107 protein-coding genes, 1 pseudogene and 1 riboswitch (2 of these 109 only partly in view) are annotated in these 115,343 nt (G+C 47.7%); of the genes and pseudogenes, 58 read left to right on the top strand and 50 right to left on the bottom strand.

Going from position 1 to position 115,343, the window contains the following annotated elements:
• Positions 1–96 carry the 5' portion of a di-heme oxidoreductase family protein gene (locus tag F5971_RS07335; protein ID WP_051514383.1) on the bottom strand. It extends 1,353 nt beyond the left edge of the window, so 96 of the gene's 1,449 nt are visible here — the first part of the coding sequence; it begins with the start codon at positions 94–96; its stop codon lies off the left edge, out of view.
• Positions 97–108: 12 nt separating this feature from the next.
• A complete protein-coding gene (locus tag F5971_RS07330) occupies positions 109–1,377 on the bottom strand; it encodes an imelysin family protein (protein ID WP_036510774.1) in 1,269 nt (422 codons plus the stop codon).
• A 163-nt stretch (positions 1,378–1,540) separates the two neighbouring features.
• On the opposite strand from F5971_RS07330, the gene F5971_RS07325 reads away from it, so the two are divergent.
• Positions 1,541–2,704 carry a cytochrome-c peroxidase gene (locus tag F5971_RS07325; RefSeq protein ID WP_223116283.1) on the top strand — a complete coding sequence of 388 codons (1,164 nt, stop codon included), beginning with the start codon at positions 1,541–1,543 and terminating at the stop codon, positions 2,702–2,704.
• 205 nt (positions 2,705–2,909) lie between these two features.
• Positions 2,910–3,188, top strand: coding sequence for a hypothetical protein (locus F5971_RS07320; RefSeq protein WP_036510779.1), 279 nt, complete (start codon positions 2,910–2,912; stop codon positions 3,186–3,188).
• Positions 3,189–3,432: 244 nt separating this feature from the next.
• On the opposite strand, the gene exaC is transcribed toward F5971_RS07320, so the two are convergent.
• The 3 genes from exaC to F5971_RS07305 all read right to left on the bottom strand — a co-directional run bounded on the left by exaC (position 3,433) and on the right by F5971_RS07305 (position 7,020).
• The gene (gene exaC / locus F5971_RS07315; protein ID WP_036510783.1) at positions 3,433–4,953 is read right to left on the bottom strand and encodes an acetaldehyde dehydrogenase ExaC; all 1,521 of its coding nucleotides are present in this window, start codon (positions 4,951–4,953) and stop codon (positions 3,433–3,435) included.
• A 187-nt stretch (positions 4,954–5,140) separates the two neighbouring features.
• Positions 5,141–5,803 carry a fumarylacetoacetate hydrolase family protein gene (locus F5971_RS07310; RefSeq protein ID WP_051514384.1) on the bottom strand — a complete coding sequence of 221 codons (663 nt, stop codon included), beginning with the start codon at positions 5,801–5,803 and terminating at the stop codon, positions 5,141–5,143.
• Between the two features lie 23 nt (positions 5,804–5,826).
• Positions 5,827–7,020 (bottom strand): MFS transporter, encoded by a 1,194-nt coding sequence (locus F5971_RS07305; protein WP_193494569.1) that lies wholly within the window; start codon positions 7,018–7,020, stop codon positions 5,827–5,829.
• A 99-nt stretch (positions 7,021–7,119) separates the two neighbouring features.
• Here F5971_RS07305 and F5971_RS07300 point away from each other — a divergent pair, with 99 nt between their 5' ends.
• Together F5971_RS07300 and ppnP are read left to right on the top strand one after the other, a co-directional pair.
• The gene (locus F5971_RS07300) at positions 7,120–7,998 is read left to right on the top strand and encodes a LysR family transcriptional regulator (RefSeq protein ID WP_193494568.1); all 879 of its coding nucleotides are present in this window, start codon (positions 7,120–7,122) and stop codon (positions 7,996–7,998) included.
• Between the two features lie 69 nt (positions 7,999–8,067).
• Positions 8,068–8,349: a pyrimidine/purine nucleoside phosphorylase gene (gene ppnP, locus F5971_RS07295; RefSeq protein ID WP_036510788.1), complete on the top strand. Its 282-nt coding sequence runs from the start codon at positions 8,068–8,070 to the stop codon at positions 8,347–8,349.
• Between the two features lie 23 nt (positions 8,350–8,372).
• On the opposite strand, the gene F5971_RS07290 is transcribed toward ppnP, so the two are convergent.
• Together F5971_RS07290 and F5971_RS07285 are read right to left on the bottom strand one after the other, a co-directional pair.
• On the bottom strand, positions 8,373–9,995 hold the full coding sequence (locus F5971_RS07290; protein WP_193494567.1) for a GGDEF domain-containing protein: 1,623 nt from the start codon (positions 9,993–9,995) through the stop codon (positions 8,373–8,375).
• A gap of 13 nt (positions 9,996–10,008) precedes the next feature.
• Positions 10,009–11,550 (bottom strand): bifunctional metallophosphatase/5'-nucleotidase, encoded by a 1,542-nt coding sequence (locus tag F5971_RS07285; RefSeq protein WP_193494566.1) that lies wholly within the window; start codon positions 11,548–11,550, stop codon positions 10,009–10,011.
• A 253-nt stretch (positions 11,551–11,803) separates the two neighbouring features.
• Between F5971_RS07285 and serA the strand changes: the two genes are divergently transcribed.
• Positions 11,804–13,036, top strand: a complete 1,233-nt coding sequence (gene serA, locus F5971_RS07280) for a phosphoglycerate dehydrogenase (protein WP_036510791.1) — start codon at positions 11,804–11,806, stop codon at positions 13,034–13,036.
• A gap of 53 nt (positions 13,037–13,089) precedes the next feature.
• On the opposite strand, the gene F5971_RS07275 is transcribed toward serA, so the two are convergent.
• Positions 13,090–14,106: an alpha/beta hydrolase gene (locus F5971_RS07275; RefSeq protein WP_193494565.1), complete on the bottom strand. Its 1,017-nt coding sequence runs from the start codon at positions 14,104–14,106 to the stop codon at positions 13,090–13,092.
• 167 nt (positions 14,107–14,273) lie between these two features.
• On the opposite strand from F5971_RS07275, the gene F5971_RS07270 reads away from it, so the two are divergent.
• Positions 14,274–14,714, top strand: coding sequence for an NUDIX hydrolase (locus F5971_RS07270; protein WP_193494564.1), 441 nt, complete (start codon positions 14,274–14,276; stop codon positions 14,712–14,714).
• A gap of 70 nt (positions 14,715–14,784) precedes the next feature.
• The gene (locus F5971_RS07265) at positions 14,785–15,420 is read left to right on the top strand and encodes a 2OG-Fe(II) oxygenase (protein WP_036510796.1); all 636 of its coding nucleotides are present in this window, start codon (positions 14,785–14,787) and stop codon (positions 15,418–15,420) included.
• Positions 15,421–15,520: 100 nt separating this feature from the next.
• On the opposite strand, the gene F5971_RS07260 is transcribed toward F5971_RS07265, so the two are convergent.
• The gene (locus tag F5971_RS07260; protein WP_036510964.1) at positions 15,521–16,084 is read right to left on the bottom strand and encodes a TMEM165/GDT1 family protein; all 564 of its coding nucleotides are present in this window, start codon (positions 16,082–16,084) and stop codon (positions 15,521–15,523) included.
• A gap of 362 nt (positions 16,085–16,446) precedes the next feature.
• Here F5971_RS07260 and dbpA point away from each other — a divergent pair, with 362 nt between their 5' ends.
• Together dbpA and amt are read left to right on the top strand one after the other, a co-directional pair.
• On the top strand, positions 16,447–17,826 hold the full coding sequence (gene dbpA / locus F5971_RS07255; protein ID WP_193494563.1) for an ATP-dependent RNA helicase DbpA: 1,380 nt from the start codon (positions 16,447–16,449) through the stop codon (positions 17,824–17,826).
• Between the two features lie 164 nt (positions 17,827–17,990).
• Complete coding sequence (gene amt / locus F5971_RS07250; protein ID WP_223116282.1) at positions 17,991–21,419, top strand: ammonium transporter; 3,429 nt, start codon at positions 17,991–17,993, stop codon at positions 21,417–21,419.
• Here the strand turns inward: amt and F5971_RS07245 are convergent, their stop codons facing one another.
• Positions 21,420–22,343 (bottom strand): glutaminase, encoded by a 924-nt coding sequence (locus F5971_RS07245; RefSeq protein WP_193494562.1) that lies wholly within the window; start codon positions 22,341–22,343, stop codon positions 21,420–21,422. It lies immediately after the preceding gene.
• Between the two features lie 224 nt (positions 22,344–22,567).
• On the opposite strand from F5971_RS07245, the gene ansA reads away from it, so the two are divergent.
• The gene (ansA, locus tag F5971_RS07240; protein ID WP_036510802.1) at positions 22,568–23,581 is read left to right on the top strand and encodes an asparaginase; all 1,014 of its coding nucleotides are present in this window, start codon (positions 22,568–22,570) and stop codon (positions 23,579–23,581) included.
• Positions 23,582–23,690: 109 nt separating this feature from the next.
• Entirely contained in the window at positions 23,691–24,503 is an 813-nt protein-coding gene (locus F5971_RS07235) for a helix-turn-helix domain-containing protein (protein ID WP_193494561.1), read from the top strand.
• Positions 24,504–24,614: 111 nt separating this feature from the next.
• Here F5971_RS07235 and nirD read toward each other — a convergent pair whose 3' ends face one another.
• The 6 genes from nirD to F5971_RS07205 form a co-directional block, all read right to left on the bottom strand.
• On the bottom strand, positions 24,615–24,977 hold the full coding sequence (nirD, locus tag F5971_RS07230; RefSeq protein WP_193494560.1) for a nitrite reductase small subunit NirD: 363 nt from the start codon (positions 24,975–24,977) through the stop codon (positions 24,615–24,617).
• Entirely contained in the window at positions 24,974–27,496 is a 2,523-nt protein-coding gene (gene nirB, locus F5971_RS07225) for a nitrite reductase large subunit NirB (protein ID WP_193494559.1), read from the bottom strand. Before nirB ends, nirD begins: the two co-directional genes overlap by 4 nt.
• A 38-nt stretch (positions 27,497–27,534) precedes the next feature.
• The gene (locus F5971_RS07220; RefSeq protein ID WP_036510805.1) at positions 27,535–28,389 is read right to left on the bottom strand and encodes an ABC transporter ATP-binding protein; all 855 of its coding nucleotides are present in this window, start codon (positions 28,387–28,389) and stop codon (positions 27,535–27,537) included.
• Positions 28,390–28,403: 14 nt separating this feature from the next.
• Positions 28,404–29,273 (bottom strand): nitrate ABC transporter permease, encoded by an 870-nt coding sequence (ntrB, locus tag F5971_RS07215; RefSeq protein ID WP_081763808.1) that lies wholly within the window; start codon positions 29,271–29,273, stop codon positions 28,404–28,406.
• A 36-nt stretch (positions 29,274–29,309) separates the two neighbouring features.
• Positions 29,310–30,644, bottom strand: a complete 1,335-nt coding sequence (locus tag F5971_RS07210; protein WP_051514389.1) for a CmpA/NrtA family ABC transporter substrate-binding protein — start codon at positions 30,642–30,644, stop codon at positions 29,310–29,312.
• A 279-nt stretch (positions 30,645–30,923) separates the two neighbouring features.
• Positions 30,924–32,186: a nitrate regulatory protein gene (locus F5971_RS07205; protein ID WP_036510808.1), complete on the bottom strand. Its 1,263-nt coding sequence runs from the start codon at positions 32,184–32,186 to the stop codon at positions 30,924–30,926.
• 382 nt (positions 32,187–32,568) lie between these two features.
• Here F5971_RS07205 and F5971_RS07200 point away from each other — a divergent pair, with 382 nt between their 5' ends.
• Positions 32,569–35,220: a nitrate reductase gene (locus tag F5971_RS07200; protein WP_193494558.1), complete on the top strand. Its 2,652-nt coding sequence runs from the start codon at positions 32,569–32,571 to the stop codon at positions 35,218–35,220.
• Between the two features lie 6 nt (positions 35,221–35,226).
• Here the strand turns inward: F5971_RS07200 and F5971_RS07195 are convergent, their stop codons facing one another.
• Together F5971_RS07195 and F5971_RS07190 are read right to left on the bottom strand one after the other, a co-directional pair.
• Positions 35,227–36,222 (bottom strand): response regulator, encoded by a 996-nt coding sequence (locus tag F5971_RS07195; RefSeq protein ID WP_036510811.1) that lies wholly within the window; start codon positions 36,220–36,222, stop codon positions 35,227–35,229.
• The gene (locus F5971_RS07190; protein ID WP_193494557.1) at positions 36,219–39,935 is read right to left on the bottom strand and encodes a PAS domain S-box protein; all 3,717 of its coding nucleotides are present in this window, start codon (positions 39,933–39,935) and stop codon (positions 36,219–36,221) included. Before F5971_RS07190 ends, F5971_RS07195 begins: the two co-directional genes overlap by 4 nt.
• 139 nt (positions 39,936–40,074) lie before the next feature.
• Between F5971_RS07190 and F5971_RS07185 the strand changes: the two genes are divergently transcribed.
• Entirely contained in the window at positions 40,075–40,557 is a 483-nt protein-coding gene (locus F5971_RS07185) for a low molecular weight protein-tyrosine-phosphatase (protein WP_036510814.1), read from the top strand.
• A gap of 63 nt (positions 40,558–40,620) precedes the next feature.
• Here the strand turns inward: F5971_RS07185 and F5971_RS07180 are convergent, their stop codons facing one another.
• Both F5971_RS07180 and F5971_RS07175 read right to left on the bottom strand, forming a co-directional pair.
• Positions 40,621–41,907, bottom strand: coding sequence for a calcium-binding protein (locus tag F5971_RS07180; protein ID WP_193494556.1), 1,287 nt, complete (start codon positions 41,905–41,907; stop codon positions 40,621–40,623).
• Positions 41,908–42,030: 123 nt separating this feature from the next.
• Entirely contained in the window at positions 42,031–42,249 is a 219-nt protein-coding gene (locus F5971_RS07175; RefSeq protein WP_193494555.1) for a penicillin-binding protein, read from the bottom strand.
• A 95-nt stretch (positions 42,250–42,344) separates the two neighbouring features.
• On the opposite strand from F5971_RS07175, the gene F5971_RS07170 reads away from it, so the two are divergent.
• Positions 42,345–42,689 (top strand): hypothetical protein, encoded by a 345-nt coding sequence (locus tag F5971_RS07170; RefSeq protein ID WP_193494554.1) that lies wholly within the window; start codon positions 42,345–42,347, stop codon positions 42,687–42,689.
• Here F5971_RS07170 and F5971_RS07165 read toward each other — a convergent pair.
• The 3 genes from F5971_RS07165 to F5971_RS07155 form a co-directional block, all read right to left on the bottom strand.
• Entirely contained in the window at positions 42,686–43,120 is a 435-nt protein-coding gene (locus tag F5971_RS07165; RefSeq protein ID WP_036510823.1) for a DsrE family protein, read from the bottom strand. The two genes, F5971_RS07170 and F5971_RS07165, sit on opposite strands and share 4 nt — an antisense overlap.
• Before the next feature lie 160 nt (positions 43,121–43,280).
• Positions 43,281–43,940, bottom strand: a complete 660-nt coding sequence (gene alkB, locus F5971_RS07160) for a DNA oxidative demethylase AlkB (RefSeq protein WP_193494553.1) — start codon at positions 43,938–43,940, stop codon at positions 43,281–43,283.
• Positions 43,941–43,952: 12 nt separating this feature from the next.
• Positions 43,953–45,053, bottom strand: coding sequence for a tRNA-queuosine alpha-mannosyltransferase domain-containing protein (locus F5971_RS07155; protein ID WP_193494552.1), 1,101 nt, complete (start codon positions 45,051–45,053; stop codon positions 43,953–43,955).
• 331 nt (positions 45,054–45,384) lie between these two features.
• Between F5971_RS07155 and cobA the strand changes: the two genes are divergently transcribed.
• The 8 genes from cobA to F5971_RS07115 all read left to right on the top strand — a co-directional run bounded on the left by cobA (position 45,385) and on the right by F5971_RS07115 (position 52,519).
• A complete protein-coding gene (gene cobA / locus F5971_RS07150; RefSeq protein WP_051514392.1) occupies positions 45,385–46,251 on the top strand; it encodes a uroporphyrinogen-III C-methyltransferase in 867 nt (288 codons plus the stop codon).
• Between the two features lie 109 nt (positions 46,252–46,360).
• On the top strand, positions 46,361–47,065 hold the full coding sequence (locus F5971_RS07145; protein ID WP_036510826.1) for a lytic transglycosylase domain-containing protein: 705 nt from the start codon (positions 46,361–46,363) through the stop codon (positions 47,063–47,065).
• A 19-nt stretch (positions 47,066–47,084) separates the two neighbouring features.
• Positions 47,085–47,327, top strand: coding sequence for a Trp family transcriptional regulator (locus F5971_RS07140; RefSeq protein WP_193494551.1), 243 nt, complete (start codon positions 47,085–47,087; stop codon positions 47,325–47,327).
• A gap of 12 nt (positions 47,328–47,339) precedes the next feature.
• The gene (locus tag F5971_RS07135) at positions 47,340–48,737 is read left to right on the top strand and encodes an anthranilate synthase component I family protein (RefSeq protein WP_036510829.1); all 1,398 of its coding nucleotides are present in this window, start codon (positions 47,340–47,342) and stop codon (positions 48,735–48,737) included.
• Positions 48,734–49,393: an anthranilate synthase component II gene (locus F5971_RS07130; protein WP_193494550.1), complete on the top strand. Its 660-nt coding sequence runs from the start codon at positions 48,734–48,736 to the stop codon at positions 49,391–49,393. The genes F5971_RS07135 and F5971_RS07130 overlap by 4 nt, the downstream gene beginning before the upstream one ends.
• A gap of 399 nt (positions 49,394–49,792) precedes the next feature.
• Positions 49,793–50,398 carry a MarC family protein gene (locus F5971_RS07125; protein ID WP_036510835.1) on the top strand — a complete coding sequence of 202 codons (606 nt, stop codon included), beginning with the start codon at positions 49,793–49,795 and terminating at the stop codon, positions 50,396–50,398.
• Positions 50,399–50,456: 58 nt separating this feature from the next.
• Complete coding sequence (locus tag F5971_RS07120) at positions 50,457–52,178, top strand: hypothetical protein (protein ID WP_193494549.1); 1,722 nt, start codon at positions 50,457–50,459, stop codon at positions 52,176–52,178.
• A 197-nt stretch (positions 52,179–52,375) separates the two neighbouring features.
• Positions 52,376–52,519 carry an entericidin A/B family lipoprotein gene (locus tag F5971_RS07115; RefSeq protein ID WP_081763811.1) on the top strand — a complete coding sequence of 48 codons (144 nt, stop codon included), beginning with the start codon at positions 52,376–52,378 and terminating at the stop codon, positions 52,517–52,519.
• 30 nt (positions 52,520–52,549) lie between these two features.
• On the opposite strand, the gene F5971_RS07110 is transcribed toward F5971_RS07115, so the two are convergent.
• The 4 genes from F5971_RS07110 to thiB form a co-directional block, all read right to left on the bottom strand.
• Positions 52,550–53,200: an ATP-binding cassette domain-containing protein gene (locus F5971_RS07110; RefSeq protein WP_193494548.1), complete on the bottom strand. Its 651-nt coding sequence runs from the start codon at positions 53,198–53,200 to the stop codon at positions 52,550–52,552.
• Positions 53,187–54,737, bottom strand: a complete 1,551-nt coding sequence (locus F5971_RS07105; protein ID WP_193494547.1) for an ABC transporter permease subunit — start codon at positions 54,735–54,737, stop codon at positions 53,187–53,189. The genes F5971_RS07110 and F5971_RS07105 overlap by 14 nt, the downstream gene beginning before the upstream one ends.
• Before the next feature lie 48 nt (positions 54,738–54,785).
• A complete protein-coding gene (locus F5971_RS07100) occupies positions 54,786–57,038 on the bottom strand; it encodes a heavy metal translocating P-type ATPase (RefSeq protein ID WP_193494546.1) in 2,253 nt (750 codons plus the stop codon).
• Positions 57,039–57,101: 63 nt separating this feature from the next.
• A complete protein-coding gene (gene thiB, locus F5971_RS07095) occupies positions 57,102–58,091 on the bottom strand; it encodes a thiamine ABC transporter substrate binding subunit (RefSeq protein ID WP_036510837.1) in 990 nt (329 codons plus the stop codon).
• A 67-nt stretch (positions 58,092–58,158) separates the two neighbouring features.
• A riboswitch (TPP riboswitch) is annotated at positions 58,159–58,278 on the bottom strand.
• A 22-nt stretch (positions 58,279–58,300) separates the two neighbouring features.
• Between thiB and F5971_RS07090 the strand changes: the two genes are divergently transcribed.
• From F5971_RS07090 to F5971_RS07080, 3 genes are all read left to right on the top strand, one after another.
• Positions 58,301–59,059 carry a phosphotransferase gene (locus F5971_RS07090; protein ID WP_223116281.1) on the top strand — a complete coding sequence of 253 codons (759 nt, stop codon included), beginning with the start codon at positions 58,301–58,303 and terminating at the stop codon, positions 59,057–59,059.
• 115 nt (positions 59,060–59,174) lie between these two features.
• Positions 59,175–60,152, top strand: a complete 978-nt coding sequence (gene trhO, locus F5971_RS07085; protein ID WP_193494544.1) for an oxygen-dependent tRNA uridine(34) hydroxylase TrhO — start codon at positions 59,175–59,177, stop codon at positions 60,150–60,152.
• A gap of 5 nt (positions 60,153–60,157) precedes the next feature.
• Positions 60,158–60,646, top strand: a complete 489-nt coding sequence (locus tag F5971_RS07080; protein WP_193494543.1) for a DUF192 domain-containing protein — start codon at positions 60,158–60,160, stop codon at positions 60,644–60,646.
• On the opposite strand, the gene F5971_RS07075 is transcribed toward F5971_RS07080, so the two are convergent.
• Positions 60,619–61,806: an AAA family ATPase gene (locus F5971_RS07075; protein ID WP_193494542.1), complete on the bottom strand. Its 1,188-nt coding sequence runs from the start codon at positions 61,804–61,806 to the stop codon at positions 60,619–60,621. The two genes, F5971_RS07080 and F5971_RS07075, sit on opposite strands and share 28 nt — an antisense overlap.
• Positions 61,807–62,176: 370 nt before the next feature.
• Between F5971_RS07075 and urtA the strand changes: the two genes are divergently transcribed.
• The 5 genes from urtA to urtE all read left to right on the top strand — a co-directional run bounded on the left by urtA (position 62,177) and on the right by urtE (position 67,783).
• Positions 62,177–63,460 (top strand): urea ABC transporter substrate-binding protein, encoded by a 1,284-nt coding sequence (gene urtA / locus F5971_RS07070; protein ID WP_420329345.1) that lies wholly within the window; start codon positions 62,177–62,179, stop codon positions 63,458–63,460.
• Positions 63,461–63,534: 74 nt separating this feature from the next.
• Positions 63,535–65,157 carry an urea ABC transporter permease subunit UrtB gene (gene urtB, locus F5971_RS07065; RefSeq protein ID WP_036510849.1) on the top strand — a complete coding sequence of 541 codons (1,623 nt, stop codon included), beginning with the start codon at positions 63,535–63,537 and terminating at the stop codon, positions 65,155–65,157.
• 3 nt (positions 65,158–65,160) lie between these two features.
• Complete coding sequence (urtC, locus tag F5971_RS07060) at positions 65,161–66,246, top strand: urea ABC transporter permease subunit UrtC (RefSeq protein ID WP_089503623.1); 1,086 nt, start codon at positions 65,161–65,163, stop codon at positions 66,244–66,246.
• Complete coding sequence (gene urtD, locus F5971_RS07055) at positions 66,243–67,082, top strand: urea ABC transporter ATP-binding protein UrtD (protein WP_036510852.1); 840 nt, start codon at positions 66,243–66,245, stop codon at positions 67,080–67,082. Before urtC ends, urtD begins: the two co-directional genes overlap by 4 nt.
• Before the next feature lie 2 nt (positions 67,083–67,084).
• Positions 67,085–67,783: an urea ABC transporter ATP-binding subunit UrtE gene (gene urtE / locus F5971_RS07050; protein WP_036510854.1), complete on the top strand. Its 699-nt coding sequence runs from the start codon at positions 67,085–67,087 to the stop codon at positions 67,781–67,783.
• A gap of 173 nt (positions 67,784–67,956) precedes the next feature.
• On the opposite strand, the gene F5971_RS07045 is transcribed toward urtE, so the two are convergent.
• From F5971_RS07045 to F5971_RS07035, 3 genes are all read right to left on the bottom strand, one after another.
• Positions 67,957–68,559, bottom strand: coding sequence for a CHAP domain-containing protein (locus tag F5971_RS07045; protein WP_036510857.1), 603 nt, complete (start codon positions 68,557–68,559; stop codon positions 67,957–67,959).
• 306 nt (positions 68,560–68,865) lie between these two features.
• Positions 68,866–69,312, bottom strand: a complete 447-nt coding sequence (locus tag F5971_RS07040) for a GNAT family N-acetyltransferase (protein ID WP_202806850.1) — start codon at positions 69,310–69,312, stop codon at positions 68,866–68,868.
• 79 nt (positions 69,313–69,391) lie between these two features.
• Positions 69,392–69,787: a GFA family protein gene (locus tag F5971_RS07035; protein ID WP_036510862.1), complete on the bottom strand. Its 396-nt coding sequence runs from the start codon at positions 69,785–69,787 to the stop codon at positions 69,392–69,394.
• A gap of 88 nt (positions 69,788–69,875) precedes the next feature.
• On the opposite strand from F5971_RS07035, the gene F5971_RS07030 reads away from it, so the two are divergent.
• From F5971_RS07030 to F5971_RS06970, 13 genes and pseudogenes are all read left to right on the top strand, one after another.
• Entirely contained in the window at positions 69,876–70,076 is a 201-nt protein-coding gene (locus F5971_RS07030; protein WP_081763812.1) for a type II toxin-antitoxin system HigB family toxin, read from the top strand.
• Positions 70,025–70,249: pseudogene (locus F5971_RS18810) on the top strand (DUF1016 N-terminal domain-containing protein); the annotation flags it as partial. The gene F5971_RS07030 and the pseudogene F5971_RS18810, both read left to right, overlap by 52 nt.
• Before the next feature lie 1,281 nt (positions 70,250–71,530).
• On the top strand, positions 71,531–72,985 hold the full coding sequence (locus F5971_RS07020; protein WP_036510872.1) for an ATP-binding protein: 1,455 nt from the start codon (positions 71,531–71,533) through the stop codon (positions 72,983–72,985).
• A gap of 790 nt (positions 72,986–73,775) precedes the next feature.
• On the top strand, positions 73,776–74,978 hold the full coding sequence (gene trpB / locus F5971_RS07015) for a tryptophan synthase subunit beta (protein WP_036510877.1): 1,203 nt from the start codon (positions 73,776–73,778) through the stop codon (positions 74,976–74,978).
• Positions 74,979–75,247: 269 nt separating this feature from the next.
• Entirely contained in the window at positions 75,248–75,550 is a 303-nt protein-coding gene (gene ureA, locus F5971_RS07010; protein WP_036510880.1) for an urease subunit gamma, read from the top strand.
• 10 nt (positions 75,551–75,560) lie between these two features.
• Positions 75,561–75,866 (top strand): urease subunit beta, encoded by a 306-nt coding sequence (locus F5971_RS07005; RefSeq protein WP_193494541.1) that lies wholly within the window; start codon positions 75,561–75,563, stop codon positions 75,864–75,866.
• A gap of 17 nt (positions 75,867–75,883) precedes the next feature.
• Positions 75,884–77,587: an urease subunit alpha gene (ureC, locus tag F5971_RS07000; RefSeq protein WP_193494540.1), complete on the top strand. Its 1,704-nt coding sequence runs from the start codon at positions 75,884–75,886 to the stop codon at positions 77,585–77,587.
• A gap of 58 nt (positions 77,588–77,645) precedes the next feature.
• The gene (gene ureE, locus F5971_RS06995; protein WP_036510889.1) at positions 77,646–78,122 is read left to right on the top strand and encodes an urease accessory protein UreE; all 477 of its coding nucleotides are present in this window, start codon (positions 77,646–77,648) and stop codon (positions 78,120–78,122) included.
• 22 nt (positions 78,123–78,144) lie between these two features.
• Positions 78,145–78,702, top strand: coding sequence for a HupE/UreJ family protein (locus tag F5971_RS06990; RefSeq protein ID WP_036510892.1), 558 nt, complete (start codon positions 78,145–78,147; stop codon positions 78,700–78,702).
• Positions 78,703–78,706: 4 nt separating this feature from the next.
• A complete protein-coding gene (locus tag F5971_RS06985; RefSeq protein WP_193494539.1) occupies positions 78,707–79,372 on the top strand; it encodes an urease accessory protein UreF in 666 nt (221 codons plus the stop codon).
• Between the two features lie 21 nt (positions 79,373–79,393).
• Positions 79,394–80,014 carry an urease accessory protein UreG gene (ureG, locus tag F5971_RS06980; protein ID WP_193494538.1) on the top strand — a complete coding sequence of 207 codons (621 nt, stop codon included), beginning with the start codon at positions 79,394–79,396 and terminating at the stop codon, positions 80,012–80,014.
• A 47-nt stretch (positions 80,015–80,061) separates the two neighbouring features.
• Complete coding sequence (locus F5971_RS06975) at positions 80,062–80,922, top strand: urease accessory protein UreD (protein ID WP_193494537.1); 861 nt, start codon at positions 80,062–80,064, stop codon at positions 80,920–80,922.
• A gap of 85 nt (positions 80,923–81,007) precedes the next feature.
• Positions 81,008–83,527: an EAL domain-containing protein gene (locus tag F5971_RS06970; protein WP_193494536.1), complete on the top strand. Its 2,520-nt coding sequence runs from the start codon at positions 81,008–81,010 to the stop codon at positions 83,525–83,527.
• Between the two features lie 86 nt (positions 83,528–83,613).
• On the opposite strand, the gene F5971_RS06965 is transcribed toward F5971_RS06970, so the two are convergent.
• The 6 genes from F5971_RS06965 to F5971_RS06940 all read right to left on the bottom strand — a co-directional run bounded on the left by F5971_RS06965 (position 83,614) and on the right by F5971_RS06940 (position 89,925).
• Positions 83,614–84,312: a GntR family transcriptional regulator gene (locus tag F5971_RS06965; protein ID WP_223116280.1), complete on the bottom strand. Its 699-nt coding sequence runs from the start codon at positions 84,310–84,312 to the stop codon at positions 83,614–83,616.
• Between the two features lie 62 nt (positions 84,313–84,374).
• Positions 84,375–85,349, bottom strand: a complete 975-nt coding sequence (locus F5971_RS06960; protein ID WP_193494535.1) for an ABC transporter ATP-binding protein — start codon at positions 85,347–85,349, stop codon at positions 84,375–84,377.
• Positions 85,333–86,361, bottom strand: coding sequence for an ABC transporter ATP-binding protein (locus F5971_RS06955; RefSeq protein ID WP_051514401.1), 1,029 nt, complete (start codon positions 86,359–86,361; stop codon positions 85,333–85,335). The genes F5971_RS06960 and F5971_RS06955 overlap by 17 nt, the downstream gene beginning before the upstream one ends.
• Positions 86,362–86,367: 6 nt before the next feature.
• Positions 86,368–87,273 carry an ABC transporter permease gene (locus tag F5971_RS06950; protein WP_193494534.1) on the bottom strand — a complete coding sequence of 302 codons (906 nt, stop codon included), beginning with the start codon at positions 87,271–87,273 and terminating at the stop codon, positions 86,368–86,370.
• Positions 87,274–87,277: 4 nt separating this feature from the next.
• Positions 87,278–88,231 carry an ABC transporter permease gene (locus F5971_RS06945; RefSeq protein ID WP_036510910.1) on the bottom strand — a complete coding sequence of 318 codons (954 nt, stop codon included), beginning with the start codon at positions 88,229–88,231 and terminating at the stop codon, positions 87,278–87,280.
• Between the two features lie 62 nt (positions 88,232–88,293).
• Complete coding sequence (locus tag F5971_RS06940; protein WP_036510914.1) at positions 88,294–89,925, bottom strand: ABC transporter substrate-binding protein; 1,632 nt, start codon at positions 89,923–89,925, stop codon at positions 88,294–88,296.
• A gap of 340 nt (positions 89,926–90,265) precedes the next feature.
• On the opposite strand from F5971_RS06940, the gene F5971_RS06935 reads away from it, so the two are divergent.
• On the top strand, positions 90,266–91,003 hold the full coding sequence (locus tag F5971_RS06935; RefSeq protein ID WP_193494533.1) for an aspartate/glutamate racemase family protein: 738 nt from the start codon (positions 90,266–90,268) through the stop codon (positions 91,001–91,003).
• Between the two features lie 5 nt (positions 91,004–91,008).
• Here the strand turns inward: F5971_RS06935 and F5971_RS06930 are convergent, their stop codons facing one another.
• From F5971_RS06930 to F5971_RS06915, 4 genes are all read right to left on the bottom strand, one after another.
• Positions 91,009–91,620 (bottom strand): GNAT family N-acetyltransferase, encoded by a 612-nt coding sequence (locus tag F5971_RS06930; protein ID WP_193494532.1) that lies wholly within the window; start codon positions 91,618–91,620, stop codon positions 91,009–91,011.
• 141 nt (positions 91,621–91,761) lie between these two features.
• The gene (locus F5971_RS06925) at positions 91,762–92,637 is read right to left on the bottom strand and encodes a DMT family transporter (protein WP_193494531.1); all 876 of its coding nucleotides are present in this window, start codon (positions 92,635–92,637) and stop codon (positions 91,762–91,764) included.
• Between the two features lie 99 nt (positions 92,638–92,736).
• Positions 92,737–93,657 (bottom strand): SPFH domain-containing protein, encoded by a 921-nt coding sequence (locus tag F5971_RS06920; protein WP_036510922.1) that lies wholly within the window; start codon positions 93,655–93,657, stop codon positions 92,737–92,739.
• Between the two features lie 41 nt (positions 93,658–93,698).
• Positions 93,699–94,145 carry an NfeD family protein gene (locus F5971_RS06915; RefSeq protein WP_036510925.1) on the bottom strand — a complete coding sequence of 149 codons (447 nt, stop codon included), beginning with the start codon at positions 94,143–94,145 and terminating at the stop codon, positions 93,699–93,701.
• Positions 94,146–94,469: 324 nt separating this feature from the next.
• Between F5971_RS06915 and F5971_RS06910 the strand changes: the two genes are divergently transcribed.
• Positions 94,470–95,129 (top strand): potassium channel family protein, encoded by a 660-nt coding sequence (locus tag F5971_RS06910; protein WP_051514403.1) that lies wholly within the window; start codon positions 94,470–94,472, stop codon positions 95,127–95,129.
• Entirely contained in the window at positions 95,108–96,433 is a 1,326-nt protein-coding gene (locus F5971_RS06905; RefSeq protein WP_193494530.1) for a TrkH family potassium uptake protein, read from the top strand. Before F5971_RS06910 ends, F5971_RS06905 begins: the two co-directional genes overlap by 22 nt.
• Positions 96,434–96,438: 5 nt before the next feature.
• On the opposite strand, the gene F5971_RS06900 is transcribed toward F5971_RS06905, so the two are convergent.
• The 4 genes from F5971_RS06900 to F5971_RS06885 form a co-directional block, all read right to left on the bottom strand.
• Positions 96,439–97,110: a response regulator transcription factor gene (locus tag F5971_RS06900; RefSeq protein ID WP_193494529.1), complete on the bottom strand. Its 672-nt coding sequence runs from the start codon at positions 97,108–97,110 to the stop codon at positions 96,439–96,441.
• A gap of 6 nt (positions 97,111–97,116) precedes the next feature.
• Positions 97,117–98,205, bottom strand: coding sequence for a sensor histidine kinase (locus tag F5971_RS06895; protein WP_193494528.1), 1,089 nt, complete (start codon positions 98,203–98,205; stop codon positions 97,117–97,119).
• Positions 98,206–98,281: 76 nt separating this feature from the next.
• Positions 98,282–98,596 carry an AzlD family protein gene (locus F5971_RS06890; RefSeq protein WP_193494527.1) on the bottom strand — a complete coding sequence of 105 codons (315 nt, stop codon included), beginning with the start codon at positions 98,594–98,596 and terminating at the stop codon, positions 98,282–98,284.
• Positions 98,586–99,302, bottom strand: coding sequence for an AzlC family ABC transporter permease (locus F5971_RS06885; protein WP_193494526.1), 717 nt, complete (start codon positions 99,300–99,302; stop codon positions 98,586–98,588). The genes F5971_RS06890 and F5971_RS06885 overlap by 11 nt, the downstream gene beginning before the upstream one ends.
• Before the next feature lie 531 nt (positions 99,303–99,833).
• Here F5971_RS06885 and F5971_RS06880 point away from each other — a divergent pair.
• Together F5971_RS06880 and F5971_RS06875 are read left to right on the top strand one after the other, a co-directional pair.
• Positions 99,834–101,438, top strand: coding sequence for a multicopper oxidase family protein (locus F5971_RS06880; RefSeq protein ID WP_193494525.1), 1,605 nt, complete (start codon positions 99,834–99,836; stop codon positions 101,436–101,438).
• Positions 101,435–101,893, top strand: coding sequence for a DUF411 domain-containing protein (locus F5971_RS06875; RefSeq protein WP_193494524.1), 459 nt, complete (start codon positions 101,435–101,437; stop codon positions 101,891–101,893). The genes F5971_RS06880 and F5971_RS06875 overlap by 4 nt, the downstream gene beginning before the upstream one ends.
• Positions 101,894–101,948: 55 nt before the next feature.
• On the opposite strand, the gene F5971_RS06870 is transcribed toward F5971_RS06875, so the two are convergent.
• From F5971_RS06870 to arsS, 4 genes are all read right to left on the bottom strand, one after another.
• The gene (locus F5971_RS06870; protein ID WP_193494523.1) at positions 101,949–102,545 is read right to left on the bottom strand and encodes a TIGR04282 family arsenosugar biosynthesis glycosyltransferase; all 597 of its coding nucleotides are present in this window, start codon (positions 102,543–102,545) and stop codon (positions 101,949–101,951) included.
• Positions 102,536–103,273 carry a TIGR04283 family arsenosugar biosynthesis glycosyltransferase gene (locus F5971_RS06865; RefSeq protein ID WP_246187777.1) on the bottom strand — a complete coding sequence of 246 codons (738 nt, stop codon included), beginning with the start codon at positions 103,271–103,273 and terminating at the stop codon, positions 102,536–102,538. The genes F5971_RS06870 and F5971_RS06865 overlap by 10 nt, the downstream gene beginning before the upstream one ends.
• Positions 103,274–103,351: 78 nt before the next feature.
• Complete coding sequence (locus F5971_RS06860; RefSeq protein WP_193494522.1) at positions 103,352–104,206, bottom strand: sterol desaturase family protein; 855 nt, start codon at positions 104,204–104,206, stop codon at positions 103,352–103,354.
• Between the two features lie 27 nt (positions 104,207–104,233).
• Positions 104,234–105,196, bottom strand: coding sequence for an arsenosugar biosynthesis radical SAM (seleno)protein ArsS (arsS, locus tag F5971_RS06855; protein WP_036507991.1), 963 nt, complete (start codon positions 105,194–105,196; stop codon positions 104,234–104,236).
• A 141-nt stretch (positions 105,197–105,337) separates the two neighbouring features.
• Between arsS and mtnP the strand changes: the two genes are divergently transcribed.
• From mtnP to F5971_RS06835, 4 genes are all read left to right on the top strand, one after another.
• Positions 105,338–106,204 carry an S-methyl-5'-thioadenosine phosphorylase gene (gene mtnP / locus F5971_RS06850; protein ID WP_036507987.1) on the top strand — a complete coding sequence of 289 codons (867 nt, stop codon included), beginning with the start codon at positions 105,338–105,340 and terminating at the stop codon, positions 106,202–106,204.
• A 168-nt stretch (positions 106,205–106,372) separates the two neighbouring features.
• Positions 106,373–106,741 (top strand): acyl-CoA thioesterase, encoded by a 369-nt coding sequence (locus F5971_RS06845; RefSeq protein ID WP_237748511.1) that lies wholly within the window; start codon positions 106,373–106,375, stop codon positions 106,739–106,741.
• 195 nt (positions 106,742–106,936) lie between these two features.
• Positions 106,937–108,283 (top strand): type II toxin-antitoxin system HipA family toxin, encoded by a 1,347-nt coding sequence (locus F5971_RS06840; protein ID WP_036507977.1) that lies wholly within the window; start codon positions 106,937–106,939, stop codon positions 108,281–108,283.
• Positions 108,280–108,588: a helix-turn-helix transcriptional regulator gene (locus tag F5971_RS06835; RefSeq protein ID WP_237748508.1), complete on the top strand. Its 309-nt coding sequence runs from the start codon at positions 108,280–108,282 to the stop codon at positions 108,586–108,588. Before F5971_RS06840 ends, F5971_RS06835 begins: the two co-directional genes overlap by 4 nt.
• Before the next feature lie 78 nt (positions 108,589–108,666).
• Here F5971_RS06835 and F5971_RS06830 read toward each other — a convergent pair whose 3' ends face one another.
• Entirely contained in the window at positions 108,667–109,311 is a 645-nt protein-coding gene (locus tag F5971_RS06830) for a glutathione S-transferase family protein (protein ID WP_193494520.1), read from the bottom strand.
• Positions 109,312–109,417: 106 nt separating this feature from the next.
• Between F5971_RS06830 and F5971_RS06825 the strand changes: the two genes are divergently transcribed.
• The 6 genes from F5971_RS06825 to hpaE form a co-directional block, all read left to right on the top strand.
• Entirely contained in the window at positions 109,418–110,314 is an 897-nt protein-coding gene (locus F5971_RS06825) for a LysR family transcriptional regulator (protein ID WP_036507972.1), read from the top strand.
• A gap of 382 nt (positions 110,315–110,696) precedes the next feature.
• A complete protein-coding gene (gene hpaH, locus F5971_RS06820) occupies positions 110,697–111,500 on the top strand; it encodes a 2-oxo-hept-4-ene-1,7-dioate hydratase (protein ID WP_036507969.1) in 804 nt (267 codons plus the stop codon).
• Positions 111,501–111,533: 33 nt separating this feature from the next.
• A complete protein-coding gene (hpaI, locus tag F5971_RS06815) occupies positions 111,534–112,340 on the top strand; it encodes a 4-hydroxy-2-oxoheptanedioate aldolase (RefSeq protein WP_036507964.1) in 807 nt (268 codons plus the stop codon).
• A gap of 29 nt (positions 112,341–112,369) precedes the next feature.
• Positions 112,370–113,038 (top strand): fumarylacetoacetate hydrolase family protein, encoded by a 669-nt coding sequence (locus F5971_RS06810; RefSeq protein ID WP_036507962.1) that lies wholly within the window; start codon positions 112,370–112,372, stop codon positions 113,036–113,038.
• A 2-nt stretch (positions 113,039–113,040) separates the two neighbouring features.
• Complete coding sequence (locus F5971_RS06805) at positions 113,041–113,823, top strand: fumarylacetoacetate hydrolase family protein (protein ID WP_036507957.1); 783 nt, start codon at positions 113,041–113,043, stop codon at positions 113,821–113,823.
• A 17-nt stretch (positions 113,824–113,840) separates the two neighbouring features.
• A protein-coding gene (hpaE, locus tag F5971_RS06800; RefSeq protein WP_036507951.1) for a 5-carboxymethyl-2-hydroxymuconate semialdehyde dehydrogenase crosses the window boundary here: on the top strand, positions 113,841–115,343 show its 5' portion. Its footprint extends 33 nt past the window's final position; 1,503 of the gene's 1,536 nt are visible here — the first part of the coding sequence; it begins with the start codon at positions 113,841–113,843; the stop codon falls past the right edge of the window.

The following is a 115,343-nucleotide window of genomic DNA, read 5'->3' as shown; positions in this document are numbered from 1 at the left end:
TTCTTCCAGCGAGGGGACTGGGATATCTTGAGCGTACAGATCAAGACATTGAATGAACAACACTAGGCAGCCAAGCCAACCCCATCTAGATTTCATATTGATTGAACATTAAATAATAGAATCTGGATCATCCAAGCTGTCCGATCCTTCAAGCTCAATAGCATCCAGCCCAAGCACGTCGATCGCTGACTCAATTGAGCGCGTCTGTGTCACGAGCGTATCCACCAAATTCTGTACAATCGCATTGCCGTCTGTGTTGCCCGCACCAATTAGGACATCAAAGGGTTGTCCAGCATACGCCTTATCAACAATCGCTTGCGCAGCGGCCTGAGTTTGTGCCAACTCTAGTGTCAGTTGATTTGCCAATGCAGGTGATTTTGCAGTCAGTAAGTCAGCCAATGAAGGACCTTCAACCACGGTACCATCGATACGCGTGTACTGCCCGTGGTAGACATTGTTAATACCCACCACATTGTAGAAATGGGAGTAATGTGTATTGTCAGAGAAGCAATCATGCTCTTCTTCAGGGTCATGTAGCATTAAGCCCAGCTTGGTTCTTTCGCCAGCCAACTCACCGTAGGATAAGCTCCCCATCCCCGTCAGAATGGTGGCTAATCCGCCTTGTTCACCTTTTTCCAAGAGTGCTTGGCGGGCATCGCCCTCAGGCGTCCAGTGCTCTGCCATTTCTTCTAAATCACTGATCAACAAATCAGTAACAACGGATAGATATTGACGACGACGATCACAGTTTCCGCCCGTACACTCGTCTAAGCTGAAATCTGTCGCTGGGCGTTCGCCTGAGCCCGGCTCAGTACCATAAAGATCCTGACCCCAAAGTAAAAACTCAATGGCGTGGTACCCAATGGCAACGTTTGCTTCAATATCATCAATCTCATGCAGAGTATCGCTTAATAACTCGGCGGTGATTTCAGACACGTCTATTGTTTGGTTACCAAGCACCAAGGTTTGATTGGCAATAACGTTGGCCGCATAGAAGGGGTTTTCGTCAGATTCTTCTCCGTAATGTTCAACACTGACATAGTCGATTAAACCTTCATCCAGTGGCCAGGCATTCACGCGCCCTTCCCACTCATCGACGATTTCATTGCCAAAACGATATACTTCCGTTTGCATGTAAGGGACACGCGCATCACGCCAGGCTTGGCGAGCTGCTTCGAGATTGGCTTCCGTTGGGTCATTCAAAAAGGCATCAATTTTAGATTTCAGCTGAAGAGCACCAGCAACTGAATCACTGTAAGCTGCTTCAGCGATGTTGGCATAGGTCGTAATGACTTGGGCAGGTGTGGCAGCAAATACGCTTGAAGCGCCTAAGCCCAGTGCCATTCCGACCAAAACTCCTGATAACCGCTTGTTCATTGCAAACTCCATCTGATGAATTAAGATGCAGAATAATATAATTGATAGTCATTATCATTACAATTATTTATTATATGTAGATTATTTGATCCTGATCAATGGTATTGACTTCGATTAGTCGCTAGGCTTCATTTTTCTCATGGCATTGGAGACGGATTCCGTCATGAAATACACCCTCATACGAATGCTGAAAATGGCCTTTATAGGTTTGTTATTGAGCATGCCCTTTCAAGTAAATGCACAATCCTTTGACGCTGAAAAAGCAGAACTCGGCCAACGATTATTTTTTGATCCCAATTTATCGCGCAATCGCACCCAATCGTGTGCAACCTGCCATGCACCTTCCACGGCTTTTTCAGACTCTAGACCCAACCTTACCGACTCAGCGGCCTCCCTTGGTGACGATAATCAGTCTTTCGGTGACCGAAATGCCCCCATGGTCACCTATGCTGCTCAGACCCCTGATTTCCACCGAAATGCACAAGGGATTTATGTGGGTGGTTTTTTCTGGGATGGGCGTGCGGCGAACTTAGCCGAGCAGGCAAAGGGCCCCCCGCTCAACCCAATTGAGATGGGAATGCCTGATGAAGAGTCGGTCATTGAACGAATATTGGAAAATCCGATTTATCCTCCACTGTTTAAAGCTCTATATGGTGAGCCAATCTTTGAGAACACCCAAGCCGCCTATAACGCCATGGCAGATGCGCTTGCTCATTTTGAGAAAACCGAGTTATTCAACCCTTTTGATTCAAAATATGATCGCTATCTTCAAGGAAAGGCACAGTTAACGCCTGAAGAAGAGCTGGGCATGACGCTGTTTTTCTCGCAACAGTTCACCAATTGCAATCTGTGCCATCAACTCAACCCTTTGCCTGGTCGAGAAAAGGAAGTGTTTAGCAATTTTGAATATCACAATATTGGCGTGCCTGTGAACGCTAAACTCAGAGAGATTAATGGTGTCATGGATAACGACGTTGGACTCTTTGCTCATCCTGAGGTCGACGATCCATCCAGTATCGGAAAGTTCAAAACACCCAGTCTGCGTAATGTTGCCGTGACTGGGCCCTATATGCATAACGGCGTGTTTCAGGACTTACGCACGGTCATCCTTTTCTATAATCAATACAATTCGCGAAGCGCCAAAATGCGCATCAATCCAGAAACAGGTTTAGAATGGGAAGCACCCGAAATCCCTGAAAACATTTCACTCACCGAACTGCAAACAGGTCCGGCTCTTGACGACAAACGCGTAGATGCATTAGTTGCATTTCTCAAGACCTTAACCGATGCTCGCTTTGAGCATTTACTTAACGCCAGCACTGACTAATCAAGCAAATGCCTCCACCCTACCCAGCCTTTACCATCACGAGCAAGGCTGGGTCATCAACCACTTAGTTCACCTTTCCTACTTAAAAAACCTTCATCTCAATAATTCTTGAGTCTTTTACACAGTTTTTTGCGATTAATGTTGCAGTGCAACATAGATGAGCTATAATAGATACAACTTAAGTCTACTTTACAGGGCTATGACTATGCTAAATTCCAGTGAAATGGCCATTCTTGTGGCCCTAAAGCGTCTCGGCAAGCGTGATGGTATTTTCCCCCCCATCATGCTGACTCTTAAAAATCAGTTTGAAGACATGGAATACAATGTTTTTTTTCAACACGTGATGAGTCTTCAAGACAAAGGCTACCTCAAAGTGGCTAGCGGTAAGGCACGTGGCCTTTTCATCTCGAAAGAAGGCTTCGCATTGGCTGAAGCGCTTGAACAAGAACACATTCCGATGGCTCGTCTTGTTACACTTGTTTAAGTGAAACGCCATTGAACGATGTTTAGACAAATCGCACTTCTAGAATCTAGAGGTGCTTTTTTTTGAGCGAGTTTAAAGGCACAAAGAGCTTACAATCTGCAAAAAAATACCCCCTGCTTCACAGCAGGGGGATCTAAGGGATGCTTGGCAAAGCAAAGCAAACGCGGCCGCCAGTGCAAAACGACCAAGGGGTGGGCGTATCTCTACGCCCGGTTCAACAGACAGAGCAGATTCAACAATTAAATCAGAAGAAGCCCAATGGATTGATATCGTAGCTCACCAACATATTCTTGGTTTGCTGATAATGATCCAACATCATCTTGTGGGTTTCACGTCCAACACCTGACTTCTTGTAACCACCGAATGCAGCATGAGCTGGGTAGTGGTGGTAGCAGTTCGTCCAGACACGACCGGCTTCAATACCACGTCCCATCCGATACGCCAGGTTCATATCACGAGTCCAAACACCCGCACCCAAGCCAAACTCTGAATCATTGGCAATGGCAAGCGCTTCAGCTTCATCTTTGAAGGTCGTGACCGACACCACTGGACCAAAGATTTCTTCTTGGAACACGCGCATTTTGTTGTGACCTTTAATCAAGGTCGGTTGGATGTAGTAACCATTATTCAAGCCAGTATCCAGCTGCTCTTTATCGCCACCGATAAGGATTTCTGCACCCTCATCACGGCCGATATCAAAGTAGCCCATGATCTTCGTAAACTGCTCTTCAGACGCTTGAGCACCGACCATGACTTCAGTATCCAGCGGGTTGCCACGCTTGATTTGCTTGGTACGTTCGATGACCAGATTAATAAAGTCATCGTAGATATCTTCTTGGATCAACAAACGTGATGGGCAAGTGCAGACTTCACCTTGGTTGAAGAACGCCAGCACAACACCCTCGACACACTTGCTGAGGAAATTATCTTCAAAATTCATGACGTCTTTGAAGAAAATGTTCGGTGACTTACCGCCCAGTTCAACGGTAGATGGAATAATGTTTTCAGCGGCACATTTCATAATGTGCGCACCGACTGGCGTAGAACCAGTGAATGCAATTTTAGCGATGCGCTTGCTGGTGGCTAAGGCCTGACCCGCTTCAGCACCAAAGCCATTCACGACGTTCAAAACACCCGCTGGCAACAAATCCTCAATTAACTCAACAAATTTGAGGATAGACCAAGGTGTCTGCTCAGCAGGCTTAAGAATGACACAGTTACCTGCTGCCAATGCTGGAGCCAGTTTCCAAGCCGCCATTAACAGCGGAAAGTTCCAAGGAATAATTTGTCCGACAACCCCTAAAGGCTCGTGAAAATGGTACGCCACGGTGTTATTGTCAATTTCGCCAATGCTGCCTTCTTGTGCACGAACGCAGCCTGCAAAATAACGGAAGTGGTCAACGGCAAGTGGCACGTCGGCATTCAAGGTTTCACGAACGGCCTTACCATTATCCCAAGTCTCAGCAACGGCAATTGACTCAAGGTTTTGCTCTAAACGATCGGCAATTTTCAACAAAAGATTTGAGCGATAGGTAACGGATGTTTTACCCCAAGCTTCTTTAGCTGCGTGAGCCGCATCTAAGGCTAAATCAATGTCTTCAGCACTAGAGCGTGGAATTTCGCAGAAGGCTTCACCGGTCACAGGGGAGATGTTTTTGAAATACTGACCTTTAACGGGAGCTGTCCATTGTCCACCAATGAAGTTTTCGTAACGTGGTTTTACAGTAGTGACTGAGCCTTCAAGCCCTGGCTGTGTATAGATCATGATAGAAGCCTCTTGTTTTTATTGAATTGACTGACAAGGAGTGAGTCCGCTTTGGAATCACATTAGGGTATTTCCAGATCAGTCGTTTACGTTCAGGCTTCATAATAGACGTTAATTCGCCACCCCACGTATTATGCAAAGGCAGCGATTTTTTACGCCTTTAGTACTGGTTTACATTGAGCCATCATTAGACGACTTGTGTCTCAATTTGAATCAGATTTGATAAGCTCACTTGCAGTCGATCACCCGATGCCAGACGTCCGACACCTGCAGGCGTTCCCGTTAAAACAATATCACCCGGCATTAAGGTAAACCACTCGCTAATATGTGACAACAAGGCTGGTACGGACATCAGCATCTGTGATGTATTACCCTGTTGACGTACTTCATCATTAATAACCAACTTTAACTCTAAATTAGCAAGATCCACATCCGCGGTCATTGGCACCCACTCAGACGCAGGGCAACTGGCATCAAAAGCTTTTGCTTTTTCCCAAGGCAAGCCTTTCTCTTTTAACTTTGACTGGAGATCCCGTAAGGTTAAATCCAACGCCACGCCTACACCTGCAATCGCATCAAACGCATCTTCTGGTGTTGCCTGAGTTAAGGGCGCACCAATCAGAACCATTAACTCCGTTTCATAATGCACATCCCCTTTGTCACCCGCGAGCTGAACAGGTGCACGCAGATTTGCCAACGACGTGGAGGGCTTGATGAAAAGCAGTGGTTCAGTCGGCACGGGATTATTCAATTCTTTTGCATGCTCAGCATAGTTACGCCCAACACACACGACTTTTCCAACGGGTAAATCTGACGCTTGAGTACCCACAAAATGATGTTTGTATTGCATGCAAAACTCCTCAAAGATAAGGGTTAGTGAGAAAAAGTCTCTTTTCGTTGCCAATATAACAGGATTAATGAACAGATAAGAGTCAAGGTAAATACAATCATTGAGCCCAGCACAACACCTGACCATCCCTGAGCTTGCCAGAAAGGATACAAGTAATACCCGCCCGCACTGGCACCCACGTAATAGAACACCAAATACAGGGCTGAAGCACTGGCTCTGGCCGTGTGTGCATGGCGGCTGACCCAACTGCTGGCCACAGAGTGAGTGAAGAAAAAACCAAAGCTATTAATGAAAAATCCCAGCACAATGGCCCACAAAGAGTCATGCAGCGTCAACGCAGTTCCTAGCATTAGAATCAGGATGCCAACGCTCATGCAAAGAGGTGACGAAAATCTTTGAGCAATGCGCCCCGAGACCATAGAACCCGCAGTACCCGTTAAATAGGTTAAAAACAACAACCCCAAAATGCTGGCAGGTAAGGCATATGGAGGCTCCGCTAAGACGAAGGTAATGTAAGTGTACTGATTCAAAAATATAAAGAAATTCAAGCCTCCGATAATATAGGCCATCAGTAACTTTGGATTAGACACATGAAGCGCCAAGTCTTTAAGCATACCCAGCAAACTAAACGCCTTGGGTTTAAAATGTTGCGAGGGCGGTAATAACCACGCCACCAATGCAATGCAGCAACAACTTAAGCCAGTCAGCATGAGAAAAACAGCAGGCCAACCCAACCAGTCGCCAACAATCCCGCCAAGAATACGACCACTGACGCCGCCTAATGAATTTCCGGCAATATACAACCCTACTGCCGTCATCATGGCCTTCGGCGTAAACTCATCGCCCATATACGCGATGGCAACCGCAGGTACTCCGGCCAGAAAAAACCCCTGTACCGCTCTTAACCAAAACAGTGACGAGTAATCCCTTGCGAAGAACAAGAGTACCGACACCAACATTACACCGATCAGCGTAAATACAATAATGCCACGGCGTCCCACTACATCGGACAGTGGACCGTAAAACAGTAAGGAAAAGCCCAATACCAAGGTTGCAATCGTATAGGTACGAGACACCGCCAGTTCAGACAACTCTAAACTGGTTGCAACCAAAGGCAATAAAGGCTGCATCCCATGAAGATTTGCAAACACCATGAATGAAGCAATACACAATGCCAAGGTGGCTCGCCAAAATTGTGGACTGGTGGTTTCGATCATCTGCGTATCCAAAAGGGATGAATTGAGATTTGAATTCTAACAGCGAATAATGCATCATAAAAATATATACATTTTATGAAAACCATAATATAAACTTATATGAACTTAAAACACTTACGCTACTTCGTCACCGTTGCCGAACTTGGAAGCTTTACGGCTGCAGCCGAACAGCTTCATCTGGCACAACCGGCTGTCAGTATGGCGATTCAAAAACTGGAGCGCAGCTTGTCCGTTCAGCTCTTTCATCGTCATGAACGCCAAATCAGCCTGACGGATGAAGGCAATGAGCTGCTGATATTGGCAAAGCGTATTCTGATGAGTGCGGATGAAGCCACTCTAGCAATGAAAGAACTCAGTGGATTACAACGTGGCGAGGTTCGAATTGGGATACCCGGTATGCTGGGCTCCTATTACTTCCCTCCCATTTTAATGGCCTTTCGGCATCAACACCCCGCCCTACAGCTCTCGGTGATTGAAGCAGGCACTCGCAAACTACAACAAATGCTAATTAATGGTGAAATTGATATCGGCGTCATTGTGGAAGACACCCCTTCAATTGAGTTAGACACTCTGCCCTTCTTGCGCGAGCAAATGATGGTCGTTATGGCGTCAGATCATCCCTTAGCAACAAAAGCCTCAATTGACATTGATGACCTTTCTGAAGAAGAGTTGGTACTGTTTAAAGAGGGGTATTTCCATCGAGAAGTGATCGACAAGCTTCTACTTCAACATGGAATCAAACCTCATATTGGCTTTGAGACGAATTTAATTCCATTAATTAAGCAGATCGTTAAACAAGGCTTTGGCATTTCTACCTTACTTGAAATGGTGATTAAGGACGAGCCCGCATTGATTGCCCGTCCCTTCAGCGAACCCGTACTTCTCGATTTATGCATCGCATGGCGTAAAAACGGTTACCTTTCCAAAGCCAACCGTTGTTTTATTGATTTTGTTGCCGCTCAAAAAACTCAGCCATGACGTTGGCGCTTTGACAAAAGAGGACTATGATAGTCCCCTATTTTTTATATCCGGTCACTGGAGCCAAGCATGTTAAGTGTAAATCAATATTTTGATGGTAATGTAATGTCCATTGGGTTTAGTTCTAACGAAGGCCCAGTCACATCAGGCGTGATGGCACCAGGTGAATACACCTTTGGCACCAGCCAAGATGAATTAATGAAAGTGGTACACGGTGAACTCGTGGTTAAACTCCCTGGAAGTGATACTTGGCAGGCATTCCCGGCGGGCACAGAGTTTTCCGTTGCAGCCAACCAATCCTTTGATTTGAAAGTTGCAACTGCAACGGCCTATCTTTGCTACTACAGCTAAAGCACCAGAAGGGGTTGGCCGTGTTAACGCACAGCCAACCCCACAGTGATCTCGCGCAGTACCACTCGATTTCGTCCTTCGGCCTTGGCTTGATACAGCGCCTTATCCGCTTCTTTAATCACGCCGTCAACCTTTACCCCCTCTCCTGACTCACGACAACTGATCCCGATACTAACGGTAATATGCTGTGCAATTTGACTTGTTTTATGCTCAATATTAAGTGCTTCTATGGCCTGCAAAATTCGCTGTGCCACTTGTTTTGCGGCGTTTCTATCCGTATTTTGCAAAATACAAATAAACTCTTCACCACCATACCTCGCCACAAAGTCTTGTTTGCGTGTTACCGTATACTGTAAAACCCTTGCAATTTTTCGTAAACACTCATCGCCCGCTTGGTGGCCATAAAAGTCGTTGTAGTTTTTAAAATAATCCACATCAATCATGAGTATGCATATGGGAGTATCCAAAGCTACTGACAGTTCTATATCATGTTTCAATGCTTCATCAAACGCACGGCGATTGCCAATACCCGTTAAGGCATCCGTTAAAGACAATTTTTCGACTTTTTCATTATGCTCTTTGGCTTTTAATGCATAATAGTTAAAGGCACCTGCAAGGTCAGCTATTTCATCATTGCCGTTTATTTCTATTACATTAGGCTGCCCCCCCACTTGCGCCAACACCTTATCTTTTAAATACGCCAAACGATTCAGTACGCGAACTTTTAAGAAAACAATACTGCCAACAATAAAGCAAAAGGCTATACAAAATACTAATAAAAAAACACGAGCATCCTTCTCGGCAACTTGCGTGTTTGCAGCAATATGGCCACGTAAACTCTGTTGCAAGGTCAACATCTCATAATCTGTCTCTTTTATAAACTCAGAGACTAGGCTTCTGATAAAGTTGCTTCTCCCTGCCACACGACCGGCGACACGTAACTGCTCCGTTCGCAACGCGATCACACCATTATCTGCCATTAACAAATGATTGAGTGTTAACGTATAGGTTTCCGCAAACTTACGCACACTCGGGTCCAAACTTTGAATAAGCAGATGTTGCTCATCAAGCATTCCTAAAAGCTGGGCTCTCATGTTTCGCAAATCTTGCAGTCCCGTTAGGCCTAAGCTTCTGTTCGCTTGTGTGACAACAGAAGAAAAATGCATCAACCAAATAGATAAGTCGGGCGAACCATTGGCCAACGTCAATGCTTCGGAATGGTAACGGTAGAGCTCAGTTTCATACTGTTGAATAATGACGGCTAAATTAAGCTTATGTTGTACCAACGCATTTAAATTGGCTAACTCATCAACAATAAGTTGAAACTTGACATCTAGGTTACCCTGTTTGTTATCCAATAAATGTTGTTCAATACGAGCCGATACATTCAGAATTTCTTGATGCACGATTCGGCGCATTGCCTGGCTGTTTGCTTGTGCTAACTGCTCATTCAAATAAGGGATCTCTAGAATACCCATATTCAATGTCATCGCATTATGCATGTTTGGCAAGGCTGTTTGACTAATGTCAGACAAAAGAGTCGTTGTTTTCAGTGTGCGATCATAAGACATCCAAGCGAGCACACTAAATAAAAGCAAGAAGCTCGATAATGCACCTAGGATAATGATCGAAATTGGTTGTCTCATAAGCCGTTGTCACTCATGGTCTCTCAACTTGAGCCACATCTTGCAAACGACCTTCGATCTTGGGAGCAATTGACTTCGCCACCTGTATTGCATCGATGACTAGATCAGACACCAAGCGCGTCATTTGGCCCTCGTACACCATTGGCTTCACGCCAATAAACATGTCAAACCCATCACCACCATTCGCAATAAACTGACGTGTTGCTAAACGATAGATCTGATTGTCTTGCACAGCTTGCCCTCTTACGTTAAGTGCAATGACTCTCTTTCCTGGATCTTGCGAGCTATCATAGACCACCTCCATTCCAGACACCTGCAAATAACGTCCTTTCATATCCTCAATCTGGCTTAGACTATTCTCCATTGCCGCTAAGAGCTGTGCTCCGGTCACTTCAAGCAGCACCACGTGGTCCCGAAACGGCAACTCGGCCAAAATATCACGGCGCGTAAGCTCAAGAGGAGCAACATAATTACGTTCAGCTCGAATAAATCCAGAGTTAAAGAAGGCAATATCGGCGTTTGCATGGTTACGCAATACATCAGCGATAAAATTACCAAATGGGTTTTCTTGAGTCCGAGTGTTTGGTAAAAGAGTACTGAAATCAGTGTTTAACCTTCCCAGTGGCTCACTCAATAACGAATCCAAGCGGCGATTATAATCGTCGACCTGATCTAAAACCGTGACGTCCGCTTCATAACTATTCATACTATCCATCGAAACGATGAACGAAAAACGATTATGGTCATCCTTATGAATACGAACGATGGCAACCTCATCCCCTTTGGCAATCCAAATATGATTAGGATGCTTCATCATTTCCGGATTATCTGTCAACAGTAAATGCTCATCCTTACCCAATGCCAGATCCAGCACTCCCGATGCCAGCAACTCATCAAATTCAGCATAACGGTTTAAATAATCACGGTAACAGCACGAATACGCCATAATGATCAGATCAACACCAGATGCCCTAAGCGCTTCAGCTTTTTGTCGGATGAGCTCGACAGGGTTCTCAGCTAGAACCATACGTTTTACATTATACTCTTCCAATGTATTGGGCGGTAAAATGCCCAAAATACCGAGCTGCAAATCCCCCAACTCAACCACAATCTGATCTACCGTGCCATCAAGATTTCCCTGAGTCAGGGTATCGATTGAGTTAGACGTAACAAACGGAAAAGCGGCCTCATAAGCTCTCAATGACAATTGATCTTCATAGAAGCTAAATTCACGTTTACCGACCACCATCGCCGCAGGTTCCAGCGAGTTCAACAGATCGATGATATGGGACCCCATATCAAGAGACGACAAGGTGCTAGGTGCCAGATTTCCACCTCCAGATACAAAGGCCACAGGAGACTGACTTCTGTATTGGTTAAGTAAACTGGCAAGTTTTGGATAGCTCCCTTTTGTATCACTGTCCATTTCCGTCATTTCACTTACATAAACGATGAAATACTCAGACTGTCCAAACGCAATAGGTGATAGCAAAAGAGCGGTAGTTAGCGAAAGCACTTGTAATCTGCGAACTGATTTAAACACTTTACCAAACATAATAGGCTCCGAGTCTCATCTTCTATGAAGGTACTTATTGAATAGCGTTATACCACAGTTTAGGTGTTTTTATGATGATGAACAGTTCAATAAAGGCCTATTTCATTTCCTACTTAAAGATTTTTTCATGATCAGTTGAGTAAATACCATTTAGATCGATCGCTGTGACGCAGCAACTGCGTCGTTATTGTGATAAGATTTGTCGCCTTAAACACAATAGCGCCTGTCGCACAAACCTTACGAGCTGTCGAAGATGAGCAAAGTCACCTCACTAGATAAGAGCAAGATTAAAATTCTATTGCTGGAAGGTATACATCAATCAGCAATCGACACCCTTCACGCCCATGGCTATCTTAACATTGAGACACTCAGTGGATCATTGCCAGAAGATGAGCTCATTGAGCGGATTAAAGAAGTGCACTTTGTTGGGATACGTTCTCGTACTCAATTGACTGCACGCGTATTCGAGGCCGCTGAAAAATTAGTCGCTGTGGGTTGTTTCTGCATTGGCACAAACCAAGTGGATCTTGATGCCGCCACCCAGGCAGGTATCGCGGTGTTCAACGCACCCTATTCCAACACTCGCTCGGTTGCTGAGCTCGTTTTGGCAGAAGCCATCATTTTAATGCGTGGTGTCGCTGAAAAAAGCGCGAAAGCGCATCGGGGTATCTGGCAAAAAACGGCTAAGAACTCCTATGAGATCCGTGGAAAAAAACTCGGCATCGTCGGCTATGGTAGCATTGGAACTCAGCTAAGCATTTTAGCGGAAGGTTTAGGCATGGATGTCTACTTCTATGATGTTGTCACCAAGCTCCCATTGGGCAATGCAAAGCCAGTTGGCTCAATGACTGAGCTATTGTCGATCAGTGATGTCGTAACGCTTCACGTTCCAGAACTCCCATCTACAAAAAACATGATGGGGACACCTCAGTTTGAACAAATGAAGCACGGCTCCATTTTTATTAATGCTGCACGTGGAACGGTGGTTGACATTGATGCACTCTGTGATGCGTTGAAGTCAGGGAAACTTTTAGGCGCTGCAATCGATGTATTCCCCGTAGAGCCTCGCACGAATGACGATGAGTTTATCAGTCCACTCCGGGAATTTGACAATGTCATTCTGACTCCGCATGTGGGCGGCTCCACAATGGAAGCCCAAGAAAACATCGGCTTTGAGGTGTCTGAGAAGCTGATCAAATACAGTGATAATGGTTCATCCATTACATCGGTTAATTTCCCAGAAGTCGCACTTCCAGGACATCCGAACTGCCACCGTTTATTGCACGTTCACAACAACATCCCAGGTGTTTTGTCGCAGATCAACAGTGTTTTCTCTGAAAACAATATCAACATCACGGGCCAATACCTACAAACCAATGACAAAGTAGGCTATGTTGTGATTGATGTTGAGGCCGATTACTCTGCCATCGCACTGGACAAGCTCAACGCAATTAACGGAACTATCCGCTGCAGACGCCTCTTTTAATAGAGTGCTTTATTCGCCTCATCTCATCAACTTTATCGGTCAATGAGATGAGGCTAACTCAGCTTTGACAAAGCCTCCTGTATTTTAACAAATACCTTCTTACGAATTTTTACCGCATCGTTCACCAGATGATGCCTTCCCCCCTGAATCAGAAAGATTTCAGCGTTCGGATAGATGCGTTCAAATAAAGGCAAATTATGTTGCCAGTCCACTGTCATATCCTCATCTCCTTGAATAATTAATGGAGCCCCCTCCACTCCTCTTTGAGCCTCCATGACAGGAACCCACTTTAACATGGCACGAATCCAGTTCATCGAAAAGTGCGTGTACTGCAGGGGATCACGCTGACGTACAAACGCCAGAAACTCAGGATCACCTGAGTTATCTGTAAAATCGCGTTTATAGCGCCGACGAAACCATCCTAAAAGCGCATACAGCTTCTTAATTCGTTCAAAACGTGTCGGGCGCAGCAAAGGCGCTAAGAGAATACGCTGATCAATATCAAGAGGCTGCATCAGATGCATAGCGGGCATAATCTGCTGGCTCATGATAATGGCCGCACCCGTGCTCTGCCCAAGCAATACCAAACGCTTACCCATGATGGCGCGGTAGGTTTGTAAGACATGATTCAACTGTGTCACGTAGGTCTTGAAGTCATCAATGCCTAACGGGTCACCGAGTGACAGACCATGGCCTGGCAAATCATAAATCAGCACATTCCATTTCAGCCGAAGAAGATAATCAATGAGGCTGCGGTATAAGCCCGCATGATCGGTATACCCATGTACAATCACGACTGTGCCCAGAGCTGCGCGTGATTGAAAATACTGCACAACCAGTTGTGCCTGCTGAATCGACTCAATGCCAATAGAATAGTCCGTATCATCGGGTAATGCATCAAAACCGTAGTGATGCCGATAGGCGCGCACTTGGCGATCGCACAACGTCGGTTGCGAGGGATCAAAAGGTTCAAGCTCAGAGCGTACACTGGAGGCCGTAAACTCTGGCATCTGGTCGCTGTATGCCGAACTAAAGGGGTCTGATAGGGGCGATTCGGTGAAAATGGTCATAGGCTCATCCTTCGTATCCTATTATTATAGACCTATGATTATGAACTAATATGACAGTTGTATCTTCGACGGAGCATTCATGTCAATCAAGGTTCATCTTTTATAACGAAAAATGCGTACAGTAGGATGACAGACTTTTCACAAGATAGATATTAAGGAAAGCATCAATGGCCTTTCAACCTCATGTTACCGTCGCTGCATTAATTCGCCGAAATGATCGTTATTTAATGGTCGAAGAAGGCGACCCCTACAACAGCGTATTCAATCAACCCGCAGGCCACATTGAAGCAGGTGAGACACCTGAAGCCGCCTGCATACGAGAAGTCCAAGAAGAAACCGCTTGGCGCGTAAAACCCAAACATCTAATCGGCATCTACCTTTTAACCCTTCATCCTGAAAAGGTCTATTACCGCTTTGGTTTTAGAGCAGATGCTTTAGAAGACCTATCCACCCCTTTGGATCCAGACATCATCGCCTGCCACTGGCTAACGCTTTCTGAAATTAAAGCACTGCAATTAGCGGGTCGTTTACGCAGTGATCTGGTCATGAAGTTGATCGAAGATGATCTTGCTGGCAATGTGTTTCCACTTGAAATCATACAGTCATAAAAACACGTGACCCAACATCGACTTCAGTGTATAAATCGCGCTCTGTCACTCTATGTTCGGTCACACTTTCATGAATCAACACACTGCCTTTTTCGATACTCTGGCCGACGAACTCGTCGATCGTGGCTATGCCATTTTGCACCAAGGCGTCCCGGCTGAACTCTGTTGTCAGTTACGCTCCCGTATTCAAGAACTTGATGATGAGGATTTTAAACGAGCCGGCATTGGTCGAGAACAAGATCATCAAATCAACACCCAAATACGACGAGATCAAATTCGTTGGCTGAGTCAAAACAACCCTACCGAAAACACCTATCTCAACTGGATGGATACCCTTCGCTCAGCCCTCAATCAACGTCTTTTTATGGGATTGTTTGATTATGAAGCGCATTTTGCGCATTACCCTGTTGGCGCCTTCTACAAACGCCATGTTGATGCGTTCAAAGGACGCACCAACCGGGTGCTGACCACCGTGGTCTATTTGAATAAAGATTGGCAAAAAGATGAAGGTGGTGAACTGATCCTTTACCCTGAAACAGGTGACACACCCATTGAATGCGTTCTCCCTGAATCTGGAACCTTGGTGTGTTTTTTAAGCGACCGTTTTCCACATGAAGTGCTCACAGCCTATCGAGACAGATACAGCATTGCCGGATGGTATCGCGTCAATAATACGCTCGGTGACCAGATCGATCCTCCGCGTTAATCTGCACAAGCCACCCACTCTCACCTTGGTCAAATCGAGAGTGGGGGCATGTTGAGCGTCATCAGCCCTGAATGACCATCAGCCTATATATTCGAGCGTACTAGAGAATCAGAGACACCAATAGCGATACTCCCATCAATACGAAAACACCTGCAGCAATTCGACGAAACACTGTGAAATTTAGACGTTCCAGTAGCCATTGCCCTGCAAATACAACCGGCACATTCGCTAACATCATGCCAAGTGTTGTTCCGAGCGTCACCGCTACAATCGCTTCATACTTAATGGCCAGCATAACGGTGGCGATCTGTGTTTTATCTCCTATTTCCGCTAGGAAAAATAAGACAAAACTCGCTCCAAATGCCCCCCAACGCGCATACTGTTGGCCCACATCTTCCTCTTCATCGGGAATCAATATCCAGGCGGCCATGGCAAAGAAGCCTATCGCTAACAGCAAAATTGCCCAATTGCCCGACAAAAGATTCGACAGCCAATCGCCAAATAGAGCCGATGCACCATGGTTAATCAGAGTTGCAACTAAGATTGCACAACAAATGGTCCAAGGTTTACGGAATTTAGCCACTAATAACAAGGAAAGAAGCTGGGTTTTATCACCCACTTCGGCTAAAGCAACGGCAAGGGTTGAGAACAAAAACGCTTCCATGATGATACCAGGGGCCAGACGATTAACCATAAGGTATGAATACACGTCCGGCCCCGGTAGGTGTATTAATACCTTAGGTCTCATCAATCTCACTGCATGAATCAGTGAGCGCGGCAACCATAAGCATGTGGCTCAAGTATGTTGGCTGACGCCTTGGCAACGAAATACCAAGAGATTACTCCCCTAAGAGTGAGGTTATGCTAATGAGCTTTGATCTAAATGTCAAACTCCTAACCGCCCTTCAGATGTCGTCAATCTGTGGAGGAAGAAATCAGAAGGTTCATGTTCGATGATCATAGCCTTCACGCACAGCGCTCAGCGCATGCTATAATTCCCACTCAAATTTAAAATGTGGACATCCTGTGAAACCTGAAGATTTTGCCCAACTCCCGCTACCCCCTAAAGCCTTAGAGAATCTCGCTCAAATGGGCTACACCGCCATGACGCCCATTCAGCAGCAAAGCTTACCCGTCATACTCCAAGGTCGAGACATCATCGCTCAAGCCCAAACAGGTAGCGGTAAAACAGCCGCATTTGGTATCGGTCTGTTGGAAAAAATCAATCCTCGCTTTTTCGGAATACAGGGTCTCATTTTATGTCCGACTCGTGAATTAGCGACGCAGGTCGCCACAGAGCTTCGGAAACTTGCACGCTACCTTGATAATATTAAAATTATTTCCATTTGTGGCGGACAACCCATTGGCCCTCAAATTGGCTCACTGGAACACGGGGCTCATATCGTCATTGGTACGCCTGGACGTTTACGCGATCATTTACGCAAACAAACGCTTAACCTTGAGTCCTTGCACACCCTGATTCTCGATGAAGCTGACCGCATGCTCGACATGGGGTTTGAAGACGATATTCGTTTTATCATTGGCGCGACACCCGAGAAACGCCAAACACTTCTTTTTTCGGCTACCTATCCAGACACGATTGAGGCAATGAGTGCGGCTTATCAATTTGACCCTCTGCGTGTCAGTGTCGAAAGCCAACATGATGACAGCACCATCGAACAAGCCTATATCACATACAAAAATCAAGACAAAACAGAGACACTTGCCGCACTGTTGCAACACTTCGCCCCTGAAGCTGCGATTATTTTCTGCAACACCAAGCAAACCTGCAGCGACATGGTGGCCGCACTCCGTAACTATGGACTTAAAAGCCTAGCGTTACATGGTGATTTAGAGCAACGAGATCGTGATCAAGTCCTCATTCGCTTCAGCAATGGCAGCTGCCGCTATTTGTTTGCAACAGATGTAGCCGCTCGTGGCTTAGACATTGACAGTGTCGACCTAGTCATTAATGCTGACTTACCCGCTGACCCTGCCGTCTATACCCATCGCATTGGCCGCACAGGACGAGCCGGACGTCAGGGGATGGCCATTAGCCTGTGTTCAGACCGTGAAACCTATCGTTTAAAGCGCATCGAAGAATTGCAAACGCAAGCAATCAAAGCGCTTAAACCTCTGGCTTCCCCCTCTCCCGATAAGGTGCCCGAACCCGCTAAAATGACCACTTTATGCATTGCAGGAGGACGGAAAGACAAACTCCGACCTGGCGATATTTTAGGCGCTCTAACCGCCTCTGGTGAGCTCACAGGCGATGCGATTGGAAAAATCAATGTCACTGATTTCTCGGCCTATGTGGCCATAGAGCGTGCAGCCTCACCACGTGCTCTTGAGCTTTTAAAACAGGGCAAAATCAAGGGCCGTAGTTTTAAAGTTCGTCGTCTTTAATAAACTCAAAAGTGGTCCTTATCTACTAAACCTTTGTTTTATGGCACAACTCCTGCAGTAGTTAAGATACTGGTCAAGTAATAGCATCTTAACTCCCTGTTTGAAGTACCTCTGTTTTTCTCAGCGCACTCATTTAGGGCAGGACAAAAAACGGGGGCCGATTTGTGATAGATAAGAGTGCACTCGACGCGTTATGGATTATGATTGGCGCCGTCTTGGTCTTAATGATGCAAGGCGGTTTTCTGTGCCTAGAATCAGGTCTTACGCGCAGTAAAAACGCCATCAATGTAGCGTTAAAAAATGCATTCGATTTAATTGTTGCAGCACTTCTCTTCTGGCTACTGGGTTTTACCATTATGTTTGGCCAACACGATGCCTGGTCACTTGATCTGCGCTGGTTAGCGGCTGACTTTACTGATGATAGTTTATGGCATGCCAGCTTTTTTCTGTTTCAGCTGACCTTTTGCGCCACCGCAGCAACGATTGTCTCGGGCGCCATTGCTGAGCGCAGCCGTTTTCAAGTCTACGTTCTCATTACCGCCCTCATTAGCTTGATTCTTTACCCCACGTTTGGACACTGGGCGTGGAGTGGTGCCATTAACCCGACATCTGGCTGGCTGGAGGCACTGGGGTTTACGGATTTTGCGGGCAGCACCGTTGTCCACAGTTTAGGAGGATGGGTGGCACTGGCAGCCGTCATCGTGATTGGGCCACGCACGGGACGCTTTGTTCAGGGTAAACCTCAGGAGATACCCGGCAGCAATCTCCCTTTGGCCATTCTGGGTATGTTATTTTTCATGATTGGTTGGATTGGCTTTAATGGTGGCAGCACCTTAGAGTTCAACGAAAAAATTGCAGGCATTATTGTCAACACCATCATCTCGGCTTGTGCGGGTGGAATGATGGCCATGATTTTATCAAATGCCGAAAAAGAGAAGGTTCGCAGTACAAGCCTCACCATTAATGGCACGTTAGCCGGACTGGTCGCCATCACCGCTGGTTGCCACTTAGTTTCGACACCTCATGCTGCACTGATTGGTGCCATTGGTGCCTTCGTCATGTTCATGACCGACCGATTAATGCTGCGTTACCAACTTGATGATGCCATTTCAGCCGTCCCTGTTCATCTTGCAGCCGGTATTTGGGGAACTCTGGCGGTGGCGCTTTTCGGCCACTTAGATGCGTTAGGCGAGCCCTTCAGTCGGTTTGAATGGATAGGCATCCAGCTTATTGGCATTGCGGCGTGCGCACTCTTTGTTTTTCCAACGTCTTATTTAGTATTGCAGCTACTTAAGCGCCTCACACCTTTGCGTGTCAGTTTAGACGCCGAGCACCAAGGTCTGAATTTTTCAGAGCACGGTGCCCGTACAGAATTAAGCGAACTGTTATCGAGCATGCAAGAGCAAGAACGCACGGGTGACTTAAAACAGCGTGTTCCGGTTGAACCCTTTACCGAAGTTGGACAAATAGCAGCACAATACAATCGTGTGATGTCGAACCTCAATCGCATGATTATGCGCACACGCTTGATTGTCAGGGATATGCAAGACGGCATTATTACCTTTTCAAATAAGGGCATTATCACCAGCGCCAACCCAGGGGCTGAAGTGATTTTTGGACGGTCGGCTCAGGACATCATTGGCTCACCGAGCGGATTACTGTTGCATGAAGACTCGCGCCAGTTTTTTCCTGCCACGCATTTAAATGATCTATTCGTAACACTCGCCAGCAGTCCAGATGAAGGCCCACATGAACTCGTGGGGTTTAAAAACGACCTATCTCTTCCCTTCCCTATTGAAGTAACCACCTCAGCGAGCCCCACCGAGGAAGGTATACAATACAGTGCGCTGATCCGAGACATTAGCGAACGAAAACGCATGGAAGCACGCTTGCACCGTCACTCTGAACTCGCACAAGTCACCTTGGAAGCAATCACCGAAGCCGTGATCACCTGCGATGCCCAAAAAAATACGGTCTATTTGAATCCCATGGCCTGTACGCTTTTGGGCTGGGAGGCCCAGGCCGCATTTGGCCTCCCTATTGACACACTCTTACCCATGCAAGACAGTGATGGAGACAGAGTCCTCATATCAACGCTTTGCACCGATACCCACTTTAATAATACGTCAAACTCATCATTCAGCTATTTTAAGCTGAGGAACAAACACGGCAAGACGGCTGAGGTGCAAATTAAGTGCTCGCCACTTTTCGATACACAAAAAAAGAGCATGGGTTGGGTGATAGCCCTGCAAGACATGACCCAAAACAACCGACTGCAAGAGATGCTCACTTTTCAAGCCGTCCATGACACCTTAACAGGGCTGATCAATCGACGTGAGTTTGAGCGGCGTTTAGAAGGTCTAATCATTGAAGCACAAACACAAGGGGCCGAGCATCTCCTGTGCTATCTGGATTTAGATCAATTCAAGCTGGTCAATGACACCTGTGGCCATCGCGCTGGGGACGCGCTGCTCAAACAGCTGTCCAGTTTACTCAAACCCATCCTGCGTCAAAGCGACACGCTGGCGCGTCTTGGTGGTGACGAGTTTGGCGTTTTACTGTCCTACTGCCCACTGGAGAAAGGTCTGCAGATTGCCGAGCAGTTACGTCGGACCGTGACAAACTTCCGTTTTTCCTGGGATGGGCAGGTTTTTTCAGTGGGTGTGAGCATTGGTATGGTGATTATTTCACATGATTGTGGATCACTTGATGAGGTTCTCAGCCATGCCGATACCGCCTGCTATGCGGCCAAAGATCTTGGACGAAATCGCGTGCATTTATTTGAGCTGAACGATCAAGAATTGCACTTCCGTAAAGGGCAGATTCAATGGGCTAGCCGCATTCAGAACGCTTTGGATCGTGACAGGTTTCGACTTTACTTTCAGACGATTGTCCCATTTGATACGGCACATCTGGACATTCCTCACTATGAAATATTAACCCGTTTGGTGGATGAAGAAGGGGAAATCATTCCACCGGGTGCGTTTATTCCAGCCGCAGAGCGCTTTGGTCTGATGCCCAAAATTGATCAGTGGGTTATCCGCAATACGCTGGCGTGGATGGGCGACCAACTTAGACGAAATCAACAGCCTGTTTTCTGTGCGATCAACTTATCGGGGGCGTCTATTGGACGCCAAGACTGTTTAAACGTCATCCGCGACCAAATACGCAAGCATGCCGTTCCTGCTCAATATATCTGCTTCGAAATTACCGAAACGGCCGCCATTGCCGATCCATCAAATGCAGCTGCCTTTATCGAAGAGCTAAAGTCTCTAGGCTGCCAATTTGCACTCGATGATTTCGGCAGTGGCCTGTCTTCATTTGGTTACTTAAAACAATTGCCCGTGAACTATCTAAAGATTGATGGCATTTTCATCCAAGACTTACCCAACAGTCCGATTGATCAAGCCATGGTGGCCTCGATCAATAACATAGGTCATCTGATGGGCTTGAAAACCATCGCTGAATGCGTTGAAGACGCTGAAACGCTCAGGATTCTCGCCCGCATCGGTGTCGACTATGCACAAGGATTTTATCTCTCACGCCCCGAACCCTTAGAGTCCATTGGCGGCGTGAAAGTCATGCCGCGTTAATCAATGCCCAAACACAGACCAACCTGTGTGTTGTACAAAACGCTCTAGGGCTCGGGTTCCTAAATAACTATTCCCGAGTTTATCGAGCCCTGGAGACCAAACAGCTATGGAGCCCTTACCGGGAGCAATGGCAAGAATACCACCGCCGACACCACTTTTTCCGGGCAACCCCACGCGGTAAGCAAACTCGCCAGAACCATCATAGTGACCGCACATCATCATCAACGAATTGATACGACGGGCACGTTGGGCCGACACGACACGAATCCCCGTTGTTTTATCCACCCCATCGGATACCAAAAACAGCCCAGCTCTTGCCAGTTGCTCACAACTCATAGCAATGGAGCACTGATGAAAATAGGTCCCCAGCACCTTGTCTACATCATGACGTAAACGCCCAAACGCCTTCATAAAATGCGCCAGTGAGGCATTGCGGTCACGGTGGGCCATTTCAGACGCGGCTACAATGTGATCAAAGCAAATACTATTGTCATTCGAAATAAAGCGCACGAAGTTGAGGATCTCGGCAAGTGTTTCTTTTGGCGCATGCCCCATCATAATGGCATCGACCACCGCTATGGCACCTGCATTAATAAAGGGATTACGCGGCCTGCCAGACTCATGTTCAAGCTGAACAATTGAGTTAAATGGATCACCCGATGGCTCGCGCCCAACATGCGTCCAAATACCATCCCCCAACTTGCCAAGCGCAATCGTAAGGGTAAAGACTTTTGAAATACTCTGAATGGAAAACAAGGTATTTGCTTGCCCAGCCGAGTACATTTGTCCCTCAGGGGTGCAAACCGCAATACCGAACTGATGCGGATCGACATGCGCCAGTTGCGGAATATAATCCGCCACCTTGCCACGATTTTTTTCTGTGGATAAAGTCAAAACGAGGTCATCTAAATATTCTTGTATCATGAAGGGGCACTTTGTTGATCTATTGTTGTTATCGATTGGTCTGACTATTTTAACGTGATTTCAGATGCCATGGCTCTAAAAGAAATCGGCTTAAAAACAGAGAGTGATGCGATCTGTTGCTGATTATCTTACAAAGAGCGTCTATCATCATCTAATCGTCAAATGTGAACTCGGTTGAGGCTATGTTGAAATACTCAGATAAAAACATAATAGGACAGATGATCATGAAACGCCGAGTGCTTATTATTTATTCTGGTGGAACCATTGGTATGCAACCCTCTGAGCAGGGCTATGTCCCGATGAAGGGTTTTCATAAGCTCATCAACAAGCTTTTTCGTGCCCGTGGTCTACAACACCTCCCTCACTATGACATTATCGAATGCCAGCAGCTGATTGATAGTTCAAATATCCTGCCCAACGATTGGACTCGACTCAGTCATCTCTTAATGCAAAACTGGGACGAGTATGATGGATTCGTACTGCTTCACGGCACTGACACCATGGCTTATACCGCCTCTATGCTGTCATTCATGCTCCAGGGAATGAATAAACCTGTGATTTTAACAGGCTCTCAAATCCCCATGATGGAGGCCAGAAGTGATGGTCCAGAAAACCTGATCACCGCCGTAATGCTGGCCGGTCATTACAATATCCCCGAAGTGTGTATTTTCTTCGCGAATCGGCTCTTGCGCGGTAATCGCAGTACGAAAGTAAAAAGTGCCGGATTTGATGCATTCGACTCCCCCAATTTTCCTTGGTTAGGCAGTATTGGAATTAACATCGAGATTCAAAGCCAGTTGCTACTCAAAAAGCGTGCACCATCACACCTTGCCCCTACCTTTAATCCTGATGCCGTTGCCGTGATTCAAACCTTTCCGGGGATCTCCGCCGAGATTCTTAAAGCCGTTGTTGAGCGTCCAGGGGTAAGAGGGTTAGTTTTGCAGACCTATGGAGCCGGCAACCCTCCAGATGCCAACAAAGACTTTATTGAGGTGCTAGCACATGCATCAACGTCTGGAGTGACCATATTGAATATCACCCAGTGCGCGTATGGATCGGTGAGCCAAGGTGCCTACGCAACAGGGGCAACGTTGAATCGAATTGGTGTCATTGCAGGTGCGGATTTAACCCTTGAAGCCGCCTTCACAAAACTGCACTTTTTACTCAGCCAGAATGAGTCCATCGATGCCGTGCGACAAGGACTTATCCTTCCTCTAGCAGGAGAAATGACCGTCTGAACTCGATAGACTAGGGGAAACACCTATCTTTAGCGGATACCGCCTTTCGGGTTACACTGAACACTCGAGCGGCCAATATCAGCCGATTTGGGTTTATAGGAGAGATGCCATGACTGAAGACTTTTCTCGCAATCTAAGGCTTCTATGCAGTTACTATAAATCCATTGCGGATGTCTGCCGCAGAATGAAAATGAATCGGCCTCAATTTAACCGTTATTTAGGGGGACATGCGAAGCCGTCAGCCAACACTCTTCGACGTTTTTGTGATTTCTTCGGTGTCGAAGAACATGAAATATTGCTCCCTCATAATCAGTTTTTGCGGTTGATTCAAGTCCGTCCACGCCCCTCTAGCGATGAGCTAAGAGCCTCACCTGAAACTGAGCATTTAGAACACTTAGGTCAACTCGGTCATCAAGGCCTTGATAAATACTTAGGCTATTATTTTGAATATCATCTTTCCATGGCCTATCCTGGCAAATTGCTCAGAATGCTAACCTGTTTGGAACGTCAGCAAGATAAAGTCTACTACCAGCGCACAGAACGCTTGCAAGAAAGCCCTAACGATAAAATCTATCATGGGAAGTACTTAGGATTTGCAACCTTCTTGATTGATCGCATCTTTATGGTCGACTACGAGTCACTCACCGATCAAGAAATCACGCAGACCATTTTATTTCCGACCTTTAAGAATCGCGTCACGCGGCTAACAGGGTTGAAGTTAGGCGTGTCGGGCAGTGGCGAGCGCATGCCCTGCTGTGCACGAGTAGTCTATGAATATCTGGGGCCATCCGTTGATATACGCCGAGCATTCAAACTCTGTGGGTTGTATGATCTTGACTCACCCGATATCGATGAGAGTATCAAACAGGCCGTTGCTAATGACATTCAACCGGGAGAATGGCATTTTCGTGCTCGACATTAAAGACCGATTACAAGCAGACGGCGTCATACTCGATGGCTTGATGTTGTTGAACCCTGCGTTCAAGCAGGGCTCAACATTTGCCATCCAAGCACAAATGACTAACGAAAAACCTTAACCAATCAAAATATTCCCTATTTGTACCCAGTCCTGCTCAACCCGTACAGCCCAAACATCCACTCCCACCTCCGGTGCTTCAATACAGCGCCCGGTATCTAACCGAAAGTGTTGTTTATACAAGGGTGATGCAACAGACCAGATGCCTTGACTTTCACAGAGAATGCCATGGGCAAGAACTTCAGATCCGGAAAAAGGATCGGTATGGCCAATCGCGTAGAGCTCAGTATCATGACCTGGAAGCCAGAATACAGCCACAGGCTCCTTGCCAAGCATGACAGCGATGCCTGAGTGGGGCACTAGATCCTTGCGATGGCAAACGTTCTGCCATTGGAGTGATGCAGTCGATGCAGCATTCATGCGACTTCCTCCTCAGTAATCATGCGCGCGGGTATCAATTGGCCACGCTCTTCAATCAATTGAATACGCGCTTTGCGGGGCTCGCTCGCGTTCACATAACTGCGAAAACGCTTACGTTTCTCGCTGTCATTGATGGCGGTTTTCCATTCACATTGATACGTATCGACAATATGCTGCATCCGGGTTTCCAGCTCCTCAGCCAAACCGAGGCTGTCATCAATCACCACCTCCTTCAGGTATTTTAATCCGCCTTGAAGGTTTTCGAGCCACACAGAGGTACGCTGTAATCGGTCAGCCGTATAGACATAGAACATCAACACTCGATCAATATAACGAATCAGTGTCTCATCATCTAAATCCGTCGCGAATAGATCCGCATGACGAGGTTTCATCCCACCATTGCCACACACATACAGATTCCAGCCATTCTCTGTCGCGATCACTCCGATATCTTTGCTTTGCGCTTCCGCACATTCACGTGTACAACCGGATACCGCCATTTTAACCTTATGGGGTGAACGCATGCCCTTGTAACGATTCTCCAAGCGAATCGCCATGCTCATGCTGTCTTGCACACCGTAGCGACACCAAGTATCGCCAATACAGGATTTGACAGTTCGCAACGACTTGCCATAGGCATGCCCTGTTTCAAAACCCGCTGCAATCAACTCTTCCCAGATTAAAGGCAACTCATCTAAGGTCGCGCCAAACAAATCAATCCGTTGGCCACCCGTGATTTTGGTATAGAGGTTGTATTTTTCACCCACCTCCCCAATTTTAATCAGCATTTTGGGGGTTATTTCTCCGCCTGGAATTCTAGGCACAACTGAATACGTACCATTTTTCTGCATATTCGCCATAAAGGTGTCATTGGTGTCCTGCAGTGGCAAATGCTTTGCTTCGTGAACATGTTCATTCCACACACTGGCCAAAATAGACGCCACGGCTGGCTTACAAATTTCGCAACCTCCACCCTGCCCATGTCGCTCAATTAGCTCATCAAATGTTTGAATACCTTCAACTTTAACTAAATGAAACAACTCTTGACGGGTATGGGAAAAATGCTCGCAGATGGACTTATCGACCTGAACGCCTCGGGCTTCTAACTCGCTTTCAAACACGGTTTTGACCATCGCGGCGCAACCACCACAACCCGTTGCAGCTTTTGTCATCGATTTGATATCAGACAGACTCACCGCCCCATCATTCATCGCCTCACAGATATCGCCTTTGGTCACATTGTGACATGAACACAACGTCGCCTCATAGGGCAATGCCGATGCACCAAGGCTCGGCGAGCTCATACCAGAGCTGTCCGGTAGAATTAAGGATTCGGGGTGTTCCGGTAACGCGATGCCATTCAATGCATATTGCAATAGGGTGTCATAATAACTGTTGTCACCGACAAGAATTGCACCCAACAGCTTAGAGCCATCAGCGGAGACAACTAAACGTCGATACACGCCCTCAATCTCATTACTGTAGCGATAATTCAGTGCACCGGGTGTCGCGCCATGTGCATCACCAATGGACCCCACATCGACACCTAACAGTTTAAGCTTCGTCGACATGTCCGCACCGGTAAAGGTGGTTCCAACATTGCCAATCATATGGGCAGCCGCCACCCGTGCCATGGTGTAGCCCGGTGCGACTAGGCCATATTGCTGATTGTTCCAGACCGCGCACTCACCAATTGCATAGATTGACGGATCACTGGTCCGGCAATGTTGATCAACGGCTATCCCGCCTCTCTCTCCCAGCTGCAAACCGGCCTCACGTGCCAGCTGATCTTGTGGGCGAATACCCGCTGAAAACACAATCAGATCTGTTTCAAGGTAGGTTTCATCCGCAAAGCACATCCGTAGTCGTTGTTCATCGCCAGGAATAATCTTGCGCGTCGCTTTTTCGGTGTGAACCTTAACACCCAAATCTTCGATTTTGGCACGTAAAAGTGAACCCGCATCACTGTCCAATTGAACCGGCATCAAGCGCGGTGCAAACTCAACCACATGCGCCTCTAATCCAAGCATCCGCAGTGCATTCGCCGCTTCGAGCCCTAAGAGCCCCCCTCCTACAACAACCCCTCTCGTGGCCCCTTGAGCACTGGCCCGAATGGCATCCAAGTCTTGAAGCGTTCGATACACCCAGCAATGATCCAACTCACGTCCGTCTATCGGTGGCACAAATGGATAGGAGCCCGTCGCAAACACCAATGTGTCATATGAATACTGCCGCTGTGCCGTCGTCACAGACTTTGCTTCGCGGTCCAGCGCGATCACCGCTTCATTGAGATGCAAATGGATTCCGGGGAGTGTGTAGAATCCATCATCACCCAATTGTAAGTGCGCCGAACTTTGCTTTTCAAAATACTCAGATAAATGGACACGGTCATAGGCACGCTGATTTTCCTCTGCAAATACATGCAGTTCATAATCGGCGGCCATCTCTGATGCCATCCACTGTTCAGCAAAATGATGACCTACCATCCCATTGCCAATAACCACTAGTTGTTTTTTCATGGTGTTCACCTCGACCTCTATCTACTTGAACGATTTCGTTAAGCGGAGGCCGCTTTTTTAAGACTGGCTTGGGTGGATTTCGGTTTCTCAGCCGATGTGAGCACTTCCACCTTACGTTGCTTTTCATATAGGAAACGCAAAACTGCTTGTCGATAACGGTTGTACTTGGGGTTATCAGCCATCTCTATACGATTACGCGGTTTAGGTAAGTCTATTTCCAAAATTTCACCGATGGTGGCCTCTGGGCCATTGGTCATCATGACAATACGATCTGAGAGCAATACGGCTTCATCAACGTCATGTGTGATCATGATGATGGTGCTGTTAATCTCAGCCTGAATCTTCATCACCTCATCTTGTAAATGGGCGCGAGTCAGTGCATCTAACGCACCAAATGGCTCATCCAATAACAGGACCTTCGGTTCCATTGCTAGAGCTCTGGCAATCCCAACACGTTGCTTCATGCCCCCAGAAATTTCGGCTGGACGCTTATCCAATGCGTGAGACATGTGCACCATTTCCAGACTTTTTAGTATCCATTCATGCCGTTCTTGTGCTGTCTTTGTTTTCTTGAAGGTTTTATTAACAGCAAGCGCCACATTCTCATACACCGTCAACCAAGGCAGTAATGAATGGTTTTGGAACACAACACTTCGATCAGGACCCGGTGAGTTCACTTCTTTACCGTCTAGAATGACCACGCCATCTGTCGCAGGCAAAAGCCCCGCCACGATGTTCAACACCGTCGACTTACCGCAACCGGAGTGACCGATTATCGAAATGTACTCACCCTTTTTAATATTTAAGTTCACATTCTTGAGCACACAGGACTGTTTAGCACCCTGTCCAAAGAATTTGTTTACACCTTCAATCGATAAATAATGCTTAGACATTTTATGTGCTCCTATTAGTTACTCGTGCCGCGGGTGACTAAACTTGAAATAAAACCAATGAATTTATCGAGCAGAAATCCGACAACTCCCACATAAACCAGCGCTAACACAATGTCACTGATCATAGATGCATTCCACGCATCCCAGATGAAGAAACCAATTCCCACGCCACCAATCAACATTTCAGCAGCAACGATGGCTAACCAAGACAAACCTATGCCAATGCGAAGGCCTGTGAAGATATAGGGTGCGGCTGCTGGCAACATGACTTTGGTAAAATACTCATAACCATTTAGTGATAACACCTTAGCAACATTGCGATAATCCTCTGGTATATTACGAACCCCAACAGAGGTATTAATAATAATTGGCCAGATTGCTGTAATAAAAATCACAAAGATTGCGGATGGACTGCTGTCTTGAAATGCTGCCAACGAAATTGGCAGCCATGCCAAGGGGGGAACCGTTCTTAAGATTTGGAAAATAGGGTCTAAACCGCGCATGGCCCAAGTGGACTGACCAACCAGCACACCTAAACTTATCCCAACAATAACCGCTAAGCTGTAGCCATAGGCAACTCGTTCTAAGCTCGCCAGAATTTGCCAGCCCATCCCCACATCCGTTCCACCGTTGTTATAAAAGGGATTGATAATTAACTCCCAAGTATCCTTAACAACTTTAGAGGGTGAAGGTAACGTCGCGCCCTGAGAGGAAGACAATAGCTCCCATATCAGCATTAATATAAAACCAACAATAAGTGCAGGTAAAACCTTTTGCACAAAACTGTCACCCAGGCTTTTAAAACGCAATAGTGTTTTATCCATTGCAGCAGGCATGCCGACAGCCGATAAAGGTTTAACAATACTATTCGCTTTGGTAGTCATAGTAAAAATCCTCCCCCAACAATAAGGGCTTATTATTTATACGCGTTTAATCGCTAAGCTATTTAAATAGGCATCTGGGTTTTCTGGATCAAACACCTTGCCATCAAAGAAGGTTTCCAATCCACGAGATGTTGTTTCTGGAATATCGGACTTATCAATGCCTAATGTAGCCGCCGCCTCGCGCCAAATATCCTCTCGGTTAACTTGGTCAATAATCGTTTTTGAATCAAAATCTTTAGGCAAATATCCCCAGCGCTTATTTTCGGTTAAAAACCATAAGTCATGGCTTTTATAGGGATAGGATGTGCTGTCTTTCCAATAACGCATTTGACTCGGATGGTTTTCAACCACCTTACCAGTACCATAATCAAAATTACCTTCCATACGGTCGATAATGTCAGCATAGGGGGCATGTATCCAACGACGTCTTGAGCAGATTTCAGCGATTTCCTTTTTATTTTCGGGTTGCTCACAAAACATCTGAGCTTCCATGATCGCCATGATTAATGCTTTTGTTGAATTAGGGTTTGCATCGACATAATCTGCGCGCATCGCAAAGGCTTTTTCCGGATGGTTATGCCATAGCTCGCCCGTGGTGTTGGCGGTGTAGCCGATACCCTGATTAATCAGCTGCTGATTCCAAGGCTCGCAGACACAGAAGGTATCCATACTGCCAACACGCATATTGGCAACCATTTGAGGCGGTGGAACCACAATCGTCGAGATGTTCTGATCAGGATCAATGCCTCCAGCGGCCAACCAGTAACGCATCCACATATCATGAGTGCCGCCTGGGAAGGTCATGGCTGCATTCACGGCCTGTCCCGAGGCCCGCTTAGCCGCTATTGCCTGTGCGAATTCTTGAGTATCGAGCCCCACTTTTAAATCACTGTATTCACGACCCACAGAGATGCACTGACCCGACAAGTTCAAACGCGCCAAAATATACATAGGCGTTGGAACATTATTGGCGGTCATGGCCCCCGATGCGATCAAATAAGGCATGGGCGTTAAGATATGAGCGCCATCGATGCCGTTACGCTGAGACCCCAACACGAGGTTATCGCGTGTTGTTCCCCAAGAGGACTGTTTCAGCACTTCAACATCCTTCATGCCATGCTTAGCAAAAAATCCTTTTTCCAAGGCTACAAATAAAGGCGCGGCATCTGTCAGGGCAATAAATCCAAGTTTTGCCGATGTCGTCTCAAGCTTGCCTGATGCCGCTTGAGCCTTAGAAGAGACCAATGGCAAGAACCCACCCAAAGAAGCAGCCCCTGCCAATGCCGCCATGCCACCCACAAATTTCCGTCTATCCACATTTAAAGGTTGAACGTCAGTTGTGGTGTTCAGCGTTGAATTTTTAGCTTTCATGGATTTTCTCCTAATCAAAAAAAAACGGCGTCATCTCGAACATCCGAAGGATCAGATGTGAGATGGACGCCGTTGTCCGATTCAGTGACCACAAAATAGTTTATGGTCCGATGCATTATGTCTACTGAATTAGAATGCTTATTTCATGCCAACTTTTCATAGGGCATTAAAAACAATGAATTAGGAAAAAACATGTAAAAAAGGTAAGGCAATCTAGAGTATTTTTGCCCCGTGATTGGGCAAGGTGCACTGAATTCATTCAAAACAAAACGCCAAGGGTCATTTTTTACCAATAATGGCCTGAGTGCGTTTAATAATGGTATCCGCAATGTCGATTACGCGGAGATTTTGTTCCATGGCCGCTTGACGTATCTGTCGATAGGCGGCTTCTTCAGAGAGGCCTTGGTACTCCATCAGCAGCCCTTTTGCTCGCTCTAGGGTTTTACGCTCGGTCAAGGCTTGGCGCGCTTGCTGTAGTTCATCGCTCACTAACTGCAAGCGCATGGATTGAGCTTTTAGTAACTCGTAGACTGAACGACCCGGCGTGATGGATAAGTCCTGATCATACGCATGCAAGGAGTCCGTTAAATAGCTTAATGAAGATGAACCTACATCATCTTCCTTTGCCAAATCAGCCAAAAGTCGGCGATGATTGTGTAAGTCTTGCTCCGCGGCTTTTAATTTAGTTTGACACAAGGCCAATAGATCCGCCGCCAGCAAGCTCTCGATGGCTCGCATGGCATCAATACGGCAAGTGGCAACGTCATACCAGATTTCACTAAACGCCGAGGGGATTGCCTGCCCTTCTTCCGAGCGCGCAACCAGTTGCCGTAAGCGAATCAACTCATCTGAACAGGGGTCGGATAGCAAGGCCTCCCAACTTATTAAAGGCGACTCGCTACTAAACTCGGTGAACACTTCAAAGCATCGGGATTGTGCGTCGATTAAATCATGAAGTTTTTGCTGATCCTCAAGCTCAAAATGACCCGCAGCAAAGCCACTGGCTCCCCAAGCCCGCTCTTGCCCTGCTAATTCTTTCCCTTGCATAAAATTGAACATCGCCACCAAAGCCCGTGTAATATCAGGGTCTGTCGCTGTATCGGCGGCTTCAAAAACGACTGATAACAACCCTGCAATCAAGCGGCTCATCAGCCCTGTTAATTCTTTGGCACTTATTTGAAGGCTCTGAGTTTTGTCACGAATCGATGGCAAGCTATTCAGACCATGAACGACGTAAGCGATACGCGTATAGAGCCTCACGCTACCTGACAAGTGGCAGGCATCTAGATTCATAGACGCCAACCGTGCTTTAAGCTCTGTTTCGAGATGCTCGCCCTGCTCAATTTGAGCTAAGCGCTGAGGGCCAAAGCGTTGACCTGATGATGCGATATAGACATTCGATAAACCACGTTCACGCTGCAGTGTATGAACCAGCTGACTGATTGACTTGACCAGTTCACCCGTCATCAAAAGTTGTTGCAGATTGGATATCTCACAGCGCTTAGACGCCAATAAGAAATCTTCAGTACGGCATGCAGGCATAGACGTCTCCGATTGATAGATCTTACATCACATCATAAAACGCAAAAACTATACCATCCTGCGCACAATGTTGTTTTCTGTGCAATGTAACAGATTTAATCCAGCTTCCAACGTTTTATTTATGTACCCGCACAGTCCCTGCCACCAATTTAACGCAATGCACACTTCTTTCGCACCAATTTGTGGCAAGTTTCATTTCTCAATCGCCTCCTTATCTACCACCAGCACCACAACACTTGTGTATCTCCAGCATGGCATACCTATTGCTTAAATTATTTATGAATCTTCTCGTCTGGTTGATGAACCAGATCGGCAATGCTGCCCATTTCTTTGCACATGATTGGTGTGTGAAGCAATGGGCTTTTTTTTTGGATGAGTGACTATGAAGCAAAACACAACTTGCCCGTATTGTGGTGTAGGGTGCGGTGTAACCGCAGAACTGTCGGATCAACGCATCATTGCAGTCTCAGGCGATAGCCAACACCCCGCTAACTTCGGGCGGCTGTGTATCAAAGGCTCAACGCTTCATGAAACCACCCAAACTGAGCAGCGATTGTTGCTGCCTCGCGTAGATGGACAAAACGTGCATTGGTCTGACGCGATTGAAGCGGTCGCCTCCCGAATTCGCCAAAGCTTGGACGCACATGGACCAGGCAGTATCGCCATGTACTTATCAGGGCAGCTGCTTACAGAGGATTATTACGTCGCCAATAAGCTGATGAAAGGTTTCTTAGGGTCATCTCACGTCGACACCAACTCACGCTTATGCATGGCATCAACCGTTGCAGGACATAAACGTGCGTTTGGCTCTGATTCGGTTCCTGGTTGCTACGAAGATATTGAGCTGGCTGACCTGATTATTCTGGTGGGCTCAAATGCAGCTTGGAATCACCCTATTTTATTTCAACGAATTCAAGCCGCTAAAACGCAACGTCCTCAGGTTAAAGTCGTTGTTATTGATCCTCGTGCAACGGCAACCTGCGAGCTCGCAGACTTGCATTTGGCCCTCAAACCCGGCTCAGATGTCGCTCTCTTTAATGCCCTTCTTGTCCATCTGGCTCACTCGGATGCTCTCGACCAATCCTATATTGACCAGCACACGGAAGGGTTTGAAAGAGCCATCGAAGCGGCACGCCAAGACATCCCCGATATCCAAACAGCCGCGAGATTAACCGATATTCCTTTAGCCGACCTAACAATATTTTTTGATTGGTTTACCAACACACCCAGAACACTCACGCTCTTTTCTCAAGGTGTCAATCAATCCAGCTCTGGGACGGACAAAGTCAATAGCCTGATGAATTGTCACCTAGCGACAGGACGGATAGGAAAGCCTGGTAGTTCACCTTTTTCGTTAACGGGTCAGCCCAATGCCATGGGAGGGCGTGAAGTCGGCGGCCTCGCCAACCAATTGGCTGCACACATGGAGTTTTCGCCCGAAGCCATCAACAGAGTTCAAAACTTCTGGAACGCCCCTAATATGGCACAACAACCCGGCCATAAAGCCTTGGACCTCTTTCAAGCGATTGACCGTGGGGAAATTAAAGTATTATGGATCATGGCCACCAACCCTTTGGTCAGCTTACCCAACACAGCGTTGATCCGTCGAGCCTTAAAGCGTTGTGATTGTGTTATTGTGTCAGAAGCCATGTCTGAGACGGACACCCTAACATTTGCCGATATTCAGCTGCCAAGCAGCACTTGGGGTGAGAAAAATGGCACAGTCACTAACTCTGAACGCCGTATTTCAAGACAAAAGGGATTGATTAAAGCGCCAGGCGAGGCTCGTCATGATTGGGAAATCATCTGCGATGTTGCCAAAGCCCTAGGGTTTGAAGAAGGGTTTAACTTTAGCCACCCCGCTCAAATCTTTGCTGAGCATGCGGCCTTGTCAGGGTTTGAAAACGATGGGCAAAGGAGCTTTGATATCAGCGGGCTTAGCCACTTGTCTCAACAAGAATACGATCAACTTCAACCTGTGCAGTGGCCGATCAATCAACACTTTCCGTATGGACGCAAACGCCTTTTTGACGACGGCCAGTTTTCGACCCCCTCAGGAAAAGCACAATTTATTGCCACTCAAACAAACACTCCAAAAGCCCTTCCATCGGCTCAGTGGCCCTATCAGCTCAACACTGGGCGAATTCGCGATCAGTGGCACACCATGACTCGGACAGGGCGAGCGGCCCGATTGTTTAATCACCGAGCAGAGCCCTTTGTAGACCTTCATCCAGAGGATGCTAAGTATCACAACCTACGTGATCAAGACTTGGCTGAGTTAAGCAATCATCAGGGTCGCTATATCGGTCGTGTTCGGATCAGCGCAGCGCAGCGTCAGGGCGAAGTGTTTATTCCCATGCATTGGAATCAACAATTCAGTGGTGATGGCTACTGCAATGCACTGCTTGAAGGCTTTTGTGATCCAGTGTCGGGCCAGCCCGAGTCCAAGCAGGGAGCCGTCGCTCTTAGCGCCTACCCGGCTCAATGGCATGCACAGTTACTGATTAAAGATGACACTGAGTTAAGACTCAGGGGCTATTGGTCCAAAATTCCGATGCGTCATTCAACACAGTTTTTGCTGGCCGACACAGAGCTTCCTCGCTCATGGATGGAGTGGTGTCGTCAGCATTTAGGACAAGCCCCAGACAGCTGGGTGCAAAGCTCCGCGGGTGACATGAGAGCAGTGGCATTCGATCAGGATCGATTACGTTGGGTATTATTAATCAGCCTAAATCCGATTCAATCAGACCCAGCGCCTATGGATATGCTCTTTTCAAAACGTACCTTAACACCCACGCAACGCACTAGGTTACTCAATGCTCAACAAGGAGCTCAAGCGACACAGATCATCTGCAGTTGCCATCAAGTGACCGAGGCATCGATTAAAGCCGCCATTGAAAAGGGCTGCCATACACTCGATTCACTCAAAGAAAAACTGGCTTGCGGAACCGGATGTGGATCCTGTATTCCTGAGCTCTCGTCACTCTTGGCTGAGGAGATTGCGACGCTCACAATTGAAGAACAAAGTGTATAACCACCGTTATTCTGTTTCGACCCAGCGAGCTTTGATCTCAAGGATCGCTGGAATCTCTTGAACAAACACATCCACTAAGGTTGGATCAAAATGCTTACCACTTTCGGAAACGATCAAGTTCACAGCATCATCAACGGTCCAAGCTTTTTTATACGGCCTAACACTGGTTAAGGCATCAAAGACATCCGCAATGGCAACAATACGTGCTTCAATCGGAATGGCCTCACCCTTGAGTCCTTCAGGATAGCCGCTGCCATCCCACTTTTCATGATGATACAGAGCAATACGACGTGCCATTTGCAGCAAAGAAGAGTCGTCCTGCCCAATAATTTCAGCACCTATTTCAGCATGTCGCTGCATTTCGCGCCATTCGTCTGCATCCAGTTTGCCTGGTTTACGAATGATTGAGTCTGGAATACCTATTTTTCCCACATCATGCATAGGAGCTGCATTTAATAAATCATCGGCATCATGCTCATTGAACCCAGCAGCACGTGCAATCACGCGCGAGTAATGACTCATACGAATCACATGCATGCCGGTTTCATTGTCTTTGTATTCCGATGCTCGACCGAGTCGCTGTACGATGGCTAAGCGCGTTTCACGAATCTCATCTAAATGCACAAGGTTCAAATGCGTTTTAACGCGCGCTTTCACCACGGCGGCACTGACAGGTTTAGTAATATAGTCAACGCCACCCGCTTCAAACCCTATCGCTTCATCATCCACATCCGATAAGGCTGTGACAAAAATGACAGGAATTGAACGAGTTGAATGTTCAGACTTTAATAAACGGCAAACACTCAGTCCATCTAAATCCGGCATCATAATATCAAGCAAAATCAGGTCAGGCTGCTGCTCCTTCGCAAGACTGATGGCTTTGTGGCCATCTCGTGCAAACACCAAGCGGTATTCGTCCTGTAAAATATGACGAAGCACTTGTAAATTTGTCGGTTCATCGTCGACAATCAAAAGTTTAGGGCGAACATCGGTACGACTCATGAAGGCTTATCCCCCTCCTGATTTGAATTCAAACTTTCCTGCAACGTCAACAACGCTGAGTGTGCACAATCAAAATCAAAATCCTCCAAACAGTCCGTCAAGGTGACTAGGGCGTGACTGCCTATGCACTCCGCTAATGCATCAAGACAATCGTCGGGTAATTCCCCCTTATCCAGTCGAGCCAGCATCTGATTAATCAGCGCCTTAGCCTTTTCTACAGAATCTATATTGAGTTGGATCTGACTTTCAAAAACGATCTCATTCGGTAATGTATCAAACAGAGCATACACCTCTTGAAACGCCAACGTGAGCGCTCGTATTTCTTCATCATAATGATGACTTGGCCCTTTATCTTTTAACGCTTTTTCTAATGCATCCAGCGCATGTGCTAGGGATTTTAATGCTAAGTTACCCGCAGCCCCTTTTAAGCGATGCGCCTGCTCCAACAACTGGGAAGCATTCAGGCTCACCAAAGCATCAACCGTCTCTTTATTCTGTGCCAAAAAGCGCTTAATCACATTATGCAATGCTTGCTTAGATCCCCAAAGCGCCACCCCCTGTGCATAATCAATGACATCTACGCCTTTAATTTCATCACCCTCTAGCGGGAAATGCCTATCGGATGAGGGTTCGTCCTCTGACAGCTTCAGCTGCAGAACACGAACAATTTCCTCACGCAAGGCCTGCATATTCAAGGGTTTGATAGCAAAACCTGACATGCCTGCTCTCTCTGCATTGAGGCGATCCTGTTCTAAAACGTTGGCGGTCAGTGCGATAATTGGGGTCGGTGACTGCTGTTGCATCCGCTCCCATTCGCGAATATTGAGCGTCGCGTCATAGCCGTCCATTTCAGGCATTTGCACATCCATTAGTACTAAATCAAACGGATGCTCTTTAAAGGCAGAAACCGCCTCATAGCCATTTGTTACTAACTGCAGCTGATGCGACTCCTTCTCAAAGTTCAACGCCAAAAGTTCAAGATTTTGAGGCACATCATCTGCTATCAGAATCCGCAACGGAGGCAATTGTGCTTGGATTGCACGTCTTCGCGGAGTAATAACCTCTTTTCCTACAGGAAGTGGTAACTCTATTGAGAAACAAGAGCCCTTACCCAGTTCACTGGTAACGCGTATGTCTCCTTTCATCGCCTCAACCAATTGTTTTGAAATACTGGTTCCAAGCCCTGTTCCACCGTATTTTCGAGTGGTGGATGCATCTTCTTGTGAGAAGGGATCAAAAATAGCCTCTAAGCGGTCGGCCGCAATGCCAACACCTGTATCCAGTACCTTGATCAAGAGGAGATCGTTTTCATACTTCACCGATACAACAACACGTCCATGATGGGTAAATTTGATGGCATTGCCAACCAAATTAATCAACACCTGCTGAATGCGCAACGGATCCCCTTTAAACCAGGTTGGCTGCTCTTCGGGATAATCGCAGATCAGTTCAAGGTCTTTTTTATAGGCTGAGAGCCCAAGTGTTGCCAACACTTGATCACACACATCCCGTAATGAAAAATCGATCGACTCTAAAATCACCGCACCCTGCTCTAATTTTGCTGTGTCGAGGATATCATTCAATAGGGATAACAAGGACTGGGCCGACTTTCGAATGGTTGTTAAGTGGCGCTGTTGGGTCGGTTGTAAGGGCGTATCAAGCATTAAGTCAGTAAACCCAATAATGGCGTTCATAGGGGTGCGTATTTCATGGCTCATATTGGCTAAGAAGTTCGTTTTGACTTGTGCAGCGAACTCAGCTTTCTCTTTTGCTTGACGTAAACGTATCTCCATATCTCTGCGTTCAGTTAAGTCTGTTGCTAGCTCTATGACTCGCGCGTGCCCATGATCAATATCGTGGATCACACGAAAGGATGAACGCACCCACAAGGGCTGCTTGTCTTTTCTAACTCGGTGATACTCACCTTCTAGCCGCTCTTGCTCCATCAACTCATCCCAGTTCAGTTGATGTATAGACTCGCCCTCACGATCATCATTGAGCAGCGTATAGGGCTGGTGCAACAGCTCATTTTCTAGAAAGCCAGTTAGGGTGAGAAAGTTTTCATTCACCCTGAGGATTTGTCCATTTCGATCATATTCACACACAGCGACGGCTTTATTCACCGCTGACAATACGCCACTTAAAATCGCATTTTGACGTTTGGATTCAGTGATGTCGACCATGACGCCATCAATCCATATCAGTTCACCTTGCCCATCACGCACCCCGGACGCACTTTCTGACACCCAACGGGTAGTGCCATCACGGTGTATAAATCGATATTCAATAACCCATGGCTTATCGTCTAAAATCGAGTTGGATACGACATTCCAGACATATTCAACATCCTCAGGATGGATCAAGGCCCCAAACGTGACATTCGCTTCAGTAAACTCGTCTGATTCCCAACCAAGGAGTTCTTTTACTTGGGTACTGACAAACAAAACCGTCCAATGCTCATCAAAACGACAACGAAACGTCACGCCAGGCATATTGTTGATTAAAGTTCGGTACTGATGTTCACGCTCTAGCAAGGCTTGTTCCATTTCTCGGCGCTGCGTCAAATCGGTAATAAAGCCAACAAAGAGCTTTTGGTCCTGTACTTGCGTTTCACCGATCGCTAGGCGAATAGGGACAAGATGCCCATCTTTATGTAACGCTTCCACTTCACGGCCGACGCCGATGATGCTCGCATGTCCTGTTTTCAAGTAATTTTTTAAATATTGATCATGATGACGCGCATGCACTTCGGGCATTAGTGATTTAATGTTTTTACCCAAAACGTCAACCGCTTCCCAGCCCAAAATTCGTTCAGCAGACGGGTTAAACGCGCTAATAGTACCGAGAGAATCAATGGTAATAATGCCATCAACAGCAGTGTCAAAAATGGCAGACAAGCGTGCAGATGTTTCTTTTCCTTGCCAATACAGCGTTTTGTAGCGCATCAGTAAGACTGTTGCAAAGACAACGCCACTGATCACAATCGTCACCAATGTGATTAACAGCGCCATCTCAATATGATGTGTCACATCCTGTGATTCGGGGATATGGACTTCGCCAACAAAACGAGCCGCCAACATGGCCGTGTAGTGCATCCCAGCAATGGCGCACCCCATGGTTAAGCCACTAATGGATAAACGAACGCTAAAAGGCATCACAGTAATGCGCGCCAAGCCAAAACGAACCCAAAGCGCAATGACGGCCAAGAGAACAGCAACAATAATAGAGGCAGCAAACCAATATGGGTCGTAACCCAATTTCAGCTCAGTTCGCATCGCTTCCATGCCCGTGTAGTGCATAAGGCCAATACCACTGCCCACGAGCAAGCCCCCGTAGAGCAAGATGCGCTTACTGATTTGATCTCGTGCCAACAGATCCAACGCCACCCAAGACGCAAGAAAACCAGGTAATGCCGATAACAGCGTCGTCAAGCCATGATAATGAACCTCGGCCGGCAGCTCAAACGCGAGCATCCCGATAAAGTGCATTGACCAAATTCCACCGCCCAATGCAAATGCACCAATCATTAGAAAGCGTTGGCGCGTCCAAGGATCACGCTCACGCTTCGCAAAACCCGCGACACGAAAGGCCATCATCGAGGCACCTGTCGCAATCAATAAAGACAACACAACTAACCAGCCATTGTAATGCCCTTGGATCAAGGCCTCAGGATGCCCTTGCAAGATAAAAAAATAACTGAGTCGGTCTAGCACGTTTTGCATCTCTTTGGCGGCTTCACTGAACGTTTAGAAGAACATTATCCAGAATATTTGTAAACTACACGTCATAGAATCAGGCAAATTAATTGATCATCAAACCCTATCGCCAACAGGCTTACAGAGGCAATTTGCAATGAAGAAACACACATCGGTTCTGTTTATTTGCTTAGGCAACATTTGCCGCTCACCCACGGCAGAAGGCGTTTTTCGTGAGATGTCCGAGCAAGACTCACACCCATTTACAATTGACTCGGCGGGCACGGCCGCATGGCACATTGGCAAGGCTCCTGACACACGCTCTCAGACTGTCGCACTCAAGCGCGGCTACAACCTAAGTGGGTTAAGAGCAAGGCAAGTGAGAGTCGAGGACTTCAAGCAGTTTGATTACCTCCTTGCGATGGACGCAAATAACCTAAAGGACTTGAGGGCGTTAGCACCGAAAGACTTCAAAGGGCATTTGTCACTCTTCACAGATTTCGCAGCAACACCTTACCAAGGTGTTGAAGTTCCCGACCCCTACTACACGGATGGAGACGCAGGGTTTCACGAAGTTGTGGATATTATTGAAGCGGCAAGCCGAGGGCTACTTGAGCACATCGCACGGCAGCAGAGGTAAGGTTTTTAAAATCGATAACAGCCCTCTAAGCCTAGAGAGCTGTTATATAGTAGGCGGCGCGGTTTATAGGGTTATCACGTCCTTGCCACAGCCACAATTCAACGAGCCCAGATCCTTAACGAATCCCAAATCAAACTCAGCAAGATAGTCGGATTCATACTGCTCTACAAAATTAATCTCTTGAAAGTTCCGCGCTTTAAGCGTCGCATTACTAACTAAATCAGTAATATAGTCATATCCCTTATGAGAGGTGATCGAATAATTTGATTCATCGCCCACGATTGTCAGGACATCGTAACCCTTGCCACCATCTGCAAAACTACCGTCGGCAAAGCTGTTCAAAATTAAATGATCATCACCCTTACCCAGATCAACGTCCTTAGCATGGAAACCTATGTAAACCGTGTCATTGCCTGAACCTGTGTCAACTTTTCCATTATTCACATCAATCTCAAGACGGTCATTACCTGACCCTGATTTGAAAGAAGACTCTAATGTATTGATAACGGCAAGATTATTACCATCGCCCATGTCAACTTTTCCAGCTTTCTGACCTACATACAGCTGGTCTTCACCTTTACCCGTAGATACCTTCGCTAAATCACCATTGACCCAAATCAGATCGTCATCTTTTCCGCCTTTGATTTTAGTGGTCACGTCGCCGCCAACAAATAGATCGTTATCACCTTTGCTTAAGTAGGCTTTATTCAGATCACCCTCAATCATGATTTGGTTTTCACCACGGCCTAAAGCGGTAACCTTAGAGGCATCTCCGCCAACGTATAACTGATCATTTCCTTTGCCTAGACTGACTTTACCCACATCACCACCCACGGTAACGACGTCATTGCCAGAGCCAGCCTTTATCTTCTGTGCATTTCCATCAACGTCTAAGCAATCATCACCTTTACCCAAAGACGCTTTTCCTAAATCGCCACCGATAGAAACGACATCGTCCCCAGATCCTGCGCGAACTTTATTGGCATCGCCCTCTACACAAAGGTTATCATCGCCTTTACCCAAGCTCACTTTATGAACATCTCCGCCGACAACGACCTTATCATCACCCGCACCTGCTTTGATCTTATGAGCGCTACCCCCGACTTCAAGGACATCGTCGCCTTTACCTAAGCTGGCCTTCCAAAGATTTCCGTCAACAATGACTGTGTCATCTCCATGACCTGCTTTTATCTTCCATGCATCGCCTGTTACGGTGAGCGTGTCGTCCCCAGCGCCTAACTTCGCTTTGGATAGATTGCCATCAACAACAAAGTTGTCATTTTGCTTTGTCCCTTTAATGACATCGCCTTGTTTTTTGGCAAGATTTAATAAACTTTTCAACAAAGACATTTCAATATTCCTTTTCATTTATCTTAGGTATTAGTGCATTTTAGTTTAAATCCAACTTCCCGCCAAGAAACTGATCGTTTTTTAACCACCCTATTTGACTAAGGGATTAAAAGGAGATATTGATCAATAACACGAATTCGGTGTTTGATCTGGATGAATATCGCCATCGACCTCTTCTGGGTCGATATCATTAAGGAGCAATGCTTCGCGCACCAGCTCTATCTGATCGATAATCCGTTGGTAGTCTTCGCCATATTCGTAGCGGGTCACTTCAATTGCCTTTGGCATAAACGTAAAGGCGACTTTTAAGGCATGCAGTGTTTTTTCGTTTAATTCACTCATCGCAATTTTCTCATCAATCAGGCAAGGTAGTCACCTTACGATAAATCATTCACTGTCTTTTCGCCATTGTAAAGCCGATGCATTGAGGAGCTACCATGACACGAAACAAATGGATTTTAATGATCGTTGTGAGTTTTTTCATAGGCTGGGGCACTTCACGGTGGATACCGGCCCCCCTTGAAGGCATGGCAGTGACCTTCAGCAATACGGGCCAGATACAGATGCAATCCATACAACTTGAGTTTGGCAATGCGGACTCCCAATCCAACCTGCTCGCCCTCAGAATTGAGCCTGGGCAAACCCGGACGTTATTATTAAACCATCAACCAGGGTTAGGTTTTAACGTGCGCATTCAATATGCAGATGGATCTACGCAAGAGTTTTGTGCATTAAGAGGCGATGACCGAACGCATCCGACCATCGCATTAGGCAAGTCTTAGAAAGAGAAGACTTTAGTGCTGCTCAGCATTTTTGTAGCCACTTCTGGTGGAGCCGCAGGGGTGATTCCTTCACGCAATGCATCTTCAGTATTGCCACTGTTCGGTAAGTAGAGTGCGCAAACCTCAACCTTTGCTCCGCCCTTTTGTAAATTCATCAGCAACTGCTCAGGCGTCACATCGCGAGGCTTGAGTGTTTCGTTTTCCGTCGCTTTTAAAGCAAGATCCCCGGCAGGTCCGCAGAGAAGAACATCCACTTGCGCGCCTTGACCTTGCATCGCATTGCCCAGCACCATCGCCATTCCTTGCGTTTGTAGATCTGCACTGTTCACTAAAATGAGTGCACTTTCAGCGGCTTGGCCTTCAGCAAAACTGAACGGAGACAAAGCCACTGAAGACGCGAGAACAAGGGCGGGTAAAATTGAACGTTTCATTGCACTTCCTTTTTACGTTGAGTTAATCGAATAAAGTAAAACCAATCTAAATTAGATTTTACTAATAAAATGAGTGGATGCAAGGTAAAATGTCCATAGAGGAACATAACGGAAGGCGAAAGCAGAAAGCGCCTTAAACAAGTATGGAAAGCACTATGTATTAACAAGCCTTCCGAAAGGTCAAATTATAGCGAACACCGACCTGCGCATTAGGCTCATTCAAATCGGCTTTTAAGGGCATAACCCCATGAAAATTGAGGCGTGAACGACCACCCCACACCACCACATCCCCTTGTAATAAAGGGAAGCGCTGCACGGGGTCTTGACGACGCTCCCCACCGAACATAAACACAGCGGGCAGCCCTAGCGACACAGATACAATCGGCTGTGACATGTCTTGCTCATCCTTATCCTGATGCAAAGACATCTTGGTTCCGATCTCATAACGATTAATCAAACAAGCATCCGGCATAAAGCCTTTAAAACCCGCTTGCTCTGCTGCCGCTGCCGCGACTTGATAAAATAAAGCAGGCATGGCTGGCCAAAGGTTCCCCGTCACAGGATCGACAGCAGCATAACGATACCCCTTGCGATCACTTATCCATCCAAAGGAACCACAATTGCTCATACTGACTGACATCCAAAATCCACCGGGTGTTTGCTGCCGACGAAAAGGAGATAAGGCTTCTATATTGGCAATGCCCTCCAGCAGCTCGCCAACCCACTCGATTGCAAAGTGTCTTAAAATGACGGCATCATCGCCAATCACCTGCACCCAAGGGGTGGGTGCACACGCATCGTCAAATAGATCTCCCGTCACTTTCCTTCCTCGTTAAAGCAAAGCCTTGATGGCGGTACGATAGACAGGCAGCAATTGCGATAAACGCCACAAATCTGGCATCTGAGCCTCCAGAGGTTGTTGCCATAATTGCACAAATTGATCGGCCGCCTGCTCCGCCTCCTTTATGGGTTCATTCAACTCACTCGCATATAAAAAAGGTGCCTTGATATACTCAGGGTACGCCAAGCGCTTTGGTGCATAGGGAATGCAACCCGCGGCCATGGCCTCTAGCATCGACAAGCCTTGAAAATCATGCAGCGCCGTTGATAACACAACGTCCGCTTGCGTTAAAAGCCTACGATACTCTGATACGTCAGCCATAAAGCCCCAGTTCACGATTCGCTCCGCATGACGCTCACGTATGCACTGAAAAGCCTCCGGCTGCTTACGAAACTGCTCTCCCACTAGACTGAGTGAAAAATCTTGCTTTCGCTCCAGTAACGCATCCAAAAAATACGCTAATCGATCAGGCCCCTTATCGTACTCCCAACGATGATTCCACAAGAGATGTGGCTGGGTGTGATGAATGGGCCTCTCTCGTACCGCAAAGAGTTCATCCTCAATCGGTACAGGAAGAATCGATGATTTCTCGAAAATATGATCCATCAAACCGACAGGTATTTCATCTGGCAGTTTTTTAAGCAGAGCACTGGCTCCCTCAATAAAACTACGGCGGTTCCACTCGCTGTTAAACAGTATCTGTTCGGCAGATAAGGCGCTGTAGAGGTTAATCATTTGCGGCTCGTAGCTTTTATGCTGGCGACCTGAGTCTGGAAAGGCAAACTGATTTTCATGCATATAGAGCAAGGCCGGTGTTTTCGCCAAATGAGGGTGTAAGCCACGCAACCCAGCTAGATCGACCATGGACGTGCAGATTAATAGGTCCCATGATTCTCGCAATTGCGGATGTTGAAACCAACTCAAGGCATTTCCTCGAATACGCCAACTGAAGTAACGGGGCGATAACACTAAGGTGTGCCAATGCATTTCAGGCAACGCGGCCATAAGTTGAGTTCGCCAACGCTTATGACTGGCGGCATCGTACGCCGAAAGAAGCAATATTCGAGGGGATGAAATAGAGGTGCTGGGCATTGGTTACATTCAACGACAGATAAAAAAACCAATACTACCGTAATTGCTCGTGTTTAGCAGATTCATCCGTCCAGCGCTCCGCCTTCATTTATGGCACACTAAAGCATCTGCGCTCCAACATAGCGCACCCAAAAATGACCCAACACTGAAAACACCTTCAAAATACGTTGTTTATTGAATGGCCTATAAATTGCAAGTAATAGTGTAATCAAACAGTAAAGTGTGATGCTTACGCAGTAACGCCTTCACTGAAATTGGGTAACGTAGCCCGCAGGTTGACAGGATGAATGTCCTAACGACCTGCGGGTTTTTTTATGCTTAGGAGTCAGCCATGCCAGCACTACATCCGTTCAGCCCTTTGGCTTTTCAAAGCCGTTTTTCTTCTATAAAGATGGAAAAGGGTCTTAGTGGGCTCGTATCCTTTTTCCGTGGACGCGCGCGCCAAGGTCAAGTGGCCTTAGTTGGAGCGGGCCCCGGTGATCCAGAGCTGATCACACGCAAAGGTTGGCAACGGATTCTTGAGGCAGACATCCTGGTTTACGATGCGTTGGTGAGCCAAGAATTGCTCGACGAGATCCCCGCGTACATCAAACGGATATACGTAGGCAAACGCAAAGGCCATCACTCGATGTCACAGCACGACATTAATCAGCTGTTGGTCGAGCTAGGTCAACAAGGTCTCAAGGTTGTGCGCTTAAAGGGGGGCGACCCTTTGATTTTCGGCCGCGTCACCGAAGAGATTCAAGCATTGCAAGCCGCTCATATCCCTTACAGCATCATTCCTGGCATTACGGCCGCAGCAGGCTGTGCGGCGGGATTAGGCTTTTCACTGACCGAGCGCGGAATCGCACCCAGACTTCGACTGATCACGGCCCATTTTTGTGATGATCGTGATATCAATTGGGCAGACTTAGCGAAAACCGATGAAACCTTGGTTTTTTATATGGGCCTATCTAAAGTCTCGACCATCAGCCAAGAGTTACAAAAACATGGACTGCCTGCCCACTGGCCTGTGTTATTTGTTGAAAACGGAACCCATAAAAATGAGCGCATGATCAAAAGTACGCTGGCCGAAATGAGCAACTGTGTGAACTCTATGGCATTGCAATCGCCCACGTTGATCTACATAGGACAAGTGACGCTGAATGCGCGTTCACAGACAGAAACCCTCTGCTCAAAACAGGCTCATATTGGCTAACTGAAGTGAGGTGTTGGGGTATTCGCGACTGAAAACCTATGGTCTTCAAAAGACTCAGAAGGTATGATTCCTATCTTTGATTGGCAGGTCATTCGCTGAAGGTTATCGTATGGATACTCGTTTTTTAACACAATTAACCCTAGCCATAAGCCTTGGTCTAAGCGCGTCACTGACTAGTGCTAATGGCAGCATCGAACGCATCGTCCACCCTGACGGCCGAATCGAATTTTCCAACACCGGACGTTCGGGTCAAGCGAGCAGCTCACAAACACGCTCGGTGTTTTCTTATCGTACCCGCGATGGCAGTCTGGCCTTTACCGATCAACGACCTTTAGACGGCGTTGATTATACCGTCCTCCGTTTTGACTGTTACGCCTGCCGTGTTGACTCGGGTATCAACTGGCGAAGCACACGTTTATTCACAGACCGTTACCGGGATGAAATCAATCACGCCGCACAAACCTATCAAGTCGATGCTGCACTCATTCGTGCTGTCATTCATGCTGAATCGGCATTTAATCCAGGCGCAATTTCCCCTAAAGGAGCACAAGGCTTAATGCAATTGATGCCCGGCACGGCTTCCGATATGGGCGTTCGCAATGCCATGGATGCTCGCGAAAATATTGGCGGCGGTGTTAGATACCTTTCAGCCTTACTGCGCCAATATAACGGCGATATTCGCCTGGCGACTGCCGCCTATAATGCAGGCCCGGGGGCTGTTCAGCGCTACGGTGGTATTCCTCCCTTTCCTGAGACACGCGCCTACGTTGATCGCGTCGCGACCTTGCATCAACGCTACCAATCTGCACAGTAATGTGATAGCGTACTAGTACATGAATACAAAAGACCCTTATACCGAGGCGTTTTTGGATGCAATTTTAGCGGCTGATAGCCATGAAAGCCTGATGATCCTACTGGAAAGTTTGCTCACGCCCGCTGAACTTAATGAAATTCCTAAGCGACTCCAGATTCTAAAAATGCTGCAAGCCGGTATTCCTCAGCGAAAAATTGCTGAGCAGCTCGGTGTGGGTATCGCAACCGTTTCCCGTGGCGCTCGTGCGCTCAAACGTGACTAACAAGAGTTCATCATGTCTAACCGACCGAAAAAAATCGAGCTTCCTCGTAAGCCACACTACATCACGCTAACGACTGACTGCGATTTTTTTGATTTGTTCTGCAAAATCGAAAAACGCTTCACGCATTGTTTTATGTTGGAGTCTTTGGGGGAAGACAGTCACTTTTCTCGTCACTCCATTATAGGCTTTGATCCCGAACAATTGCTCTACGCCAAGGGTAAGCAGCTGACAATCGAAGATCGTCAAGGCAATAAAGAGCACTACGAGAGTGATAATCCCTACTACTTGCTGCGCGAAATCATGCCGCAAGACATCATTTCACGAAAGTATGCCGGTGGTTTGACAGGCTATATTAGCTACGATGCGATGAGCTACTTCGAACCCTCATTAGCGCTGAAAACCAATGACTGGTTTGAATCCTTCCGCTTTGGGCTTTATAAGGATGGGCTGATTCTCGACAAAATGACGGGCGAGATCATTTATTTTTACTACAGTGAAAATCGTATTCAGCTGATTCATGACATTATGGCCACGCCTTTTGAAGGCATGGGCCCTTTGCGCATTGAGTTCACACATGAAACCATGACCGAACAACAGCATGCCCAGGCCGTGATGAAGGTTAAGCAGGATATCATTGAAGGTAAGATTTTTCAGTGCGAAGTCGGCTTCAAAAAGTACCTACGCTTTGAAGGCGATACCCTCAATATGTATGAGCAACTGCGCGAGGTTAATCCTTCACCGCAGATGTACTATCTCAAGTTTGACGACCAAAAACTCATCGGTGCCAGCCCCGAACTCTTGTTTAGACTGCGCCAAGGTGAGATGGAGACCTTCCCTCTTGCAGGCACCACTCGACGTGGAAAAGATGCACAAGAGGACACAGCTCTAGCCCGAGTGTTGTTAAACGATCCTAAAGAAATTGCTGAACACAATATGATCGTGGATTTACACCGCAACGATATTGGCCGCGTCGCTCGCTTTGGCACCGTCAAAGTTCGCAGCCTGATGGACATCAAACGCTTCAGCCATGTACAACACATTTCCAGTGAAATTGTTGGGATCATCGACGAAAAAGAAGACATGTTTTCAGCACTGGCCAGCAACTTTCCGGCTGGGACACTAACGGGTGCTCCTAAAATTGAAGCCATGAAAATCATTGACGACCTCGAAACCGATGGTCGTGGTCCATACGGGGGCGCTGTCGGCAACTTCTCATTTAATGGTGATTGCACCTTTGCTATTCCAATTCGCACCGTCTTTGCCAAAGGCAACCAAGCCTATGTGCAAACCTGTGGCGGTAATGTCTACGACTCGAATCCTGCTGATGAGTATGAAGAAATTCGACGTAAGTTTGCGGGCACACGCAAGGCATTAGAAATATTCACGGACCGCCAGGAATCTTCAAAATGAAAGTACTGATTGTTGATAACTACGATTCGTTTACCTACAACCTTTACCAATACATCGGTGAGATTTTAAGCAGCGCCTGCAATGCTGGCGTGATCGATGCGTTTGACGTTTGGGTCAAACGCAACAATGAGATCACCCTAGACGAAATTCAGGCCCTGCAACCGGATAGGATCATTATTTCACCCGGCCCAGGCTCACCGGATGATGAGCACTACTTTGGCATCTGTGCACAGGTCATTAAAGAACTTGGCCCGAGGATTCCCTTATTAGGTGTGTGCTTGGGTATGCAAGGCATCGTGCATGTGTTTGGTGGCAAAATCATCAAGGCACCACTGCCAATGCACGGTAAAATTAGCGCCATTTCTCACCATCATCAGGACCTATTTCGTAACATCCCGGATCAACTCGAAATCATGCGCTACCATTCATTGATGGCTGAATACGCAAGCTTTCCAAATGATCTGGAAATCACGGCCATTACGGGGAATATTTCGCTTGATGAGCTGCAGGATACGTCTCGTTCTATCTCGGCAGAAAATTTTGAAATAATGGCGGTTAAACATAAGACTTATCCGATTTATGGTATACAATTTCATCCAGAATCATTTGCTACAGAGGGTGGGAAAGAGCTGATCAGCAACTTCCTATTTTTGTAGCACGCAAACGTCATGCAGACGTTATGGCTGAATCAGCCTTTAGATTGAGCCGCAAAAAGTGGCTGGGCACCGATGGTTCGCATTCAACCAAAGGTAACCCCTTATTTTTAGGGGTTCCAGCCTTGCAAGGCTTTTAAACTGCGCGCCCCATAAAGAATAATTTGGATACCTTGGGCGTGCCTACTCAGTGCCACATGCAACCATCGCTTAACATAGGTGTATATCTACCCAGAGCAAACCCATAGTCCTCTTCACAATCGACTCAAAAAAGCCGATACTGTTCTGGATAAGGCCAAGAAAAGCGGATAATCACGTTTTGAAAGGGCCAAGATCCAAACATATCAACACGATGCTGATGATCTCTCATCTAAACAACAGACCTTACGATTAAAAGCCCCTATGACTATTCTCCTGTCTATCTGGATTAAATTTATATTCCTATTTGCGCCTTTCTTTGTCGTCTCGATGTTTTTATCCCTGACACGAACCGACACAATGAAAGCCAGACGTTCAATTGCAAATCGCTCCGTATTTGCGGCACTTTGCATTAGTTTAATCCTACTGTTTTTCGGCTCTCAGTTATTTACTGTATTGGGCATTACACTTGACTCCTTCCGCATCGGTGCGGGTATTCTCTTGTTCTTATCGGCTGTCAGCCTTGTTCGGGACGGTGTGCGAGCCAATGCCGAAGTTCCACAGGAGCAACGTGACGATATTTCCGTTGTACCGCTCGCCATTCCAACCATTATTGGTCCTGCATCGATTGGTGCCATTCTTGTCTACGGGGCAGAGCTTCAAGGCATTGAAATCTTATTTGGCGTCGCAGGCTTACTTTTAGCCTTGGTTTTTCTGCTCGTGTGTTTACACATGGCGTCATGGCTGGAAAAAATACTAGGACGAACGGGATTAAACGTTTTGAGTAAAGTCACGGGGCTTATTTTAGCTGCAATGGCCTCTCAAATAGTTTTAACCGGAATACATGGATTTATTCAGAGCGCAAGCTAAAATAGCACCTATCTTAAAATGCTTGTTTAACATTTACTTGGTCACAGGAATGACATTTATGAAAACCTTCCACGCTCGCTCCCTCGCTACTGCCGTCTTTTGCGCAACCTTTTTGATGGGGTGCAGTAATGAGTCTGACACGCAAGTGTCCGCTCCAGCTTCATCCACGCCGCAAAGTTCGGTTGCAACCACCGCTGGCTTGCTGAGCTATATTCCATCCAGCTCCCCGTATTTCTTCGCAAGCCGTGACGTGTTAAGCGAAAAGGATGCGTTGGAACTCATCGAACGCAGTGGCTATTTCCGCTACTTAGATGAAGACTTAGCAACCCTGCGTGACTACCGTGATCAAGCAGACTCAACCGAAGAAGCCACGATTCTTGATATTGTGCTTTCAGTTGGCAAAGAACTTACTGCACTGAAGACCCTTGAAGACTTCCACAATGCAGGACTGAAGCCCAATGCGCATTCCGCTATTTATGGTTTAGGCCTAGTGCCAGTGCTCAGAGTCGAGTTACACGACGAAAGTGCCTTCGAAACCATGATTCAGCGCGTCCTAACCGATGCCAACTTAACGCCCATCAAAAAACGCTTTGAAGATATCCAGTACTGGTCTTTAGGTGGCAGCGACGAATGGCCAGTTGAGCTGGTCTTGGCTATTCACGACCAGCAAGCCATCTTTACATTGCTACCCAGCACCGCTGACAACGACGTATTGGCAAGCATTCTAGGCCACATCAAGCCTACGGACAGCCTCGCCAACACACCCGTACTTGCACAACTTGAACAGCGTCACGCCTTTACACCTTACGGTGCAGGACAGGTGTCATCTGCGCGCGTATTCTCTGAATTGTCGCAGCCTGAACACATCGCCTCCCAAGCCTTATTCAATGCTATCGAAATGCCTGCATTCGATGCAGGTGAATGCCAGCAGGATATTGATCGTCTGATCAAACGCTTTCCTGGCTTAACGATTGGCATGAAAGAATATGGCCCTGATCGCTTCCAGATGAACACCATCCTCGAAACCGATTCAGCCTTAGCAGCAGATTTAAAAACCTTTGCCGCCAAGGTTCCGGGGCTTGGGCAAGCGGATAGCTTAGCCAGTATTGGACTGGGATTGAACTTACCTGTTCTGATCCAAGCATTGCAGCGCTATGCATTAGAGGTACAACAGGCTCCCTTTAACTGTGACGACCTTCAAGGGATTAACGGCATGTGGGTCGACATCAGTGATGCTCTGAACAACCCTATGCTGCTGATGTCAGCTCCTGCCATCACGGGCTTAAAACTGCGGATTGACAGCCTGTTTGTCCAAAATTATGAGCCGTCTGGAACGGGTATCCTGACCCTTGCATCCCCGAACGCACAAGGCCTTTTGTCCATGGCCAGCTCGTTTGTTCCTCAAATTGCCGCTCTGGGTTTAAGCAATAATGGTGAAGTTAAAAACCTAAGCCCAGACATGCTACCACCGGGTATGCCCAGCGTCAGCGCGGCATTAAGCTCAGATGCACTGACCGTTGGTTTTGGCATTGACACACCGTCCGTCATTTCGGATGCATTGAAGGCGCCATCCAACAGCGAACCCCTGATGCTTTACGGGCACCTGACCGACCATTTTTACTCAGCTCTGATTCCTTTTGCGGAACAAATGAGTCCGTTTGGTGATGAACTCAGCGGAAATGAATTATCTCGCTATTCTTCACTCTATAAGAATACAGAGCTTTGGATAAAAGCAGATGATTATGGTCTTGAAATCGGATTTGCGGTTGAACTGAAGTAATCGGAAAGACATCCTTCGGCAACACGTGGAGGGCATTACCACACGTATTGCCGAAGGCGTTTATGATCTCAATGCATTTCCGCGCAAGACATATCTGGGCTAAGCATCTAGACTCAAATAACACAGTCAAGACTTTAGCTTACCCCTATCTCGCTTTATAATCGCTTAAATCAATGATTCAGTTGGGAGAAAGTTCTATGTCTTTTAAACGTTCAAAAAAAGCGGCTTTGATGTGTCTAGTGCTTTTAACCGCTTCCATCCTTGCAGGCTGCAACACCATTCAAGGTGTGGGTAAAGATGTTCAACGAGGTGGTCAAGCGATTGAGCGCGTTGGTAAATAACCTCTTGCTTATCCTTCTAGACCCAACCGATCAGACATCAGTGCTTTGTAAAGGCTGAACCCACAACGTCTGATCGGCCCATTCCTGTGCGTCCATTGCTTCATGTGTGACCATGAGCACGATTTTTTGCTGCTCTTGGCAAACGTGTTTCACCCAGTCTCCACAGAGCCTGCGCGTTTGCGCATCCAGTGCACTAAAGGGCTCATCCAATAAAACGATTGGCTGTTCACGCAGCATCACCCGAATTAACGCAATACGCTGGCGCTGGCCTCCCGACAATACTGAAGGCTTACGTTTTAGCTGTTCTTGGACACCTAGTAACGCCAAGGCCTGCTCAACCTGTTGCCACTGCGCTGGCGTTGGGGATGCTTTGCAAAAACCCAATTTAAGGTTTTGCTCAACAGTTAAATGCTCAAACAAATTGTATTGCTGAAATAACGTTGAAACTGGGCGCAAACGAATATCCAACGTTGCAATAGACTGCTCCCCCAGATATATCTGCCCCTGCTCCGCTGGGTAAAACCCACCAAGGGTATCCAACAACGTGCTTTTACCGCAGCCACTTTCTCCCATCACCGCCAGCATTTGCCCTGTAGCAACGTGAAAATCATAACGCCAAGACAGTGATTCGCGTCGAATATGCAAGTCTCGAACGTCTAACCCGAGCTTATTTGGACGCATTATTTGGCTCCAGTACTCGTAACACCAACATGGAAATTCCCATCAATAATAATGCGGCTAACGCAGCATCGGCCATTCGATAAGAGCCCGCCAAGCTGTAAATTAACCAAGGCAAGGTTCGCCACTCATCGCGTCCAAAAATTGAAAAAATGGCCATATCCCCTAACGCCAGCACAAAACTCATTCCGAGAACACGCTGAAGCGTTGGCCGTAAATAGGGCACGTAGACACAATAAAAATGCCGCCAAGCTCCCAGCTTCAGATCGGAAACAAGCCGTCGGTACTGTTGATCATACTCAAAAACAGCAGGCTTCAGCTGAGTGAATGCAAAAGGCAGTGCAACGAGCGTGTTTAAGAGGATAATGGCGACCCACCCCCATTCATGCCAGCTCAAGTAGGGTAAAAAGAATAAATAAATACCCACCGACAGCACCATACCTGGAATCATTAGATGATGAAGCGCAATGGCTTCAATAATGGCCCGCCTTCGTGCTGAGGTTGACTGTCTCCATACTGAAAACACACCCACGACACAGACCAGCAAGCAGAGACTGGCAAGTGATGCAAACCCCAAAGATCGCAAAGTGACCTGCATCAGCTCATCCCAAGGAAAAACCGCTAGATTAATACGCATCGCTGCTGGCAAAAGCGTTAGAATAGGCAGCACCAAGAACAAGACCGCCATTCCATAGGCGCAACGTCCAATCAGCGTTATCGCTGCGCCTTGAGACGGTCGCCATCCTGTCTCCTGAGCAGGAGACAACCACTCCAGCTTTCCTAAACGCCGGAACAACACGTACAACACACCCACAATTAACAACTGAGTCCAAGCTAAAAACAGCGCCTCTGCCGGATTAAACTGATACTTTAAGGCTTGATAAATGGCCACTTCCAGAGTGCTCGCCGACGGCCCTCCCCCTAGGGCCAAGACCACTGCAAAACTATTGAAACAGAGTAAAAAAATAAAACCCGCCACGGCTGGAATCACACCTCTCAGCACAGGCCACTCAACCAACCAAAAGGTCTGCCATGTCCGAAATCCCAACTGAGACGATAATTTCCAAGCGGTTTCAGGGATCATTTGCCAACGATGGCAAAATACCCGTATTGCAAAGGGTAGGTTTAAAAAAACATGTGCCAGCAGAATGCCATTCAGCCCATAAAATCGCCAATGTTCTCCCAGCCAAGGGGTTAAGTAGCCCGAACGACCAAACAGCGCCACCAGCCCTGTAATCAAGACTAAGGAAGGCATCACAAAGCACAACAGGCACCAGCGTAAAAACCACGCCTTCGCCACTAACCCCGTATCCAGCGCCAACGCGCGGGCAACCGGGATCGCCAACAGCACCGACACGACACTGCTTAACAAAGCCTGCACGAGAGAAAACTCTAACACTTGCCAAAACCAAGGCTCGCTCAGCAAGCTCACATCAGCGGCAGAGCGCCCCCAGCCCATTAACGCCCAAAAGGCAACGAGGCTAACGGCGAGCAAACCGCTCAGTAAAAGAGGGCCAGGCAGTTGATCAAGACGCGGCAAAGGGGTCCCCTTATACCCTTCGACGAAGCAAAGGGTAAGGCCTAAAGATTAATCGAGTTTCATCAAACGCAAACGATTGGCGTTGCTCACCACTGTCACCGATGACAGTGCCATGGCCGCCGCGGCATAGGCAGGATTCATCAACCATCCTAACAATGGAAACAGTACACCGGCTGCAAGAGGGATACCCAAGGAGTTGTAGATGAACGCGCCAAACAAATTTTGATGGATATTGCGCAGGGTTGCCCGTGAAATCACCATGGCATCGGCAACACCCTGCAAAGATCCCCGCATCAACGTAATGTCAGCACTTTCTATTGCGACATCCGTGCCCGTGCCAATGGCAAAACCAACGTTGGCTTGCGCTAAGGCTGGCGCATCGTTTATACCATCGCCGACCATGCCCACTCGCAGACCTTGTGCTTGTAGCGCTCGAACTTTGTCCGATTTTTGTGCGGGCATAACACCGGCAATCACCTCATCTATGCCTGTTTGAGCAGCCACTGCTTGGGCGGTTCGTTCACTATCCCCTGTCATCATGATGACTCTGACACCGGCCTTTTTCAAACGTGCAATCGCCTCTGAGCTGTCACTTTTAATCGGATCGGATATGCCCAATAACGCCACCAATTGTCCCTGTAAACCGACCATTACCACAGTACTGCCTTGATCAGAGAGCTGATCAATTCGCTCTTTCGTGGCCGATGATACCGAAATGCCCTGCTCATCCATCAAGCGCACATTACCCACAACCCAGGTTAACCCCTGATCTTCATACACCAACCCCCGACCAGCAAACACTTCTGGGATGCCTGTTTGGGCCAGCGTTAAGCCCTTCTCTTCAGAGGCTTGAACAAGGGCATTGGCCAGCGGATGCTCGGAGGCCCGCTCTAGGGCTGCCACGTGTGCCAGTAACCAATCGTCTTTGTCGACGTCATAGTCCAATGAAATCGGCCAAGTATCTTCAGCTAAACACTCCAAGTGCACTAAACGCGGTTTGCCTTCAGTTACCGTGCCCGTTTTATCCAACACCATGACGTCTAAACGCGAGGACTCTTGTAATGCATCTCCTTTCCGAATCAAGACTCCCCGTCCCGCAGCGCGTCCAACACCCACCATAATCGACATGGGTGTTGCTAACCCCAATGCACATGGGCAGGCAATCACAAGAACGGCCATTGCGGTTGTAAAGGCATAAGCACTCGAGGGCTCAGGCCCCACTAACCACCAAATGAAGGCCGTGATCAGTGCAATCACGATGACCACCGGCACAAACACTCGGCTAATATCATCGGCCAGACGGCCAATTGCTGGTTTTTGGGCTTGAGCTTGGCGTACTTGCTCGATAATTCTGGCAAGGGTTGTCTCTTCCCCTACTTTTCGCACGCGCATCTTAATGCTGCCAGAAAGATTGACTGTGCCTGCGGACAAAACATCCCCTTTGGCTTTGCGCAAAGGCAGTGGCTCTCCCGTTAACATCGACTCATCAACTTGCGTATCACCTTCGGCTAAAACACCATCAACAGGAATACGCTCTCCGGGTTTCACCCGCAGCAAGTCGCTCGTTTGCAAGGAGGCCAAACGCATGGGCTTTTCATCACCATTGCTTAGAATCAAGGTCGCCGTGTCCGGTTGCAACTGCATCAGCGCCCGAATCGCTTGTGATGCTTGACCTCGTGCACGTGTCTCCAACACTTGGCCTAAGTTCACCAAGCCTATGATGAAAGCCGCCGCCTCATAATAGACATGTCGACCTTCCGCCGGCACGATGTCAGGCCAGATCACCATTAGGGTTGAATAGAGCCAAGCACTCCCTGTTCCTAGAGCTATCAGCGTATCCATCGTGGCATGCCGATGCTTGAGCGCTGTCCAAGCCCCTACAAAGAAATGCCCCCCGGAGTAGATCATCATTGCGAGCGTCACAAGCCCAATCAATGCCCAAAGCAAACGCGCTTCGTCTAGCATCGGCAGGTGCCCTGTCATCATGAACAGCATCTGTGGAATACCCACCAGTAATGCTACCCAGGTTCGACGCTTAATGGCCTGAAGATGCTGTGCTTCTTCTGCTTGACGCTCGGCTTCACCGTACTCCGCGTTCATTGGTGTCGCCTTAAAGCCTGCTTCATCAACAGCCGCCACCAACACATCAACAGGGGCATCGCCTTCTACACTTGCACTTCGATCGCCCAGATTGACGCTAACCGATTGCACGCCCGTGACGTTTTTCAGTGCATCTTCAACACTACCTACGCAGGCCGCACACCGCATTCCACGCAAAGCAAGACGAGTCTTCTGAGACATACCACACCTGTTTAATAATGGGCAGGAGCCTCTTAATGCCCCTCCCGATTGATTCCCATCACACTAACGGCTGACCGCGTTGCGCCAAGTCCTTAACCAGGTTTCACGCCCAGCTTCCGTTTCTTCAGGCGAAAAACCGATGCGCTGAGGCTGTGTTTGTAAAAACACCTCGGGCAACTCAATGTCTGTTCGCACCGGTAGCATCCAATTGGTTGTTGGAATCACCGTTTGAGCATCCTCACTTAACAAAAAGCTTAAAAAGGCTTGAGCCAACTCCACATTTTGGCTGGGGGCCGTCACCGCTGCCAATTCAATCTGCGCGACGTGTCCCTCTGTAAACAAGGCCGCCTGATATTGATCACTCTCTTCTGCAACCACATGATACGCCGGAGAGGTGGTGTAACTCAGCACATAATCGGCCTCACCTTGAAGAAACATGCCATAGGCCTCTGACCAGCCCTTCGTCACAGTGACCGTATTGCGCGCTAAGCGTTGCCAGGCTTGCTGCACATCATCACCGTACACCTTTTGCATCCAGAGCATCAGCCCCTGCCCTGGCGTACTGGTTCTTGGATCTTGATATATAATGCTGGCATCACTGTTTAACAAGGCTTCCAAAGAGTCCACTGGCGTTTCAATTTTATGCGCATCGTAAATAAAGGCAAAGTAGCCATAGTCGAACGGAATGAAGTCGGTATCGGTCCAGGCTAAGTCGGGATTAAGCGGCCAGTTCGACAACTCCAACTGGTGCGGCTGAACCAAGCCCAGCGCACGGGTTTGCTCCATTAACGCATCATCCAGCCCCAAGACCACATCCGCCCGTGTTGACGCCCCTTCAAGCCTCAGCCGATTTAATAAACTGACCCCATCATCACTGCTCACGTAGTTGAGTGTACAGTCACATTGCGCTTCAAATAACGTCTTAAGTTGCGGCCCAGGTCCCCAGCTACTGGTAAAGGAACTATAGGTATACACAGTAAGTTCTTTGGCTGACAAGGTCGTGATACAGAGGGATAAACCCAGTGCTGACAATAATCGTAACGATGATTTCATAACGAACGGCATCCACAAAAAATAAGGAGGTTGGGATTACCGGCAATAGACAAAGACAAGCATTCAAAGCAAGGCATGGCTCAATCCCTACGCCGGTGCTAACCGGATCAGGTTCAACGGGTGTATACTCTCAGCCAACCGCTCGACAGATTAAACCTGCACAGTTTTGGCACCCCGATGAGACTCGACTTAGTATACCAACGCATTCAATGACAAACCAACCTATCCTTCGTCTCCCAACTGAGTTAATCACTTGGTTAAACGCAATGCCTGACATCGACTATATAGGTGCAGGTACGGCTAATCAGCATTGGCGTTTAACCTGTGGTAATCAACGCTATATCTGGCGTGAGCGTATTCATCACCAACCAGGCAGCTCTCACATTGCTGAGCGTCTTGCCTTGCAGTGCATCCATGGGCGGAGCTGGGCACCCAAAGTGTGCTTGTATCTGGAAGAAGGGATTTTATTTGACGATCAAGCCACTCACACCTTTGATCCTCAAACCCTGAGCCCTGCACAACGCCAACACCTGTTGCACAGCGTCACGGAGCTATGGCAAATCCCCTTTGAGGGTCACAAAATGAACTACACAGCCTTGATTCAACAGTATGCCGACTTAGCTGGACATGGGGCGGACACGGATGCGCTTGAAGCATCACTCTTGGCAGAGGTTCGTCTATGGTGTGACGAGATGATGTGCTTTATTCATCAGGACATCCATCCCGGGAATTTATTGTTGAGCCATGAACACGTCATTCTAATCGATTGGGAATATGCGACGCGTGGAAACCCCTGGATAGATGCCATTGCACTGCAACGCATGCTGCAATTAACTCAATCAGAACGCCAATATTTAATGCAGTACTTGCCAACCTACCCAGCCGAAAACGCTTGGACACGCATGAGTCAATGGTTAACGCAGTTAGATGCGTTATGGAGTCGAGCACAAACGCAACAAAGCTGTTAAAATATTGACCAATTCATTTATCGATTCATTCTGGAAGTCGTGCCCTAGCCTGCACGTCACGTCTTCCTATGCGGATCAGCCCAGTTAGGCTAGAACTGTTGAGCTAGAGGAAGCTATGTCTAAGATTGTTGTCTGTGCACTGTATAAATTTGTTACCTTGGAAGACCATGTCGCGTTAAGAGCCCCCTTACAGGCCACCCTTGAACAGCAGGGTATTCGTGGCACATTACTCTTAGCGGCTGAGGGCATTAATGGCACGGTTGCAGGCTCTCGCCAAGCCATTGATGCCTTGAAAGACTGGTTTGCACAATACGAAGCCTTTTCCGGTATTGACTACAAAGAGTCATTAAGCGACGAACAGCCTTTTTATCGTACAAAAGTGAAATTGAAAAAAGAAATTGTCACGCTCGGCGTTGAAGGCATCGACCCTAAGAGAGTTGTCGGAACCTATGTCGAACCGAAAGACTGGAACGCCCTGATCAGTGATCCAAACGTGATTCTGGTGGATACACGTAACGACTATGAGGTTGGCATTGGCACGTTTAAAGGGGCGATAAACCCTAAAACAGAGACCTTCCGTGAATTTCCGGACTATGTCAAAACACATCTAGATCCCCAGCAACACAAGAAAGTCGCTATGTTTTGTACAGGTGGCATACGTTGTGAAAAAAGCACGGCCTATTTAAAAGAGCAAGGCTTTGAAGAGGTCTATCATTTGCACGGCGGCATTCTAAAGTACCTTGAAGAGGTCCCAAAAGAGGAGTCTTTATGGGAGGGTGAATGCTTTGTATTTGATAATCGCGTCACCGTTGATCACGACCTGCAACCGGGTCATTATTCGCTCTGTGCGGGTTGCCGAGCGCCCTTATCTGAAGAAGATACGCTCAGCCCGCATTACGAAGAAGGCATTAGCTGCCCTCATTGCGCCGATAAACAGACCCCAGAGCAGCGTGAGCGCTACGCCTCTCGGCAAAAGCAATTGGAATTGGCTAAACAACGTGGCGAAGCCCATATTGGTGCCGATGCGTTTCAAACCGCTGAACGACGCAGAGCCGAAAAAAAGGCACGTAAAGTCGCACAGCAAAAGGACTAGTACCAATGTTGTTTCCGACGTTGTCAGGAGGTCGTCTGCGTCTTTTTTTAGGATTCATCGCCTTTGTTTGCCTTGCCACCAATGCAAACGCAGATCTGTACGCATTTGATATCGCTAAGTTTGAGATCGGCGGAAAACAACTCAAGGTAGAGTTGGCTCAGACGCCCGTGCAACGTTCAAGAGGGCTGATGTGGCGCGAACATCTGGATGAGGATGCTGGCATGCTGTTCGTTTTTAACAACGCCGAGCCGCTCTGTTTCTGGATGCGCAACACATTGGTTCCCTTATCCATTGGTTTTTTTGATGCAGAATTTGTGCTGATGCAAGTCACTGACATGCATCCCTTATCGGACCAAACCCATTGTTCAGATAGACCCGCCCAATATGCTCTAGAGGTGAATCAAGGCTGGTTTGAGCGCCAACAGATACGCGCCCAAGACCAGCCTCGTGGGCGCATCATCTTAGATCAAGACTCCTCTCCCGATAAAGATTGACTCACTTTTCCCAAAGGGGCAGCCAAAAGGCGTGTTGAACTGCCCTCTTGAACCTCAGCGTGTTCCTTCTTGTCCAAGCAATAGTGCACTAGAGGTAAATCGCTTTGCGCAAGCGCAAGCGCCTGTCCAGTCACGATAAACTGGCAATTTGGGAACAAATAGGCCAAGGACTTGAGTAGCGTCGGCTGCATTTTCACATCCAAGGATTGATCGATATCGTCAATGAGGATAATCCCACTGCCGCTTAAAGGGGTCAGGCTCAAGGGATGGGTCTGGCACAAACGTTTAACAATATCTCCACTTAATGCCAACAACTGGCGCTCCGACCGTGACAGTTGGTTTAACTCTAAGGTGACGCCTCGTTTATCAAACAACAAACGGGGTGCGGGATGGCGCTCTATACGGATATTGGTTAACTCAGGCAAGAGGTATTGCCACACCTGACGCAAAGCGGTCATGGGAGGGTGTGCTGACTGGCAACGCTCAACATCCAATGCCTTATACAGGTTGGATATGTCAGGATGCGCGTGCTGACGACGAGCATTCGCTAGGCTGAGATGCATGGCTCGACTGCGCAACTCATTCTCCAGGTCTTCTTGCTCACGCAGCCAATGAAAAAAAGTGATGAAATCAACACTATCTGGAACCGTATTATCCAGAACATTTAACGGATGCGTCAGTGATCCTTTGGGCAAGAAATTGGGGATGCTGAATGAACGATCCGACGGATAATACGCCACTAATGGGATACCGTCTTCTGCATCACGTTGAAGCCGCTGAGCATAGTGTTGCGTCACAACCACCATCTCACTTATTTCGGCTCGATCAGCAAACCCTGCGCCCTTTTTCTTACGCGTTAGCGCCCAACTTAACGTGCCTTCAACACTGGGATCCTCTGCACGAATTTCAAGTGAGCAATGATCAGCGCCCTCTTTTAGGTCACTTATCGGAAACATCTTGCCATTCAGTTTGTCATTCTTTAGTCGTGAAGAAAACCAGGTCAGCCCATAGGCCAAGGCTCGCATAGCGGCCGACTTACCTGTGCCGCTGCTACCACTGAGCAAGGTCACACGACCCGAGTCTTCTAAATACGCAGGCATTGTCACGTTTAACTGGCTCAAGCCTGCAATGTTCTCCAATCGGAAGCCAACTATTCTCATACAACACCTCTAAACACGACCGACTTTAGATACGCTAACAGCTATATGTAATACTCTGATTAAACCCAAAAGTACACCCAAAAGCCTTATCGAAATACGGACATTTTAAATACACCATGCTCATCAAAGACTTACTCTACCCCCCTGTACCTTAGTCTCTAGAATTAGCCAGAGCAAGCCTCGCCCTATTATCGAGCGCCATTAAAATCTTTTTCGCACCAACACAGGGCAAGCCTCTTTATCAACATCCCCCTCCTGCACACCTTAATCAGGTTCACAACCTTCAATTACAGGGAGTTTGAAGAATTGGCACACTTAATGCTGTATCACAGCAAACCTTAAACCAGATAGGATTTGACCGATGAAACAGATGAACAAGAAACTGGCCACTGCAACCTGTGCTCTCGCTCTGTCAATTGCGGCAATCACCGCTCAAGCCTCCGACACCATTAAGGTCGGCGTATTGCACTCACTATCCGGCACCATGGCCATCAGTGAAACCACACTGAAAGACACCATGCTGATGCTGATTGAAGAGCAAAACAAGCAAGGTGGCGTTTTAGGCAAACAGTTAGAAGCCGTTGTTGTGGACCCTGCGTCGGATTGGCCACTGTTCGCAGAGCGTGCACGTGAGCTGCTTGAGCGTGATAAAGTCGCGGCTATTTTTGGTGCATGGACATCTGTTTCACGTAAATCTGTTTTACCCGTTGTTGAAGAGCTTAACGGACTGTTGTTTTACCCCGTTCAGTACGAAGGCGAAGAGTCGTCTAAAAACGTTTTCTACACAGGTGCTGCCCCTAACCAACAAGCCATTCCTGCCGTTGATTATTTAATGAATGAGCTCGGAATTGAACGCTGGGTTCTGGCTGGTACAGACTATGTCTATCCACGCACCACCAACCGTATTCTTGAAGCCTACTTGAAATCCAAAGGGGTTGCAGAAGCGGACATCATGATCAACTACACGCCGTTCGGTCATTCGGATTGGCAAACCATCGTTTCCGACATTCGTCGCTTTGGTGGTGAAGGCAAGAAAACAGCCGTTGTATCCACCATTAACGGTGACGCAAACGTACCCTTCTACCGTGAGTTAGGTGCGCAAGGCGTCTCTGCAGAAGATATCCCAGTCATTGCCTTCTCTGTTGGTGAAGAAGAACTGTCCGGTATTGATACCGCGCCTCTGGTCGGGCACTTGGCAGCTTGGAACTACTTCATGAGCATCGACACCGAGGCGAATGACGAGTTTATCGATACTTGGCATGCGTTTACGGGTGACACCAACCGCGTAACCAATGACCCAATGGAAGCGCACTACATCGGCTTTAACATGTGGGTTGAAGCGGTAAACAAAGCAGGCACGACGGATCCATCAGCCGTCCAAGAAGCCATCATCGGTGTTACAGTGCCCAATTTGACGGGTGGCTATGCGGCGATGATGCCAAACCATCACATCACCAAACCTGTCTTTATCGGTGAAATCCAGTCCGATGGTCAGTTTGAAGTGGTTTGGCAAACGCCTAGCACCGTTGTTGGCGATGCGTGGTCTGACTTCTTAGAAGGTTCTAAAGATATTATTTCAGATTGGCGCAAGCCTCTCTCGTGCGGTAACTACAACGTAGTCACCAAAACCTGCTCAGGTCAGAACTTCGAATAATCGCAAGTGTACTTCGCTGCATGCAACCTCTGCATGCAGCGACTTCTCGCTCCACTTTTCTGGGATATTCAATTATGAAAAGCCGGATTAAGCACCTAATGTGCGCTTTAGGCCTGCTGGTTCTCTTGCTCTGTGCTGTACAACCTGCATTTGCCAAATCTGACGACCCTGTGCTTCTTGAGTTGCAGACGCTGTTGATCTCATCGAATAACCAAGACCGAACAAAAGCCATTGAGCTTTTGACACAGTCACAACATGAATTGGCCTTCGATATTTACGGTTTACTGCTAGAGGGCAAGTTCTTTTTTAACCGCACGGATAACCAACTTTATTTAGTGGATCGTGCCGAGGCGGGACAAAGCGCCTTACATTTTCTGGATGAACGTGATGTTGTCATTGAGCGCCCTCGGGATTTTCGCCGTGTTGCCCTCAACAATGCACAACGCACGCAGATTCGCCGAGTCATGGCTCAAACAGGCTTAACAGCAGACTCCAGCAAAACTCGAATCAAAGCGGTACGACAAATGATGGGCGATCCAGATCCAGAAGCCCTAAGTCTGATTCGTGCGGCCTATACCTCAGAAACAAATGACAAAGTCCGTGATCTGATGGCGGTTGCGATTGCCATTGACACCCTCACACAGACAGATGAAGCCGCTCAGCGAGATGCCATTGACACCTTAGCCGCTTCGTTAGAACCGCGTGCGCGCAACGCCTTAAACCAATTTGTCAGCCAAACCGAGAATGCTTCCTTAAAAGAATTGGCGGAAAAAGGGCTGATTGGCATTGAACAAAAGATCAAATTTTACAAAGGCCTCGAAACCGTTTACTTCGGACTTAGCCTAGGCTCTGTCCTAGTCCTCGCCGCTATTGGCTTAGCAATCACCTTTGGTGTGATGGGCGTGATTAACATGGCCCATGGCGAGTTAATCATGATTGGTGCTTACACCACTTTTGTTATTCAACAGTTAATGCCTAACCACATCGGTCTGTCTGTTTTGGTTGCCATACCCGCGGCCTTTGTCGTATCCGGTCTTGTGGGTATTGCCATTGAACGTGGCGTCATACGCTTTTTATATGGCCGTCCATTAGAGACACTGCTGGCAACCTTTGGTATCAGCCTTGTTCTGCAACAGGCTGTGCGTACCATTTTCTCACCCTTGAATAAAACCGTCGAAACACCTTCGTGGATGAGTGGCATGCTGGAATTTAACCCAGTGTTCGCCATCACCCTCAACCGTTTGTACATCATTATTTTTTGCTTATTGGTTTTCTTCGCACTCTTAATGATTTTGAAACGTACCGCATTGGGTTTGCAAGTCAGAGCCGTGTCTCAAAACCGTGCAATGGCGCGTGCCATGGGCGTCCGCTCAGAACGTGTCGATATGATGACCTTTGGCTTAGGATCAGGGGTTGCTGGCATTGCAGGCGTGGCGCTATCACAAATCACCAACGTCGGACCCAACCTAGGACAAGCCTACATTATCGACTCCTTTATGGTGGTGGTCTTTGGCGGTGTCGGTAATATTTGGGGAACTCTGGTCGCAGGGATGACACTGGGCGTTGCCAACAAAATTATGGAGCCTTGGGCGGGTGCGGTATTGGCTAAGATATTAGTCCTCGTCTTCATTATTCTCTTTATCCAGAAAAAACCGCGCGGACTCTTTCCGCAACGCGGTCGTGCGGCAGAGGGTTAAGCCATGATGTTATGGAATCTTATTAAAGAAGATCGGGGTGGGCAGATATTGCTACTGCTACTGGCGATTGCCATTATTGCAGTCCCCATGCTCAATGCCTTACCCCCTGATCATGCCTTGCATATTCCCACCTACACGGTGGCGCTGCTCGGCAAATACTTGACCTTAGCACTCTTGGCACTGTCCGTTGATTTAGTCTGGGGCTACCTTGGTATCTTAACGCTAGGTCATGGGGCGTTCTTTGCGCTCGGTGGCTATGTCATGGGCATGTATCTGATGCGTCAGATCGGCGAGCGGGGAGTCTACGGACATCCCGAGCTCCCAGACTTCATGGTGTTCTTGAACTGGGACAGCTTGCCTTGGTACTGGACGGGCTTAGATCAATTTTGGTTCGCAGCCATCCTGATCATACTGGTGCCTGGCCTATTGGCGTTTATTTTTGGTGCCTTGGCCTTTCGTTCGCGCGTATCTGGCGTCTATTTATCCATTATCACGCAAGCCTTAACCTTCGCCCTGATGTTGGCTTTTTTCCGCAATGAAATGGGCTTTGGTGGCAATAATGGCTTAACGGACTTTAAAGATATTTTAGGCTTTAGCTTGCAAGCGCGTGAAACCAAAGTTGGGTTGTTTGTCGCCTCAGCGGTTGCCTTAGCTCTGGGCTATTTAATCAGTCGTGCCGTCATCCAAAGCCGACTGGGCAAGGTCTGTGTTGCCGTGCGTGATGCCGAGTCGCGTGCACGCTTTTTGGGCTACCGTGTTGAAAACGTCAAGCTGTGGGTATTCACCCTATCAGCCATGATTGCTGGGGTTGCGGGCGCGTTGTATGTTCCGCAAGTCGGCATTATCAATCCGAACGAGTTTTCACCACTGAACTCAATTGAAATTGTGGTCTGGGTCGCTGTCGGTGGCCGTGCAACGCTCTACGGTGCGGTTGCGGGTGCTTTGTTTATTAACTACGCCAAAACCTGGTTCACCACCGAATTACCAGATGTCTGGTTGTTCGCATTGGGCGCTATTTTCGTGCTAGTCACCTTGTTTTTACCCAAGGGGATTGCCGGTCTGTTTCGTCGTAAGGAGGCCAGCGTATGAGCCAAGCACGCTTACTCGATGAAATAAAAGACAAAAACCGTGTCTTCTCGTTCATGCACACTCAACAAGCCCCCACACTGAACGTCAGCAAAAATGTCTTGCTCTACTTGGAAGGCTTATCAGTCAGTTTTGATGGTTTTAAAGCCATTAATAACCTGAACCTCTACATCAATGACGGTGAGTTACGCTGCATTATCGGTCCCAATGGCGCGGGCAAAACCACGATGATGGACATCATTACCGGAAAAACTAAACCCGATACGGGGTCTGCCTGGTTTGGGCAAACCATTAACCTATTGGAGATGGATGAGCCAGCCATTGCCCAAGCAGGCATTGGCCGTAAATTCCAAAAACCCACCGTATTTGAGTTTTTGAGTGTGCGTGACAACCTGCTTCTGTCTATGCCTGAAGAGCGTAAGGTGTTTAGTATTCTGACCGCGCGCTTAACGGGTGAACAGAGTGATCGCATTGATGAAGTGTTGGAGATTATTGGCTTAAAAGAGCAAACCCTCTTGCAAGCGGGCAGCCTTTCTCATGGTCAAAAACAGTGGCTGGAAATTGGCATGCTACTGATGCAACGCCCTCGCCTCTTGTTGGTCGACGAACCCGTTGCGGGGATGACGCATCAAGAAATGGACCGCACAGCGGAGCTGCTGATTTCGCTCTCGGGTAAGCACTCAGTGGTCGTAGTCGAGCATGATATGGACTTTGTTCGTCACTTAGCGGGCAAAGATCGTACCGTGACAGTGTTGCATCAAGGCAGCGTGTTGGCTGAGGGCAGCATGGATCAAGTTCAGAATAACCGCAAAGTGATTGAAGTCTATCTGGGAGAATAAACATGATTAAAATTCAGGGACTTAATCAATTTTACGGTCAAAGTCATACCCTCTGGGATGTCGACATGCAGATTCCCGAGGGGCAATGCACCGTATTAATGGGTCGTAATGGCGTGGGTAAAACCACTCTGCTGCAATGCATTATGGGCCATCAAAAAGTCAAAACTGGTAGCATTGTGCTCGCAGGTGAACATGACTTGGTGAAAGTCTCAGTCGAACAACGCCCTCGTTTAGGGGTCGGCTATGTGCCTCAAGGACGGCAGATTTTTCCACTCATGACCGTGGAAGAAAATCTACAAATCGGGTTACCTGTATTGCCACGCGGGCAGCGCAAGATTCCCGATTATATCTTTGACCTCTTTCCCGTTCTGGCACAGATGATGAACCGTCGTGGCGGCGATTTATCCGGCGGGCAACAGCAACAGCTCGCCATCGGTCGTGCGTTAGTGGTGAACCCTAAACTTCTGATTCTCGATGAGCCGACAGAAGGGATACAGCCGAACGTGGTGCAGGAAATCGGCGATATCATTCGCAAGCTCAATCGTGAAATGGGACTCACAGTGTTGCTGGTCGAGCAAAAACTGCCCTTTGCCCGTAAAGTTGGAGATCGCTTTTGCATTCTCGACCGTGGGCGTAAGGTGGCTGAAGGCGATATGCCAACACTTGATGAGGCATTGATTAAGCAGTATTTGACGGTATAAGAGGTTAGCGGATACGCACTTTGCAGACTGTTGATTTAGAGTCGATTGAGTACTGGGCGATTTCCTTGTCCTGTACTCAATACGGCTCGTATTTGTTTTATGGTTTGAGTTTTTATAAAGGTGTTAGCCTGGACTCAAAATCATCAGTCAAGTCATGCTGGATGGCTGAGGGCTTATTGATCAGGTAAACGCAACCAACCCAACACCCTGTTATTGTCCACTCGGTAGTTGCTACCTTGACGCACAAGAGGAATGGCTTCTCTGGACGAGTAAATGGGTCCCGCATTTTGCTGCGCAATAATCACAGCATACGCGTTTACTTGCGCGACAATAGCCACATGACCATAGGGATTAAACAGCGACGGAGCATACACGATAATATCGTCTGGGGCAGGCATGCTAGTGCCTCCGTTTCGGTATTGCAGCAAAGCCCGCTGTTTGTTTAAAGCGCCATCCGGCAAGTTTTGATCAAAGAATGTTTTGGCGTGACCATAAGAATCCGGCATCTGATGGTCGAACCTCTCATAGTAATAGCGCTTTACAAACTCAATACACTGGTACTTGATGCCAAGGTTATAGCCGGAAGCCGTTAAATTTCTACCGTAAGACTGGTTGACCCCGCCGTTATAGTAAATACCCACGCCATTTAATTCATCAATCTGCGTACCCGGTGAAATACTGCTAGCAATTGGCGTACGGGTAATAAGCTGATAAGCGCCAAATACAACTGCGGCGACGACCAGCAAGCTTCCTGCTATTTTTATTGTGCGATGCATTCCTATCTCATCTTTGATTAAGCAACAGACTAGGCCCCAGACAAAGGAGCAAAACCCGTGTCGCATTTTTGTTAAGTTTACATGGGTCAATTATGTATCGAAAATAGCAGGTAACCAGAGTTTTTACCTGCGTGCGGACACCCAGATGATGATACCAAACAAGCTGGCAGGATTCTAATCATTGCAGTATTGGCAAAGGTCTTGAAGTTAGAATGGTGCATTATATGCGCCGTTTTTATCAAACCTTTTCAATTCGAGACGCACTGCGTCCCGAATTCAGCTGGACTCATTAGCGGTCAACTGCATTTACTTAAGCGCTATTTCCATAGGCTGATAAACCAAACCCGCAAACTCGCCTATGTCGCCACTGCATTTGAAACCATACTTTATGTATGCAGGAACCGAAGACAAAGAAGCTCTTACCGTTACGGTTTCAGCTCTTGCATGCTTTAAAGCTGCTGCCAGCAAAGCCTTACCGATCCCTTTCTTCTGGTGATCAGGACAAATGAATAGCATTGCAACATGCCGTCCTTCTTTGAGCTCAATTACACCCTGAACTTCCCCACTCCTTTCTGCGACTAGCATCATGTTATCGCCATTCATTCTTGCTAAGAATGCGTCACTGGCTGCAATGCTTGTGAAGGTTGCAATCCCTTGCTCAGACAAGCTATCTGCGACAGAGCGAGTAAAAGATGCAATGCAAATCGCACTTACGGCTTCAAGATCCGTCTCTTCCATTTTCCTTATAATCACTTAATACCTCTCTTGTCGGTAAATTTAACTGCATCTAGGCCTGCATTACTTGGTGCTTTTGCTTTATTAAATGCATCAATCAACGACCTGGCTGCCACTCTTTATAACTGGGGATACCTTCATACTCCAGCCACTCCACATCATGATCGGTCCAAATATGCGCTTCTGGTTTTAAGCCTGGATCCTCATCCAAGGTAGCAACCCGCAGAATAACGTGCGGTTGGCCAGGCCTTTCTGCGACTAAATGAGTGCCACAGACCGAACAAAAATGCCGTATTTTTCCAGGGCTGGACTCAAAGCTCGAAAGCTTATTCTCTCCGCGCAACCATCGAAAGTTCTCTCTCAGCACACCAGCGGTCGGCGCGAAAGGTGCAGCATGTGCTTTTCGACAGGTTTTGCAGTGGCAAAAAATGATTGGCATATCAAGTGAGGTAATCTCATATTCTATCGTTCCACACAAGCAACTTCCTTTCACAAATATCTCCTTATAGAGTTGATGAGCGTCTCAAAAGGCCCAATTTAGATATATTTTTTCTACTGGGAACCTATAGTTTTTTGCTTTTATACTATTTACTGGGTGCTTTATCCAATTCAAGCGCAATCATTTTCGGCTTGTCGTCAAGGTGCACTATCAAAAGGGTAACGCAATGATTGAATGGGTTGGTACTCACGCTGAAAACCGTGCTGAATATGGCACTGAGTTACACACCTATCAAAGCAACTGTCTGCTGAATTTGGTAAAGGCTTTGAGGCCAGAAACTTAGATTATACGCGCAGTCTTTATCAAATTTTTCCAATTTGGAACGCACTGAGTTCCAAATTAAGCTGGACACACTACCGTCGTTTATTGCGTGTAGAAGATGAGACCCAAAAGGTCTCCGACTTGGACAATCGTTGTTTTAATAACTTTAATCCCTTCGCGCTTTCGGCCTTGTAGTCGCACTTGGCGACCTTGATCAAGCGAGGGTGCGCCAAGTCATAATAAATGCGCTCAATAGATTCCTGATCTGTGACCACAAAGCACTTGTCAAACGATGTTGTTGCCATGATGGCACCTCCTCTTTAGCAGAAGCCTAAATGAAATATAACAGCTTGCAACATGAGTCAACAGCCTACTCTGTTTCATTCATTTTGGTCTGGATCTTAAAGGAATGGGAGTAATTGATGGTTGGGAGCAGTCAATTCCACACTGCCTTTCCCTGTGCATTCGGCAAAACTATTCCATAGCTTTACATTTCATCAAAAAGTATCGTATTACTAGACGGCACACTATTTATGTCAAGCTCCAGCAGATTGCCTCAATCCTATAACGATCAGACGCTTCTTGAATGAGTTGTGAAGCGAGTGCGCTTTTCTCTTTACGTGAAAGCATCCAAGCTACAATGTAACGGCTAAACAGATCCATCACGACATAGAGAGATAAATACTCACCACGCTTTCTTGAACAAGCATCATGAGTCGTTCCCTTGCTCCAAGGCTTCGACTAAAGCCATCGTTTTTTTTGGAGCATGATACAGCTGTCTTTTACGTCGAGCTGATGTCGAAGACGTGCATTTTCTTTCTCCAGCTGTTCTATCCGTTTTTGTTCTGGGGTCTGACTCGCTGCTGGTCCTGGCTGTGACTTTTAAAGGCCTTTCACACCTTCAGCCGCGAATTCACGACGCCATTGCGCTAACTGATTGGAAACGAGTAACCTTAGTACAAAATTGTGAAGTACCCCCTAAGCTGATAGCTTAGGCTTAAATAATTTGTGTTAACGTGGTCAGTTGTAGAGCAATCCTTGATAAATGACTGTAAGTTCATTGAACTGGCGATCTCAACTATCAAGGATTACTTGACAGTTGCTATACCGATCTTAGCAGCTAGTGAAACTTGCTTACCCAGCTTACAATTATGAATAGTTTTTATTTTGCATAAACCGAGATCGATATGACAGGAGAGCGTATTAAGCGTGCCAGAAGCGCTGCCGATCTCTATAATCCAGAATCAATGTCAGACAAGCTGACGAGCAAAAGGATGAGGTTTTGGAGCGTATCTTCATTGGCCGCTGGTTCAGAAACAATACTGAACGTTTGGAAAAGCTGTCCGATCTTTACACTGAAATGACAACAAACCCAACTATGAATAGTAAAAAAGGCAGAGAGCCTTACAATGAGAAACGTTAATTTAAAGCTTCTGAAACCATCATCAACATCAATAAATATTGAGATTTTAAGCCGTGACTGATACTCGTACTTTGGCGTTGATTGATGAATTACTTGCCCTACCAGCTGAGACCACATGGGTTGAGTTCAAGGAGAACAATTCAGATGCAGAGATGATAGGTAAGCGGATCTCAGCATTGTCGAATTCAGCTAGGTTAGTCGACAAACACTTTGCTTATATGCTCTGGGGAATAAGAGATGCCGATCACCAGGCAATAGGCACTTATTTTGAACCCTCAAGCCAAAAACAAAATAATCAACCGCTTGAGATGTGGCTTTCACAGCACCTACAGCCAGCAATAGCTTTCAATTTTTCAGAGGTGGATTACCGAGGCTCACGTCTAGTACTTTTAGAGGTGCCCGCAGCTAACAACAGCCCAGTAGAATTTGATCGCCAAGCCTATATCCGCATCGGTAGTGCAACACCTCGTTTGTCTGATCATCCTGAACGCCTAAAAGCATTATGGACAAAACTACAGCCCTATACTTGGGAGAGTGCTCTAGCCGCCCAATTCTTGAGCAGTGATGATGTGCTTAGCCGTCTGGACTATACCGTGTACTTTGAACTAACCGGACAGCCCTTGCCAGATAATAGAGCAGGCATATTCGACAAGCTTCGGGCAGACCATCTGATACAGGAAGATGTGGGTGGACGCTGGAATGTCACCAATCTAGGAGCGATTTTGTTTGCAAAGCGTCTGGCCGACTTTTCTCCTTCATTAGCACGGAAGGCGGTTCGCTTCGTTGCCTATGATGGTTTAAGCCGTGCCGATACGGTTACACATCGACAGGATGGACAAAAAGGTTACGCGACAGGATTTACCGGGCTGATCGATCACATTGATGGGCTGATGCCACGCAATGAATTCATAGGAAAGGCCTTTAGAGAAGAGCGGCCTTTGTATCCAGCCATCGCTATTCGTGAACTCGTAGCCAATGCATTGATTCATCAAGATATGACCATTACAGGTGCAGGACCTTTGGTAGAAATGTTCTCTGATCGTATTGAGATTACTAATCCAGGGCAACCTTTAGTACAACCTGAGCGCTTCCTTGATTTTCCGCCCCGCTCTCGTAATGAGGCGCTGGCTGCTCTTATGCGGCGCATGAGATTGTGTGAAGAGCAAGGCACTGGAATTGATAAAGTGATCGTTGCTGTAGAGCTCCACCAATTACCTCCCCCGGATTTCCGCAAGGAAGGTGATGCTGTTCGAGTGGTACTGTACGCTCCACGCCGGTTTGCAGATATGACACCTCAAGAACGAGTTAGGGCTTGTTACCAGCATGCAGCATTGAAGTATCTATCTGGAGAAAAGTTGACTAATTCAACGCTTAGAGAACGGCTAGGAATTGAGCCTCAAAATGCGGCTCAGGCTTCTTCAGTCATCCGTCAAGCTATCGAAGCTAAGCTAATTCGAGTTGCTGATCCTTCTGCGCCACGTTCAGGTTATGTTCCATTTTGGGCCTAGGTTAGGAAGATTTGATTGGGTTTTGATTTTGGCTACGAAATGGATGAATCACAGATCGGTTACAAAAAAATAAATCATATTTATCAAATATTTAATTATTATCAGCGTATGCAGAAAGTTTTGATCAGGTTTTGATTGCTCGGATGAATTTTGAGTTTTTGGCAACTCAATTATCAGATAAGAGCCACCACTTGATGTTTATGCACTGCATAAACTGAACACTTCAAGCCTGTTTAAATAGCTAAAAAATCCTAAATTGGAACGCATTGCGTTCCGAATTATTCCTGCGACAAAACCATACATCTGGATTAAACCAAACTACCGAATACCGCTTACGTATTTGAAGAATTGCCAATAATAACCTTCATACTTTTGGTCTTTGAACAGCTAATCCACACCCACACTTCAGAAATCCCTTCTATTGAGTTACTCTTAACTACGACGAAACTGTTTTTAATCAAGCGCTAATCATCAAACGCGAGATAGTGGATATGGACAAAAAATCGCTCACGGAACGGGATATTTGCACTAAGTTCATCAACCCAGCACTTGAGCAGGCAGGCTGGGATTTAAACACACAGGTCAGGGAAGAAGTCTCTTTCACCGCTGGTCGAATCATTGTGCGTGGAAGACTCCAAAGCAAAATACCTTTCTCCCACCCCCACCACTAGCCACAACATTCATAAGGATAATTTCACCAAGACGCTTGCTCTTCCCGCTTCATTTAAAGATGATTAACTCACAGCATGAGCCCCTCGCTCTGCCATTATAATTTTTAAAGGATAGGTACATGAGTAAGTTAGAATTTGGCCCCATGCCTGATGCTCAAGGCTATTTTGGTGAATACGGTGGGCAGATTATTCCACCCGAGTTGCAAGCGGTGATGAATGATATAGACAAGGCCTACGAAGAAATTCGACAGATGCCCGAGTTTCAAGACGAGTTAAAAACACTGTTTGCAGACTACATTGGCCGTCCAAGTGCGCTCTTTCATGCACGTCGTTTGAGCGAAAAACTCGGTGGGGCGCAAATCTTTTTGAAGCGTGAAGACTTAAACCATACCGGCGCACACAAGGTTAACCACTGCTTAGGCGAAGCCTTACTAGCAAAGTACATGGGTAAAACCAAAGTGATTGCCGAAACCGGTGCAGGACAACATGGCGTTGCTTTGGCAACGGCCTGTGCATTGGTGGGTATTCCCTGCGAAATTCACATGGGACAGGTCGATATTGAAAAAGAACACCCCAACGTTGTCAAAATGAAAATCCTAGGCTGTACGCTGATCCCTGTGACACGCGGAACCGCGACCTTAAAAGATGCAGTCGACAGCGCCTTTGAAGAGTACTTAAAAGACCCACAAAACTACATCTACGCCATTGGTTCTGTTGTCGGTCCTCACCCCTTCCCAAAAATGGTGCGAGACTTCCAATCCGTCATAGGTGAAGAAGCAAGAGAGCAGTTCCTCAGCCGCTTTGGCAAGTTGCCTGACTATCTGACCGCATGTGTTGGCGGCGGGTGTAATTCGATTGGCCTCTTTACTGCGTTTTTGAACGATGAAGATGTTCAAATGGTTGGGGTTGAACCTGCAGGAAAAGGACTGGATACAGATCAACATTCGGCGACCCTAACGCTTGGTAAACCAGGACAAATTCACGGTATGAAGTGCTACGTCTTAGAAACTGAAGACGGCGAGCCGATGCCCGTTCATTCCATTGCCTCTGGGTTAGACTACCCTGGCGTTGGCCCCCAACACTCCTATTTAAAAGACCTAGGCCGTGTGCAGTATGCCACAGCAACGGACCAAGAGTGTTTAGATGCCTATATGATGCTGTCTCGTGTAGAAGGCATTATCCCAGCGCTTGAAAGCTCTCATGCGGTTGCTTGGGCGATTCGTACTGCGCCGACCTTAAGTAAAGACAAAACCATTTTGATCAATATTTCCGGGCGTGGCGACAAAGATGCCGATTATGTTGCCGAGTTGTTAAAGCTTTAAGTTATCAACACCCTATGTGGATTGCTTTGCTGTAAAGTAATTCACATGAGCGCCCTCTCATTGGCAAAGAAACACCGCACCAAAATCTATCAAGAACATTTTTAAATGCATGATTTTGGTGCAATTTTCGCACCGAAAAAGAGCAGAAAGAGCCTGATGCGCCGTCATGGGTCATGGCACGCTCTTTGCTAAATCAAAGGCATACTTAAGCAAGTCTTTTTGACTCGTTGATTAATCGTCCGATGCCGGACCTCAACCGAGACTAGGTTATGGAATTAACACCCCGCGAGAAAGACAAACTTTTACTTTTCACCGCGGCTTTAGTGGCCGAACGTCGCAAAGCACGCGGAGTAAAACTCAACTATCCTGAGTCTATCGCTTACATCAGTGCCGCAATTATGGAGGGTGCCAGAGACGGACGCACAGTTGCTGAACTGATGGATTACGGCCGTACCCTGCTAACTCGCGAAGATGTAATGGACGGGATCGCCGAGATGATTCCTGAAGTTCAGATTGAAGCGACCTTTCCGGATGGGACCAAGCTCGTCACTATCCATGATCCTATTGTCTGAGGAGTAGCACATGATTCCGGGTGAAATGAAAGTCCTGCCTGGTGACATTGAGTTGAATGTTGGCCGCGAAACCCTGAGCGTAAGCGTTGCAAATACAGGCGATCGTCCCATACAACTGGGGTCTCATTATCATTTTTATGAAGCCAATGATGCCTTGCAATTTGATCGCGAAAAGACACGAGGCTTTCGCTTGAATATCGCCGCTGGCACAGCGGTGCGTTTTGAGCCAGGGCAAAGTCGCACCGTCGAACTGGTTGCCTATGCAGGTGATCGCAAGGTGTATGGATTTCAAGGCAAAATCATGGGCAGTCTATAAGACAACGGGAGGCTTCAATGGCAAGTATTTCACGGCAAGCCTATGCCGAAATGTTTGGTCCCACAACGGGGGACAAGTTACGTCTAGCGGATAGCGAGCTTTGGCTGGAAGTTGAAAAAGACTTCACCATCTATGGTGATGAAGTCAAATTTGGTGGCGGAAAAGTCATTCGCGATGGCATGGGACAAGCACAATCGGTGTCTGAATTTACCGTCGATCTTGTCATTACAAATGCGTTGATTATCGATCATTGGGGCATCGTCAAAGCCGACGTCGGGATCAAGAATGGACGCATTCAAGCCATCGGCAAAGCAGGCAATCCCGATACCCAACCCGGCGTCGATATTGTCGTTGGCCCTGGCACCGAGGTAATCGCAGGAGAAGGCCAAATACTCACCGCTGGCGGCATTGATGCCCATATTCATTTTATCTGCCCACAACAGGTTGACGAAGCCCTTTGCTCAGGCGTCACCACCATGATTGGCGGCGGCACGGGCCCTGCAACGGGAACCAACGCCACCACCTGTACATCAGGGCCTTGGAACATGTATCGCATGCTGGAGGCAGGTGACAGCTTACCCATCAACCTCGGCTTTTTAGGCAAGGGCAATGCGAGCTTACCTGAAGCGCTGCGCGAGCAAATTCAAGCGGGCGCAATGGGATTAAAGCTCCATGAAGACTGGGGCACAACTCCGGCAGCCATCGATTGCTGCTTAAGTGTGGCGGATGAGATGGATATACAAGTGGCCATCCATACCGACACGCTGAATGAGTCTGGCTTTGTTGAATCCACCCTGGCCGCAATTAATGGTCGAGTTATTCACACCTACCACACCGAAGGTGCTGGCGGTGGCCATGCGCCCGATATTATTAAAGCCTGCGGTGAGTCGAATGTTCTGCCCTCTTCGACCAACCCCACGCGTCCCTATACGATTAATACGGTCGATGAGCATTTGGATATGTTGATGGTCTGCCACCATCTTGATCCGGCCATCGCCGAAGATGTTGCCTTCGCCGAGTCACGTATTCGCCGTGAAACCATCGCATCTGAAGACATTCTGCATGATTTGGGTGCTTTTTCGATGATTTCATCCGACTCTCAAGCCATGGGGCGCGTGGGTGAAGTGATTACTCGGACTTGGCAGACTGCACACAAGATGCGTGTGCAACGCGGTCCTCTTCCAGAAGACTCCGAGCAAAACGACAACTTCAGAATCAAACGCTACATCGCCAAATACACCATTAATCCAGCAATTGCCCATGGTATCAGCCATGAGGTGGGCTCGATTGAGGTGGGTAAACTCGCAGATTTGGTGTTGTGGAAGCCTGCTTTTTTTGCCACGAAGCCCAGCCTTATCATCAAAGGTGGATTGATTTCGATGGCGCCGATGGGCGATCCAAATGCTTCGATTCCCACCCCTCAGCCTGTGCATTTCAGGCCGATGTTTGGTGCAATCGGTAAAGCAAGCCAGCAAACCTCAATGCTATTTTTGTCGCAAGCGGCGGTTGCTGAAGGAATTCCTGAAAAGCTTGGCCTGCAAAGCTTGATCGGTGTGGTTAAAAACTGCCGAACGGCAACCAAAGACAAGATGATCCATAACGCTTACCAACCTAAAATTGATGTGGATCCGCAAACCTATGAGGTGCGAGCCGATGGTCAGTTATTGACTTGCGAGCCTGCGACGGAGCTACCAATGGCTCAGCGTTACTACTTGTTTTAAAAGAATTCACAGAAACTTTTCATAGAAAAAGTAAAGTGCATAAAGAGATGGAAACACTATGTTACGTATCACCGAAAAACTGCACGATCAGCCTCAGGCTTCAGCGAGCTTAAGCTTGAGTATCGATCAACGCATTCGTAGTCGTCTTAAGGTGACCTTGGATGATGGGCGAGATGCCGGACTTTTTTTACCTCGTGGATTAATTCTGCGTGGAGGGGATCGCTTACGCACTGAGTGTGGCGAGATCATTGAAGTCAAGGCATCTCCTGAGTGGGTATCAAAGGTAAGCACCGATGACCCCTTGTTACTTGCTCGCGTCAGCTATCATCTAGGCAATCGTCATGTTCCTTTGCAAATCGAATTAGGGTTTGTGTGCTATCAACATGATCACGTCTTAGACGATATGGTGCGGGGACTCGGGGCCGACGTTGTTTGTGAACAACAGCCCTTTGAACCCGAAGCAGGAGCTTATAGCAGTGAAAGCAGTGGACATCACCACGCGCATTCGCATGACGACACGCCACATTCTCATTAATTGCTCAGCAAAGGACTCTCGTATGAAAACGACCTATACTGTCCCCGCTCTCTTAGGACTCATGCTCATGTCACCCTTGGTGCTTGCCCATCCCGGCCATGAGCATGCAAGCCATGCATTCACGTCTGGCTTGTTGCATCCACTCACAGGGCTAGATCACCTCGTCATGTTGCTGGGTATCGGCATGCTCGGCGCTTGGCAATCTCGCAAAGGGCGGACGCAACTATACATTGGCACGCTGGGCATTCTGTTTGCTGGGGCCGTATTAGGCTTAATCACACAGATTAGCGCAGGCATTGAGATGGTTATTCTAGCTTCGATGTTTCTGATCGCAGCCGCGCTTTTTTTCTCTGCGAAAGGCTGGTTACCCATGATCGCCTCATTAGTGCTGGTCATGTTTCATGGCTGGGCGCATGGACTTGAAATGCCCGCAGAAGGCGTATTCAGTTTCATGCCTGGCATGTTAATCATGGCGAGTTTCATCATGGCGACGGGCTTTGCCTTGGGTAAAACCTTTCAGCCTAAGTGGCTCGGTGCGGGCAGTGCGGCTGCCGCAGCTCTGATCGCAGTATTGGGCTAAATCCATGCTGGCCCATCTAAGACTTTATCAGCTCATTAGCCCCTCCTTGCCGATTGGTGCATTCACCTATTCGCAAGGACTGGAGTGGGCGGTGGAAGCCGGTTGGGTCAAGGATCAAGCAAGCCTACAACAATGGCTAGAAGGCGTGCTGCACTTGAGTGTGGCCCGCCTTGAGCTGCCCGTGCTGATTCGCTTACGCCATGCCATGGACAATGAGGATGTGACATCAATCCTCCACTGGTCTCGCTATTTATATGCAAGCCGAGAAACTTCGGAACTCAGAGCCGAAGAGCGCCAACGTGGTAAAGCACTGGGCGTTTTATTGCCCTCACTGGGCATCGAGATTACGCCCGATATCCAACCCGCGATTGATATAACTCAGCTAGCAGGAATGGCCTTGGCATCACACCATTGGCGAATTCCTATCGAGGATTTGTGCACAGGGTATCTTTGGAGCTGGCTAGAAAACTCGGTGATGGCTGGTGTAAAGCTGGTTCCCTTGGGCCAGACCAGCGGGCAACGTGTGCTCCTCGACCTATCCGAGCAGTTACCTGAGCTAGTGGAACTGTCCTTAAGCATTACTGATGAGCATGTTGCGGGCTCGACGCCTGCGCTGGCCATCGCGAGTGCGCGTCATGAAACACAATATACCCGATTATTTCGTTCTTAATTTACCCATCAGGAAAGCATTATGAGTGATTACAAATCGCCTTTACGTATTGGTGTCGGCGGCCCAGTGGGCTCTGGCAAAACAGCCTTATTGGAAGTGCTGTGTAAGGCCATTCGTGATAAATACAGCATCGCCGTGGTCACCAATGATATTTACACCCAAGAAGACGCCAAAATACTCACCCGTGCTGAAGCATTACCCGCTGATCGCATTGTCGGCGTTGAAACGGGTGGCTGTCCGCATACGGCGATTCGTGAAGATGCCTCGATGAACTTAGCCGCTGTAGAGGAGTTGGCAAGACTGCACAAAGATCTGGATGTTGTCTTTGTCGAAAGTGGCGGTGATAACCTGAGTGCCACCTTCAGCCCAGAACTGGCGGATCTTACTATTTATGTGATTGACGTTGCCGAAGGTGAAAAAATCCCACGTAAAGGCGGCCCCGGTATTACGAAGTCTGACTTGTTGGTCATCAATAAAATCGACCTTGCGCCTTATGTAGGTGCCAGCTTAGAAGTAATGGAGGCGGATACCCAACGTATGCGTCCCAACCGTCCTTATGTCTTCACCAACCTCAAAGTCGGTACGGGTTTGGACGTTATAATTGATTTCGTTATTAAACAAGGCATGTTAGACGCGAAATAAAGCGCTCTTTTTACCCAAATGTTGATATCACCGAAAAGGTCCTAAACATGACTGACTTGAGCGTAGTTTCTGCTCCTGAGGCAAGGTTGGAAGTTTCCTCCGGCTGGAAAGCACGGATCGAGCTTACCTATGCCCACCGATATGCGAAAACACGCTTAGTTCGCTGTCAGCGTCAGGGCCCTTTATCCGTTCAACGCGCGTTTTATCCTGAAAATGACGTCTGCCACACCTACCTTCTACATCCGCCAGGAGGAGTGGTTGGCAGCGATCAGTTGGATGTCCACGTACAGGTTGAAGAAAAGGCCCATACCTTAATCACCACCCCAGGGGCGACTAAGTTCTATCGTTCGGGTGGACGCCTAGCGACCTATCGTCAGCATTTGCACCTTGCTGCAGGTGCCTGCTTAGAATGGTTTCCACAGGAAAATATTTTTTTCCCCGACAGTCAGGTCAGGATTAGCACTCAGATAAACCTGCACCCTGATTCGCGATTCATCGGCTGGGAAATTATGTGCCTGGGACGGCCAGTAATTCACGAGCGATTTACTCAGGGTCAATTAATGGCCTCCACCCAACTGTTAGTCGATGGGGCACCCTTACTCATTGAACACCTGTTAAGTGAGGGAGACTCTCAGCAATCCTCACTTGCTGGTATGCACGGCTACCCGATGCAAGCCACGATGCTACTCTATCCTGCGTCTGAGGCTCTTCTCTCAAGTGTTCAAGCACTCATGCAAAACGAAACGCACCTGATCAGCGCTGTGACCTTATTGGACTCGTTATTGGTGGTTCGAGTGTTGGGCCATCAGACAGAAGCGCTTATGGCGCTGCTGACCCGAGTCTGGTCTGAGGTACGACCCGACATCATCGGAAAGCCTGCGTGCATTCCCCGTATTTGGGCCACTTGATCAATCCACAATCACCAGATCATTAGAGGATTTATGATTAAAGACTATACTGAGTGAGAGTGAAACACATGGATCAGGTTGGAAGATGCTTAAATACCTCGCTTATTGTCTAATCCTGTTGGGCGTGACCAACACTTGGGCCTCCACCATCAAACTCGGTGTTTATCATAATCCACCTAAACTGTTTTTATCTGAGCAAGGGGATGTTAAAGGTATTTTTGGTGATCTATTGCTCGAAATCGCTCGCCAAGAACAGTGGACAATTGAGCCCGTTGCCTGCCAGTGGGAAGATTGCTTAGCGCTTCTTCAACAGAATCGAATCAACCTGCTCCCAGACGTCGCACCCAACGCGGAACGACGTGCTCTGTTTGCCTTTCACGAAGAACCCGTTTTACACAGCTGGTCACAGGTGTTTCAGCATCAATCGCAACAGATCGATTCAATTCTCGATCTTAACCAGAAGCAGCTAGCCGTATTAGCAGGCTCTGTGCAACAACGATACCTAGAACAAATGATGAACGAATTTGGTATCGTCATTCACCTGCTAGAAGTGGAAACCCTTGTTGAAGGTTTATATGCAGTAAAAGAGCAACGCGTGGATGGGTTAGTGACCAACCATTTATTTGGCAGTTTGCATGCCGATGCCTATGGTATGACAGAAACCAGCATTATGTTTGGCGCGACAGGCCTGTATTTCGCGGCGAATCCACAATGGCCACAAAATACACAAACACTCTCTCGTATTGATCATTGGTTGCGCGAGTGGAAAGCCGCGCCGCAATCCTTTTATCATCAGGTAATCAGTGGCTGGAAACCCGCCAAAATTCAGCCCTTTATTCCAACGAGTGTATGGGTCACCTTAGCGGTGCTGATTGCAGTCTTAGTCCTGAGCAGTTGGTTAATTAAAAGTCTGCGCAAACAAGCTCGTCACTTCAAATCCGCACTGATGACCACTCATCAACACTTATCAGTGATCCTTGAAAACTTAGACACTTATGTATACATCAAGGATGACGAATTCCGATACACCTATGTTAGCAAATCTGTTTGCCAACGTTTTCAAACCAAGGAATCAGACATTATTGGAAAAACCGCGTGTGATTTTTTTGATGCAGACACCGCCGCCAGCATCCATGACTTCGATCGACGTGTGCTCACGCAGGGAGAGCGAATCATCGAAGAGGAGCGGAATCGTATCCAGAATGAAGACACCCCCGTGACGTTTTTATCAATCAAAACGCCTTTACGAAATGAAAAGGGCGAAATCACTGGCATATGTGGTATTTCAACCGATATCACATTGCAAACTCAGTATCAGGAAGAAGTGCATCAGCTCATTTTCTTTGACTTGCTCACCGGCCTACCCAACCGAAAGTTTATCGTGGAGCATTTGTCAAAGATCCTGAAAACCGAGGATCAACCTTCCATACATGGCTTTATTGTCATGATCGACCTAGACAACTTTAGAGACCTTAATGATAGTTTTGGCCATGATACGGGCGATCAATACCTCAAACATATCGCTAAAAACATCAAAAAACAGCTGCGCGCCAACCAAACCCTAGGCCGCTTTGGCGGAGATGAGTTTGTCATCATCGCCGAGTTAACCGCGTCCCAAGCAATCAATATCTTAGACCATATTCAACGCGCCCTTGTGCGTGTAAAACATGCGTGTTCTGAACCCTTCGTGATTAACTCCAAAGCCTATATATCGAGTATCAGCATGGGCGTTTCGCTCTTTTCAGATGCGAAGAAGGGTGCCGTTGATGGCCTAAAACAAGCAGAGCTGGCAATGTACGATGCCAAAAAAGCTGGACGGAATCAGATTCGATTTTTTGATTTTGAAATGCAAGAGCAAGCGGATAAGCGCACCGAACTTGAGGCGGGTATTCGCAAAGGGCTCGATGCCCAAGAGTTCTGCCTCTACTATCAATCGCAGCATGATGCAGATGGCTCAATCATCGGGTACGAAGCCTTGGTGCGCTGGGTGCGTGAAGGGGTTGTCATCCCACCCTCAGACTTTATTCCGCAAGCGGAGCAATCAGGGCTGATCATTCCTCTAGGTCAATGGATTCTCAAAACCGCCTGTGAACAACTGGCGCAATGGAAAGCGCTCCCCGACAAACAGCATCTCAGTATTGCCGTGAACATCAGCGCCGTCCAATTTCAAGACCCTAAATTCGCTCAACAGGTGATCAGTCTATTGGATCAAACTCAGGCCCCCGCTGATCATCTGGAGCTTGAAATCACCGAGAGTATGTTGATCAGTGATCTTGATAAAATCATCGATATTCTTTTGCTATTAAAAACAAAAGGAATACGTTTTTCACTGGATGACTTTGGTACCGGTTATTCATCGCTGGATCGCCTGACCAACCTCCCCTTAGATCAACTCAAAATTGATCAACGCTTTGTCCGTAATCTAGACAAACACACGCGTGATGCCGCAGTGGCCAAAACCATTATTGACCTAGGGCGCAACCTTGGCTTATCTGTGATTGCTGAAGGCGTCGAGACTGAGTACCAACGTGAACGACTCCTTGAACTCGGGTGCTATCAGTTCCAGGGGTATCTGTTTTCGAAACCCGCTTTACTGTCGGAATAACTCCCTGTTCAGAATCGAGAAGTAACAAGCGGTTCACCGAATAGAGGGGATCTACTGATGGATATCACGTGTTAAACGCTACGGACTCAACCCAACATTTCTTGAAACACCGATTCAATGTCAAAATCCTCTTGATCCTCTTCATCGATTTTCAGTGATTTTTCAACATGATCCAAATGCTCAAGCATCAAGCGCCGTGCAGCATGGGCATCACCTGCAGCGATGGCAGAGACAATCGCACTGTGTTCATCATCCTTGCAAGCAGCTGCATTCGGCGAGTCATAGAGGCTAATGATCAGGCTCGATAGCGCCGTTAAGCGTCGAACGATATCGCAAAACAGACTGTTGCCCGTCAACTCAGCCAAGAGCAAATGAAAATCACCCGTCAACTGAGTTAAACGACCGTGGTCTTTTGCCGCGCGCGCACGGCTTTCATCCTTAAGGTGTTGCTGAAGCCGTGTTATCACACGTTGCTCCGGTGCTTGTGCGAGCACCTCAACCACGGAGACCTCAATCGCACGACGCGCAGCAAACACTTCACTGGCTTCTTTAGCGCTCGGTCGGGCCACATACGCCCCTCGGTTATGCTTAAGCGTGATAATACGATCCTGCGCTAAACGAAAAAAAACCTCCCGCAAGCGCGTTCGACTCACCCCAAATACTCGACATAGGCGCTCTTCCGAGAGCTTAAGACCAGGTGGCAGTTTACGATTGGCAATGGCACTGAACATCAAATCATAAATGCTTTGATTGTCGCTGACCGGAGGCATTTTTACTTTAACCACAATTTTCCCCTAAGACCTTGGCTGGAAGAGCACGCCTTACAAGCCCCCTATTCTACGCAATCCTATGCCTGAGATACATCCGCATGAATACAGCGCGTCCAACGCGGAGTCAGTGTATTGACGCTGGGCAGCGGTGATAAACAACGGGATGAGGCTTGAGCACAACGTGGCGCAAAAGCACATTCGTCGATTCGTCGGATCAATTGCGGAGGCGCGCCCGGTATTGCAGGTAACGCCTGGTTGCGGTCCATGCCCGGATGCACAGTAGCCCCCAATAACCCCTGTGTATAAGGGTGCCATGGTTTTGACAACACCGCTTGCACAGGACCCTGCTCAATAATACGTCCTGCGTACATCACCGCCGTTCGATCCGCCACTTCAATCGCCACACCGACATCATGGGTGACAAAAATCATACTCATGCCCAATTCGCGCTGCAGCTCTTTAAGTAACAACAGCACCTGAATTTGAACCGTCGCGTCTAAGGCCGTCGTCGGTTCATCCGCAAGCAATACACGCGGCTTACACGCGAGGGCTAATGCGATCATCGCCCGTTGGCGCATGCCTCCTGACATTTCATGTGGGTACGCATCTAAGCGCTTCGCGGCAGAAGGAATTCGCACGCGATCCAGCATTTCCAAGGCTCGTTGCCTTGCGTCTTTATAGCTGATGCGTTCATGACGCATCACCGACTCAGCAATCTGATCACCAACGGTAAAGACGGGATCAAACGCCAACATGGGCTCTTGGAAGACCATCGACACCGTTTTGCCGCGCATCTCAGATAAAGCCTTGGACTTCATCTTCAGTACGTCTTGCCCCTCAACCAGCACCTGTCCCTCAATCTGAGTTTTATGCATGGGATGCAGCCGCATGAGTGATTTTAACGTCACACTTTTACCACAACCCGACTCACCGAGTAAGGCCAAGGTTTCACCTGCTGCCAAATCAAAACTGACATCATTAACAGCAAAAATTGACCCTTCTTCTCCCTTAAACGTAACATTCAGATTCTTGACCTCAACAACGGGGTTCATGGCTCACCTCCTGTAAACGGATATAGGTTTGATGGTCGGCACTGCCAGGCAATTTAAAACAGGCGGCTTTATGACTGCCTGAGACCTTCACTGTGTCGGGCTCTTTCTCTGCACAAATAGCTTTTGCGAACTGACAACGTGGGTGGAAACGACACCCCTTAGGTGGAGCGATAGGATTCGGTGGATCGCCCTCTAACACGATATAGTTTTTCGATTGACCGGGTGTTTGCGCGGGTACCGAATTCAACAAAGCGCGTGTGTAAGGGTGGGCTGGATTTTCATAGAGCTGCGCCACCGGGCCAGACTCAACAACCTGCCCAAGATACATCACCATCACGTCGTCGCTGATGTATTGCACCACATTCAAATCATGTGAAATAAACAAATAGGTCAGTTCAAACTCTTTTTTCAAATCCGACAAGAGATTCAAAACCTGCGCTTGCACCGATTTATCCAAGGCCGAAACAGCCTCATCTAAAATCACAATTTCGGGCTTGATCGCCAAGGCTCGAGCAATGTTTACTCGCTGGCGCTGCCCTCCCGAGAGTTCGTGAGGATAACGACGAATAAACACACTGGGGTTTAAGCCAACTCTATCGAGCAAGTCACGCGCTTGCTGTCGCGCCAAGGTTTCACTCACTCCGTGAATTTGTGGACCGAAGGCGATGGAGTCTTCAATCGTTAAGCGCGGATTGAGGGAGGCATAGGAGTCCTGAAACACCATCTGCATTTGGCGGCGCAACTGAGCAACGGGATGGCGCCCTCCAATATTACCAAACTCTTTTCCACGAATACTGATACGCCCTTCATCGGGTTCGATCAAATGCATTAACAGCCGCGCCGTTGTTGATTTTCCACAACCTGACTCACCGACAATGCCGAGGGTACGCCCCTTCTCAACCTCAAAACTCACGCTTTCAACTGCATGCACCACTTGAGTCGGACGTCCAAACAGGTCTTTTCCGATGGGAAAATGCTTTTTTAAATCCTGTACACGTAATAAAGCACTCATGATCGGCTACCTCTTAATATCCATTGCGCCCCGTAATCCATCCGAGAGCAGGTTAAAGCACAGTGATGTGATAAAAATCATCAATCCAGGTAAAACGGAGATCCAAGGCTGCACATAAATCGATTGACGTAAGGTATTCAGCATTAACCCCCATTCGGCGACCGGAGGCTTGACGCCCAATCCTAAAAAGCTCAAACCCGCTGCTAAAATCATGCACACTGACACCAGACTGGTGGCATAAATAAACACAGGCCCCAGCACATTCCCTAGCACGTGTACACGAATAATCGTAAAGGAGTTGGCACCCGAAGCGCGTGCTGCATCAACAAAGTCCAGATTACGAACAGAGGTGGTGACGCTCTCGGCCACTCGCGCAATCGGCGGAATAAACACCAAAGTTAAAGACAAAATCGCATTGACAAAGCCTGCCCCTAAGGCACCCGAGATTGCAATGGCCAACAGCACAGCCGGAAAGGCAAAGAACACATCGGTCGTGCGCATGATCAACGTATTCCACCACCCCCCAAAAAATCCTGCCACCAAACCCAGGCTGGTTCCAATCAAGAAGGCAATAAATACAGGCAAGAGCCCCATCAATAAGCTCATTTGACCGCCATACATTAGGCGAGACAGCATATCGCGGCCTAATTCGTCCGTGCCTAACCAGTGTCCAGTGGTTCCAATCGCCGAGAGTCGTTTTAACATAGTGCCTTGCGCCGGATCATACGGAGCCAGTAAAGGTGCGAAGACGGCCATCAAGACCAAACTTAACAGCACCAAGGCACAGGCAACCGATACTTTATCGCGCTTCAAACGCATCCAAACCGTCGCCCAATAGCCTCTAGAAATGGCCGCCGTTTCAGCCGCGATCGCAAATGCCTGAGCACTTGGATTTTGTGTAGTCGAATTCATGGGCTTAGCCTCGCTTAATACGTGGGTCCATCAGTGTCTGTAAAACATCCACCAATAAATTCAGTGCCACAAAAAACATGGCCAATACCAAAATAATGCCTTGTAACAACGGGATATCCCGCTGAAAAATGGCCGTATTTAATAAATACCCAGTGCCCGGCCAGGAAAAAACGGTCTCGACTAAAATAGAACCGCCTAACAGATAACCGAATTGCAAGCCCATGACGGACAGAACTGTTGGCGCTGCATTTTTAGCCACGTGCAGTGTGATGCGGCTGGCACGTAAACCACGGGCTTGCAATGCTACGACAAACTCCGAGTTCAAAATCTCGGATACAGTGGCTCGCACCGTACGTGTCACAATCCCCATCGGAATAAAACACATGGTGACGGCGGGTAAAACAAGATGTTGCAAATGCGCCCAGTCCCAACGCCAGTTCGAAGAACCACCAGGCCCTGCACCCATTGAGGGCAGCCAATCCAACTGCACCGAAAAAATAATGACGAGCAGTAAACCTAACCAGTAATGAGGGATAGAAACACCGGTAATGGCCACTGCGGTGGCTACTTTATCCACCCAAGTTCCATTGTAAAATGCCGCTAATGCCCCGAGTAAAATGCCACCACTAAAACCGATAAACGCAGAGGCAAAAGCAAGCGTCAGTGTATTGCTCAACGCTAATCCAATATCTCCCATTACAGGACGCCCAGTGGCAACGGATACGCCCAAGTCCCCCTGAACCGCCCGCTGTATCCATGAGCCAAACTGAACAATCAAAGGCCGATCCATGCCATAGGCTTCTTTAATGGCGATCACGACTTCAGCCGGGGCATCAGCCGGAATGACAGCTGTCAGTGGATCACCTGGCGCCAAGTGCACTAATGAAAAGCACACGGCTGCGACCGCCAGTGCTATCGGAATGGCGAACAAAAAACGCCGGATAATAAATGCAAACATACGCTTCTCCTAGGTATCCCTAAGCGCTTGCAGACCAAGCGCCTAGGTGACCGAGACTATAACTAGTCTTTCATGTGTACCGGGGTCAGATCCTGGAACCAACTCTTGGCTTGCACAAACCCGTTGACCTTGTCACTCATAGCTCTTGGACCCGTATCGTGGGCAACAAATAGATAAGGTGAATCCTCAACGATGGTTTCATGCAGTTGGGTATAGACCCGCAGGTTTTCGGCAGGATCAAATGCTGTTTGCAGATCGGCAATCAAACTATCCACCTCAACATTTTTGTAATGCCCCCAGTTCAGGGAAACCGGCGCTACGTTTTTAGAATCCATAAAGCGGATTAATGCCGCAAAAGGATCATGAGTTGCAAAGGTAATGTTGGTGGCATGTGCGCCCAGTGAGGCAGGATCCGCCGCCCCTTGTCGCCAGTTATTAAATAAGGTTTCCCAGACCAAGACTTCAAAGCTAATCTCGATGCCCACCTCTTTCAACTGCTGCTGAATCAACTCATTCATTTGCAAAGGCTGCATTTGCCCAGAACCCGATGCTGATATCAGCACCTTAGCCTGCACCGGATTATTTGGCCCAAAGCCCGCCTCTGCTAATAAAGCTTTTGCCGCTTCAGGGTCGTAAGTGATTTTGAAATCTGGATCACCAAACGCGGGATCATCCGGCAACAGCAGCCCTTGCGCAGGCACCATATAACCGCCGAGTAGCTGCTGTATCGACTCACGATCCACGGCCAAATTAGCCGCCTGTCTCACGCGCTTATCCAACCAAGGAGAGCCGTCCAAGAAGCTAAATTGCCAAGGCCAAATATGGGGATACCCATTGCTGGTGATTTGATAGCCTCGGCTTTGGAGCATGGGCAAGGTGTCGGCAGGAGGGTTCTCGATCCAGTCAACCTGGCGAGACAGCAAGGCATTGGCGCGAGTATTGGCTTCAGGAATTGGTATTAACACGATCCGTTCAGCCTGTGCTTTACGCGCTTCATTCCAATAATCATGGTTCGGAATCAACTCAGCACGTTCACGCGGCACCAATCGATCCAACTTGAAAGGCCCTGTTCCTGAAGGGTTTTGCTCAAAGGCCTTCCAATCACGACCCAGTGCTTCCCAATGCGCAGGACTGGACATAAACATAAAGGGCAGCTGATTGATGAACATGGCATTCGGTGTTTTGGTGGTAATTTCGACGGTGTACTCGTCGATTTTTTGAATGCTCTCAAATGCAGGTAAACGCGCCACCACCTGTGCCGCTTGCTGGGCATCGTACTGGGGAGACTGATCGTTAAAAATCTTATCGAAGTTGAACAAGACCGCATCGGCATTGAACTCAGACCCATCGTGGAACTTTACCCCTTGGCGCAGTGTAAACGTCCATTTGCGTGGATCCGATTCATCAACGGTCCATTCAGTCGCCAACTGAGGTACTAAAGGTGCCACTCTATCCTCAACAGATAAATCCCAGCTCACCAAGGCATCATAAAGCGTCATTCCCGTAAAGCGAACGCCCTCAAAACCTGAGTTAGGTGCACCCGAGGTTAAAGGGATATCTGACGCCGTCATACCGATTCGCACCACACCTTGAGCCTGAGCCGTTAAAGGCAGAAGTGCAACAAGGCTCGCAACCGTTAACGCTTTAAGCGGAAAACGCAAATAAGTCTTTGCAACAGAAGGTACCGATTTCATAGTTAAGCTCCTTTGATAACGTACAGGAGCTTTTTGCACAGGGCGTGCCAGATTATGTATTTATTTTTGTATTTTTAATTGTATTCAATAAAATCAGGACATTGCTCAAACCGAACACCCTATATTCATAAGTGCATTCAACTTATTCACATCTAACTTCACACAAAATCTGCACCAAACCAATACAAAATCTACCAAAATGCACCTTTAGCGTGCGAAAAAGCCCGACAACCCGGTACAAAATGAAAAATCCGGTAGAAAAATTTATACGTGAATATCTAGGAATTTATACAATCTTTGTATATCTTTAAACCAATATTGTATACAGGATTACAAAACCATGCTCATCAACCTTATCAATCCCAATACCTCAGGCTCCATGACGGACTGTATTCACCAAGCAGCAAAATCGACATCAAGCCCAGACACGATGTTTCGTGCGTGCCACCCCAGCGAGGGGGTCGCATCCATTGAAGGCTATTTAGATGAGCTGGTTGCTGCGACGGGCGTTATCGAACAAGTCCTCGAAGGGGAAAAAGCGGGCTGCCAAGCACATATCTTGGCGTGCTTTGGCGACCCCGGTTTAGATGCTGCACGCGAAGTGGCTAACGCACCGGTTATTGGAATCGCGGAAGCGGCTATGCATACCGCGAGCCTGTTAGGTCATAAGTTTAGTATTGTCACCACCCTTGCACGCACTCTACCCATTAGCGAACATCTGGTGCACAAATACGGTATGACGGCTCATTGTGGCGGAATCAGTGCCGTCGACATTGCCGTATTAGAGCTGCACAATCCTGAATCCGATGCCTACCAACGCATATTAACCGCCTGTCAGGCCGCCATGAACAATGAACAAGCGGACGTCATTGTCTTAGGTTGTGCTGGAATGGCGGATTTAACACAACGATTGCAAACAGCTTTAGGCATTCCTGTAATTGATGGTGTCAGCACAGCGGTGGGCATGGCCGAAATGCTGATACGCTGCGGATTAGCGACCGGGAAGCGCCATGCCTACGCCCCTCCCTTACCCAAAACCTATGGTGGCTGGGCAGGCACTTTGCTGAACAAAGCCTGATACGATCAGAGAAGCGTTTTTGACAGACTTTTTCGCATCACATGGACTTTTGTGAAATTAAAAATGGTAGGTAAAAAAGACAAGTCCAAACTTTTAACAACCCTGTAACCGCGTTTTTTATACAACTCCAGTCCAGCGGTGTTCGTGTCAGAGACATCCAATTCTATGTAAGGCAGTGAAGTGGTGTTGGCCAGTGATTCCACATGGTCGAGCATTCGCGAGGCAATTCCCTGCCGCCGCCGATTGGGTTGCACTTTGATGCCATACACATAAAACGCATTTCCGGTGGAAAAATACTCGACCAGATAAAAAATCAAAAAACGGTACCAGCCCGTCCAAACACTAAAGACCTCGTTAAATCGACGAAAACTTGGAGCATAAGGTCCTTTTTTATTGTATTTATACGCAAGAAAACCAACAGGGACTTCATTTTGGGTAGCCACCACGACACGTGTCCAATCAATCGACTGATGAAACAATGCAAAGCGCTGGTCGGCATCGCCTATAATGGCATTCATCGAACCTCTTCCCGTGGCAACAAGCTCTAATACTTTAATATCAATCGATTGCTCAGACGAGAAGGTCACTACATCCACTAATGCTTGTTTTCTTTCCATACTGCCTCATTGGTGGAAAACCTAGCCTTATTAGTCGTCAAGGCTGCGAATATTATGTTTATTTTCGTGAGTCGCGCTAGATCATACTACCAAACAACTATCTACTCTAAGAAAAAAACGTCTATTTAATGTGTCTATTTATTAGGCCAAAATCACACAGAGCGCGCCCATCACAATCAACACCAATCCTATTAAATCACGTCGGCTAAGGGATTCTTTAAACCAGAATGCTGAGATAATCAGCGTAAAAATAATTTCGACCTGTCCAAGCGTTTTAACCATGGCCACTGTCTCTAAACTCATTGCTGTAAACCAGCCCAAAGAACCGAAAAAACTACAGATACTGATGAGCCCAGTGAGCTTTGGACGTTGCCAAAGCGCAACTAGGGTTTCAGGTTCGCGCCATACCACCCACACCAATAGCATCAAGGTTTGTGCCACGATAACACTCAACAAGACCCAAGCCGCACTGTGCAAGAAGGGAAGCCCTAAAAGCAAACTGGCCTCTCGCACCCAGAGCGTCGTCAACGCAAAGCATAAACCACTGCCAAGCCCCGTAATTAAGGTCGATAGGGAAATCGCTTTAAATGACGACGGATTGGCCATTAACCAAATGGCGACACCACCAATCAGCACGCCCAACCAAGCCAAAGGACTCAAGAGAGCACTAAAAAACAGAGCACCCAGCACAGCCGCAATGACGGCTTCACTTTTGGCCAGCCCTACCCCAATTGCATAATTTCGACGTTTAAAGAGCATCACCATGAGCACTGTCGCGGCAATTTGCGCCAACGAAGCCAAGAGTACCAACCCCACATACCCCTTAGAGAAAACAGGCGCATCCGCTTCGCCAAACTGATACAGCAGAATCAGATATAAGGCCGCTAAAGGACTCGCATACAGAAAACGCGCCAAGGTCACACCCGTTGAACTCACCTCTAGGCTTAAACGTTTTTGGAAGGCATTGCGCATGGACTGCATAAATGCAGCAAATATTGTGAAGGGAATCCATAACATAGGTGGGTTTGACTCCTGAACCACTCAGACTCAACTCAAAAGCCCCCAGGGTGAGTGAAACCTCTGGGGGCTGAATGGCAAAACACTAGAGCTAGATTTCTAGCCTTTTGTGCTCTTTAAAATTTCCGTTAAACCAGCAACAGCACCGCCTATATTGGCTAATTCCGCAGGAACAATCATGGTGTTATTGGTTTTCGCAAGATTACCAAACTCTTTTACATACTGCTCAGCGACGCGCAAATTCACCGCATTTTGTCCACCCGGTTGCTGAATCGCATCCGCAATCTCGCGAATGCCCTGTGCAGTCGCCGCTGCAATCAATTCAATTTCACGTGCCCGACCTTCGGCCTCATTAATTTGACGTTGCTTATCCGCTTCCGAAAGGTTGATCACTTCTTGTTTTTGACCTTCTGAAACGTTAATCATCGACTGACGCTCACCCTCAGACTTAGCAATCGCTGCACGACGCTCACGCTCCGCGCGCATTTGCTGCTCAAGCGCATCTTTGATACTGGCGGGCAACTCAATATCTGAAATTTCATAACGAAGCACTTTGACACCCCAAGGATAGGCCGCCTCATCAAGCGCCTTCACCACTTCCTCATTGATTTTTGCCCGCTCTTCAAAGGTTTTATCCAGATCGGTTTGACCGATGACCGAACGCATGGTGGTTTGCGCCAACTGAGAAGCGGCATAGCGATAGTCATTGATACCATAACTTGCCTTATGGGGATCAACGACTTGTATATATAGAATGCCGTCGATACCGACCTGAATGTTGTCTTTTGTGACACAGGTCTGGCGCGTCACATCAATCACTTCTTCTTTTAAGGTATGGATGTACGCGACTTTGTCAATGAAGGGAATCAGAATGTGAAACCCCGAATCCAACGTGCGAGAGTATTTACCCAAACGCTCAATCACGTAATTACTTCGTTGAGGCACAATTCGTGCCGTTTTAAAGATGGTAATCACCACCGCAATTGCGAAACCTATCGCTAAAATATTCATATCTGTCATGGTTACAATTCCTTGTTAAGGTTAGATAGAGTTGATAAAGGTTACTGGGGAGACTGCTTAGTCACATTGAGGTGGATGCCATCGTTCGATAAAACCCAAGCGACATCGCCCGCTTTTAAATCATCTTTAGACAGGGCATCCCACTGCACACCATTTAACATCACGCGTCCGGCTCCTTGGTTAAAGTCCGCAATCACCGTGACTCGATTGCCTATGTCTTGCTTGAGTTGACTCGGCTGCTCAGTGCTATCCGCCGTATAGCCGACAAACCAACGCTTACAACGACCGCGTGCAGCAAACAACAGGATAAGGCTCACTACCCCAAACACCGTGTATTGTGCAGCAGTGGATTCAATCCAGCCCAGTTGCATTGAAACACCGACAAAAATGGCGGCGAGTCCAATAAAGACCGCCAAGATACTGGTGGCCAATAATTCAGTTAAAATCAGCGCCACACCCACGATAATCCAAATAATCGCAACACTCATAGATAACGCTCCTTGTGAAAAGCAAGACCAAACAGTCACTCAATCGGTTTAAACGAATCCGATCTATAGTAACACGTAATATCAACCCACCCACTGCCTAAATACCGCCGTCGCTAAAATGCCCAGACTCATCACCCTTTCATTGTGATGCACCTCCTTATGCCGTATGCAGCTTAGCCCAGAAGATCCAACAACGAGACTCAGACAACGCGCTAAGTGAAAAAATTTTACGCTTTTGTTACGCGAATCGCCTTTTTTAACAACAGAGATGTAACGGGCATTCGGAGTAGAGTTAACTCTCTGATCATTAGGAGTCTGCAAACAATGAAACGCAACCGTATCGCTGTCATAGGCCTAGGCCGATTTGGCCAAGCATTAGCAACTGAAGCTCAGAAAAATAGCATCGAAGTCCTTGCTATCGATCGCAATGAGTCGCTGGTCAATGACATTGCCGACCAAGTCAGTGAAGCGATTATTGCCGACTGCACCAACCCTAAAGCGATTTCAGCCATTGATTGGCAGCAGTTTTCAACCGTGATCGTCGCCATCGGAAGTGATATCAAAAACAGCATGATGGCTGTCATACTTCTGCAAGAGGCGGGTGTGAAAAACCTCTGGTGTAAAGTACAAGATCGTTATCATGCCGCATTGGTATCAAGAATGGGGGTTCAAAAGGTCATTAGCCCTGAAGAGGAAATGGGGCGGAGAGCCGGCAGACATCTTAGACACCCTGACATGCTACAACAGATGCAACTAACTGAAAATCAATACGTTGCCGAAATAAAAATTGTCAATATAGTTGAGCAGCGTTCATTTATGTCCACAATCAAATCACAAGATTTGATTCTTCTTGCGATTAAGCTCAAAAAGCAAACGGAGTTTGAAATGGCTCGCGAGATCCCAAGTCGCTTTTACCCGGGGGATAAAGTTTTAGTTATGAGTAAAACAAGGGAGGGCTTTACATGGCCAACTCTTCTGTCGTAAGCCGCTATGGTTTTTGGGGATCTGCAGGTGGTGCCTTGTTCATTTTTTTTACAGCAGGGTCTCTTCTAGGGGCAGCACTACTGACACTTCCAATTAGTCGAACACAAGATGCTGGTTTTTTAGATCTTTATTTTACGGCGGTATCGGCCATCACCGTAACAGGCCTTGTTACCTTAGATACGGGATCGGATTTTACAGCGTTTGGTCAAATCGTCATTGCCCTACTGATTCAAGCGGGCGGACTTGGATACATGCTCACAGGAACCTTAGTACTATTAGGAAGGCATCGATTTATTTCATTGCGCCAACAGTCGACCCTAGGGGCCTCCAATCAAATTAACGAAAGTATTTCTGTTTTTAGACTGGTGCGCTTTGTTGTTATTTTTAGTCTAATCACCACCCTTATCGTGAGCCTATTGCTTGCTTGTTTTTGGATTCCAGAGTTTGGCTGGCGTCAAGGCATTGGCTGCGCGGCATTTCATGCAGTCTCAGCCTTCAACAATGCAGGCTTCGCGATTTTTTCTGACTCGCTCATAGACGTCAGTGGTGGAAATTGGGTCGTCTGGATTCATGCCCTCGCCTTAATTACTGGCGGTATGGGATTTATTGTCATTTACGAACTCATGACACCTCAAAAGCGCCTCAGTATCCACAGCCGCCTAATGATATACGGTACCCTTTTTCTTCTGATACTGGGGACTCTAGCCTTGCTTTTGTTCGAGCGTAACGCTTCAAGTTTAGGCTCAGGACTTAATCGCATTACCTCAGCCTTTTTTCAAGCAGCGACAACACGAACCGCAGGCTTCAATTCAATCGATTTAAATGAAATGAGCCATGCAAGCCATGTGTTTATGATGATCAATATGGTCATAGGGGCTGGGCCGGGTTCAACTGCAGGTGGGATACGACTCACCACCTTTATTTTACTTTTGACGGGCCTATTCGCGGTACTACAAGGTAGAGACTCTACACGCCTGTTGGGTCGAACCCTCGACGTTGAACATTTATTAAGGGCCTCTGGCATTCTAATTCTGACACTGGCACTCTTAACAGGCATTTGTATTCTATTGCTCGCATTAGAACCCGAGCAGGACCCATTAGTGATCATTTTTGAGGTCGTATCGGCTCTCGGCACAGTGGGTCTTTCACTGGGTCTTACTGGTGATCTACAAATAGCCTCCAAGCTTTTAATCATTTGTGTGATGCTGATTGGAAAGGTTTCACCTGTCTTACTTTTTACAGCACTCGCAAGCCGCCCTGAAAGACCCATTCGTTATGCAGGCGGTCGCATTGCTTTAGGGTAAAAAAATTAATCACTAATCAGCCGATACCCTATGCCCGGAAGCGTTTCGATTAAGCTCGGCTGATTAGCATCTTCTCCCAAACGGGCGCGAAGACGCGCAACTAAAATGCGCAGATAATGTGTGTCGTCTGAATGCGACTTACCCCAAATGCGTTGCATGAGCTGTGACTGCGTCATCACACTTCCAGGATTCTCACTTAGACAGCAAAGCAAAGCATACTCTTTTTTAGACAAGCGTATATCGCGGCCTAAATACGTGACACGCCGTTGTGCATAATGAATAGAAAGCCCTTTACAGTCAAAGCTCGAGGCTGAGATAGGTGTAGAGCGTAATTGAATTCGTATTCTAGCCAAAAGCTCCGGCACGCTAAACGGTTTAACAACATAATCGTTGGCCCCCGCATCCAAAGCCTTCACCTTGTCCGACTCTTGATTACGAACCGACAACACGATTACGGGTACTTGGCTGAACTCCCGAATCGACTGCAAGACATGCTGCCCATCAAGATCTGGCAGCCCCAAGTCTAGCAAGACAACATCAGGATTGCCCAAGCCGACTTGGGCAATCGCTTCATGGCCAGTTTGTGCAATGGCAATATCATAGCCTTGTGATTTGAGACTAATGCTCAAAAACTTAACGATTTGTGACTCATCATCGACTATCAAAATTTTAGACATCTGTATTTATCCAGCTATAGGCAACATAACGCGCATGCACGTACCCTGCGCTGAATTAAGAGGATCAAGAATCATCAACTGTCCGCCATGCGCGCCAATCATTCCTTTAGCGATGGCTAAGCCCAACCCTTCACCTGCGTGATGCTGATCCCCTCTGCCGAGCGTGTTAAAAAAATCAAAAGCGCTCTCACGCAACTCTTCAGGAATTCCCGGTCCTTTATCCAGGATGTCGATCACAACCCAATCATCATTTGAATGGCACCTCACTTGTATCTCTTCTTTCTCAGGAGAAAATTTGACCGCATTTTCGGTCAAATTATACAAAGCCTGTTCAATCAAAGCAGGATGAACGTTTACTTCCGGCAGCGATGCCAAACCTGAAAGCACAATATTGGCATCCGGAAAACGCTTGAGTACGCGCGCCCTTAGCACCTGTAAAATATCAACCAAGGCAATCGTTTGCCGATCGATTGATAAACCGCCATAGCCAAGGCGCGTCATATCTAGCAGATTTTGGATGTAGCGTTCCAAACGTTGGGCTTCAGACATAACCGAGGACAAGAGTTCATGTTTATCCTCTTCAGATAGGCTATTTTTTAATTCCAGCAGAGAAGATGTCGCCCCAATCATCGTTACTAATGGGGTTTTTAAATCATGCGACAAGGAACTCATTAACGCAGAGCGAAGGATCTCTCGATCTTTTTCAATTTCAACACGTTGAAGCGCCTGCTGTGTCGCAGCTTCTTGTTCTATGCGCTTACGCAGCTGCTGAGTTTGTTGTCCAATCATAAGGGCTACGAATAAAAAAACACCTAATGCGAGCATGTCCTCAGTTTCATTCATCACCAAGGTGAACTTGGGCTCAGTAAATAAATAATTAAAACACAGCAAACTGACAATTGCGGTACATAAAGCGGGGCCTAATCCCTGCTTGACGGCCACCAACAACACACACAATAAAAGAAGCAACAGCTTGATATGATGATGAAAGTCAGTGAACAATAAGAGCGCGATAGATGTAAAAACAGGCAATAGGCCTGAGATTAACCAAATGCCTATCTTTCGTTTGTGCAAGTGTCGGATACCTTCAAACATTCAACTCAACTCCATTGGATCTTGCATACTATGCGTTTAGTATGAAAATAACATTCACTCGTAATAACACCCTATTTTAGCCAATCAAGTACCGAACGAGCGCCGCTGCCAAAATACCAGCGCTGATCGCAACTAAAGGCTTTTTAACCACTAACATAACAACCAGAGTCGTCAGCAGTGCTAACCGAGCACCCTGGTCTCCCTCTAAAGCCATAGGGGCAACAAGCGCAACAAGCACCGAACCCGACATAGCGCCAATGAACTGTTTAACTCGATAACTAATCGGCACAAAGGACATCACAAAAACGCCCCCTAAACGGGTAGCGAGTGTCACAAATGACATAATCAGAATCACCGCAATGGCACCGATACCCGCCGTTTCAATGCTCATGATTCTTCTCCATCCAGACAGCGCCTAAAACCCCGCCTGCTAAGGCCCCTACAATGACATGCGTGTTTTCAGGCAAATAACGATAAGCCAGTAACGATGAACATGCCGCCAGTATCCAAATAATCACGATGCGCCCATTTTTTTCACCACCAATTACCATGGACAGCATAAAACAGCCCATCACCATATCCAGCCCCAAGCTTCTAGGGTCTTGAATAGCGCTGCCGAATGCCATACCCAACCAAGTGCCGATCATCCAAAACAACCAAAGTGCAAACCCTCCACCCAACACCAAACCTAAACCGGCCTCGCCTCGGTTAAATGCCTGCATCGACATCGCCCAATTCGCATCGGATACCAAACACATGACACCGTAACGCTTTGCTGGTGGTAAATGCTTAATCCAAGGATACAGGGTAGCCCCCATCAGCAAATGACGTGCATTGATGGCAAACACAGTAATCATCAGCGGGATAACCGCGACATGGGTTCCCCATAACTCCAAGGCTGCAAATTGAGAAGATCCTGCAAACACCCATGCACTCATCATCAAAATTGAGCTATTCTCTAAACCTGCCTGAGTGGCGGCCAAGCCAAAAGCCACACCAAAGACAGTGACAAACAATGAGATGGGCAAAAGTTGTTTAAAGCCGTCCCAGACAAGTTGACGATTTAGCGCCTGCAAGGGTAAAGGTAAATCAGACATGCAAAAACTCTCCAATGATACGTTAAAGCGCATAAAGCAACTTTAACATGACAGGGAACTAAATATGCTTAACCTGGTCGGAACAATTGTCATTACTATACACACATAACTAAATGTTCAGTCGTATCCTAAAACAAAACTATTTCTTATGCGTTGCGCTCATCCTAATGCTTGTATTGGGCGGACTGCCGTCGAGTTTTGCTATGTCAGGCAACACCCAAATGCCCCCTGACATGACTGAAACCCATTTACCCTGCGATTCAAATAGTCATTTTACTCATCACGGATCGTCATCTGACAAGGGCGCTTCAACCCTTAATGCGTCTCCTCCCTGCCAAGGCGATAATTGCCACCTCTGCATGGGGTGTTCAGGGATACATAGAATAACGCTATCCAATTACGACGTTGATACCTACGACGCCACCCCTTTTCAAAGCAGCCCCGTCAGTGCTTTAGCGAGACCCTTAGAGCGCCCACCTAAAAGCTGATTCAGACAGATGCTCACCATCCATTACTGAAGAGGCTAAAATTATGTTACGTCGAGACTTTATGCGCTTAAGTGCACTCGGGCTGGTGAGCCTGAGCTCCCTAGCCGCTGCAACGGGGAGACATGCGCACATGCATGGCAGCCACGCAGCCAATACCACTATGACACGCCAGCTGCCAGAGCAACTACCACTGAGAAAGTTGCCACTGATTGACAATCTGTCAGCCTCTGACGGATTCCGTGGTCAATTACAAACAGCCATAACCGAAGTGGACCTCATCGGCCCAGAAAAAACCCGTTTATGGCTCTACAACCAGCAGCTAACCCCCTTAATAGAAGCGACCGAGGGAGATGAGATCAGCATTCAGGTCGACAACCATTTACACCAGCCAACAACAGTTCACTGGCATGGCATCCATCTTCCAGCCAGCGAAGATGGTGGACCGCACGACCTGATTCAACCCCACCAACAGCGCACCTATCAATTTCAGCTAAAAGAAGGCAATGCTGGACTGCACTGGTTTCATCCGCATCCGCATGACTATCTGTCGGAGCAGATTGCACATAGTTTGGCAGGCGCCTTTCTGGTGCATCCTAAGCATGATCTCTTGGCAGACCTGCCAGGGGAGTTATTGATGGTGACGGATTTGCGTCTGGATCAACAAGGACAAGTCGCTCCCCACACCGCCGCTGACTGGATGAATGGTCGGGAAGGTGATCTGTTGCTGGTCAATGCACAGCGCAACCCGAACCTTGAAGTAGCACCAGGCACAACGCTGAGATTACGCTTGATCAATGCCTGTGCTGGTCGCTACCTGCGTCTTGCTATTCCCGAACATCAGCTACAACTGATCGGTACCGATGGCGGCTATCTGGAACAGGCTGTCACTCAGGATGAACTTTTACTGGTTCCAGGCCAACGCTGCGACCTGTTAGTTCGCCTCAGTGAGCAATCCAATACAACCGTTGAACTGCTGAATCTTCCATATGACCGCGACTGGATGGGGCCAGAACCTGCACATTATCGTCAAACTGAAACACTGATGACGCTCGCTACCAACACATCACCCGTTACACCCGCGATCGTACTGCCAGCACGCTTACGCAACATTGCTCCGCTCGATGAACCCAAGGTGCAGCGTCAGATAGAGCTCTCTGAAGAGATGCCTAATCACTCAGAGCACTCCTCTGAACACGCTCAAGACTCAAGCGCAATGATGGCCGACCACAACGGTCACAACGGTCACAACGGTCACAACGGTCAAGTTGCCACATCGGTTTCGGAGCGTCCACCCATCCGCTTTATGCTCAATGGTGAAATTTTTTCTCCGGGTAAGATCATGTTTGAAGGTCAGGTCAATGAGGTGGAAGAGTGGGAAGTGTTTAACAACTCACACATGGATCATCCCTTCCATGTACATGGAACCCATTTTCAAGTCGTTGCTGAGCAGGACGAACAGGGTCAATGGCATCTCCCCACCTATCGCGCATGGTTAGACACTGTGAATCTTAAACCGAATCAACGGCTGAAACTGCGCCTAGCCTTTGCTGAACCCGGCGAGTGGATGTTCCACTGTCATATCATTGAACATGAAGAGATGGGTATGATGGCCAGTATTAAAATCAATCTAACAGGCGAGACTATATGAAACTGACAATCAAATTCATCAATCCTTGGCTAGTGTCAATTGCGCTCATGTTGTTTACTGGAATCAGTTCGGCTCAGCCACTGATGCAGGTCTATAAGTCAGAAACCTGTGGTTGCTGTAATGATTGGGTTGAGCATATTGAGGCAGCAGGCATCAGGGTGCAAAGCACGAATCTGCGCGATATGAACCGACAGAAGGAGGCTTTAGGCGTTCCGATGGCGCTAGCCTCATGCCACACAGCAGTCATTGACGGTTACGTAATAGAGGGACATGTTCCAGCGAAGGACATTCTGCGCATGTTAAGCGAAAAGCCAGCAATCAAAGGCTTAACGGTACCGGGTATGCCACATGGCTCACCAGGAATGGAGACAGGGCGTATCGACTCCTATGAGGTTCTCACATTTCAGGCTGAGGACTCATCAACAGAGGTATGGTCACGCTACCCTAACCCTTAACTCCATACCAATCTAAGGGCCACCTTGTCGCGCTGTCGGCGATAAGGTGGTTTTCTCATCTGATATCCAATTCCGCTAACCGCACTAAATCCTCAGGTCGGTCGACATCCCACAGGCGCGCAGGTTCGCTCCAAGACAACCCTTGCTCTCGTAAACGACTCCGAGTTTGTTCCATGACCTGATCGGTGCTCCAGTTAATTCCACGAAAAACCTCCAGACAGGGCGTATTTAGGCCAACCAAGACATACCCTCCATCTTCTGCTGGAAGGAAAACCGCATCCTGCTCAGACAATGCACGGTGACACGCCATAAAATGCGCCGTTGTCAGTGCGGGACAATCACTTCCGATTAACAACATCGGTGCATTTGTTGCCACAAACGCTTCGTGCATACGCGCGCCCAAATCCCCTTCAGACTGAGGCTTTAAACGCAGCCTTGGCCAGCGCATTTGCTGCTTGAGAAAAAAAGGATCGGTTGAATTGCCTGCCGTCCAAAGGGTTACCTCAGCATCCGGAAGCAACATCGCAGTGGCCAGACTTTTTTCCACGAGTTGTGCATGAAGTTGTGCGGCACCCTCGGCACCCAACGCTGGAATCAAACGTGTTTTGCAGGCGCCCGCAACAGGCGCACGCGCAAAGATGGCTATTTGCACTCGTAATACTCCTTCACCAACTGCTCAGCACTCGCCCCGCGCCAATAGCGCCAGCGCAGCGACCACATCAATAGAATCGTTCGCCACACCCCTTGTTGCTCCCAGCGCCGTCCTGAGGTTTCGACTGTCTCTGGCCAACATTGAGCCGACATCTTGGATTTAAGGCTACGTGACAGCTCAATATCTTCCATGAGCGGCTGCTCTGGGTATCCATTGATGGTATTAAATAATTCACGGTGCACTAGAATGCATTGATCTCCTGTTGCGATACTGGTTAAACAGGAGCGACGATTCATCATCCAGGCAATCACCCGCAGCATCGGATGTTGTCCAATGATTCTGACATTAAACCGCCCCCAACTTGGCGTATCTGCCGCGATTACCGTCATTAAACGTTGTGTAGCCGCTGGTGTTAATGCCGTATCCGCATGTAAAAACACCAACCAAGTCCCCCTTGCAACTGCGGCCCCTTGATTCATTTGACGTGCACGACCTCGCTCAGTAACAAGGCATTGATCAACCAGCCCTTTCGTCAACTTAGGACTGCCATCCTGACTACCACCATCGACCACAACGAGCTCCACACCTTGCTCACGCAATGCCTGTAACGCAAGCAAGCGCGACTGAAGATGGGGCGCTTCATTGAGCACAGGGATAATCACACTCGCTTTAAAAATCACAGGGGATGTTCGATCAAGTGGGATATGGGAGACATGATGTTCAGACACTTCGTATAATCCTAGACACATAAACCAACTGAATGATGACACTGACCCTAATCAGGCGACGTCTCACTAAGCGCCCCTTCATTCTGTCGTTTTACCTTGGGATGCGTCTGTCGACGTCGGTTTCAATGCCTGCCCACGGGTTGATGGAAACGGTCGAAAAGGCAATAGAAGTAAGTTCTTCAAACCCAATTTTTGCTGTTGCTGATAATATTCGAGACCTAGAACCATGTTGTCGTGCCCATCCCGTGGCTGCGCTCTGTAGGTTCCAAACAGACGATCCCAGCAGGATAGAAAAAAGCCAAAGTTACTGTCTGTTTCGTCACGATGTATAGAGTGATGTATTCGATGCATGTCCGGTGTAATCACAAACCAACGCACAATCTGATCAACCTTGGCCGACATGCGAAGGTTCGCATGGCTGAACATAGACGCTGCGTTAAGTAAGGCTTCAAACACCAATACTGTCAAAGGATCGATGCCAAGGGCGGCGATAATCGCCACTTTGTATAGCAACGAGATCAGTATTTCTAAAGGATGAAAGCGAAGTCCAGTGGTCACGTCCAGATCCAAGTCCGCATGATGAACCTGATGCAACCGCCAAAAAGCAGGCAACGCATGGGACAAGACATGCTGCAGGTAAATCGCCAAATCCAACAGCAGCAGTCCTAACACAAATTTCAAACCATAGGGCAGTTCAATCAGGTTCAGTAATCCCCAACCTTCGTTCTGTACATGCACCGCCATCACAACAGCTGCCGCACCTAGGGTCAAACGCTGAATCAACACATTCAGGCCAATCAAGCCCAGATTGATCCCCCAACGCAGTCGCCTTGATTCGCGCCAGGCTCTTTTGGGACGCGCCCACTCCCAGCCTGCCACCAGCACGAGCACGCCTAAAAAAATGCTCAAACGCCAAACCGCTTCATCGCCCATTCGTTTCTATCCCCTGTTGATATAGGCTTAAGCGAGAGCCCCGCCGCAGCTGCTCCCCTGCCCCGCCGTGCATCCATAACAGTGATCAGCCACACGAATTGGGCGACCTGCTAAATTCACATCGAGAAGATCACGTAAATGAACGGGGGTGCGAGCATCACCCAATGGCAATTTAAGCTGCTGATTGAAATCACAATCGTGCACCTGCCCCAAATAATCGACAGACAAGGTGTTCAGACACATCAAACTCGACATCGTTGCCGTATTAAAATTGGACTTCAGCAGATGCATATACGCATCAAACTGACCTTTACTGACCAAGGTACTGCCAAAGCGTTGAATAGGCATATTGGCGAGGGTGAACAGTCGGTTGAAATCGATACCGAAGTGCGTCTTTAATTCGCGCTTGTAGGCCGCCTCTAGCGATTGTTGAGGTGGTGGCAGTGAAGGCCCCAAGGGGTTATACACCAAATCCAAGACCAGTCCCGAGTCTGGCTGACCGTATCCAAGCGCGTTCAATGCCTGCAAGCCTGCGATACTGGCATCGAACACCCCCTCACCTCGCTGAGCATTCACATTCTCCGCCGAGTAGCAGGGTAAGGATGCCACCACCGTAACGCCCTGCTCTGCTAAGAAGGCTGCCGTTGTCTCTTGCCCAGGCTCACTCAGAATCGTTAAATTACAGCGATCTATCACCTCCACCCCACGCTGGCGCGCCTCTTGTACAAGCCAACGAAACTCGGGATGCAGCTCAGGAGCACCTCCGGTTATATCCAATGTCCGGATGGATGGGTGTCGATCCAGCATCGCCAAAAGAAGCGCGAGGGTTTCATGGCTCATCGCCTCTTTCCGCTTCGGGCTGGACGCAACATGGCAATGAAAACAGGATTGATTGCAGGTTAAGGTGATATTGGCCTGCAACACCTGTAACGCCGTCCGTTGAAGAGCCGGGAAATCCGTCGCAATTAAGCGCGGTAGCATCGCATTCATTAAACACTCCTAGAGCCGTCATTGTCTTTGTAGCTTAGTCGCCTCAACTCATTTTTTATTACAAAAAATTGTTTTTTGACATTTTCTTAAAATGAATCATGATGGTTATCTCTTTTCTTGGCTATCTTGGGAAGCATACCTATGCAAAACACTCCTATCGGTATTATTGGCGGCAGTGGCTTATACCAAATTGAAGGCCTGTCAGAACGCCAAGAACACGATCTCATTACGCCGTTTGGCCAACCTTCCGATCGCTTCGTTTCTGGGAAATTAGCAGGTGTTCCTGTTGTATTCTTGGCTCGGCATGGCCAAACACACCATTTACTCCCCAGCGAAGTCCCCTACCGAGCGAACATCTATGCGTTTAAAAAACTCGGTGTTAAACACCTTTTCAGCTTTTCGGCTGTCGGCTCATTGAGCGAGGATATTGCCCCCTTAGACATGGTGATTCCTGATCAGTACATCGATATGACGCGCCAACGCATCAATACCTTTTTTGGACAAGGCACGGTTGCTCATGTTTCATTAGCCGATCCTATTTGTGCAAACCTAGCTCAAGTACTCGCCAACGCCGCCGAAGGGTGTTTAACTCAACAAGGACGTAATCTGCACGTTGGTGGTACTTATCTGTGTATTGAAGGCCCACAGTTTTCGACGCGTGCAGAGTCCCATTGGTTCCGAAGCCTTGGTGCAAACATCATCGGCATGACCAATATGCCGGAAGCACGCCTCGCCCGTGAAGCCCAAATGGCCTATGTGAGCTTAGGCATGGTCACTGACTATGATGCTTGGCATCCAAGAGAGCAAGCGGTTACCGCGGACTATGCCATTAAAAACTTAATGAAAAACAGCGAGAATGCCCAACAGATCCTGATGGGCCTACTGGCAGGCTTGCAGGACCAACGACCAGACTCTTTGGCACACACGGCCTTACAGCAAGGGTTGGTCACGCCCTTGAGTTCGATGAATGTGAATACACGTGAATGGGTCGAGGTGCTATTGCAGTAAGCCTAATCCATCTGTTTAATCAGGGATCCATTTTTAGATAAAACAATTTGCTTTTATCGTATGATTCGATAACAGATTTTAACGATTAAAATGCCTCTGGAGGTTACATTGGATCATCACAATCAAGAACACCCCGTTAGAGGTCGCTTAACCATTCGAACGCTGGCAATGCCAGCCGACACCAACCCGTCAGGTGACATCTTTGGTGGCTGGGTACTGTCTCAGATGGACTTAGCGGCCGGTATTTGTGCAGGTCAGCGCGCTCAATGCAGAGTGGTCACGGTTGCACTTGATGGCATGAGCTTTATCCGGCCTGTAAAAGTCGGCGACATTCTTGGCGTCTACACCGAAGTCTCACGCGTTGGCCGTAGCTCGCTGGATATTCATGTCGAGTGCTGGGTGAGGCGTGGTCGTATCGGTAAGCGCGAAAAAGTCACAGAAGCCGTCTTCAAGTTTGTTGCCTTGGATGACGATGGCAAGCCAACCAAAGTGCCCGACACAGCTTCTCTTCCACCCTATGTGGAGAGTGAGATTTAGGGATTGATATTCGTATTTTTTGGGTCGGCCAGCTTATTTTGATTACCCTTACTAAAACAAACCTCACAATCAGCTGGCTAATAGCCGTATACGCCACCCGTTGCCTAGGTTTAGCAAAAACAAATGAGCAATTATTTACTCATTTATACCTTCATATGCTATATTTTGAGCAATTATTTACTCAAAAGGACTGTAATGGAACTGGGTATTGAAATCTACTATGCAGGACAATGGCACGAAGCCGCCGTTCTAGAGTTATTGCAGACGGATCAGGGTCGCCAAAGTGCTGTTCGCCTGATGTATCAGCAAGATTACGCACTGAACTGGATGTTTAGAGATGACCTACATGCATGTAGTCTCAACTTACCTGTTGAGTTAATGCTGAATCATACGTCCAATCGGTGGTTTGGTTTTTTAGACGATATTGCTCCATCAGGAGCAAGCCGTCGCTTTTGGGTCAACCGACTTGGAATCAGTCACCTTTCTCAAGGCTCCCAAGACAGCATATTATTAGAAAAATGTACGATCGCACCTGTAGGAAATATACGAATTCATAATGCTGTACCAGCCCGCGATAAATACTCTCTTCTTGAAAATCGACGTTTTGAAATCAGTGACGCAGTGGAGCGTCAAGTTGATTTTTTGGACTATGCTCAAGAAATGGGGGCCGCTAGCGGGGGAGCAACTGGCGCTGGTGGAGAAGCCCCAAAACTACTTCTACGCTGCTCTGAAGAAGACAAAATTTGGATTGATACTTGGCAAGATGAGCCCAGTCAATCCGATCACTTCTATCTAGTGAAATTTCCACGTGGTCAAATGTCCGCAATTGATTGTGATATCTTACGTGCCGAGTTTCATTTCTATCACGAGTTGTCTTTACTGGGAATCAATACTATATCAGTTAAGCGTATGCGCTTAATTGAAGGTTCTAGATACCCATCTCTTTGGTTGCCTCGTTTTGATGTCATGTTTGAAGAAGGACAAATACAGCGTTTTGGACTTGAGTCAGTGTATTCAATCCTTGAAAAAGAAGCTGGCAGTTTTTTAAATCATTTTGAAGTTATTGTAAAACTGGTTGAAAAGCTGTCTCGACAACAACAAGTAATCGATGGTAACTGCACATTTGATCAGCAAGCATTTGTCAGCCAGTGGTTGCAGCGTGATCTGTTGAATGTGATATTTGCCAATTCAGACAACCATGGACGAAACACAGCTTTTTTAAAGACACCATTAGGTATCGACCTATCACCGATATATGATTTTGCTCCAATGAAAGCGGACCCTGAAGGCATTATACGCACCATGAAATGGGGTGTTCCTTTCGAGCAGGGCGGTGAATTCAATTGGCATGCAATTACCGAGCAATTGGCACCTATCGCTACCCCATCTCAATTAATGGATGACTTACGCACTTTAGCGTCCCAATTAGTGGGTTTAAAAGAGCGTTTACGCATACGAGGCGTTTCTGAAACTCTACTTAAAATGCCAACAACGGGTATGACCAGTATCGAACAGAGGCTAAGAAGATGGGGACTCATTTGAAATCCCTAAGCGGCCAAGAGCGTGAAGCCGTATTGCTCAAAATGGTACAGGCTTTGTATCAAGGCGAAACCACTGAAGGGATGCTGCTCCGAACGTTACGTAAGCAAGTTCTAGGTCTCACACAGGAACAGTATGCGGCACTGGTCGGCATCAGCCGACGAACATTATCCGATATTGAGCGTGACAAAGCACAGCTGACGTTGAGTGTGATGAACCGAGTATTTAAACCTATTGGACTCAAAGTCGGACTGCTGCCAAGATCACCAAAGCTTCTGCAGCAAGTAATACAAGATGAAAAAGCTTAGACTCTAAAGTATCGAACTGTTTGTAACTCCCTCAACGCAGGCCACCTCAATCATGAAGCTGACCTGCGCTCGTATCGCTTAACGCTCATAGGCAGGCATTTGCCAGGTTTCAGCGCGCGCCGCTGCCAACCACTCCTGCATTGCAGGCAGGTCGTACATCGCCTGCGCCCAACGATCAAACGCCGGGGATACCTTCAAGCCATAATTTCGCACCCGCCACATCACGGGGGCAAACATGGCATCAACGTGACTAAAGCGTCCCGCTAAAAACGGACCTGCTGGTTTATCGACGTGTTCAAAGCGTGCCCAAATTTGTGCCAATCGTTGCAGGTCTTGAATCACCGCTGCATTCGGCTCCACTGCTTTTTCAGTACGGCAATTCATCGGAAACTGACTGCGCAACGCACTAAAACCACTGTGCATTTCAGCAGAGGCCGAACGTGCCAAGGCACGTAGCGCACGCGACTCAGGCCATAATTGGCACTCTGGATAACTCTCTGCCAAGTATTCCAAAATGGCTAAACTGTCCCAAATTACTAAATCGTCCACGATAAGTACCGGCACCTGCGCAGGTAACACCTGCTGTTCACTGAACTGCTTTAAGCTGTCGCCATGAGCGAAAGGAAGAAGAGTTTCTTCAAATGGAATACCCGCCACTTTCATCGCCAGCCAAGGTCTCAAGGACCAAGATGAATAATTTTTATAGGCTATATAGAGGTGCATCTAACTCTCCTGATCACGTATTGAATGAATGTGTTTTTAGATTAATGCGCTATACTGCGCAATAAAAGCGAATAATTTAGAACATATTGAATGAGATTTACGAACAATGACACCTAGGCAAGTGCGCAGTGTCTTAAAAGTACTCGATTTAGGGAGTGTCCAAGCGGCGGCCAAAGCACTGCACTTGGCACCGTCCAGTGTCTCAGCTCAGCTAAAAGAGCTTTCGAACGAATTGGGTCTACAGCTTTTTGCAACCCATGGCCGAGGCTTAGTGCCTACGGCTGCGGCACGCCAACTTGAACCCGCTTTGCGTAGTTTTGTTCATCAGGCCGACGAAATTCATTACCGTGCGCAGCATCTCGGTAACGAAGCGAAGGGCCAATTGCGGGTATTTGCCCCCAGCTCTATGTGCATTTATCGGTTACCCGCATTAATTGAAGCGCTTCAACAGGATGCGCCAGGCATAGAACTCTTACTGACGCATGAGCCTTTTGACTATCGTCGTGCATTTGAGCAGGGCGAGCTTGATGCCGCCATTCTAGTGACTGAGTCGTTAACATCCAGTAGTGATTTAACCCAGCACCCCTTGCATACAGAGGAAGTTATTTTTGTCTGCCACCCTCAACGTTTTCAAAACTCAGCACTCACATTAGCTCAATTAACTGAGCTCCCTGTGATTACCACTGAGCCCGGATGCACCTACCGCGTCCGCGCCGAAGCGCATTTTCGCCGTCAGGGATTGCAACTCAAACCGCGACAATCCTTTGCCAATGTTGAGGTCATACGTCGTTGTCTTTTTGCTGACATGGGCATAGGGCTTCTACCGCGCTGCGTTGTCGAAGCGGATCTCGCGACTGGGCAGTTGCTCGAACAACCCGTGGTCGATACGCCCTACCCTTTTATTTCTAGCCTCGTGTATCCATCCGAACGCTTTCGTTCTCCTCTTTTGGATAGGTTGATTCAGGTGGTTGAAAGTCAATCGACGTATGGTGTACGGCTTTAAGGGTCTTAGGGTCTTAGGCATCACCCTACTCGAAAACAGCAAGTCGCTCTGAAATCTGTAACAGCGACTTTCATTAAGCGGACAGACAATCAAAATAGCGTCACGACACTCCATACTAAAGTCGACCACCTCCAACCTCTAACTCCCTAAGCACATCTTAACGTATTTTCTTCAACACTTTTTGAACAAGCCCACGGCCCACTCTCCTTAATCATATAAGACTATATGTCACACATCTGCACACAATTCCACACTACACAGTTGACTTACTTAATATGTTAAGTAAAATGAAATCACATATTAGGCTATCAAATCTTTCAAATAGCGATTATTCATTATTTGAGAAAATTATCGCCTTCCACTCATATAAGGTGCTCTAGGCATGTTAACGACTGCGCAAATAGAAATAGCGGCCAACCGCCTTCATCAGGCAGAAGTCGAACGTAAACAAATACCGGCTTTAACACTTGAGTATCCAGAAATGGATATGGCCGATGCTTACGCCATTCAAAAAAAATGGGTAGACCATAAGATTGAACAAGGTCGTAAGGTGATCGGCTATAAAATTGGCCTGACCTCAAGAGCCATGCAGATGGCTTCAAATATAGATGAACCGGATTATGGCGTGTTATTGGATGACATGCTGTTTGAAGACGGTGCAACCATTAGCGCTGCAGATTTCCTCGATCCCCGTATCGAGGTCGAATTAGCGTTTATTTTGAAAAAGCCGTTATTTGGTGAAAATGTCTCCATTTTTGATGTATTGGAGGCTACTGACTACGTCATTCCTTCATTGGAACTCATTGCCGCGCGCTGCCTTAGAACGGATCCGATAACCGGCTATACGCGCAAGGTGTATGACACCATTTCAGATAATGCGGCGAATGCTGGGATTATCCTGGGTGGACGCCCTATTCGTCCAATGGATGTTGATCTTCGCTGGGCGGGCTGCATGCTCTATCTCAATGGTCAGATTGAAGAAACCGGTCTGGCCGGAGGCGTATTAGGTAATCCTCTTAAAGGGATCACCTGGGTTTGTAAACGCTTCGCACCGCATGGCATAGGTTTAGAACCTGGGCAGATTATTTTATCTGGATCCTTTACTCGCCCCGTGCCAGTAAAAGCGGGTGACACTGTTCATGCTGACTTTGGCTCACTGGGCAGCGTATCACTGAACTTCGACTAATCATTTGTCGCTGACACACAGCAGGAGTCGATTATGGAACTGCCTAAAAACCGCTTTAAACAAGGCTTAAACTCAGGCCAACCACAGTATGGTTTGTGGCTGGGTTTACCTGATAACAGTGCAGCAGAAATCGCCGCCGTTGCGGGCTTCGACTGGCTGCTCATCGATGGTGAGCATGCGCCCTTTGATCTGCGCACGATCATGTCTCACCTTCAGGCACTGGCTCCCTATGATGTAGCACCAATTGTGCGCTGTGTAGAGGGGAATACGGCACTCATAAAACAGCTGCTTGATATTGGTGTGCAAACACTATTAGTGCCGATGGTGGATAGTGCTGAACAAGCCGAACAACTGGTGAAAGCGGTTCGCTACCCTCCCGAAGGCATACGAGGATTGGGCACCTCTTTAGCAAGAGCGGCACGCTGGAACCAGATACCCGGATACCTCCAAAAGGCGAACCGTGAAATCTGTTTAATCGTGCAGGTTGAAACCGCCACGGCAATGGACAATCTTGACGCCATTTTAGCCGTTGAGGGTATCGATGCTGTGTTCATTGGCCCCTCTGACCTTTCAGCCTCTATGGGCTATGTCGGAGATGCCGGTAATCCAGCAGTGGTCGCTTCGATTAACCAAGGATTGAACAAGATCCGAGACGCTGGCAAGTACGCAGGTCTGCTCTGTCTCGACCCTTCATTAGCACAAAACTATATCAAACAAGGCGCCAATTTTGTCGGTGTCGGTGTTGATACCCTGATTTTGGCCAATGAAACCCGAAAACTGGCACAACGCTTTAAGCAACAAACACCGATTGAAGATGAAAAACCTCAGGCTGGCTATTGATTGTCACCCTCAATACGAGAAGGTTAACCATGATTGCAAACACACTAGTGAAGAGTAAGCTGGTCTGTGTCGCGCTTAACGACAAACACCAACTGACGGCTTTACAAGACTCATTTAAAAAAGACCCCTATAAAAAACCGCCAACCCAACCGGTTCTCTATTACAAGCCACGCAACACGTGGAATGTTGATGGTGCAGAAATCGAGTGGGCCAAAGACTTTGACGGTCAGGATGTCGCCAGTATGGTCGTTGGTGCCAGCTTAGGCATCGTCATCGGTCAAGAAACCTGCCGTGTATCCGTTGAAAACGCTTTGGACTTTATCGGTGGGTATACACTGGTGGCCGACTATTCGCTGCCTGAACAAAACTACTATCGCCCAGATATCAAAGGGAAATGTTTAGATGGCTCCGCTCCCGTAGGACCCAAGATTATTGACAGCAGCAGTCTCGACAACCTCGACGACCTGCAAGTGGTCATTAAGGTGAATGGCGAGCGCAAAAGCCTGTTTGCAATCGCCGATATGGAGCGTGGTGTTGCCGAATTAATCAGCATCATCTCGCACATTATGACTCTGCAACCGGGTGAAATTATTGCTGTTGGCTTTGCGGGTGATCGCGTTCCGGTCAGTAAAGGTGACACAGTAGACGCCAGCATTGAGGGTGTTGGCACCCTAACCAATACGCTAGGAGGTGCCTAAGCATGAGACACGCCCGTATCATTTTTGAGGGTCGCGAACTGGATATCGATATTGACTCAGAGGATAGAATCACCACCACATCTGGTGAAGTACTCAATGTCACGCTGGATTCCGATCAAATCACATGGCTACCACCGGTCAAAGAGCCCGGCACGATCTTTGCCTTAGGTCTAAACTATGCTGATCACGCCACTGAACTCGCATTCGAACCCCCTAAAGAGCCGTTGGTGTTCATCAAACACGCCAACACCCTGACCGGCCATAAGCAGATTAGCTATCGCCCAGATAACATAGAGTTCCAGCACTATGAGTGCGAGTTAGTCGCTGTGATCGGCAAGTCTGGCAAAAATATCAAGCGAGAAGACGCACTAGACTATATCGCTGGCTATACCGTGTGTAATGACTTTGCTATCCGCGATTACCTTGAGAATTACTACCGTCCTAACTTACGGGTAAAAAGCCGAGACTCCTTATTGCCCATGGGCCCTTGGATCGTTGATACCGCCGACGTGCCTGACGTGATGAATCTTCGTCTCACGACAGCCGTTAACGGCGAAATCACTCAGGATGGCTCTACCAAAGATATGATTTTTGACGTGCCTTTTTTGGTCGAGTACCTCAGTCACATTATGACGCTCAATCCCGGTGACATGATTGCCACAGGGACACCGCATGGCGTCGTGGATATGCAACCTGGCGACATTGTCGTATGCAGTGTTGAAAACATCTGCTCCCTAGAGACACGCATTGTCTCAGAGCAAGCCTATTACGGCGACAAATACTAAGGTTCGGGAGAATACTCATGAGCGATACACTGAAAAGTAATTTAGAGCGTGCTGAACACTATCTCGAGCGCTTCAAACAACAGACCACCGGACATTACATTAACGGTGAGTTCACCTTAGGTCAGGGTGGTAAGGAATACGACAACTATACGCCCACGGACAATAGCTCGCTTGGCAAAGTGATGGCGGGGTCTGTCGAGGACATGAACGCGGCCTGCGAAGCCGCTGAAGCCGCATTTGAGAGCTGGTCAAATACACCAGGATCCGAGCGTAAGCGTTTGCTGAATAAGTTCGCGGATCGATTGGTCGAGCGTGCGGATGAGATCGCATTAGTCGAGTCGATGGACTGCGGACAAGCCATTCGCTTTATGAAACAGGCCGCCGTTCGTGGTGCTGCCAACTTCCGTTTCTTTGCTGACAAAGCACCTGAAGCTCAAAACGGTCTAGCACTGCATCAAGAAGAACACACCAACTACACAATTCGAAAAGCGATCGGGCCTGTAGGGATTATCACCCCTTGGAACACGCCTTTCATGCTATCGACTTGGAAAATTGCCCCCGCACTGGCGGCAGGCTGTACCGTTGTTCACAAGCCTGCAGAGTTAACCCCCTTAAGTGCCTATATTCTTGCCGAAATCGCCGATGAAGTGTTGCCAAAAGGCGTGTGGAATATGGTGAATGGCTTTGGAGAAGGCGTTGGTAAACGCATGACAGAGCATCCTGCAATTAAAGCCGTGGCATTGGTCGGTGAAACGGCAACTGGCTCCCATATCATGCGTCAAGGGGCTGATACCCTAAAACGCATGCACTTTGAGCTCGGTGGAAAAAACCCCGTCATCGTCTTTGATGATGCCGACTTCGAGCGCGCATTGGATGCCGTTGTCTTCATGATTTACAGCTTGAACGGTCAGCGCTGCACCTCCTCCAGCCGCCTATTGATCCAGAGCGGTATTCGTGACCGTTTTATTGCGGCACTTGAGCAACGCGTGCGTAATCTTCGTGTCGGCCACTCACTCGACCCGGAAACTGAAGTCGGGCCACTGGTTGCCACCGAACATTACAACAAGGTACTGAGCTATTTCGACATCGCGAAACAAGATGGCGCGACCACTGCTGTTGGTGGTCGTCGCATCAGCGAAGCACAAGGCAATATTAATCCAGCCGGAAATTACCTAGAGCCAACACTCTTCACCGGTGCGAATAACCAAATGCGCATCGCCCAAGAAGAAATCTTCGGGCCTGTGCTGACGGCCATCAGCTTCGACACAGAAGACGAAGCCGTTCAGATTGCCAATGACACGCAATATGGCTTGTCCGGCTATATCTGGACTGAAAACACAGGACGTGCGATGCGCATGGCCAAACAGGTTGAAGCTGGAATGTTGTGGGTAAACTCAGAAAACAACCGTAATCTTCCTTCGCCCTTTGGCGGTGTGAAAATGTCCGGTATTGGCCGTGATGGCGGCGACTGGAGCTTTGATTTTTATATGGAAACCAAAAACGTCTGCATTGCCCACGGT

It is taken from the genome of Nitrincola alkalisediminis (assembly GCF_009821115.1).
Lineage (GTDB): Bacteria > Pseudomonadota > Gammaproteobacteria > Pseudomonadales > Balneatricaceae > Nitrincola > Nitrincola alkalisediminis.
This window is presented reverse-complemented; position numbering and strand designations above follow the sequence as displayed.

Bases quoted from the DNA above. Each gene is read 5' to 3' on its own strand.
- F5971_RS06900 (WP_193494529.1), bottom strand. From the start codon at position 97,110: ATGTCTAAAATTTTGATAGTCGATGATGAGTCACAAATCGTTAAGTTT.
- F5971_RS07285 (WP_193494566.1), bottom strand. From the start codon at position 11,550: ATGTTTGGTAAAGTGTTTAAATCAGTTCGCAGATTACAAGTGCTTTCG.
- F5971_RS07275 (WP_193494565.1), bottom strand. From the start codon at position 14,106: ATGACCATTTTCACCGAATCGCCCCTATCAGACCCCTTTAGTTCGGCA.
- F5971_RS07185 (WP_036510814.1), top strand. From the start codon at position 40,075: ATGAAGAAACACACATCGGTTCTGTTTATTTGCTTAGGCAACATTTGC.
- F5971_RS06930 (WP_193494532.1), bottom strand. From the start codon at position 91,620: ATGGAAAGAAAACAAGCATTAGTGGATGTAGTGACCTTCTCGTCTGAG.
- F5971_RS07325 (WP_223116283.1), top strand. From the start codon at position 1,541: ATGAAATACACCCTCATACGAATGCTGAAAATGGCCTTTATAGGTTTG.
- F5971_RS06985 (WP_193494539.1), top strand. From the start codon at position 78,707: ATGCTGGCCCATCTAAGACTTTATCAGCTCATTAGCCCCTCCTTGCCG.
- trhO (WP_193494544.1), top strand. From the start codon at position 59,175: ATGTCTAAGATTGTTGTCTGTGCACTGTATAAATTTGTTACCTTGGAA.
- F5971_RS07320 (WP_036510779.1), top strand. From the start codon at position 2,910: ATGCTAAATTCCAGTGAAATGGCCATTCTTGTGGCCCTAAAGCGTCTC.
- F5971_RS07115 (WP_081763811.1), top strand. From the start codon at position 52,376: ATGTCTTTTAAACGTTCAAAAAAAGCGGCTTTGATGTGTCTAGTGCTT.
- F5971_RS06895 (WP_193494528.1), bottom strand. From the start codon at position 98,205: ATGTTTGAAGGTATCCGACACTTGCACAAACGAAAGATAGGCATTTGG.
- ntrB (WP_081763808.1), bottom strand. From the start codon at position 29,273: ATGACTACCAAAGCGAATAGTATTGTTAAACCTTTATCGGCTGTCGGC.
- F5971_RS06970 (WP_193494536.1), top strand. From the start codon at position 81,008: ATGCTTAAATACCTCGCTTATTGTCTAATCCTGTTGGGCGTGACCAAC.
- ansA (WP_036510802.1), top strand. From the start codon at position 22,568: ATGAAACGCCGAGTGCTTATTATTTATTCTGGTGGAACCATTGGTATG.
- F5971_RS07165 (WP_036510823.1), bottom strand. From the start codon at position 43,120: ATGAAACGTTCAATTTTACCCGCCCTTGTTCTCGCGTCTTCAGTGGCT.
- ureC (WP_193494540.1), top strand. From the start codon at position 75,884: ATGGCAAGTATTTCACGGCAAGCCTATGCCGAAATGTTTGGTCCCACA.
- F5971_RS07145 (WP_036510826.1), top strand. From the start codon at position 46,361: ATGGATACTCGTTTTTTAACACAATTAACCCTAGCCATAAGCCTTGGT.
- urtB (WP_036510849.1), top strand. From the start codon at position 63,535: ATGAAAAGCCGGATTAAGCACCTAATGTGCGCTTTAGGCCTGCTGGTT.
- F5971_RS07305 (WP_193494569.1), bottom strand. From the start codon at position 7,020: ATGATCGAAACCACCAGTCCACAATTTTGGCGAGCCACCTTGGCATTG.
- F5971_RS06810 (WP_036507962.1), top strand. From the start codon at position 112,370: ATGATTGCAAACACACTAGTGAAGAGTAAGCTGGTCTGTGTCGCGCTT.
- F5971_RS06940 (WP_036510914.1), bottom strand. From the start codon at position 89,925: ATGAAATCGGTACCTTCTGTTGCAAAGACTTATTTGCGTTTTCCGCTT.
- ureE (WP_036510889.1), top strand. From the start codon at position 77,646: ATGTTACGTATCACCGAAAAACTGCACGATCAGCCTCAGGCTTCAGCG.
- F5971_RS07195 (WP_036510811.1), bottom strand. From the start codon at position 36,222: ATGAGTCGTACCGATGTTCGCCCTAAACTTTTGATTGTCGACGATGAA.
- ureA (WP_036510880.1), top strand. From the start codon at position 75,248: ATGGAATTAACACCCCGCGAGAAAGACAAACTTTTACTTTTCACCGCG.
- F5971_RS07090 (WP_223116281.1), top strand. From the start codon at position 58,301: ATGACAAACCAACCTATCCTTCGTCTCCCAACTGAGTTAATCACTTGG.
- F5971_RS06905 (WP_193494530.1), top strand. From the start codon at position 95,108: ATGGCCAACTCTTCTGTCGTAAGCCGCTATGGTTTTTGGGGATCTGCA.
- ppnP (WP_036510788.1), top strand. From the start codon at position 8,068: ATGTTAAGTGTAAATCAATATTTTGATGGTAATGTAATGTCCATTGGG.
- F5971_RS07310 (WP_051514384.1), bottom strand. From the start codon at position 5,803: ATGCAATACAAACATCATTTTGTGGGTACTCAAGCGTCAGATTTACCC.
- F5971_RS06885 (WP_193494526.1), bottom strand. From the start codon at position 99,302: ATGTCTGATTTACCTTTACCCTTGCAGGCGCTAAATCGTCAACTTGTC.
- F5971_RS07300 (WP_193494568.1), top strand. From the start codon at position 7,120: ATGAACTTAAAACACTTACGCTACTTCGTCACCGTTGCCGAACTTGGA.
- F5971_RS07200 (WP_193494558.1), top strand. From the start codon at position 32,569: ATGAAGCAAAACACAACTTGCCCGTATTGTGGTGTAGGGTGCGGTGTA.
- thiB (WP_036510837.1), bottom strand. From the start codon at position 58,091: ATGAAATCATCGTTACGATTATTGTCAGCACTGGGTTTATCCCTCTGT.
- arsS (WP_036507991.1), bottom strand. From the start codon at position 105,196: ATGAATGCGATGCTACCGCGCTTAATTGCGACGGATTTCCCGGCTCTT.
- cobA (WP_051514392.1), top strand. From the start codon at position 45,385: ATGCCAGCACTACATCCGTTCAGCCCTTTGGCTTTTCAAAGCCGTTTT.
- F5971_RS07245 (WP_193494562.1), bottom strand. From the start codon at position 22,343: ATGATACAAGAATATTTAGATGACCTCGTTTTGACTTTATCCACAGAA.
- F5971_RS07005 (WP_193494541.1), top strand. From the start codon at position 75,561: ATGATTCCGGGTGAAATGAAAGTCCTGCCTGGTGACATTGAGTTGAAT.
- F5971_RS07080 (WP_193494543.1), top strand. From the start codon at position 60,158: ATGTTGTTTCCGACGTTGTCAGGAGGTCGTCTGCGTCTTTTTTTAGGA.
- F5971_RS06975 (WP_193494537.1), top strand. From the start codon at position 80,062: ATGACTGACTTGAGCGTAGTTTCTGCTCCTGAGGCAAGGTTGGAAGTT.
- F5971_RS07045 (WP_036510857.1), bottom strand. From the start codon at position 68,559: ATGCATCGCACAATAAAAATAGCAGGAAGCTTGCTGGTCGTCGCCGCA.
- F5971_RS07330 (WP_036510774.1), bottom strand. From the start codon at position 1,377: ATGAACAAGCGGTTATCAGGAGTTTTGGTCGGAATGGCACTGGGCTTA.
- F5971_RS07290 (WP_193494567.1), bottom strand. From the start codon at position 9,995: ATGAGACAACCAATTTCGATCATTATCCTAGGTGCATTATCGAGCTTC.
- F5971_RS07135 (WP_036510829.1), top strand. From the start codon at position 47,340: ATGTCTAACCGACCGAAAAAAATCGAGCTTCCTCGTAAGCCACACTAC.
- F5971_RS06880 (WP_193494525.1), top strand. From the start codon at position 99,834: ATGTTACGTCGAGACTTTATGCGCTTAAGTGCACTCGGGCTGGTGAGC.
- F5971_RS06915 (WP_036510925.1), bottom strand. From the start codon at position 94,145: ATGAGTGTTGCGATTATTTGGATTATCGTGGGTGTGGCGCTGATTTTA.
- F5971_RS07180 (WP_193494556.1), bottom strand. From the start codon at position 41,907: ATGTCTTTGTTGAAAAGTTTATTAAATCTTGCCAAAAAACAAGGCGAT.
- F5971_RS06840 (WP_036507977.1), top strand. From the start codon at position 106,937: ATGGAACTGGGTATTGAAATCTACTATGCAGGACAATGGCACGAAGCC.
- F5971_RS07235 (WP_193494561.1), top strand. From the start codon at position 23,691: ATGACTGAAGACTTTTCTCGCAATCTAAGGCTTCTATGCAGTTACTAT.
- ureG (WP_193494538.1), top strand. From the start codon at position 79,394: ATGAGTGATTACAAATCGCCTTTACGTATTGGTGTCGGCGGCCCAGTG.
- F5971_RS06805 (WP_036507957.1), top strand. From the start codon at position 113,041: ATGAGACACGCCCGTATCATTTTTGAGGGTCGCGAACTGGATATCGAT.
- F5971_RS07270 (WP_193494564.1), top strand. From the start codon at position 14,274: ATGGCCTTTCAACCTCATGTTACCGTCGCTGCATTAATTCGCCGAAAT.
- F5971_RS07220 (WP_036510805.1), bottom strand. From the start codon at position 28,389: ATGTCTAAGCATTATTTATCGATTGAAGGTGTAAACAAATTCTTTGGA.
- F5971_RS06945 (WP_036510910.1), bottom strand. From the start codon at position 88,231: ATGTTTGCATTTATTATCCGGCGTTTTTTGTTCGCCATTCCGATAGCA.
- F5971_RS06955 (WP_051514401.1), bottom strand. From the start codon at position 86,361: ATGAGTGCTTTATTACGTGTACAGGATTTAAAAAAGCATTTTCCCATC.
- F5971_RS07100 (WP_193494546.1), bottom strand. From the start codon at position 57,038: ATGTCTCAGAAGACTCGTCTTGCTTTGCGTGGAATGCGGTGTGCGGCC.
- F5971_RS06910 (WP_051514403.1), top strand. From the start codon at position 94,470: ATGAAACGCAACCGTATCGCTGTCATAGGCCTAGGCCGATTTGGCCAA.
- F5971_RS07265 (WP_036510796.1), top strand. From the start codon at position 14,785: ATGAATCAACACACTGCCTTTTTCGATACTCTGGCCGACGAACTCGTC.
- serA (WP_036510791.1), top strand. From the start codon at position 11,804: ATGAGCAAAGTCACCTCACTAGATAAGAGCAAGATTAAAATTCTATTG.
- F5971_RS07130 (WP_193494550.1), top strand. From the start codon at position 48,734: ATGAAAGTACTGATTGTTGATAACTACGATTCGTTTACCTACAACCTT.
- F5971_RS07210 (WP_051514389.1), bottom strand. From the start codon at position 30,644: ATGAAAGCTAAAAATTCAACGCTGAACACCACAACTGACGTTCAACCT.
- F5971_RS07260 (WP_036510964.1), bottom strand. From the start codon at position 16,084: ATGGAAGCGTTTTTGTTCTCAACCCTTGCCGTTGCTTTAGCCGAAGTG.
- F5971_RS06990 (WP_036510892.1), top strand. From the start codon at position 78,145: ATGAAAACGACCTATACTGTCCCCGCTCTCTTAGGACTCATGCTCATG.
- F5971_RS06920 (WP_036510922.1), bottom strand. From the start codon at position 93,657: ATGACAGATATGAATATTTTAGCGATAGGTTTCGCAATTGCGGTGGTG.
- F5971_RS07205 (WP_036510808.1), bottom strand. From the start codon at position 32,186: ATGCCTGCATGCCGTACTGAAGATTTCTTATTGGCGTCTAAGCGCTGT.
- F5971_RS06950 (WP_193494534.1), bottom strand. From the start codon at position 87,273: ATGAATTCGACTACACAAAATCCAAGTGCTCAGGCATTTGCGATCGCG.
- F5971_RS06925 (WP_193494531.1), bottom strand. From the start codon at position 92,637: ATGTTATGGATTCCCTTCACAATATTTGCTGCATTTATGCAGTCCATG.
- F5971_RS06830 (WP_193494520.1), bottom strand. From the start codon at position 109,311: ATGCACCTCTATATAGCCTATAAAAATTATTCATCTTGGTCCTTGAGA.
- F5971_RS06860 (WP_193494522.1), bottom strand. From the start codon at position 104,206: ATGGGCGATGAAGCGGTTTGGCGTTTGAGCATTTTTTTAGGCGTGCTC.
- F5971_RS07110 (WP_193494548.1), bottom strand. From the start codon at position 53,200: ATGCGTCCAAATAAGCTCGGGTTAGACGTTCGAGACTTGCATATTCGA.
- hpaH (WP_036507969.1), top strand. From the start codon at position 110,697: ATGTTAACGACTGCGCAAATAGAAATAGCGGCCAACCGCCTTCATCAG.
- F5971_RS06890 (WP_193494527.1), bottom strand. From the start codon at position 98,596: ATGAGCATTGAAACGGCGGGTATCGGTGCCATTGCGGTGATTCTGATT.
- F5971_RS07125 (WP_036510835.1), top strand. From the start codon at position 49,793: ATGACTATTCTCCTGTCTATCTGGATTAAATTTATATTCCTATTTGCG.
- urtD (WP_036510852.1), top strand. From the start codon at position 66,243: ATGAGCCAAGCACGCTTACTCGATGAAATAAAAGACAAAAACCGTGTC.
- F5971_RS06845 (WP_237748511.1), top strand. From the start codon at position 106,373: ATGCCAGCCGACACCAACCCGTCAGGTGACATCTTTGGTGGCTGGGTA.
- urtA (WP_420329345.1), top strand. From the start codon at position 62,177: ATGAACAAGAAACTGGCCACTGCAACCTGTGCTCTCGCTCTGTCAATT.
- F5971_RS06875 (WP_193494524.1), top strand. From the start codon at position 101,435: ATGAAACTGACAATCAAATTCATCAATCCTTGGCTAGTGTCAATTGCG.
- exaC (WP_036510783.1), bottom strand. From the start codon at position 4,953: ATGATCTATACACAGCCAGGGCTTGAAGGCTCAGTCACTACTGTAAAA.
- F5971_RS07155 (WP_193494552.1), bottom strand. From the start codon at position 45,053: ATGCCCAGCACCTCTATTTCATCCCCTCGAATATTGCTTCTTTCGGCG.
- F5971_RS07120 (WP_193494549.1), top strand. From the start codon at position 50,457: ATGAAAACCTTCCACGCTCGCTCCCTCGCTACTGCCGTCTTTTGCGCA.
- hpaI (WP_036507964.1), top strand. From the start codon at position 111,534: ATGGAACTGCCTAAAAACCGCTTTAAACAAGGCTTAAACTCAGGCCAA.
- F5971_RS07170 (WP_193494554.1), top strand. From the start codon at position 42,345: ATGACACGAAACAAATGGATTTTAATGATCGTTGTGAGTTTTTTCATA.
- F5971_RS06825 (WP_036507972.1), top strand. From the start codon at position 109,418: ATGACACCTAGGCAAGTGCGCAGTGTCTTAAAAGTACTCGATTTAGGG.
- F5971_RS06960 (WP_193494535.1), bottom strand. From the start codon at position 85,349: ATGAACCCCGTTGTTGAGGTCAAGAATCTGAATGTTACGTTTAAGGGA.
- F5971_RS07075 (WP_193494542.1), bottom strand. From the start codon at position 61,806: ATGAGAATAGTTGGCTTCCGATTGGAGAACATTGCAGGCTTGAGCCAG.
- nirD (WP_193494560.1), bottom strand. From the start codon at position 24,977: ATGAATGCTGCATCGACTGCATCACTCCAATGGCAGAACGTTTGCCAT.
- F5971_RS07140 (WP_193494551.1), top strand. From the start codon at position 47,085: ATGAATACAAAAGACCCTTATACCGAGGCGTTTTTGGATGCAATTTTA.
- F5971_RS07175 (WP_193494555.1), bottom strand. From the start codon at position 42,249: ATGAGTGAATTAAACGAAAAAACACTGCATGCCTTAAAAGTCGCCTTT.
- F5971_RS06935 (WP_193494533.1), top strand. From the start codon at position 90,266: ATGCTCATCAACCTTATCAATCCCAATACCTCAGGCTCCATGACGGAC.
- urtE (WP_036510854.1), top strand. From the start codon at position 67,085: ATGATTAAAATTCAGGGACTTAATCAATTTTACGGTCAAAGTCATACC.
- nirB (WP_193494559.1), bottom strand. From the start codon at position 27,496: ATGAAAAAACAACTAGTGGTTATTGGCAATGGGATGGTAGGTCATCAT.
- trpB (WP_036510877.1), top strand. From the start codon at position 73,776: ATGAGTAAGTTAGAATTTGGCCCCATGCCTGATGCTCAAGGCTATTTT.
- urtC (WP_089503623.1), top strand. From the start codon at position 65,161: ATGATGTTATGGAATCTTATTAAAGAAGATCGGGGTGGGCAGATATTG.
- mtnP (WP_036507987.1), top strand. From the start codon at position 105,338: ATGCAAAACACTCCTATCGGTATTATTGGCGGCAGTGGCTTATACCAA.